The organism is Thioclava sediminum (genome assembly GCF_002020355.1).
GTDB classification, from domain to species: domain Bacteria; phylum Pseudomonadota; class Alphaproteobacteria; order Rhodobacterales; family Rhodobacteraceae; genus Thioclava; species Thioclava sediminum.
The window spans coordinates 1-110,988 of record NZ_MPZV01000003.1; the positions used below are offsets into that span (position 1 = coordinate 1).

The following is a 110,988-nucleotide window of genomic DNA, read 5'->3' on the forward strand; positions in this document are numbered from 1 at the left end:
GCGGTTGTAGCTCAGTTGGTTAGAGTACCGGCCTGTCACGCCGGGGGTCGCGGGTTCGAGCCCCGTCAACCGCGCCACTTTCCCCTCCTTTACGGTAAAGTTGCGTTTGTGAAACGCGCATCTGTCGCTTATATCCGGGCGAAGTTTCGGGAGGAGCGTATGCGCTGGATCAAACAGGTTTTCGACCACATCACCCTGCTGCAGGCGGTGCTTTTCGCAGCACTGCTCGGTCTCGCACCATTCACCCCAGAGCCACATATCTGGGAAAAGCTGAAGATGTTGATGGCGGGCACGCTGGTGCGTCCGATCGACTGGTTCGATCTGGTGATGCACGGGCTGCCGTGGATCGTGCTGGCGGTGAAGCTGGCGCAATGGGTGAAGACGGGACAGACCGGGAAATCCGGTAGAGGTGCGCAATGAAAGACGACATGGACGCCAAAGGGCTGATCGAGACGATGGGCGCGGCCGCGCGTGCGGCGGCGGCGGAGCTGGCCTTCGCCAGCGCTGAGGTGAAGAAAAAGGCGCTGGAAGCGGCCGCCGATGCGGTGCTCGCGCGCAAGGGCGAGATCATTACCGCCAATGGCGAGGATATGGCCTACGGCGCGGAGAAGGGGCTGAGCCCCGCGATGATGGACCGGCTGATGCTGGACGACGCGCGGATCGAGGCGATCGCCAAGGGTCTGCGGGCGGTGGCTGCGCAGCGCGATCCGGTGGGCGACACGATCGCGGAATGGGACATGCCCTCGGGGCTGCATATCAAGCGCGTGCGTACGCCGCTTGGCGTGATCGGCGTGATCTATGAATCGCGGCCCAATGTGACCGCGGATGCAGGCGCGCTGTGCCTGAAATCGGGCAATGCGGTGATCCTGCGCGGTGGCTCGGAGAGCTTCCATTCCAGCCGTGCGATCCATGCCTGCCTGCTCGAAGGTCTGCGCGCCGCAGGGCTGCCCGAAGCGGCAGTCCAGCTTGTGCCGACCCGCGACCGCGCCGCCGTGGCTGAGATGCTGCGCGCGACCGAATTCATCGACGTGATCGTGCCGCGCGGGGGCAAGGGGCTCGTCGGACTGGTGCAGGCCGAGGCGCGCGTGCCGGTCTTCGCCCATCTCGAGGGTATCTGCCATATCTATGCCGACGGGGCCGCCGATCTGGATCAGGCGCGGGCCGTGGTGGTGAACGCCAAGACCCGGCGCACCGGGATTTGCGGTGCGATGGAATGTCTGCTGATCGACCGCGCTTTCTGGGACACCCATGGCGGCGTGCTGATCGAGGACCTGCTGAAGGCGGGCGTCGAGGTCCGCGGCACCGGGGAGCTCTTGTCGATCGAGGGCGTCACCGAGGCGAGCGCGGAAGATTTCGGGCGCGAATTCCTCGATATGATCTGCGCGGCGAAGATCGTGGACGGCGTGGATGGCGCGATCGAACATATCCGCCGCTATGGCAGCCAGCACACGGAATCGATTCTGACCGAGAATGACGCCGCCGCCGACCGCTTCTTTGAGCGGCTCGACAGCGCGATCCTGATGCGCAACGCTTCGACCCAGTTCGCCGATGGTGGCGAGTTCGGGATGGGCGCAGAGATCGGGATCGCGACCGGCAAGATGCATGCGCGGGGCCCGGTGGGTGCCGAGCAACTGACATCGTTCAAATATCTTGTGACGGGGCATGGTTCGGTGCGCCCCTAAGGCGCACCGAACATCCCTGAGCGCTCAGAACGCGATCGTGCCGCCCTCGGTGTCGACCGACCAGTCGAGCCTGCGACCCTGCCGCGCCGCCTCGCGCGGCAGCATCGCGAATTGCACCCGCGCGGGCGTCAGCTCCATCTGGGCGCCGTCGAGCACGGCGAAAACTTCCCGATTAGGCCGTGCTTTTTCGGACCGCGCGGTGATCATCCAGCCATCGCCGCAGGGCAGCGCGCGCAGCGTGCCGCCGAAGGGCAGCGCGGTCTCCAGGCAGAGCATCGCGAGAAACGCCAGCTTCACCTCGGTGCGCGGCGCATCGCCCGGCACTTTCCACTCGTAGTCCAGACGGCTCTGCGCCGATAATTCGCCCAACATTCCGGCGACTTCCGCCTCGCCAAGCTGTTGTTCCGCGCCGGCCCGCCCGAACGCCACCCGGAAGAACTTGACGCGCGCATTCGCCGCCGCCACGCTTTGGGTAATCAACTCGAGCTCGGGGCCGGGCGTATCGCCCGTCATGGAGAGTAATTCGACCCCATTGCCGATCGCCCCGATCGGGCTGATAAGGTCATGACACAGGCGCGAGCCCACAAGGGCGGTCAAATCATCGTCGTCCGTACCGGCATTGGCGGTCTCGAATGGCATTAAACTCTCCAATAGGTGAAATGTGATCTATGAAATTCTCGAACCCGGCATGCTGGTCAGAAACCCGGCCCAGCCCGACTGGGGCACCGGACAGGTTCAATCGCGTATCGGCGAAAAAGTGACGGTAAATTTCGAGCATCAAGGCAAGCTTGTCCTGGACGGGCGGCGGGTCGCGCTGGAATTGGTTTTCTCTGAACAAAGTTGACGAATGGTTAACAGCTTCGTGAGGTCGTGTGGGAAACCTTCAACCTTTGGATGTGGCGATTGAACCCTCCGTGATGCGCCGATGACACGGCGCGCACCGCGCGATATTGCCAATCCGGGCGCGGCTTTCTAAACCGGGCCAGCGAAGATCGGCAGGAGGACGCCCGTGATCGACAGCGCCGCATTCGAAATCAGGCTGGCCCGTGATGCCGCCGATCTCGTGGCGTCGCAGCGGCTCCGTTATCGCGTTTTCGTTGAAGAGCTCGGCGGCGGCGGTGAGACGGTCGATCACGAAAATCGTCTGGAAAGCGACCGGCTCGACCCCGTCTACGATCACCTGCTGCTGGTCGACCCGGCACGCGCGGAAGGCGAGCATGTGGTGGGGGCCTATCGGCTGCTGCCCTCGGATCGGCTGGAGCGCGCAGGGCAGTTTTATTGCGACAGCGAATATGACCTTTCGCCGCTGATCGGCACGGGGCGCAAACTCTTGGAACTGGGCCGCTCCTGCGTCGATCCGGACTATCGCGGCGGGGCGGCGATGCTGCTTCTGTGGAACGCGCTCGCCGATTATGTGTTGGCCCATGACATTGAGATTCTCTTCGGCGTGGCCTCCTTCCACGGCACCGATGCCGAGATGCTGAAAGCGCCGCTCTCCTGGTTGCATCACCACCATCTTGCGCCCGAACATATGCGCCCGCGCGCACGGCCCGAAGCCTATCAGCCGATGGACCTCGTGCCCGAGGAGGCGCTGGATCGGCGCGCGGCGCTGGCCGCTATGCCCAATCTGATCAAGGCCTATCTGCGGCTTGGCGGCTTTGTGGGCGAGGGTGCTTTCATCGACCGTCCGTTCAACACCACCGATGTCCTTTTGCTGATGGATACCAAGGCGATGAGCGACAAGCATCGCAGCTTCTACACCCGTCGTTTCGAGGGCCGCGCGTGAGCTGGATCGAGGACGAACCCGATCCCAAACCGCTTGGCGCGCTCGATTGGACGCGGGCTGTGTTGCGGGGGCTGATCTGGGGGCTGATGCTGCTGATCGGGCTGATCGTGCTGCTGCTGGTGCGGCTGGTGGAGCGCCCGGTTCACGGGCTGGTGCGCCCCTGGACGCCGTGGATCACGCAGGCGGTGTGCCGGATGAGCTTCCCGATCCTCGGGATTTCGTACCGCGTCACCGGGCGTCCGATGACCAAGATCGGCGCGGTGGTCGCCAATCACGGGTCGTGGCTCGATATCTTCGCGCTCAACGCCTGCCAGCGGGTCTATTTCGTCTCCAAGGCAGAGGTCGCCAAATGGCCCTTCGTCGGCTGGCTCGCGCGGGCCACCGGCACCGTCTTCATCAAGCGCGACCCGCGCGAGGCCAAGACGCAGCAGGGGCTGTTCGAGGATCGCATCCGCGCGGGCCATCACCTGCTGTTCTTCCCCGAAGGCACCTCGACCGATGCGCGCCGGGTGCTGCCCTTCAAGCCGACGCTGTTTCAGGCCTTCTACAGCCACGGGCTGGAGCGCGTGATGCAGATCCAGCCGGTCACCGTCGTCTACACGCCCCCCGCGGGCGAGGACGTGAGGTTCTATGGCTGGTGGGGCGATATGGGCTTCGGGCCGCATCTGATTAAGGTGCTAGCCCAGAAGCGGCAAGGCGCGGTCGAGGTGGTGTTCCACACGCCGCTCTCCGTCTCCGACTACCGCTCGCGCAAGGAGCTTGCATGGGCGGCGGAAAGCGCCGTGCGCCGCGGCCTGCCTTACGAGATCGCGCGCGCCCGGTAATAGGCCAGAACGTAGAGGCGGATGGCCGTAGCAAGGCCCGTCTCGGTGCCGCGATCCACATCAATTTCGGCTGCCAACTCATTGAGACCAAGGTTTTTTTCGGTCGCGATGTCGCGGAAGGCACGCCAGAATTCATCCTCCAGCGTGACCGAGGTGCGATGCCCGCCCAGCGTCAGGGAGCGTTTCTTCGGTCGGCTCATTCGTCATGCTCGCGCTGATGCCCGTCGAGATCGCGCCGCTCTTTCGTGGCGCGGCTTTCCTGCAGTGTCTTCTCGGCTTTGCTACGTCCGAATTTCTCAGCGTTCACAGAGCCTTGCTCGCGTTTCTTCGCGCGGGCCTGCTGTTTGCGAAACTGATTGAGATTGGTGACCTTGCTCATGAGCAAAGAGTGCCACAGCCGACCGGATCGGGAAAGGGGCTTGGACGCGCCCGCATGAGGCGCGCCCGAAAGGTTTACTCGACTTCGACCAGCGCGTGGCGCTTCTTGCCCGCGCTCAGCTTCACCGGGGTCTCCAGATCGGCGGCGGTGAACATGCGGCCCGGATCGGCGCAGGTCTCGTCATCGACCTTGAGCGCGCCTTCCGCGATCAGCCGCTTGCCGTCCTTGCCCGATTTCGCGAGGCCCGAGCGCACCACGAGCTGCGCAAGGCTGATCCCGTCGCCCAGTTCCTCGATCGTCAGCGTAAGCGTCGGCAGGTCGTCGCCCACGCCACCTTTCTCGAAGACCTCGCGCGCGGTCGCTTCGGCGGCATGCGCCGCGTCCCAGCCGTGGCAGAGCGCTGTGACCTCGTTGGCCAGACGCACCTTCGCCGCGTTGATCTCGGAGCCTTCCAGCGCGCCCAGGCGCTCGCATTCCGCCACCGGCAGGTCGGTATAGAGCTTCAGGAAGCGGCCCACATCGGCGTCGGTCGTGTTGCGCCAGAACTGCCAGAACTCGTAAGGGCTCAGCATGTCGGAGTTCAGCCAGATCGCGCCGCCCTGGCTCTTGCCCATCTTGCGGCCGTCCGAGGTGGTCAGAAGCGGCGAGGTCAACCCGTAGATCTCGTGATCGAGCACACGGCGCGTAAGATCGATCCCGTTGACGATATTGCCCCACTGGTCCGAGCCGCCCATCTGCAGCAGGCAGCCGTAGCGGCGGTTCAGTTCGAGGAAGTCATAGGCCTGCAGGATCATGTAGTTGAATTCGAGGAAGGACAGCGATTGCTCGCGATCCAGCCGCGATTTCACGCTCTCGAAGGACAGCATCCGGTTGACCGAGAAATGCCGCCCGATATCGCGTAGAAATTCGAGGTAGTTCAGCCCGTCGAGCCATTCCGCGTTGTTCAGCATGAGCGCATCGGTCGGTCCGTCGCCGTAATCCAGGTATTTCGCGAAGACCTGCTTCATCCCGGCGATGTTTTCGTCGATCGCTTCGGGCGTCAGCAGCGGGCGTTCATCGGAGCGGAACGACGGATCGCCGACCTTCGTGGTGCCGCCGCCCATCAGGGTAATCGGCTTGTGGCCGGTCTTTTGCAGCCAGCGCAGCATCATGATGTTCAGCAGGTGGCCGACATGCAACGACTTCGCCGTCGCATCATAGCCGATATAAGTCGGCACGACCCCCTTCGCCAAAGCCTCGTCCAGCCCCTGATAATCCGTGCAGTCGGCCAGAAAGCCCCGCTCGATCATCACGCGCATGAAGTCTGATTTCGGATGGTAGGTCATCGTGCTTGTTCCTTTCGTCTGAGCGTGCGTATATCGGGGCAGGCGACGAGAGGGAAGCCATGTTGAAATCCGGGCCGGTCTGGGCAGTTGGCGCCATGTCGGGCACGTCCTTGGACGGGGTGGACGCGGCGCTCGTGTTGACCGACGGAACCCGCATTCTCGATTTCGGCCGCAGCGACTACCGCCCCTATACCGAGGCCGAGCGTGCGACGCTCCACGCGGCTCTCGGGCATTGGCCCGGCGAGCCTGGTGTGGAAGAGGCCTGCGAGGTGGTCGAGACCGCCCATGCGGAACTGCTCAGCGGATTGGGAGAGGCGCAGGTCGTGGGGTTTCACGGCCAGACGCTCGCCCATGATCCTTACGGAATGCAGGGCCCGCGCCGCACCCATCAGGCAGGCGATGGCTCGGTTCTGGCCGAGGTGCTGTCGCGCCCGGTGGTCTGGGATTTTCGCTCCACCGATGTGGAGATGGGCGGGCAGGGCGCGCCGCTCGCCCCGTTCTTCCACTTCGCCTGTGCGAAATACGCCAAGCTCGACGCGCCGGCGGTGTTTTTGAACCTCGGCGGCGTCGGCAATGTCACTTGGGTCGATCCGCGCCAGCCTTCGGCAGAAGTGCCCGGTGCCGTTCTGGCGTTTGACACCGGTCCCGCCAACGCGCCGATTAACGACCTGATGCGGCTCCGGCGCAAGGCCGAGTTCGATGCGGGGGGCGAATTGGCGTTGGCGGGCCGCGTTGACGAGGCCATGGTCGAGGCCTTCCTGACGCATCCCTATTTCCTGAAAATGCCGCCGAAATCGCTCGACCGAAACGATTTCCACGACATCCTGACCCGCGTGGCGGAGCTGGACGACGCGGATGCGGCAGCCACGCTCACGGCCTGCGCGGCTGCCTCAGTCGCGCGTGCGGGCGAGCATTACCCGACGCCGCCCAAGGCGATCTATGTCTGCGGCGGCGGGCGGCTCAACACCGCGCTGATGGTCGCTTTGCAGCGGCGCATGAACGTGCCGGTGCAGCCGGTGGAGGATATCGGGCTCGATGGCGACATGCTCGAGGCGCAGGCCTTCGCCTATCTCGCGGTGCGGGTGGCGCGCGGCATGGCAACCTCGGGGCCCTCGACGACCGGGGTGTCGGCGCTGATCGGCGGCGGCAAGGTCTCGCGGCCCGGCTAAATTCACATCACTTGACGCCGATCATGCCGCGCCGCGGCGGACGGCGCTAAGATTGGCCTCAACGCAGAGGGTAATTCTATGTCTGAAACTCCAACCGATCCCTATCCCACGCCGCAGGCGCGCAAGCAGGCCCCGTTCTCGAACCGGGCCGCCGCAGTCTTCCTCGCGGGGCTCAGCTTCGTCGTCATGGTCATCTCCGGCCTCGTCGTCAGCATCGCGCCCTCGGGCCGGGTGGCGCGGGATATCGACTGGTCGCTCCTCGCGCTGAACCGCGCCGATTGGGAGCTTTTGCACCTCGCGATGGGGGTGCTCTTCATCTTCGCCGGGATCTGGCACATCAAGCTGCACTGGCCGGTGATCCGCAACCTGCTGTGGTCGGCGGCGGCGCAGACGCTGTGCCACCGGCGCGAGCTGGCGCTGGCAGTCGGGCTGGTGGGCGCGGTGATCGTGCTGACGCTGCTCTGGTGGCCGCCTGTCAGCTGGCTCGATCAACTGGCCCGCTGGGCGAGCATCGGGCTCTGGTGATCAGCGGGGGATGTCGAAGCCTCTCGGGGCCAGTTCGAAGCCCTCGAAGCGAAAGCCCGGCGAGACGGTGCAGCTGACGAGGCTCCACGCCCCGGTGGAGCGCGCCGATTGCCACTGGCCCGCGGGCACGATCCCCTGCGGTTGATCGCCGCCGAGCACGTCGGGGCCCAACAGCAGTTCCAGCACCGGCCCCGCCTCCTGCGGCGCGATATCGAGCTGCACCGGCGCGCCTGCGTGGAAATGCCAGATCTCGGTCGCATCGACCCGGTGCCAATGGCTGCGCTCGCCCGCTTTGAGCAGGAAATAGATGCAGGTGCCCGCCGGGCGCGCACCGTCTGCGGCCTCCGCCTCCCAGGTCTGGCGGTAATGTCCGCCCTCGGGATGGGGCGCGAGACCGAGGGCTTCGATGATCGCGTCGGCCTCACTCATGCGAAAAGCTCCTTCGCCAGCGTCTCGAAATCGGGCGCGATCGCGTCCCATTCCTCGCTCGCCACAAGGTCCTTGTCCTGAGCGGGCCCGTATTCGGTGGGGCGCGGCACGAAAGCTGTCTGCAGCCCCAAGGGCCGGGCAGCTGCGAGGTCGTCGTTATGCGCGGCCACCATCATCACCTCTTCGGGCGGCAGGCGCAGCGCGGCGCAGGAGGCCAGATAGACCTCGGGCTTGGGTTTGTAGTCGCGGGCGATATCCGCGCCGAGAATGCAATCCCACGGCAGCCCCGCATGGCGCGCAAGCCGCGTCATCAGCGCGATGGACCCGTTGGAACAGGGCGCGATGATCGCATGGCGCCTCAGCGCGTGAAGGCCGCCGACCACATCGGGCCACGGGGTCAGCCGCTCCCAGACATGCGAGAGGCTATCGGGCGCCGAGACCGCAAAGCGTTTCGCCACCCGGTGCAGGTTCTCGCGATGCAGATCGTCGAGCGCCACATAGCCGCGCCCGCCGTCGCGAATGCGCCGCATCGCAGGATCGTATTCGGCGCGCCACGCATCTGCGAAGGCAAGGGAATCGATCCCGGGAAAGGCGATTTCCACCTCATGCGCGACCGAGTTGCGCCAATCGACACAGGTGCCGAACACATCGAAAATCAGAGCCTTGATCATGGCCCGACAGTGACGCGGATCGCGGCGCGGCGCAATCGCCCCTTCGGCTTGGCTCAAATATCCTCGCCGAAGGCGAAACGAAAACCCCCGGCGAAGCGCGTGCTCCGCCGGGGGCTTGGGTGTCTCAATTCAAGACGCGCTCAGCGCAGGATCGAGCGACCCGCATATTCCGCGGTCTCACCCAGCGATTCCTCGATACGGATCAGCTGGTTGTATTTCGCGAGCCGGTCCGAACGTGCCAGCGAGCCGGTCTTGATCTGACCGCAGTTCGTGGCGACCGCGAGATCGGCGATGGTCGCGTCCTCGGTCTCGCCCGAGCGGTGGCTCATCACGTTGGTGTAGCCCGCGCGATGCGCCATATCGACGGCCTGCAGCGTCTCGGTGAGGGTGCCGATCTGGTTGACCTTCACCAGCATCGAATTCGCGACGCCCTGCTTGATGCCATCGGCCAGACGCGTCGGGTTGGTCACGAAGAGATCGTCGCCCACCAGTTGCACCTTGTCGCCCAGACGCTCGGTCAGGAGCTTCCAGCCTTCCCAGTCGTCTTCCGCCATGCCGTCTTCGATCGAGATGATCGGATAGGCGCCCAGCAGCTTCTCGAGATAGTCGACATTCTCTTCCGAGGTCAGCGACAGGCCTTCGCCCTTCATCTCGTATTTGCCGTTCTTGTAATATTCGGTCGAGGCGCAATCCATCGCGAGGTAGATGTCCTCGCCCGGCTTGTAGCCCGCTTTCTCGATCGACTTCAGGATGATGTCGAGCGCGGCGGTGGTCGAGCTGAGTTCCGGCGCGAAGCCGCCCTCATCGCCCAGACCCGTCGTCATGCCTGCCGCCGAAAGCTCTTTCTTCAGCGTGTGGAACACTTCCGAACCCATGCGCACCGCGTCGCGGATATTGCCCGCCGAGACCGGCATGATCATGAATTCCTGGATGTCGATCGGGTTGTCGGCATGCTCGCCGCCATTGATGATGTTCATCATCGGGACCGGCAGGACACGCGCCGAGGTGCCGCCAACATAGCGGTAAAGCGGCAGCGTCGAGAAGTCGGCGGCCGCTTTCGCGCAAGCCAGCGAGACGCCGAGGATCGCGTTGGCGCCGAGGCGGCCCTTGTTCTCGGTGCCGTCGAGTTCGATCATCGCGCGGTCGATCTCGACCTGCTCGGTGACGTCCTCGCCGACGAGGTTCTCCGCGATCTCGCCGTTCACGGCCATGACCGCTTCGAGAACGCCTTTGCCCATGTAGCGGGCCTTGTCGCCGTCGCGGCGTTCGACCGCCTCATGCGCGCCGGTGGACGCGCCCGAGGGCACGGCCGCCCGGCCCATCGTGCCGTCTTCGAGGATCACGTCGACTTCGACGGTGGGGTTGCCACGGCTGTCGAGAATCTCGCGGGCGTGGATGTCGATGATGGTGCTCATGGGGGGCGCTCTCCTCGGGCTCCGGTTGATGCTTGGCTAGGTGCATACACCCGTGCTGCGCCTGCGAAAAGGCCGTAAGGGCGATTTCTGGAAGAAATGTTACCGCTAACGGCGGCCTTCACGACGCAATTTGGCCTGCCGCCACAGCGCGTAGAGGCCAGAGCCCACGATCACCGCCCCGCCAATGAGCGTCCAGCGATCCGGCGGCTCGGCGAAAACGACGGTCGAAATCACCACGGCGAAGGCGAGGCGCGAATAGCGAAACGGCATGATGACCGCGATCTCGCCCAGCCGCACCGAGGCGATCAGCGCGTAATAGCCCACCGGCCCGATCGCGAGCGCGCCCGCAAGGTAGAGCCAATCCATCGGCTCGGGCGTGACGATCGGCTCGGGCAGGACTGCCAACAGCACCAACCCTAGCGGCAGCACGCAGAAGAAGCCCAGCGTCGCCACCTGCAGCGAGGTCACATCGCGCGGCACGCGCCGCGTCGTGACGTCGCGCATCGACAGGCCGATGACCGCGCCGACCGCGAGAAGCGAGAGCATCGAGAATTCGTCCGTGCCGGGGCGGATCACGACGAGCACGCCCAGAAAACCGATCAGAATGGCCGAGAGCCTGCGCCAGCCGACCCGCTCCTTGAGAAAGATCGCCGCGCCAAGCGTGGTCGCAAGCGGCGTCGCCTGATGGATCGCGGTGGCCTGGGCCAGCGGCGTGAAGGCCACGGCGGAGACGAAGAAGCCGGTGCCGACGATCTCGCCCAGATTGCGCAGCCAGAGCGCCGAGGACAGCAGCGAGCGGGTGAAGATCCGTTCGCCTTTAAGCTTGGCGAGCACCGCGAAGATCGTCGCGCCGCCAAGCCCCACGGCGGCGAGAATTTGCCCCACCGGCCAGTCGCCCGCGAGCATTTTGATGAACATATCCTCCAGCGCGAACCCTGCCATCGCGAGGATCATCAGCATCGAGCCGAGCAGGTTATCGTGGTCGGTGGGTTCGGGTGTCATGGGGCGCTCCTGACCGGATGGTCAAGGCCCACCTAGCGCGGGTGTGATCGGCCTTCAAGGCGCGTCACGAACTGGGATGCGCCCGGGTGACGATGCCACCGATATCGGCCCAGATCGGCAGGTGATCCGAGGCCACCCGCGCCAGCGGCGTATCCAGCACGCCCTTGCGCACCACGCGCAGACCCGGCGAGGTCACGATCCGGTCGAGCTGGCCGATCGGCGCGCGCGACGGGTAGGTCGCGCCCGGCGCATGGATGTGAAACCCGGTCAGCGCCTCGAACCCGTGCCGCGCGCGCCATTCGTTGAAATCGCCGATGGCGAGGGTGGGGTGCGGTTTCACCCCGGCCATGATCTCCGCGATCCGCGCCCATTGCGCGCGCCGATCCGTGCGCCGCAGCCCCAGATGTGCCGCGATCAGCAGGAAGGGCGCGCCGCTGTCGGGGGCGATATTCACCGCGATGGCGCCGCGTGGCTCGAGGCCGGGCAGGGTGACCGGCTCGACCCCCAGCACCCGCGAGCCGCGCCGCACCAGCACGACCTGCCCATGCCAGCCCAACGAGGCGGCGGTGGTGCGGGGCATGTCGTGGCGGATGAAGTCGGTCTCTTCCTCGATCAGTTTTTGCGGCAGCGCCGCTGGCCGCTCGCCCATGCGCTTGTCGACCTCCTGCAAGGCGATCACATCGGCATGCAGCGCATTGATGACATTCACGACCCGCGCCGGATCATGCTTGCGGTCGGTCCCCACGCATTTGTGCAGATTGTAGGAAGCGATCCGAAGTGTCATTTTTCTGAGTGCCTTACAGGGTGTTCTTTATGTGCCGCAGAAGGTCCGATACACCCGTTCATCGGATTTCGGCGCAGCTTCATATGCGGCGTAACGCGGGTCCTCCGCATAGGGATCCGCGAGCGCGGCCATGAGGCTATGGAGCGGGCTGTCATCGCCTTCGACCGCCGCCGCGATCATTTCCTCGATCCGGTGATTGCGCGGGATGCGCAGCGGGTTCGCGGCGGCCATGACGGAGTGCGGATCATCCTCGCTGGCGATCCGCTTTTCCCAGCCCTCGCGCCAGAGATCAAAGGCCATCGGCTCGGTGAATTCCTTGCTCGCTGTCTTAGGATCGCGCCGCAACGCACTGAACACGCGCGTGAAATCGGCTTTCTCGGTCGACATGCGGTTCAGCAGATCCTCGATCAGTGGCAGATCGTCCTCGGTCGCTTCCGCGATGCCGATCTTGCGGCCCATCAGTCGCAGCCACTCGCGCTGATAGACGCCGATGAAGCTGTCGACCGCGGCGCTCGCCTGTTCGATGGCGGCATCATCGTCACCGATGAGCGGCATCAGGCAGGTCGCGAATTGCGCGAGGTTCCAGACCGCCACTTGCGGCTGGCGCGCATAGGCATAACGCCCTTGTTGGTCGATGGAAGAGAAGACGCGCCCCGGATGGTAGTGGTCCATGAAAGCGCAGGGGCCATAGTCGATCGTCTCGCCCGAAAGCGCCATATTGTCGGTGTTCATCACGCCATGGATGAAGCCGATTGCCATCCATTTCGCGACCAGCTCGCCTTGCTTCGCCGCGACCGCGCGCAGCACCTCAAGTGGTGTCTTACAATCTGAATAGTGGCGCTCTATCAATGTGTTGAGAAGCGTTCTTAATCCTTCGCGGTCATTGCGCGCCGCGAAATACTGGAAGGTGCCGACGCGGATATGGCTGCGCGCGACGCGGGTCAGGATCGCACCGGGACGCCCCGAGGCGTCGCGCACCACCGTCTCGCCCGTGCGCACGGCGGCCAGCGCGCGCGTCGTCGGCACGCCCAGCTTCGCCATCGCTTCGCTGAGAACATATTCACGCAACACCGGCCCGAGCCACGCCCGCCCGTCAGAGCGACCGCGCGAAAACGGCGTGCGTCCCGCGCCTTTCAGTTGCAGATCGAAGCGCTTGCCGTCCGGCGCCACGATCTCGCCCAGCAGCACCGCGCGCCCGTCGCCCAGACGCGGCACGAAGCCGCCGAACTGATGGCCCGCATAGGCCTGTGCGATCGGTTCGGCGCCTTCGGGCATCGTGTTGCCCGCCAGCATCGCGAGCCCCTCGGGGCTTTCCAGCCAATCGGCATCGAGCCCCAAACGCTCGGCAAGGTCGCTGTTCAGGATCACCAGCTCGGGCGCTTTCACCGGTTGGGGCGGCTGACGCTCGAAGAAGCTGTCGGGCAGGCGGGCATAGCTGTTGTCGAAGGGAATGGTCATAGGGTCTCCTTGCCTCCCTATCTAAGCCTCGTGCCGGTCAATCCAATCCCCGTTTTCGGTCGCGCCGCTTAATGCTCCATATCCGGCAGACCTTCGCGCGACAGCAGCACCGCCAAGGGGCGCAGGCGCGGGCTTTGGGCGCAGATGATCATCAGCGCCACCATGATCGGCACGGCGAGGAACATCCCCGGCAGCCCCCAGACAGCGCCCCAGAAGGCGAGCGAGATGATGATCCCGAAGCTCGACAGCCGCAGCGCATGGCCCATCAGCATCGGGTCGATCACGTTGCCGATCACGAATTGCAGGATGCCGACCGCGATCAGCACCGTGCCCGCGGTATAGGGGTTCTGCGTCAGCACATAGACCGCGAGCGTCGCGATGACGGTTGCGATGATCGAGCCGATCGAGGGAATGAAGTTCAGCGCGAAGGTGATGATCGCGACCGGCAGCGCCAGATCGAACCCTCCTACGGTGAAGACGCCGTAGACCGCGACGGCGGTGACCGCGCTGACGATGGCTTTCACCAGAAGGTAGTGGTTCACCCGGCGCATGATCGTGCCGACCATTCGCGCGATCCGCTCGGCGCTCTCGGAATCACCCATCAGCGAGTTGAGCTTGGCGTCGAACCAGATCCGCTCGGCAAAGAGGAAGCCCACGAAGAGAATGATCAGGATCGTGGCCGACAGCAGGTTCGAGGCCTGACCCGCCAAGGTCGTCAGATAGCCCGCCACCTGAATGCTCTGCATCGATTCCAGCACCGATTGCTCGACCTCGGGGCCCATCCAGCCGAAGAGCTGCGCGATCGCCTGCTGCGCGGGGCCCGCATAGTTCAGCACCATCGTCACGACCGTGTTGACCTGAGAGATCAGCACCGCGCTCAGCGTCAGAAGGCTTCCCGCGATCAGCGCCAGCGCCACCAGCGAGGCCAGACGCGGCGGAATCGAGACCGGCCCGATGCGCAGCCGCCCGACCGCGTTGATCGCCTCGGAAGTCAGCGAGAACAGGATGATCGCGATGGCCAGCGAGATCAGGATGAACTTCGCCTGCACCATCAGGAACAGCGCCAGAGCAAAGGCGATGATGCCCAGAAGCACATTGGTGAGCGCACGCGGCTCGAACGCGCGCCCATCGATCAGGGCAGGGTGGCCCTCATCGGGAGTGTCCTTCATCTTCATCATCTTCCTGTGCCTGACCCTGACGGGGCCGTAACCGGTTTTTCTTATGCTAGGAGCCGCCGCGCAGGCGCGCAAGCGCCGAACCCGCGTGATTTCAGGGCTTTTTCATGACCTGCGCATTATTCCGGTTCGGGTCTTGCATCCCGCCCGGATTTGCGGATAAACCCGCCGGCGGAGCGGTGGCCGAGTGGTCGAAGGCGCACGCCTGGAAAGTGTGTAGGCGGGGAACCGTCTCGAGGGTTCGAATCCCTTCCGCTCCGCCACAATCCCCCAGTATTCGTCAATAGTACCCGCTTTGCGCAGGCCGCGCGTGACCTCTTTTCGGTCATGTCCACGCGGGCAGGCGCGCCGCCCGCGTGTTCGGGTCACCTCAACCCACCACGTTGAACGCGGGGCCGTAGGGATAGCCGGTGATGTCCTCGCCGCCGTCCTCGGTGATCACGAGGATGTCGTGCTCGCGGTAGCCGCCCGCGCCGGGCTGGCCCTCGGGGATCGTCAGCATCGGCTCCATCGAGATCACCATGCCGGGCTCCAGCACCGTGTCGATATCCTCGCGCAGCTCCAGCCCCGCTTCGCGCCCGTAGTAATGCGACAGCATCCCGAAGCTGTGGCCATAGCCGAAGGTGCGGTATTGAAGCAGGTCGCGCTCAGCGAAGATGGCGTTGATCTTCTCGGTCACCTCCGCGCAACTCGCGCCGGGCTTGAGCAAGCTCATCCCGTATTCATGAGCGGCGACATTCGCCTCCCAGATCGCGCGCGACGCATCATCGACCTCGCCGACAAACAGCGTCCGCTCCAGTGCCGTGTAATAGCCCGAGATCATCGGGAAGGTGTTCAGCGACAGGATATCGCCACGCTGCAACACGCGCCCCGTCACCGGGTTATGCGCGCCGTCGGTGTTGATGCCGGACTGGAACCAGACCCAGGTGTCGCGATACTCGGCCTCGGGAAAGCGCTTGGCGATCTCCAGCTCCATTGCGTCGCGGCCCGCCATCGCCACGTCGATTTCGCGCACACCTTCGCGGATCGCCTCGCGGATCGCGTAGCCACCCACATCGGCGACGGCCGCGCCTTGCCGGATCAGCGCGATCTCGGCGGGGGATTTGTGCATCCGTTGCCGCATCGTGGCCGGGGCGATGTCATGGGTCTGCGAGGGCTCGAGGAAATCCTGCAGGAGCGCCGCCTGCGCCAGCGTCAGGTGATCGGATTCGACGCCCAGAACGCGGCGTTTGCCCGTCACCGAGGCAATCGCGCGCCAGTAATTGTTCCGCGCCCAGTCGGTATAGGTGATGTTATCGCCATGGCAGCGCCGCCACGGCTGCGCGGCATCGATCCCCGCCGAGATCGTCACGCTGTCGGTCGGTGTCACGACCAGCGCGTAAGGCCGCCCGAAAGCGCAGTACAGAAAGCCCGAGTAATAGGCGATATTATGCATCGAGGTGAACAGGCAGGCCTCAATGCCCGCTTCGGTCATCGCCGCGCGCAGACCCGCGAGCCGTGCGTCGTATTCGGTGGCGGCGAAGGGCAGGATGCGCTCGCCTTGGTGAAAGCGGTAAAAAGCAGGACGGTCCATCGGCACTCTTCCTTATCAGAGGCCACAGCGCGCCGAGGGACGATCTTCCCCCGTCGCGCGCTGCGACAAAGCAAGATCCCGGCGTGCAGGATGGGTGAGACAGGGCGGGCGCAAGCTGCGCCGGCGACGCCATCGCCTTCAGCCCTGCGCGGCAGATTGGGCGAAAATCTCCTCGCTGCCAAGCCCCTCCATTCCGTCGCGTGCGATTTGCTTTTTCACAAATCGGCGGAACCCGGCGCACGCATGAAACATTGATCGATCCGAGGGAACCCTGCCGAGACGTGCGGGGATTGGGCGCCCAGTTTCGTCAACCGACGCGATCCGGCGCACCAACAGAAAGGGAGACCAATGCACGATAAGATGCCGCAAGAACGGCTGTTCATATTCCCCAAGGTCCACAAGACGGTGTTCCTCGTCTCTGCGGTCCTCATCATCGGGTTCATCATCTTCGGCGCCATGTTCAGCGATCAGGCCAAGGCGCTCTTCACCGGCTTGCAGGACTGGCTCGCGACCAATCTAGGCTGGGCGCTGATCGTCGAGGTGAACCTATTCCTCGCCGCAACGGTCTTTCTCGCCTTCGGACCTTATGGCGATATCCGACTGGGTCGCATGACCGACAAGCCCGCTTACGGGCTTTTTTCATGGACGGCGATGCTGTTCTCGGCCGGGATCGGGATCGGTCTGATCTACTGGGGCGTGGCAGAGCCTCTGTATCACTTCTTCGCCCCGCCTGTCGGTGAGGCGGAAACCCAAGCCTCCGCCCGGCAAGCGATGACCATCGCCTTCATGCACTGGGGCTTTCAGGCCTGGGCGATCTATGCGGTCGTGGCGCTGGCGCTGGCCTATTTCCACTTCCGCAAGGGCCTGCCGCTGACGATCCGCTCGGCGCTCTATCCGCTTCTGGGCGAGAAGATCTACGGGCCGTGGGGCTCTGCGGTCGATATTCTCGCGGTGTTCGGCACCATGTTCGGGATCGTGACCTCGCTGGGTCTGGGCGCGATGCAGATCAATTCGGGCCTCGGCACCGTCTTCGGCATCGACCAATCGCCCTTCGTACAGATCATCATCATCGCCTGCATCACGGCGGCTGCGACCCTTTCGGTCGTGGCGGGCCTCGATGGCGGGATCAAGCGACTGTCGAACCTCAATATCGGCCTGTCGATCGTGTTCCTCGCCTTCATGGTGATCGTCGGGCCGACCATCTTCATCTTCGACCTCTTCGTCCAAAGCTATGGCGATTACATCGCGGAGCTCGTCAGCTGGGGCTCGTGGACCGAGGCGTGGCAGAAGGACGGCTCGTGGCAGAATAGCTGGACCATCTTCTACTGGGCGTGGTGGATCTCCTGGTCGCCCTTCGTGGGCGTCTTCATCGCGCGCATCTCGAAAGGGCGCACGATCCGCGAATTCGTGGTGGGCGTGATGCTCTTGCCGACCACGATCATGTTCTTCTGGTTCTGCGCCTTCGGGGGCACCGCGCTCGACATCTCGCTGGGCGGTGACAGCACCATCGTGGATGCAACGAAAAACGCCTATGGCGACGCGATGTTCGCGCTGCTCGAGCATTTCCCGCTGGCGAGCCTGATGTCGGGCTTCGCTGTGATCCTGATCGTGATGTGGTTCGTGACCTCCTCGGACTCGGGTTCTTTCGTGATCGACATGCTGACCGCGGGCGGCGATGCCGATCCGCCGAAGGTTCAGCGGATCTTCTGGGCGATCACGGAAGGCGCGGTGGCCTCGGTGCTGCTGCTCGCAGGCGGGCTGAACGCGCTGCAGGCGGCGGCGGTCGTCGCGGGCTTCCCCTTCGCGATCGTGTGCTTCTTCATCCTCATCGGCTTGCTGAAAGCGCTGCGATGGGATCCCTTGATGCTCTATCGCCACAACCAGCGCTACCAGAGCGACGAGGAGGCCGATCATGCGATGCCCTCCGAATTGCCGGGCGATCTCTACGGGGCCGATCCGACCCCGCCGCCCGCACCGCAGGGCGCGCAGGCTAAACCTGCGGAATGATCGCAAGATCGAAGACGAGAGAAGGCCGGGCCACAGCGCCCGGCCTTTTCACATGGCGCGCAGGAGGGGCCGGAATGGCGTTAGGAAATTCTTAATCGTGTTGACGCAGCGTTAGTGGAGTTCCTAACGGATGGGTAAGGTCGATGAAGATTTCCCTGATCACTGCGGTCTACGATGCCGAGGACACCGTCGGCGACGCCATCGCCTCGGTCGCACGGCAGAGCCACCGCGATCTCGAGCATCTCATAATCGAAGGGCGCTCGCGCGACGGCTCCCTCGCGGCGATCGAGGCTGCGCGCCATTCTCGGATGATAGCTTTCAGCGAGGCGGATGCAGGGCTCTACGATGCGCTCAACAAGGGTATCGCGCGGGCCACGGGCGAGGTCGTGGGCTTCGTTCATGCCGATGATATGCTGGCCCATGGTGATGCGCTGGCCCATGTCGCCGCGGCTTTCGCCGATCCGCAGGTCGAGGCCGTCTTCGCCAATCTCGATTATGTCCTGCGCGGCGATCCGGGTACGGTGATCCGTCACTGGGCCAATGGCGGCTTCACCCCGGCCAAGCTGCGCCGGGGTTGGGCCCCCGCGCACCCGACGCTCTACCTGCGGCGTTCCACCTATGCGCGGCTGGGAGGCTTTAACACCTCTTACCGGATCGCGGCGGATTACGACTTCATGCTGCGTGTCTTCAGCGCGCTCCAAGGTCGCGCGGTCTATCTGCCCGAGCTTCTCTACAAGATGCGGCTGGGCGGCGTCAGCAACCGCTCGCTCGCGCATCTGCGGCGCAAGATGGTCGAGGATTATCGGGCGATCCGCGCCAATCATCTGGGTGGGCCAGTCTCGGCGCTCGGCGTGCTCGCGCGCAAGAACCTCTCCAAGCTGCGCCAGTTCGTCGAGCGTGACCAAGGCGCCACCACACCTGCCGATCACGCCCTTTTGCTGGACGTGAACCCGCGCAAGGCCCTATAGCTTGGGGAAATGATCCGCGCTGGGGGCAGGGCGCGCCCGTCCCACGCGCCATCCGGAGCGCAGAATGTCGAAGACCATCCATATCCTCAACGGCCCGAACCTGAACCTTCTGGGCAAGCGCCAGCCCGAGATTTACGGCTCGGACACGCTCGAGGACGTGGAGCGGATCTGCCGCGAGGAGGCGCAGCCCAAGGGCTTCGAGGTCGCGCTGTTCCAGTCGAATTTCGAAGGCGAGATCGTCGAGCAGATCCACCGCGCGCGCGACGCGGCCTGCGCCATCGTGATCAATGCCGGCGCCTATACCCACACCTCCGTCGCGATCCTCGATGCGCTCAACACCTTTGAGGGGCCGGTCTTCGAGGTGCATATTTCCAATGTTCACAAGCGGGAAAACTTCCGCCATCATTCCTTCATCTCGCAACGCGCGGAGGGGGTTCTGGCAGGCTTCGGGATTGAGGGCTACGCCCTCGCCACCCGCCGCGCCTGTTCGGTTCTGAGTTAAGAGGGGGCTTTAAGATCGGTCTGCAAGGGTCTGAAAAGGTAGCAGGAATTTCGCGCCGGGTGATGTCCGGTGCAGCCAGTCTCGCGCTTGCACTCAGCCTCGCGCTCCCCGCGCAAGCGCGCGACACCGCCGCTGATCGCAACATCGCCAATTCCGGTAAGATGAGCGATCGGGACTTCTACCGGGCGATGGCCTGCGCCGCGCGACCTGGGGGCGCCTGCACCTTGCCCTATCGCCGATGGGCCGCGAGCAAGTGCAGCGATCTCACGGTGGGCATCGCCTTCCGCTCGAAGCACTTCCCCGCCAAGCGCGCCCATGCCATCGAAGAGGCCGCCCGCGCGGCGATCGACCAGATCAACAAGACCGGCGCCGCGCTGCACCTGAGCTACGCCGGCGCGCGCCCCGCCGATATCAATCTCTATCTGACCGACACGCCCGTGGGCGGCACCGTGCGGGGAACGCCCTCGATGCGGCTCAACGGCAGGCGGTTAGGACCGGGCACTGTCGCGAAGGTGACGTTCTATTGGCAGACGAATACGGGTCGGATCACCGACGCCGATATCGCCTTCAGCCGGGACATCCAGATGCGCGATATCCGCTCGGTCGTTCTCGAGGAAATCGTGCAGTCGCTGGGCTTCTCGACCGATCTGGAAGACCCGTACTACACCCAAAGTTCGATCTTCTCGGAGAACGGGAATTCGGTCACGCGGCTGATCGGGCAGGATGCGATGACGCTGCGCAGCCATTACCCGCCGCGCTGATCACATCACCTGCATCCCGCCGCGGATCAGCAGCAGAACCGACAGCACCGCCAGCATGATCTGGATGACCCGCATGTAGAGCTGCTGCGACAGCCGCGCGGTCAGCCAACGGCCCGCGACGGTGCCCACGATGCCTGCCACCGCAAGCCCCGCGACCAGCGACCAGTTCAGCCCGTCGAGCTGGCCGATCACCCAATAGGCGGGGAGTTTCACGATATTGCCGATGGCGAAGGCGATGGCGATGGTGCCCGCGAATTCCAGCTTCGGAAGCTTCTGCGGCAGGAGATAGGCCTGCACCGGCGGCGCACCGGAATGGGTGATGAAGCTCGCGATGCCGGTCAGCGTCCCCCAGAACAGCCCCGGGACGACCTTCGCCTCGGCTTGGCTGTCGTCATGCCGTTTCAGCCACGCCCGCGCGACATGCCAGATCCCGATCAACCCAGTGAAGACCAGCAGCGCCCATTCGGGCGTGTAGGGCGTGATAAGGGTTGCGATGGCCACACCCGCGAGGATCGCAGGCACGAGGATATAGAGGTTCCGCTTCGAGAAATGGTGGCGGTAAAGCCAGACGCCCACCCAATCGGTCACGATATAGACCGGCAGCAGCGTCGCCGCCGCCTTCACCGGGTTCATGAACAGCGCCAGCATCGGCACCGCGATGGCCGCAGCGGTCGAAAGCCCACCCTTCGACATCCCGACGATCAAGGCCGCCACGATCAGCAAAACGGTTTCATACATGTAAACGGGGTCCGGTCGGGAGGGGAGGATCGGGCGGCCCGGCGGGCCACCCGAGAGTTAGGAGATATTAAGCGCCCGCGTCGGTCAGGCGGCGCATTTCTTCGTCAGTCAGGCTCATTTCGACGGCTTTCGCGAAGCTTTCCACTTGCGACAAGCTGGTGGCGCTCGCGATCGGGGCGCTGACGCCTTCGCGGTTGATCAACCATGCCGTCGCGACCTCGGCCGGTTTCGCACCTTTCTGGCTGGCGACATCTTCGAGCACGTCGAGGATCGCCATGCCACGATCGGTCAGGTATTTCTCGACCATTCCGCCACGCTTGCGGCCCTCAAGATCGGCTTTCGAGCGGTATTTCCCCGACAGGAACCCGGCGGCGAGCGAGAAATAGGTGACCACGCCGATATTCTCCCGCAGGCAGAGATCGCGCAGCGGCCCGTCGAAGCCGTCACGGTCATAAAGGTTATATTCCGGCTGGATCACCTGATAGCGCGGCAGCCCCTCTTTATCCGCGGTCTCCAGTGCCGCCGTCAGCAGATCAGCATCGTAATTCGACGCCCCGATCGCGCGCACCTTGCCTGCCTTCAGAAGCTTGTCATAGGCGGCCAGCGTCTCGACATGGCTGACGCTGTCATCGGGCCAATGCGAGAAATAGAGATCGACGTGATCGGTCTTGAGCCGCTCCAGCGAGCGGTCGATGGCCTTGGAAATCCACTCCGCACCGAGACCTTTCTCTCCCGGCCCGCCCATATCCGAGCCGACCTTGGTGAACAGCTTCACCTTCTCGCGCATGCCCGGACGCGCCTCGAACCAGCGGCCCAGAACCGTCTCGGATTCGCCGCCCGAATTGCCCTCGGCCCATTTCGAATAGACGTCGGCGGTGTCGATCGCGTCGAACCCGTGGTCGATGAAGGCGTCGAGGATGCGGAAGCTTTCGGCCTCGTCCAGCGTCCAGCCGAACACGTTGCCGCCAAAGACGATGGGGGCGATCTCAAAGCCTGTCGTGCCCAAGGGGGTGCGTTTCATGGGAGGTCCTTTCGCTTGCTCAGATCAGCAATCCGCCGCCTTCGACAAAGACGGTGGAGCCGGTCATGTAAGGGTTGTCCATCAGGGCGAGCGCCTGAATGGCGATATGTTCGGGCAGGCCGACCTGGCCCGCGGGCAGACGCTCGGCCGCATTGTCGAACATCGCGCGGCGTCCATCGCCCTCGAGCGTGTCATACATCTCGGTTTTCACCAGCCCGGGGGAGATGCAGTTAACTCGCACCGGCGCGAATTCCAGCGCGAGGCCACGGGTCAGCCCCTCGAGCCCTGCATTGATCGCGCCCTGGATCGCCGCGCCGGATTTGGGCCGTTGCGACAGGAAGCCCGAGGTGAAAGTGAGCGAGCCGCCATCCGCGAGCTTCGCCGCACGGGCGAGGCGATAGGCGCCCCAGAATTTCGACTCGAAGGAGGCTTGGGCGTCTTCTAGCGGCAACTCTTTTACGGCGGCGACCTTGGTGCTGGCCGCCGAGCAAAAGATGTGGTGCCACGGTTCGCGCTCCGCGAAGAAGGCCTCCAACGCAGGCGCATCGCCGGTGTCGAGCGTCACGCCCTCGACGGAACCGCCCAGCCGTTCGCAGGCCTCGTCGACCTTCTGCGCCGCGCGTGAGGCGATGGTGACTTGCGCTCCGCGGTCCAACGCCGCCTGCGCCACGCCGAAGCCGATCCCGGACGAGCCGCCCACGACGAGAATGCGGTTGTCTTTCAAACTCATGGCGAAGGTCTCCTGCTTGGCCCGGCAGCGTTCGAACACGCCGCAGCCGCTCCAGATCGACATAGGGCCAGGGCTTCGGCGGTCCCGAATTTCTTTTCACTTTCTGCGGAGCGCGGCGCGGTTAGGCGGCGATTGCGTCGATGTCCCGTTGTTGAAGATCAATGCCGCGCTCTCGATGGCACGGCACGCTGGCTTCCGACCGCGTCCATGGGCAAGGGAGGCCCGCATGAGTGATCTCGAAGGCTATACCGACCGGACCGAGGCGGGGATCGTCCTCGCGCGTCAGCTTGAGGCCTATCGCGGGCGCGACGCGGTGGTGCTTGCGCTGCCGCGTGGCGGAGTGCCGGTCGCGTGGGAGGTGGCCGAGAGCCTCGATCTGCCGCTGGATCTTGTCTTCGTGCGCAAGCTTGGTGCGCCCAGCAATCCCGAAGTGGCGCTTGCGGCGATCGCGGGGCTGCGTGGCGAGGTGCTGGTGCGCAATGCCGATGTGATCCGCGCGAGCGGCTGCGATGCGGCCACGCTGGAGAGCCTCGCCGCCCGCGAGCGCGAGGTGATCGCGGACCGGATCAAGCGCTACGGCGCGCCGGGTCTGCCGCTGGCCGGGCGGGTCGCGATCCTCGTGGATGATGGGGTGGCGACGGGGGCCACGATGCGCGCGGCATTGCGGGCGGTGCGCGCCGCCGGTCCCGCAGAGCTGGTCTGTGCGATCCCGGTCGCATCAGAGGACGCACTGGAGGCGATCCGCACCGAGGCCGACCGCGTGATCTGCCCGCTGGTGCCGTCGTATTTTGGGGCGGTCGGGGCCTATTACACCTATTTCGGGCAGGTTCCCGATGCGGAGGTCGCGCAAATCCTCGCCACGGCGCAGGCGCGACCGTTAGGCAAGGATCGGGCCTAGCAGTCCCTCCCGGTCAGGCCAGCAGGCTGCGCAGCGAGTGGCGCATCGCTTGCGTCACCTGCCGGTATTCGCCTTCGGAAATCCGTTCATGCAGCAGATCGAACACCGCCGCGACCTCCGCTTCCGGATCGTCGAGCGGGCGGTCGGCAAACGCCTCCGCCACTCGTCCGACAAAGGCGTCCCGATTGCGCGGATGCGCGGGCTGGCGCGAGGGCACGAAGCCGTCGTAGTAAATCCCGCGCAGCAGCACCGGAAGCTGCGCCCCGAGATCGGCAGCTTCCGCGGTGGTCAGGAAATCGCGGATCGCGTGCAAGGTCGTGCGCAGCAGCAGATAGGCGTGGCTGCGGTCCTTGTTGTCCAAGCGATATTCCAGATCGTTTAGCCATTCCGCCACGATCTGCGGGGCGTGGTCGATGGCACTCAGGCCGGTCACTTTCATCGGTCAAACCTCCCGGTTGGAGCGCTGAGGTCGCGGCCTCAGCTTTGGATGCTTGCGAGATATTCCGCGATCAGCAGGATTTGCCCGCGCGTGTAGACCTCCGCGTTGAGCGCGCCGACCGTGCCTGCGGTATCCTCCATCATCGTCGGGCCGAAGCTGGGCATCGCGCCCCGGTGGAAGGGCATCTGCTGGCCGCCGTCGATAAGATGCACGACCCGCGCGAGCGGGAATTCCCCACCGTTCTTCGCCGAAAGCTGGGTCAGCGCCGGCACCTGCGTGGTGAAATATTCGCTGAGCGGCCCGTCGCCCGCAGCGCTCTTGCCGTGGCAGGTGGCGCAGTAATTCTGGTAAAGATCTGCCCCCATCTGCGCGGCGGTCATCGGGCTGCTGGAGGCCTCTTCCGCGCTGACGGGCAAGGCCCATGCGAGGGCTGCGAGGGTTGCAAATACGGGTCTGGTCATCGGACTGTCCTTCCGGTTCAGGGGGCGGCCCGTCGCGCTGACAGTTCAGGGCGCGAAGGGCCGCCCGGGTGATGCGCGCTCATCGCGCCTTGACGTCGATGCGGCGATCTTTCTCGCGCGCTTCGACGGTTTTCGGCAGGGCCACGGTCAGGACCCCGTCGCTCAGACATGCAGAAACTCCCGTGAGAAATGTCTCGGTGGAACGAGTTCAAGCCTCTCACGTCCGGCGCGGCACCCGCATTGACGGCGCGCATAGCGGCGCGCGGCCTCGCGAAAGGATCCGACGTTGCGCACGATCAATGCCGTTTTGCGCGCGGCGCCGTAGCTTCGGGCCGTTGTGACCACTCAGGAGCCCCAAGATGATTCCGCGAACCATTGCCGCTGCCTTTCTAGAGACCGACGAAGCCCGCTGGCTCGCCCCGATGGCGGCCGCGCTGTGTCGCCGCTTCGAGGCGCATCTGATCGGGGCGCATGGCGTCGAGCCGCTGCCGTTGTTGGGCGGCGATCTGGCGAGCGATCCGATCGTCTATCCCGAATTCGTCGACTGGCAGCGCAAGGAGGCGGCTGAGATCCGCGAGACGTTTGAACATGCGCTCAAGGCCGAAGATGTGCAGGGCGAATTTCGGACCCCCAGTGGTGTGCGTGACGCGCTGATCGATTTTCTCGTCGATAGCTGCCGCGCCGCCGACCTCGTCATCTCTGCCCGGGTGCCTGGCCATGTCGGGCGCGCGGGCGACGTGCGTATGCAAGAGCAACTCATCCGCCAGGCCGGGCGTCCGGTTCTGGTGGTGAGCGAGGCTGCGCAACTGAACAACCCCGCGCAGCATATCCTCGTCGGGGTTTCGTGCAGCCGCGAGGCGATGCGGGCGGTGCATGACATGCTCTATCTTGCGGCGCACGGCGCGCGGATCGATCTGCTTTCCGTCTCTCCGTCGGAAGGCGAGCGGGAGGCCGTGGACGATCTGCGCGACGACCTCGCGGCGGCGCTGGACCGGCGCGGCTTCGACGTGACGCTTCTGGATCGGATGAAGACGACCTCGGAAGCGGGCGATGCGTTGCTCCATACCGCGCGCGAACGCGGGGCCGAGATGATCGCCGTCGGCGCTTACGGCCATTCGCGGCTCTATGACTTCGTGATCGGCGCGGTGACCACGCGCCTGTTGGAAAAATCCCACCTGCCGGTGCTGTTCTCAAAATAGGTGAGCCGATGCGACAGCCGAAGAAAACCGAATGGATTGTGGTGATGAACGCCGCCAGCGCGCACGTGCTGGCCGATGCCGAGGGAAGCAAGGCGGTCTTCGAGCTGAAAGCGCCGCATGAGAGCCCGCGCGATAAGGCGGGTCGCAGCTTCTCGAGCGGGTCGCCCGGGCGGCGGGCCACGATGGCGCCGCATGGCGATCCGGACCACGCGCCGGAGATCGCTTTCGCGCATCAGCTGTGTGAACGTCTCGAAGAGCGCCTCGGGCGAGAGCAATTCGACACGCTGGTCCTCGTCGCGCCGCCGCGGATGCTGGGCGCGATGCGGGATGCCATGTCCGCGGCTCTGGCGGCGCGCGTGAGCCGGGAGATCCACTCCAACCTCGCGAGCCTCTCGCCGCGCCATTTCCGCGAAAAGCTGCAAGAGGCGCTGAAGGTCACGTGAGCCGCGCGTTTGCATTTTGCAGTGACGGCGATCAATGCGGAATGCCTTGCGGCTTTGCATCCTGCCAACCTGTCGCACGGTTCAAAATCGGATCAGAGGAGAAACGCCATGGCCAAGACATCCAGCGACGCAGCACACGAACGCGCCGATATCGAGGATCGCGAGCGCCACGCCGTCGAGGCGATACGCGCCGATCTCGAAGAGCTGCGCGACGATGTGACGGAGTTGGCGCAGGCGTTGCGACGTCATGGTCGGCTGCGGGCCAGCGATCTTGGCGCGGAGGCGACGCAGCGGGGTCACGATCTCGTGGAGGATACCCGCGACGCGGTTCTCGAAATGCGCCACTCGCTGGCAGAGGCGCAGCATGACTTGCGTCGAAGCGTGCGCAGCCATCCCGTGCCCTGGGCCGGGGTGCTTCTGGGCATGGTCGGAACCGGCCTGCTGGTCGCGCTGCTGATGGAGCGTCGCAATTGAAAGGAACTGGCATGTGTGTGGGGGCAGGCCGCGCGGGCGGTAGGGGTCGATAAAGAGACACCGCTCGCAGTGTCTGTCAGGGGGGAGTGGCGCGCGTTTCCGTATCGGGAGCGCGCGCTGCGCATTTCGGGCGCGCGTCGCCGCGTGGTCCGTGTAGACCTTCCCGAGTTCCCTCCGGCCTGAGTCGCGCGGCTCTCTCCATAAGCACGGCCAGAGTCGCCGGTATCAACCGAACAGCTCCGAGATATTCGCTATTTCCAGCTTCCCGTAGATTCAAGCGGTGGGCTTTTCCGACCGTGTCTTGTCGCGCGTCAATGCGCTGACATGCGGGGGAAGCGTCGCCGCCGATCTGCCTCCGTTTGGTGGCCTGCGTCTCACCCAAATGGCTTTTCGTCATTGCGCGGGCGCAAGCGAGACCGCCACGGCTCGCGCCCCATCCGCCGCAGCCCGTCCCGCGCCCGCGTCACGCGCTGACCCGTTCGGGGCAACTGCGCGGCCATATGCGCGCAGTGGGCAAGGATATCGCGTCTGGCGCACCACTTGCGCCGGTACGTGAACTATCGCGGCCGCCAAGCGGTCGGGCGGTGCCGAAGGGGCAGCGTTCAGGCCGAAGCGCATGGCGATCGGGGCGTCTTCGATGATGTTTGCGTCCCCGATCCCGGCGCAGCTCCGGCGTAGCGTGGAAGAACGATCGGGACGCGGATCCGGATCGATCAACATTCTTTAGTCTGGAGACCATCACCATGAAACATCTGCTTCTCGCCACCGCTGTCGTTCTCTCCGGCGCCGGAGCCGCCCTCGCAGGCGGTAACGTGTCGCTCACCGACCAGATGGGTTGGTTCAACGGGTCGAGCACGACGCAGCTCGGTATGAACAACGCGGCCATCACCGTGCAGCGCGACTACGGCAACACCAGCACCACGGTGCAACGTGGGATCGCCAACTTCTCGGGCACCGGTCAGACCGGCGCGTTCAACAACTCGATCACCGATCAGCTGGGCCTCGGGAACTACTCGTCCACCATTCAGGGCAATGTCGGCAACTCGTCGGCCACGGTCCAGACCGGTGTCGGCAACGTGTCGAGCACCGTTCAGAACTGACGTCCCATGGTTGATCGGGCGGGCTGCGATCCGCCCGATCAACGTCTTGAAGGCGGCTGCTGTGCCGTCGCGACAGCAACAAGGAGAAAGGTTATGAGTTTCGCAACACAGATGAGAGCCCCCACGGCGCCCCCCGCGATCCTCGCGACCGGGCTTTTGGCCGCTCTCGCATTGAGCGTTATCGCGAAGGAAGCTGCGGCTCAGAGCCGGCCTTTCTATGATCCGAGTAGCGCCCCCATCGCATCCATCGCCCCGCAGCCTTCACGCGGCAATGTGGCCGTCACGCAGCAGCAGGGCAGCTATAATGACGCTTCCACCACGCAGAGCGGCCACAACAATGTCGCGGGGACCGTCCAATCGGGCTCCGGTTTCGGCAGCTCGATCTCTCAGCTCGGCAACTACCAGACGGAGACCCATTTCCAGGGTGAGACCCGGCTGGGTGTGACCCGCAGCGGGAGCAGCGTTGGCGGAAACGGCTCGATCGGCATTCAGTTCGAGCTGAAATGAAACCGATAGCCGTCCGTTCAGCCCCGCCCGTCGCAACGCGTGCGGGGCAGGGGGACGAGAAAGGAGGCACACCATGCCTCGGAACCTGCAAATGCTCGACTACCTGCGTCGTGGAGGGCTGCTTGTCCTCATCGGAGGGATGCCATTCGGAATGGCGCTCGCGATGAGTGCGCAAACCTCACAAGGCGCAGCCCCTCTCAGCTGCGAGATCGCGGAGCGCCCCGCAGCTCCGCATCTCGAGCTGACCGCGCGGGTGCAATCGGCGCGCGCAATGCGCGGGCGCTACTCCTTCACCGTGATCTCGAGCGGTGCGGGCGGCACCTCCAGCACCACGCAGGGCGGCGCTTTCGCCACCCGCGCGGACGAGGCGCAGACGCTGTCCAAGGTCTATGTCTCCGCCGGTCCACATGCCGTCGTCTCGGCGCGACTGGACGTCGAAGGCGAGGGTGGCGTGACCTGCAGTGCAAAAAAGTGATCGTCGGGACCCACTGATTCCGCCTCTGTCCGCGCCGCACATTGTCGGCGCGCATAGGCAGGCTTGATGACTGTCATTGTCGAAATTTCTCCGTGGCGGAGGATTTCCTTAATCAGAGGGTTAAGGGGATTTCGCCATGTCTTTGAGCATGCACGCTGAGAACGGCGCAGCGGTCGATCAAATTTTCACATCTGCCATCGAAGGGGATCTATTTCGGTCCGTGCTCGCGGTCGTCGCGATGAATTTTCCCGAAGCGACGCCGATGATTGTCGGGCTGGAACGGATGCAGGGCGCAGGGAACTTCCTGCTTCTCGATACGCCGAACCCGGAATTGCGCCGGGCCTTTGCCGAGGAGATGCGCGCCCCCGATGGCTGGGCGCACAGTCTGCACGGGCAGGAGATCGGCCGGGTCTATGACGACGGCGATCTCGGTGTGGATACGGTGAATGGCGGGCAGATGGGGCAGGTGCTGCGCCGGACGAGCCCGCCCAGGACCTGTCTCGCCGGGGTCCTGTTCGATCGTGGCGAGCGTCATCTGTTGGGGATCGAGCTTCGCTATCCGCGCCATCTGGAGGCGGAGCTGCGGCGGCCTTTGAAGGACTTCCTGACCCGGCTCGCCCGGCAGCTCGATGTGGCGACGCGGATCATGGAGGTGCGCCAGCGGCTCGACGCGGCCGAGCGTCTGAGCGGTAATCTACTGGAAATTCTGCCCTTCTCGGTGGTGCTGTGCAACGAGCGGCGCAACGTCTCGCGGATGAACGGGCGGGCGCGGGCGATCCTGCGCAATGGTCGGGCGCTGCAAGTCTCGCCCGACGGGACGCTGCGGCTGTCCGATCCCATCGTGGATGACGAATTCGCGACGCAGATCCAGTCGCTGCAAGGCAGCCTGCGCCAGCGCGTCGCGGTCATGTCCGTGCCGCGAAATCGCGGTGAGCCGCGTGAGATCCTCACAATCATCCGGCTGGCCGCGGGCGAGGCGGTTGGCCTGCCGGGCGCCGGGCCGAATTTCGCGGTGATCTACGAAGACCTCGATATGCCGCTCGAACTGGATCAGGATTTTCTCTGGCGGCTCTTTGGCATGAACGCGAAGGAGGCCGATCTCGCCTTGGCGCTGCTGGCGGGGGAGTCGATCGGCGAGCTGGCCTCGCGCCGGCGGATGTCGAAGGAAACCTTGCGCAATCAGCTCGCGGCGGTGATGCGCAAGACCGAAACGTCGCGCCAACAGGAGCTGGTGGCCCTTCTGAGCCGCCTTGCTACGATCAATGCGACGGCGTGACGGCATAGTCCGCCCCATCGGCTGCGCCCTTGGCGGGCTGGTCGCGCTGGCCACGCTGACGCCCCCGGCGCTCGCGCAGCCGCCCTCGATGTGGCAGGGCTGGTCGCTGGCGCCGCCCCAACGCGGACCGTTCGTGCCGGGGCTGGGCTCCCAGATCACCGGAGAGGACGGGCGCGGTGTGGAGTTCGGGCTGCAAGGCCCCGTGCGCCCTTTGCAAATCCTTCCGCAGGCGGGCTGGACCCCGGATTTCTCGACCCGGCCTCAGCTCGGTCTGAGCTTCGGGCGCGGCTCCGGTTTCGCGCAGGCGCAAACTGTCGCGGGCCTGCCGAGTTCCGGTACGCTCCTTCTGACGGGGCCGCGCACGGGGCAGGGCAATATCGCGATCGATCTGAACCCGATGCTTGGCGCGGGGGGCACGCTGTCGGGGGCGAATGCGACAGCCTCGCTGTCCCTTCCCGACGGGTATGGCGGCACCGTTCATATCGAGCAACAGTCCTTCTCGCCCGCAGTCACTGGCAATCGCATCGAGACCTACGCGTTTTCGCCCGGCGCAGGCGGGGGCGGCTTCGCGGCGCTCAGTCTCGATGGCGTTACCGGAGAGGCCACAGCTCTGGCGGCCGTGTTCGATCCGGGCGGGTTTTCCGTTATCGGTATCGGTGAGCCGGACAGCGTGAAGGTCGCGCAACGGGTCAGCGCCCATAGCCGTGTGCGCGAGCTGGGCGGCGTGATCGCGAGCCCGCTGGGTCACAGCCGCGACTGGAGCTGGGGCCCGCGTCTCGGCTTCGGGGATCTGTCGCGCCACACGGGCGAAACCTACACGACGACGGCCTCCCTCACGGCGAGCCGGGCCATCCCGGCCATCGAGAGCGCCCGCCGCACGCGCCTGCACGAGCGCAGCCAGAGCCTCACCTTGGGGCTGGGCGGGCGGCGTCTAGTGACCAGCGACCTGTCCTTCGGCCTCTATCTCGATCTCGGCGCGAAGGCGGTGTCGGCAAGCGGTCGCAGTGAGGAAACCCTCTCGATCCCGGGGCTCGCCTCGGCCGGCAACGCGCCCGAGCGGTCCCGATATTCCCGTGTGGAACCGGTCCTGCGGGCGGGCATGGTCTTCGAGCAGCAAATCGGCCGGAACAGCGCCTTCGCCGTCTCTCTGGGGGTGCAGGAGACGGGGCAGGCGTCGCTCATTTCGCGTTCTTCGGGGACGACGACGGTGGGCTCCGGTTCGGTCTCGGCGGCGGCGCTCTCGACCGCGGGCGAGACCATCCGGCACGACGAAATCCGGTGGCGGCACGGGTTTGAGGGAACGATCACGTTTAATTTCCTGTACCGTTTCTGACACTTGATCACCATCAAAGACAGGGCGGACAGGGGGCGCCGATCATGACATAATTCGGGACAGGGGTTTGCGGTGCCATGAAAAGCGCCGGGACGCTCCCGATAGGTGCGGAGGGGATAGGAGGTCGCGCCTGTGGAACAGCAGACAATTCTCGTCGTCGAAGATGACCCTTCCGTGCGCGGCGCGCTACGGGACTGCTTTGAGGCGGAAGGCTGGTCGGTGCGCGAGGCATCGGACGCCACTGGCATGATGCAGGAGATCGAAGCGGGCGACGTCGATCTCGTGACGCTCGATCTGGGGTTGGGCGCGGATGACGGTCTCGCACTCGCCCGTGTTCTGCGCGGGCGCAGCAATATTCCCGTCATCTTCATCACCGGGCAAGGGCAACCGCTCGACCGGGTACGCGGTCTGGAGGCGGGGGCGGATGACTACATCGTCAAACCCTTCGCCGCGCGCGAGGTCGCGATCCGCATCCGCAGGGTGCTCGATGGCTATCGGACCCGCAACGTGCCGCGCGAGCGGCTGCGCATCGATCACAGCAGTATCGACCTGCGTCACGGCGTGATCGAGCATAATGACGGTCGCCGTGAGGATCTGACCGGAACGGAGGCGAAACTGCTTGAGTTGTTCCTCAGTCGCCCGGAGCAGGTGCTCTCGCGCGACGACATCAACCGGGTGCTCCACGGGCGCGACTGGTCGCCCTATGACCGGACCATCGACACCCATATCGCCCGGCTTCGGCGCAAGATCGAACCGGCGGATGATGCCAATCGGATGATCCGATCCGTGCGCGGCGTGGGCTATGTCTTCACCGGCCAGATCACGGGGGAGGTCCCTCCGGCTTGAGCGCACGCGCGACCGCCGCACTCAACGTCGAGAGAGAATAAGGCTTCGTGAGCAATTCCACCTCGCGCTCGGTTTCGGGCCGCCCGGAGAAAGGCTCGGACGTATGGCCAGAGGTTAGAAGCACGGGCAATGCGGGATCGCGGGCGCGGGCGCGATCGACAAGGTCGAAGCCGGAAAAGGTGCCGGGCAAGACGACGTCGGAAAACAGCAGCTCGACCGGCTCGCCCGCCTCGATCTGCGCCAGCGCCTCGGACGCGTTCGCGGCCTCGATCACTGCGTAGCCCAGAGCCTCCAGCCGGTCGAGAACCGCCTCGCGCACCAGCGGGTCGTCCTCGACCACCAGCACCAGCTGACCATCGCCCATTCGCAGCGCGTCGTGATGGTCGGCAGGCGCGGGCGTGGGCTCCCCCTCGGTCTCGGGCAGATAGAGCGTGATCGTGGTGCCTTTGTCGGGTGCCGTGTCGATATGCAGGAAGCCGCCCGCTCGCGCGACCGAACTCGCCACGCTGGTCAGGCCGAGCCCGTTCCCGACCTGCGCATCCTTGGTGGTGAAAAACGGATCGAGAGCCTGCCTGCGCACGTCCGGGGTCATGCCTTGCCCGGTATCGGTCACGCTCACCGTGAGGAAGCAGCCCGGCCGCGCGCCGTCGATCTCGGCGGCCTGATGCGCGTCAAACCGCGCGCAGCCGGTCTGAATGGTGATCGTACCGGTGGCCGTCATCGCGTCGCGCGCATTGATGACGAGATTGAGCAGCGCGCCGTCCAACTCCCCGCGATCCATGTAGACTTGGCCGTGATCGGCGCCGGGCAAGAGCCGCAGATGCACCTGTTCGCCCAGTACCCGCTCCAGCAGCGTCCATGTCTCGGCGAGCTGCGCATCGAGGTCGAAGCACACCGGTTTCGGGGTCCGCGCACCGGCAAGCGCCAGAAGACGCTGATTGAACCCAGCGCCGATCTGCGTCGCGTCGATCGCGCGTTCCAGATGGTCACGCGCGATCTCGGCCATCTCGGCGCGCGAGGCAAGCTCCAGATTGGACAGGATGACGGTCAGCAAGTTGTTGAAATCATGCGCGATAAGGCCCGCCATTCGGCCCACGGTTTCCAGCCGCTGCGCCTGTACCAGCGCCTCCGATATCCGCGCGCGTTCCGTGCGATCGAGGATCGCGCCGACGACGCCCAGCGGACGGGGCGGATCGCAGGCCTCGTCGAACCGGATATTGCCGCGCAACTCGATCACTTTGGGCGCGGCGCTATCGGCGAGCTTGAACTCGATCGAGAACTTTCGGCTGCCCGTCGGGTCCAGCGCCGCGCGATAGACCGCGTCGAACTGCGCACGATCCTCCGGCGCGGCGAGGGCGAGCCATTTCTCGTAGCTGTCGGGCACCTCCTGCGTCTCCAGAAGCTGCCGGGCGGATCCGGTCGCGAGGAACGCATCACGGTCGAAATCCACCTCGAACAGGGCGATCCCGGCGGCATCCATCGCCTCGGCGATCCGTTCCGCGCGCAGAGCGGTCGGCGGGAGCGAGTCCTTTCCGGCGCTGATATCCTCGATGATGAGGATGATCCCCGCGACGCCGCCGTCGCGGTGGATCGGTGCGGTAATCCAGCGGTTCCGGATCACACGCCCATCGGGGAGCGTCGTCCGGGTCTCGTCGCATTGCACGACCTCTCCGGTAAGCGCTTTATCGCGCGCGGCGGGGTATCCCTCCGGTAGCCACGGTAGCAGGTCGCCGTCACCCGGTTCGCTCGCACCGGAGATAGCGACGCCGTAGCTCTCCTGAAACGCCGCCGAGGTCGCTACCAGACGCGTCGCGGTGTCGAACACTGCGACCGGGATCGGCATCAGCGAGATCATGTCTCCCATACCTTCGGCAAGCGCCGTGCGCGAGGCACGCGTATTCGGTCCGGTCTCTTCGCGTTTGGAATTTACCACTGGCGCCACCTCATTTCGCGCTTGGCACCACGCCCTGATCACTCATGAAATCATACTCGGTCTCGTGTCCCACCGTGGAGGAAAGACCAAAAATCGCACAAAACTATACCTGCCGGGCCCGCCGCTGAGAGGCAGATCCGGCCTTCCCATTTCGGTCGCTCAGACCGGGGTCGCGTGGCGGTGCTCGCCGAAACCCGCCCCTTGCAGGGAGGTCATGAACAGGTCCTGCACCTGCTTCTGGCTGTCGAATACCGTCTCCGTCATCTCCTCGGCGTATTGCCCCCAGAGGCGGCGATAGAGCGCGGAGTAATCGTCGATCGCGCCGGAGTAGAACTCCGACCAGGCGGAGACGATTGCGGCGGGATCGCCGGGATTGGACAGGCTGGCAAGCAGGGCCCGGTCGCAGGTGATCCGATCGGTGGTGAAGCGCAGCCATTCCTGATTTAGCTGCAACATGCGATCGGCCGCCTGAGTTTGCATCGCGACGATCGGGCCAAGCAGTGCCGGGTCCGGCCCGTCTGGCGGTAGCAGGCGTTTCACGAGGTCAGCATAGCCCGCGTTGGTGCGGGCGATCGCGTCGGAATTGCGTGGCATAGGGGCCTCCCGGGATGTGATCTGACACATCGCGAGCTTTGCCGCGCGTGAGGCCGCGCGCATTGACCACGATCAATGCGCATCGCGCGATTTCTGACTCACCGCCACACCGTGGGGGCGGTGCATCCGCGGTCTATCGCTGCCCTCCGCGTGTGGCGAAGTCCGGTGTGCGCCCGGGCGCATGTCCCTCGGACCCGAGCTTTGAGACGGGGGCTTTTCCGCCCCTGGACCATGCCTCGCGTTGAGACAGGCGCGGTGCGGGACCGGGCTCGGCAAGGGCCGCGCCAATCCGCTCATTCTGGTATTTCGCAAGCCGCCGCAGCCGTCCGAGGTCCCTGACCTCGAGGTGGTCTGGCGCAAGCAGGCGGATCGCGCCGCGCTCTTCGATCTGGTGCAGCGCGCGGCAAAGGGTCTCCACCGTCATGTCCAACAGCGAAGCCAGATCGCGCCGGGTCAGCACGATGCGAATTTGCGGTGTGCTGCCGTCGGGCGCACCGGGGAGCTGTTCGATCAGCCAAAGCGCGAGCCGCTGCACGGTGCTGCGCCCGCGCATTTTCACGACGCTCAACTGCAGCTCCTCGAACTGCCGGTTCAGCGCCGAGAGACAGCCGCGGAAGATCTGCGGATGCGTTTGCAGGAAATTGTGCCATGTCTGGCGCGCCATCCAGCAGATCGCGGTGTCGGTGGCGGCCTCGCTGGAAAACCCGTTCACCTCGCGGTCCGGATCCCCGATCAGGTGCCCCGCCCGCAGGATTTGCAGAACGTATTCGTCCCCGCCTTCGGTCAGAACGACGACCTTCACCAGCCCGGAGGCGACGATACCGACCCGTTCCGCCACTTCACCCTGAGCCGCGATCTCGGCCCCCTGGTGATAGGTTTCACGATAGCTTCGATGTGCAAAATCGAGGAGCGCTTCGCTCTCGAAGGCGCTGCAAAGTCCTGTCTGGCGCGCGATGCAGTCCTCGCATTTCGCGTCGACTTGCGGCCGTATGGCCTGAGTATTGAACATATTCCCCCCCCCCCCTTTATGCCCCCCGATCGATGGCAGTGGTCGGGCAACACGCGTCTTTTGTGACTGGAGGAATCTTGCCGCCTCAGGGGGCATCTGTCAGGCGAGAAATTGTAGAGAAATGTAGATTTCTAAAATATGAGAGGCGTTTCGCGCAATAATATTGCGCATCGTGGCGCACTCACTGACCTGCGGTGCGCCATCGGCGGAGTTTTGAAACGCGCATGAAAACGGCCCCGCCGGCCGAGCCTTGGGGACAGACGCTCGGTGGCCGGCGGGTTTCGCGAAAGGCTCTTCGAGCAGACTCGAACGGGTGAGGTAGCCCCAACCCTCCGCGAATATCCAAGTATACCCCCGCGCGGCGCGCGCGGCATTATTGGGCGTCAATCGCAGCCATGACCGCGCAGGCTGCGGCCCTTGTCGCAGGTTGCGCATCAGCGCTCGGGTTTCGGTCCGCGCTCCGACCCAATCCAGTGCCTGAAGTGTGAAAAGACGTGTTGCCCCTCCGGGCGCCCTGCGTGGATTGGCAAAACCCTGCCCAGAGAGCGCACCGAACCGGGTCTGCGCGGTTCGCATTGACGGCGGTCAATGGCGCGGCGGGCCGGATGCGGTTTAGCTGAACGGGCCTTATAGCCAAGCTCGAAGGAGTGTGCGGATGTTTCGTTGGATCACCCCAGAAAACAGCCCTGACCTTCTCCCGCTGCCGCGTAAGCCACGGCAGGACAGTTGCGGGCCGAAGACCATTCCCTGGCCTTTGTCGGGGGCGCGCGCTGAGGAAACGGGACCGGATCGCGCGCTGGAAGTCTCTGCGCTGAGCGACCTCGGGCTCTCGACGCAGGAAATCGCGCGCTATCTCGGTCTCGCCCTGCAGGAGGTCGCCCGGCTGCAAGAGGCGGATCTCGACCTCGGCGCAAGTCTCGACAACAACATGACCCCGGTCTATCGCACCCACGCGAAGGGTATGCGCCGCGTGGGGTGAGCGGGCAGCTCGGCGATCAACGGCGGGTCATGGTCACCGCCATCTGGCAGAGGATCTCGAACATCACCGAGACGCCGAGGAAAGCGGTCGCGCCGGAGGCGTCGAAGGGCGGGGAGACCTCGACCAGATCGGCGCCGACGATGTTGACCCCGTCGAGCAGGCGGACCACCTGCAGCGCCTGATAGGAATTGGGGCCGCCAACCTCGGGCGTGCCGGTGCCAGGGGCGAAGGCCGGGTCGATGAAGTCGATATCGTAGGAGAGATAGGTGGCTTTGGTGCCGACGATCTCGCGCGCCTCGGCCATCACATCCTCGACGCCGCGGGCATGGAATTCCTCGATCGGGATCACGCGCACGCCGACGCTATCGGCGAAATCGCGATCCTCGCTGTCATAGGTCGAGCCGCGAATGCCGATCTGCACGACGCGTTTCGGGTCCAGGAGACCCTCTTCGATGGCGCGGCGGAACGGCGTGCCGTGGGTGTACATGTTGCCGCCGAAATAGCTGTGGAACAGGTCGGTATGGCTGTCGAAATGCACCATGCCGAGCGGCTCGGGCGTGCCCAACGCACGCAGGATCGGCAGTGAATTGAGGTGATCGCCGCCCGCCGTGATCGGGCGGATGCCATGGGCGCGGACGGTCTCGAAGAACCGGGTGATCCGGTCCATCGCATCCTGAATGTCGGCGGGGTTCGGGGCCACGTCGCCGAGGTCGGCGCAATTGACCATCTCGAAGGGGCGCATGCCGGTCGCGCCGTTCTGCGCCCGGATCATCGTCGAGAGATCGCGCAGCTGGCGTGGCCCGTGGCGCGGGCCGGGACGGTTGGTGGTGCCGGAATCCCAGGGGCTGCCGATGAACCCGACCTGCACATCCTTCAGGCGCGGATTGTCGAGTTCGACATGCGGCAGGCGCATGAAGGTCGGCACGCCCGCGAAGCGCGGCAGATCGAAGCCGGAAACCGGGTGGAAAAGGGGATCGCTGGACATGGGGTCGCTCCTGTCAGGTCATGACGCTGCCACCGTTCACGCCGAAGCATTGACCGGTGATGAAATTGCTCTGCGGGCCCGCGAGATAGCAGGCCATCGCGGCGATATCCTCGGGCTGGCCGAACCGGGCGAGCGGCGTCGCCATGTCGATTGCCAGCTGTTCGGGGCTCATCGAGGCGGGGCTCGTCATATCGGTCTCGATCGAGCCCGGCGCGATGGCGTTGACGAGGATCTTTGGCGCCAGCTCGCGCGCCAGCGTCCGGGTCAGCGCGATGATCGCGCCTTTCGAGGCGGTATAGGCGGACATTTCCTCGCGCCCCAGAAAGCCCAGATCGCTTGCGATATTGATGATCCGGCCTTCCTCAGTGCGGCGCACGAAAGCGCGCGACGCAAGGAATGTGCCGCGCAGGTTCACCGCGATCACCCGGTCGAATTCGTCGATCTTCGTCTCGGCAATCGGGCTCTCGCGCAGGATGCCCGCGTTGTTCACGAGAATGTCGATCCGCCCGAACCGGGACATGACGGCGTCGAACATCCCCTCGACCTGTGCCTCGTCGGAGACATCGGCGGGCAGGGATTCCGCCTCGGTCAGCTTTTGAAGCTCGGCCAGCGTGTCCTGCGCCTGCGCGTCGTCGGGATGACAGAAGGCGACTTTCGCGCCCTGTTCGGCCAGCGCCAGCGCGATGGCGCGCCCGATCCCGCGCGAGCCGCCGGTGACCAGCGCGACTTTTCCCTGAAGGTTCATGACATTACCTCGCCGCGGTCGACGTTGAGCGCCTGACCGGTGATATTCGCGCCCGCCTCGGACGCGAGGAACATATACGGATCGGCCATATCGGCGGGCACCATCAGCCCGTCGATCGCCTGCGCAGCCATGATCTCGGCTTCGACCTCGGCCTCGCTGCGGCCGCTGGATTCCGCCAGTTCCCGCAGCGAATTGGCCGCCGGTCCGGTTTTCACCCAGCCGGGGCAGATCGCGTTGACGCGGATGCCGCGGGGGCCCAGTTCCTGCGCCCATGTCCGGGTCAGGCCCAGAAGCGCGTGTTTGCTCGCGACATAGGCCGAGAAGCCCGGCACGGCGGTGCGCGCCCAGATCGAGGCGGTGTTCAGGATGCGCCCGCCTTCGGGGATGCGCGAGATCAGCGCGTCGGTCACGTTCTGTGTGCCGGTGATGTTGATCGCCACGATCCTCTCGAAGGTCGCATTGCCCAACGGGTTCGCACCGTTGAGCGGGGTGGGGCGTTCGAGGCCTGCATTGTTCACCAGCACATTGACGCGTTCGATATCCGCCAGCGCTTCGGTCACCATCGCGGCGTCGGCGATGTCGCAGCGGATTGCGCGTACCTTGCCAGGCAGGCTTTCGGCAGCGTCATAGATAGTCTCGGTTTCGGACAGGATGATCAGATCGGCGCCCGCGCGCGCGAAGCCTTCGGCAATGCCATAGCCGATCCCGCTCGAAGCGCCGGTGACCAGAACGGTCTTGTCGGTGAAGTCGAATGTCACGCTCATTCCTTGCCGCGTCCTTCCTCTCGCATCAGCCGCATCAGATGGGCCTCCAGATCGGAGTAGCCGTCGAGTTTCACGGCCCTTTCCTTGTCGGCGATGCGTGCGCCTTGCTTGAACTCGGGCACGATCACCTCTTTCACGCGGCCCGGATGGCTCGAGAGAAAAACGATCTTGTCGGCGAGGAAGATCGCCTCCTCCAGATCGTGGGTGACGATCACCATCGTCGTGTTGGTCTTCTCGGCGACGTCGATCATCAGCTCCTGCATCAGCCAGCGGGTCTCGGCATCGAGCGCGCCGAAGGGCTCGTCCATCAGCAGCACTTCCGGGTCGTTGGCCAGCGTGCGCGCGATGGCCACGCGCTGACGCATCCCGCCCGAGAGCTGCGACGGGTAGGCCTCGGCGAATTTCCCGAGCCCCACGAGATTGATGAAACGTTCGGCCCGCTCGCGGCGCTCGGCGGCCGGGACGCCGTTGATCTGCATCCCGAACTCGACATTCTTGCGCACCGTCAGCCAGTCGAAGGAGGTATAGGCCTGAAAGACCATGCCCCGGTCGCGGCCCGGTCCCTCGACGCGGCGGCCGCCGATGACGATCTCGCCGCCGCTCGGGGTCTCGAGCCCTGCGATCATGCGCAGGATCGTCGATTTCCCGCAGCCCGACGGGCCGAGCAGGACACAGATCGAGTTGCGTTCGACGGTGAAGCCCGCGCCCTCGACGGCGACCAGCTTGCGCCCGCCCGAGAGCTCGAATTCCTTCGATATCTCGCGGATTTCCAATGCGGTTTCGGCACTCATGGTCACGCCTTTCTCAGATAGGGGAAGGCCCAGCGGTGCAGGGCGGAGAAAGTGAGGTCGAAGAGCAGCCCCAGCACGCCGATCACGACGATCCCCGACAGGATTTCATCGGTGTTCAGGAAGCGTCGCGCGCGCATCATCATCGCGCCGATACCGGTGGTGGAGGCGACGATCTCGGCGATCACCAGATAGGTCCACGTCATCGCCAGCATCTGGCGCATCGCGGTGACGATATCGGGCAGCACGGCGGGGAAGATCACCCGGGCCACGACCTTGTGGCGCGGTGCGCCCAGCGTCAGGGCGGTCTCGACCAGCTCCTCGCGCACATTCTTGGTGTGGTCCATGATCAGGGTGATCAGGAAGAAGATCACGCCGAGGAACAGCAGCGCCAGTTTCGGCGCCTCGCCGGTCCCGAACCACATCAGCAGGATCGGGATGAAGGACGGCGCGGGGAGGTAGCGCCACGCTGAGACGAAGGGCGCGAAGAAGGCCTCGATCGCGGGGAAGGACCCCATCATCACACCCAGCGGCACCGCGACCGCACTGGCAAGCGCGAAGGCGATCAGCACGCGGCTGATGGAGATCAGGACGTCGCTGCCGAACCCGCGGCTGAAGAACAGATCGAAGGTGGTCGCGAAGACCTGCTGCGGGGCAGGGACGAGAAGCGGGTTCACCAGACCGCTGGCCGAGGCGACGATCCAGATGCCGAAAAACAGCACCCAGATGGCGAGCGCGGAAAGCAGCTTCTGACGGCGGCTCACGGGCTTGCGCAGCTGGAGAAAGGGAGTGGGTCGGGCGCTCAAGGTAGATGCTCCGGCTTGGGGGAAGGGAAGCGCCGGGGATCGGCGCTTCCCGAGGGGGTCAGTGTGCGGTCAGGCTCTGGCGGTAGCCGGACTTGACCAGATCGCCCATCAGCGAGCAGTCGATGCCTTTCGATGCGTCGATCTTGTTTTCCATCAGACCGAGCTTGATCCACCAGTCATTGGTCATCGCGATCGAGTCGACCATCGAACCGTTGGCCATGCCGAGCGGGCCTTCGCCGTCGAGCACGCCGCACAGGCGGGCGGATTCGTCGAAGTCCATCATGTAGATGCCGCCCTCGAAGGACTTGCCGTTGGTCCCGATGACGTAGCCGATATCTTCCTCGGGCCACTGCAGGAACGACGCGAGCATCTTGTTGGTCTCTTCGGTGTGCTGGTTCCAGTAGGCCAGCCCTTCCCAACGCGCTTTCAGCACGGCCAGAGCCGCTTCGCGGTCATTGGCGATGAAGTTCTTGTTCATATACAGAGCGTCCATGAAGATCCCGGTCTTCAGCATCTCCGGATCGGCGGTGTTCACGATGGACCGCGCGCCGGGCTTTGCCTCGAGGACCTTGGAGATCCACGGCTCGTACATGTAGGCAGCCGACAGATCGCCCGACATCATCGGACCGACGGCTTCATCGGCATTCAGGTTCACCCACTCGACCTGATCGGGGGTGATGCCCTCGGAATCGAGCCAGATCCCCATCAGCAGCTGACCGATATAGGCCTGCGGGGCCGAGACCTTTTTGCCGGGCAGGTCGGCGGGCTCGGTGTCGGGAGCGAGAATGACGTGATCGACCCCGTAGGAGGGGTTGAGCTGGGCTACGTTGACCACATCGGTGCCGCGATCCACGACCAGCGGCGTGTAATCGGCGGTGCAGCCATAGACGTCGAGTTGACCCGCGGCGAGGGCGGCATGACCGCCCAGCGGATCTTCGAAGATCGTGATGTTCAGGTCGTAATCGGGGATCAGGTTCTTTTCCTTGGCGACTTCGAGCATGGCATAGCCCGGCCAGGAGACGCAGACCCCGACATTGACGGTTTCAGCGGCGGCAGCGGAGAGGCTGCCCGCGGAGAGGGCGACCGCGGAGGCGGCGGCGAGTTTGAGTACGGAGCGCATAAGCGGACCTCGCTGTTGGTATGGATTCTTGATCTTGTACAAAAACTTTATTCGATAAAAACTTTTATGCAATAAAAAATTTGTCTTGACCAAAGATGACCAATTGCCGAAAACTGTTCGCAACCCTAGGAGGACTCAGTGAGCAACCTGCGCGCCCAACAAAAACAAGACCGTCGCAACCGCATCGTCACATCGGCCAAAGAGCTTTTTCGCGAGAAGGGCTATGACAAGACGACGATCGAGGCGATCGCGGTGGCTGCCGGCGTCTCGGGCGTGACGGTCCATAACTACTATGGAACCAAGGCCGGGGTCCTGCTCGCGCTGGTGATCGAAAGCGACAAACAGCTGCTGGAGCGGCTCGATTCGACGCTGCCCGGGCCGGAGGCCGAGCTCGTCGAGCTGACGGTGGCCTTCGCGCACGAGATCATGGTTCACGCGATGCAGACGCTGGAGAAAGACATTTGGCGTCAGGTCATCGCGGCAGTGACGATCGAGGCGGGGACGCAGCTCTCCAAGGCCTATTTCAAGCTCGACGAACAGCTCGCCTCGGTGCTGGTGCGTCGGATCGAGGCGATGCAGCGGGACGGGCGGCTCAGCGCCGATCTGAACCCGCTCCATCTGGGCCGGGCGCTGTTCCAGCTGCAAAACGCCCGTTTCATCCAGTTCATTTCCACCGACGCCGCGCGCCGGGACGAGATCGAGACCTGGCTGCGCAACGATCTCGTGGCGCTGTTCTCGGTGATGCTCCCGGTGCCCGCCGATCCTTCCTGAGCGGAGAGTGACATGTTTCTCAACCCGATCACCTGGCCCGAGGGCAAGCGCAGCGCCGCCTGCGTGACCTTCGATATCGACGCGGATTCGCTGATCCGCACGGCCCGTCCCGAAGATGCCGAACTGCGTCTGCAGCCGATCTCGATGGGCCGCTACGGGCCGACGGTCGCCGTGCCGCGCATCCTCGAGACCTATCGTCGTCTGGGCCTGACCCAGACTTTCTTCATGCCCGCTTGGGTGATGCAGAATTACCCTGAGACGGTCGACTCGATCCTAAAGGCGGGGCACGAGATCGGGCATCATTCGTGGATGCACGAAGACCCGATGGAGCATTCCGACGACCGCGAGGCGGAGCTGTTCGAACGCGCGCTGGAGGTTCATGTCACGATGACCGGGCGGAAGCCGCGCGGCTATCGCGCCCCGGTCTATTCCTTCACGCCCGCGATGCTCAACCGGTTGATCGAGCACGGGTTTCTCTATGACAGCTCGATGATGGCTGACGAGTTGCCCTATCTGGTCGAGACCCCGAAAGGCAGCCTGATCGAGGTCCCGCCGCATTGGGGCACTGACGATTGGCCGCCCTTCGCGCATTTCGGCGAGATCGACTACCTGATGCCGATCCGCGCGCCCTCGGACGGCATCCGCGCTTTCGCCGAGGAATTCGACGCGATGCACGAGGCGGGCGGGTTCTGGATGCCGGTGCTGCACCCGTTCCTGACGGGCCGTCTGGCGCGCTGGCGCGAGATGGAGGGTCTGCTGGAGCGCGCGGTGGAGGCGGGCGACGTCTGGTTCGCGCCGATGGAAGAGATCGCCAGCCATGCGAAAGCCGGAGCGGCGACGCTGCGCCGGGAACGGATCGGGATGGAGGGGTAACGCCCGCGCTGCGCGGAAAAACCGTTATCGACCTGCGGATATAAATGCGCCGCGGCGCTGAAAAGCGCCGCGGTGTCTTCGTTTAGGGCTGTGAGCGCTCAGAACTTCGCGCTCAGAACTTCGCGTTGAAGGAAAGCTGCAGCGCGTGGCTCTCATAGTCGCTCGAGAAGGTCCCCGAGATCCCGGCATGCAGGCTGGAGGAGAACGTCCCGGTCTGGCCGAGCGGCACGTCGATCCCGACATCCGCCGTCACCCAGTTCATGTCGAAGCCATCGACCGGGGTTGCGCTGGAGGGCAGCCCGACGAAAGCGGTCTGAACGAGCTGATCGTCGCCGCTGACCTTGTTGTACTTGATCGCACCGGACAGGGTCGGGGCCTGTGCGCTCGAAGACAGCGCATATTGGCCACGCATCCCGGCGGAGGCGACGGTCACGGTGCCGGATTGATCCCCGACGGACAGGTTCCACGCGCCCGCGCCGGTCTCGTCGAAGCCGTCCACCGAGAGGTGATACATTTCGAGCGAACCCGTCGGGCCGAAGCGAAGAAGATCTTGGCCGAACATGTACTCGGCATCGATCGCGCCGAAGACCTGATGGCCATCCGTGCTCGCCCGTGCGGTCGATCCCATGACATTGCGGCTCATGTCGTAGGAAAGATCCTGATAGCCGATCACGAACTGCGCCGCGCCGCCATTGCCGAAGGCCGTTCGCACGAAGCCACCGACGAAGCCGCCGGAGCCATCGATGCTGCCGCGGCTCTGATCGGCGTCGGAGGTGCCGTCCGAGTAGCCGCCGAAGAGGCCGACCGAGACTTGATTGCCGATGAATTTCTCGCCGCCCAGCATCATGTAATGCGATTTGACGTCGTAGCCGATCGCATTGGTGGTGCGGTCGTAATTGGCTTTCTGCGCCCCCGCCGAGACGAAGGCATAGGTGTCGTCGCCGATCTTCCACGAGGTCGGCCCGCCCATCGTCGAAAGCGTGACCGATCCGTTCTGCGTCTGCGCAACCGGACGACCGATCCCTTTCGTGATGTTCTGCCCGAACTCGAAGCCGACAGCGCCAAAGGCGGGCAGGAAGCTGTAGCCCGTCGTCTCAAGCATGTCGTTGCGCGCGACCGGATCCGTGATCGCCATGATGTCGCTGATCGCGCTCTGATAGGTCCCTGCGTTCCCGATATCCAGATAGGGGATATTGGCGGCCGCATCTAGACGCCCGGCGGTCGCGAACTGGTAGGGGGTCGCGGTCTGCTCGACGATCGGCGCGAAGATCGGCGCGATGCGCATCGTGACATTGTTGCCCGCGACATCGCCGAGATCGATGATGTAGTTCAGGTTGAGGTTGCGAAGATCCTCGACCACGTCCTGCGTGTAGAGGCCATTGGCCTGCATCGCCGCGACGATATCGGCGGGCACGGCGCCGCCGCCGGTATAGCCGAGATCCGCGACCGTCACGCCCAGCGAGTCGGCCATCGCCTGCAGCTTGTCATCCAGATAGGTCGAGCTGTCGACGCCCAGATTGCCGTATTGCCACTGGCCGGCGCTCAGGTTGTACCACGCGATAAGCTGGGCCTCGTCCGAGGCGACGGCCGTGCCGGTCGCGTCCCAGAAGATCGCTTTCGGCAGCATGCTGTTGTCGATCAGCGAGTTTCCGAAATAGGTGGCCAGAACGCTGTTCGACAGGTTCGTCGCGTCGAGCGTGTTGGCGTTGTTCGCAATGGTCATCTCGGCGGAGGTGCTGTCGAAGAAGCCGATGCCTGCCTCTTCCTGACCGCCATCGCCGAAGAGCCCGTCGGGCAGGTTGAACTTCGAGATGTAATCGGGATCGAAGAGTGCCGCGGTCTGGGGATCGCTCGGGTCGAAGGGGGTGAAGCTGTCACCCGAGCCGGTACCGAGCTGCACCTTGAAGGCCAGAATGCGGGCGCCGGTGAGGTTCGAGGTCTTGCCGTAGGTGTAGTATTCCGTAATGCCGCCGCTCGATTGGGTCGAGAGCATGATATCCATCGGCGTCGGGCCGGTCAGCTGCGTCTTCACCCGTTTGCCCGAGCCGGGAGGGGCCGTGCAGGTGAAATCCGGCGTGTTCGCCATCAGGCAGTTGGTGATATCCTTCGGATTGTTCGTGTTGGGAAAGTCGGCGTTGACCTCGCCCGTGACGGCCTTGAGGCCGGGCGGCTGCACGCCTTCCGCGGGATCGGAGAAGATGAGGCCATCGCCGGTCACGCTGATGACGGGGGCGTCATCAAATGTGCCCGACCAGGCCGGATTCCCGAGGCACAGTAGCAAAGCAGCGGGCGCTACGGTGCGTTTCAAATTGGTGAGTAGTGTATTCGACATTCTTTGTCCCCATTCCCCAAGGCAAACGCTACGACAAGAAATCGTACGTCAATCGAGCCACTCTTTACGTAATTGAACTGACAACCTGTCCGTGCGTTTGCCTCGGCGCGTTTCAGAAGTTCCCTCGCACGGACTTCACTCACCGCGCTAAGCTTCCGCCCGGAAGCTTTCTTTGATTTGCATCAATGATTTGGTGGGGTGTTCGGGGTGTTGCGGAAAAGAAACGGGGTGGATGTTGCTTTTGCTTTTCCGCCTATGAATAGCCTTGAGAAGGGGCTGCGGTTTGCAGCCCGAAAACGGCCTTGAAAGCACAGGGGGGCGCTGAGATTTGCCGTCCGCCCTGAGCGCGGTTTCGTGTTATTCAGCCGCCGTCTCGATCGGCATCGCGGGCAGGTCGCTATCCGCCACGAGATGTCCGTCTCCGAGATTGCGCAGCATCAGGCGCTGCGGACCCGTGCCCAGCTTGTAGACCGGGCTCGGCACCTCGCCGGACAGGCGCGGGGTGGGTTCGCGGACCTTGTCGGGATCGGGGATCGGCACGGCCGCCATCAGGCGCTTCGTGTAGGGGTGCTGCGGCGATCCGAAAATCTGCGCGCGCGTGCCCATCTCCACGATCTGGCCCATATACATCACCGCGATCCGGTCCGAGATATTCTCGACCACCGCCATGTCGTGGCTGATGAACAGATAGGCGATGCCGAATTCGCGTTTGAGCGCTTCGAGCAGGTCCAGCACCCGCGCCTGCACCGACACATCCAGCGCCGAGACGCTCTCATCCGCGATGATCAGTTTCGGTTGCAGCGCCAGCGCGCGGGCGATGCAGATTCGCTGACGCTGGCCGCCCGAGAACTCATGCGGATAGCGGTCGAGCTGATCGCGGGTGAGGCCGACGCGCTCGAACAGGCCCGCGACTTTCTCGCGTTGCTCCTCGGGCGTGCCGATGCCGTGGATCACCAGCGGCTCGGCCACCAGATCGCCCACGCGCATCCGCGGATCGAGCGCGGCCATCGGGTCCTGGAACACGATCTGGACGTCGCGGCGCATCTCTTTCATCTTCGCGCCGCTCAGCCCGCCCATCGTGTGGCCTGCGACCTCGATGCGGCCCTGATGCGGCACGAGACCGGTCAGCGCTTTCGCGATGGTGGATTTGCCGCAGCCGCTTTCGCCGACGAGCGAGAAGGTCTCGCCCTCCATTATGTCGAAGCTGACGCCCTCGACCGCGTGGACGCGATGGGTGACCTGCGACAGGATCCCGCCGCGAATGTCGAAATGCACCTTCACATCGCGCAGCCGCGCCACGGGTTTCGCATCCGGGGACGCGCCCGCAGCGCCGCTGCCGTCGCCCATGCGCGGAACGGCAGCCAGAAGATCCTGCGTATAGGCCTCGCGCGGGGCGGTGAAAATCTGCGAGACAGCGCCCGTCTCGACCGCCTGACCCTGTTTCATGACGATGACGCGCTCGGCCATCTCGGCCACCACGCCCATGTCATGGGTGATCAGGATAATTGCGGTGCCCATCTCGCTTTGCAGATCGCGCAGCAGGTCGAGCACCTCGCGTTGCACCGTCACATCGAGCGCGGTGGTCGGCTCGTCGGCGATCAGCACGTCGGGGCGCAGCGCCAATGCCATCGCGATCATTACGCGCTGCCGCATGCCGCCGGACAGCTCGTGCGGATATTGGGTCATCCGGCGCTCGGGTTCGGAGATGCGCACGCGGCGCAGCGCCTCGAGCGCGCGGGCGCGGGCCTCGCGTTTCGAGACCGGCTCATGCGCGCGGATCGCCTCGGAGAGTTGCAGGCCGATGCTCAGCACCGGGTTGAGCGACGTCATCGGCTCCTGAAAGATCATCGCGATACGGTTGCCGCGCATCGCGCGCATCCGGCTTTCGGGCAGGCGGGTAAGGTCTTCGCCCTGGAAGCGGATCGCGCCCGAACTGACCCGTAGGGCAGGGGGCGGCAACAGCCCCATGATCGCCAGAGAGGTCAGCGACTTGCCCGAGCCGCTCTCGCCCGCGATGGCGATGGTCTCGCCGCGAGCCAGCGTGAAGCTCAGATCGCTGACCAGCGCCCGCTCGCGCCCCTCGGAGCGCACCGAGATCGTGAGACCTTCGACGGAGAGCACCGGCTGGGCGGGCTCCGGGGCCGTGACAGCCCCGGCTTGCGTTTGTTTCATTTCGATCATTCGAACACGTTTCTCGGGAAATAGAAGCTGACGACCCAGTTGGGCATATCGACGATCTCGGAAATGCGCAGATCGCCACAGGTCGAGACCAGCATATAGGCGTCGACCGCCGACATGCCGCGCTGTGCGCACAGAAGGTCGATCATGCCCGAGACCGCATCGCGCGCGCCCGACATCAGGTCGGGGCCGATGCCCGTCGTGACCTCGTAGCCCGCCGTGTCGAGATGGCGCGTGACCGGCCCCGGCGTGGTGAAGCGCGGGAATTTCAGCGTCTCGTTCTTGATCAGATCGAAGCTGAGCACGCAGTTCATCGGGCTCTCGATCGCGGTGCCGCAGACCTCGCCATCGCCTTGGGCGGCGTGGGTGTCGCCCACCGAGAACAGCGCGCCATCGACCTCGACCGGCAGATAGAGCGTGGTGCCCGCCGCCAGATCGCGAATGTCGAGATTGCCGCCCACGCGGCGCGGGGGCACGATGGAATGCAGGCCTTTTTCGGCCGGGGCGACGCCAATGGTGCCGCAGAACGGCTTGAGGGCGACCTTGCCTTCGCTGCCCCAAAGCGCCTTGTCGGGCGAGGCCGCATCGTATTTCCAGATCGTCAGCGCCGGATCTTCGAATTGATCCGCCAGCAGGCCGAATCCCGGGATATTCGCGGTCCAGCCCCAGGCGGAGCCTTCCTGCTCGCGCGGGGTGAAGCTGTCGATGGTGACCTTGAGCACGTCACCGGGCTTCGCCCCTTCGACATAGATCGGCCCGGAGACCGGGTTGATCTTGCCGAAATCGAGCGTCTTGACGTCTTCCACGGTCGAGGACGGCCCGAGCTGTCCGGCCGAGCTGTCGTGGCAGTGGAATTCGATGGTCGATCCCGGGGCCACCGTCTCGGCCGGGACAAACGAGTTGTCCCAGCCGAAATGGTGCTGTGCGCCATGGATCGTATAGTCACAGGCTTTGCACATGCGCGCTTACTCCGTCACGTACACGTAGTCGTAGTTGACCGGGATCGAGACCGGGTCGACATAGAGCGCATCCGCGCCACCCATACGGCCCGACTTCATGGTGTAGCGGTTCTCGTTGAACACCGGGACCCACGGAGCGTCTTCCATGACCTTCATGTAGACGTCCGACCATTTCTGCAGGCGCTCGTCCTGCTTGGCCGGATCGGTGATCGAGTCCGCCTCGGTGGCCATCGCGTCGAGTTCCTCGTTGCAATACCACGACCAGTTCCAGCCGCCCTCGACCGCGCCCGCGCAGCCCAGGATCGGACCGTAGAAGTTGGACGGATCGGGGAAGTCGGCGATCCACGCCATGCCGCCCGACCAGATCATCGGCGCGGTTTTCGGCGTGCCGCCCGCCTCGATGACGTTGGCCTGCGCCAGCGCCTTGATGTCGACCTTCACGCCGATCTGCGACAGGTCCTGCTGGATCGCCTGCGCGATACGCGGGTTCGGATCGGTGTTCATCACGTAGAGCTCGGTCTCGAACCCGTCGGGATAGCCCGCATCCGCGAGCATCTGCTTGGCCTTTTCCTGATCGAAGGGATAGCCCTCGTAATCCTTGGTATAGCCCGGCATCGACGGCGGCAGCGGCTGGTTCGCGGGCGTGGCGCGACCGTTGATCATCTGAACGATGCGGTCCTTGTTGATCGCCATGTTCATCGCCTGACGCACCTCGACCTTGTCGAAGGGCTCCATCTGGACGTTGAGCGTGATGTAGCCGGTATGCAGCTGGCCGCCCACGACGACCCGCTTGGCCTCGTCGGGATTGTCCATCACCTCGTTGAACTTCGCCGGCGGGATGCCGTCGCCGGGCACGTCCACCTCACCCTGCTGCAGCCGCAGCAGCGCCACGATCGGCTCCTGACCGACTTCGAAGGTGATGCTATCGAGATAGGGCACGCCCGACCGCCAGTAGTCGGCGTTCTTCTGGAACACGAGCTGCTGACCGATGGTCCAGTCAGACAGCTTGAACGCGCCGGTGCCGACGGGATGCTTGCCGAAATCGGTGCCGTATTCGTCGACCGCTTCCTTCGGCACGACCGAGGCGAAGTTCAGCGCCATCACGTGCAGGAAGGTCGCATCGGGGCGCGAAAGCTCGATCTTGACGGTGTAGGGATCGACGACGGTCACGCCTTCGAGGCTGGTGGCGGACCCGTCCGCCATCGCGTCATAGCCCTTGATCGAGCCGAAGAAGCCGGCGCCGGGCGACTGGGTCGCGGGGGTGGTGACGCGGTCGAGCGAGTATTTCACGTCTTCGGCCGTCATCTCGCGACCGTTGTGGAATTTCACGCCCTTGCGCAGCTTGAAGGTGAAGGTCGTACCGTCGTCGGAAATCTCGTAGCTCTCGGCAAGACCCGGGCGCAGTTCGGTGGTGCCGGGGACGTAATCCATCAGACCGTCGAAGACGGATTTGATCATCGACCAGTTCTGCCAGTCATAGCCGATCGCCGGATCGAGCGTGGCCACATCGTCCTTGTAGGTCACGATGATATTGCCGCCGGGCTTGGCGTTCGGATCGGGCTGGTAGTCCTGCGCCGAGGCGAAGCTGGCAAGACCCAGCGAGAGCGACAGTGCGCTGGTGGCAAGGATGTTTTTCATCAGGCTCATTTGAGGTGTTCTCCGTCAGTTGGACTTTTCTTTTGGTTCGCTCCCCGGTTGGCCCGGGGTATCTGATTGCGATCAGCGCAGCTTGATGCGCGGATCGATGAAGGGGGTGATCAGGTCGGCCAGCAGGTTGCCCAGCACGATCGCGCAGGCGGACACGAGCGTGACGCCCATGATGATCGGGATGTCGACGCGCTGGATCGCCTGCCAGGCGAGCTGCCCGATACCGGGCCAGCCGAAGACGCTTTCCACGACGACGATGCCCGACATGAAGATGCCGATATCGATCCCGATCATCGCGATGATCGGCAGGATGGCGTTGGGCATCGCGTGCAGCGCCAGCACCCGGAAGCGGCGCAGCCCCTTGGCGCGTGCGGTGCGGATATAATCCGAGCGCAGCACGTCGATCATGCTCGAGCGCATCATCCGGCTGTACCAGCCCGAGCCCATGATCCCGAGCGTGAGCGCAGGCAGCACGAGGTTCGAGAAGCTGCCGTAGCCGCCGATCGGGAACCAGCTCAGCTTGACCGCGAAGACATAGAGCAGAAGCAGACCGACCACGAATTGCGGCGCCGAAACCGCAACGAAAGAGGTGATCATCAGCGACTGGTCGAGCGCGCCGCCGCGCCGGATCGCGGCGACGATCCCCAGCGTGAGCCCCATGATCAGCTCGGCCACGATCGCGCCCAGCATCAGAAGAAGCGTCGCGGGCAGACGCGCGGCAATCAGGGTCGCGACTTCGGTCTTCTGCAGGTAGCTGCGGCCCATATCGCCTTGGACCAGCCCGGTCAGATAGTGCCAGTATTGCACGATGAAGGGCTGATCGAGGCCAAGCTGGTGGCGGATATTGGCCACCGTCTCGGGCGTGGCCGAGCGGCCCGCGATCTGGCGCACCGGGTCGGCCGGCAGCACGAAAAGCAGGAAGAAGGTGATGAAGGACACGCCCAGCAGGATCAAGGCGGCCTGGATCAGGCGGCGGATCAGATAGGCCAGCATCACTCACGCCCTCTCTGCGTCGGGTCGAGCACGTCGCGCAGCGCGTCGCCCACGAGGTTGAAGGACAGCGCCAGCAGCAAGATCGCGGCGCCCGGGATGAAGACGAGCCAAGGGGCCGCCTGGAAATAGGTCTGGTTCTCGAAGATGATGTTGCCCCAGCTTGGCGTCGGCGGCTGAACACCCACGCCGAGATAGGACAGCGTCGCCTCCAGCAGCACCGTGGTCGAAATCCCCAGCGTGCCCCAGACGATGATCATCGGCACAAGATGCGGCAGGATGTGGCGGAACAGGATGCGCAGCGTACCTGCGCCAAGCGTGCGCTCGGCGGCGACGAATTCGCGCTCGGCCAGCGCGGAAGTCTCGGTGAAGACCACGCGGGCCGTCTGCACCCAGTTCACCAGCGCGATCACCATCGCGACGATCCACAGCGACGGCGTGAAGATCGCCGCAAGACAGATCGCCAGCAGAAGCGCCGGGAAGGCCATCATCAGATCGGTGAAGCGCATCAGCACCGCGCCGATCCAGCCGCGGAAATAGCCCGCGGTGACGCCGATCAGCGTGCCGATGATCAGCGCGAGGCCATTCGCGACCACGCCGATGATCAGCGAGGTCCGCGCACCGTACAGGATGCGCGAGAACAGGTCGCGGCCCAGCAGGTCGGTGCCCAGCCAGAACTTTTCACCCGGCGGCATGGGCGAGCCTTCCAGCGTCAGCCCGTCGAACATCTGCTCCTGCGGCTCGAAAGGGGCGATCCACGGCGCGAAAATCGCACCGAGCGTCACGATCGCGATGATCGCGAAGCCCAGCAGCGCGAGCTTGCGGCGCATCAGGCGGCGCAAGGCGCTTTGCGGTCGGGCCGGTCCCTCAGCCAAGGTCGCGTCGGTCATCACTCTTCCTTTGTTCGTCATGGTTGGCGACGATACGGTGCGCGGCATCTTCGAACGTCACGCGCCAAGCCATCGCCATCTGGCGCAGCTGGTCATAGGCCTCGGCCTCGCTCTTGCCGCGCGCGGCCAGCAGCGTGACCGCCCGCACCACGGTCTGGCGCTCATCGAGCCTGCGACGCAGATCCGCGATCTCGCCCGAGAGCTGCGCCCGCGCCTCGAAGGCGAGCTGCGCGATCAGCAGCGCCGAATAGACCCCGCCATCGCCGACGGGTTTGAGGATCTGCGCATGCGCGCCGGCCTCCAGAGACCATTCGATCCGGCCAGGCGCTTCGGTGCCGATCAAGGCGATCATCGGCATCGGGCTTTCGCCCGGTTTCCACGGAAATTGCTCGTCATAGCCCTGATCGGCGTCGAAGAAGACAAAATCCCCCGACAGAGCCTCGGCGGGCAGTTCGGGCCAGCAATGGACGACCGTCAGGCCGATCGCGCGCAATTGCCGCTCGAGCGCCTGCACCGTCGCGTGGGGGCGGTGCAGGATATAGGCGCGCGCGCCGCCGAGATCGGGGATGCGGATCTTGCGCTTCATGAGACCACCTTCAGCCGGGGCGCTCCGGGCGCGATCGGATTGCGGCCGCGTGCGAGATAGGGATCGCCCGCGACGGCCTCGAACCGCTCACGGACCGCGAAGGCGCCGTTCTCGACCTGCGCGATCAGGACGGGCAGGGCAGTGTGATGGTTCGACAGGTCGATGCCTTCCGAGCCCTGCGGCGCATCGTGCAACAGCTGCGCGAGGCTCTGCTCGGCGGCGTCTTCATGCCCCGAGAGCAAAATCGCGAGGCGATAGACCGACGACCATGCGGCCGCTTCATGCGAGGAGCCGAAATTGCGCTGCGCCTGCGGCCAGCCGGTCGCGCCCCGGAAATAGGGCCCGGCAGCGACCAACCCCTCGATCGCGGCGGGATGAATGGCGGGCAACTCGCATTCGGTCAGATTGCACGACAGGATCGGGCAGGTCTCGGGGCGGAAATGCGCGTCTTCCTGCCCGAGCTTGTGATAGGCCTCAAGGAACGCGTATTGCGACGGGCCGATCAGATTGTTGAGGATGAAATTGGGCCGGGTCGCGCGGATCTCATTGATCATCCGGTCGACGTCGAGCGAGCCGAGCGGCAGGTAACGCTCGCCCAGAACCTCGCCGCTGGCGCTGAGGATCACGTCCCGCGCAAGCCGGTTCATCTCCCAGCCCCAGATGTAATTCGAGCCGGTCAGGAAGCCCCGCCGCCCGAGCCGCGCAAAGGCCCAGCCAAGCAGCGGCAGCAGATGCTGGTTCGGGCAGGCATGGGTGTAGACGACATGATCGGAAGCCTCGAACCCCTCATAGGGCACCGCATACCAAAGCGTCCCGCCCGCCTTCTCGAGCGTCGGGATCACCTCCTTGCGGCTCCACGAGGTGACGCAGCCGACGACATGGCGCGCATCGCTGTCGCGCAGGATCTCCTCGCAGAGCGGTCCGTAGGCGTCGATATTGCCCTGCGGGTCGCGCTCGATCGGGGCGAAGGTGATCGGGAGATCGGGCATCGAATTGATCTCGGCAATCGCGCTGAGCGCCCCGGTCCGGCAGGCTTCGGAGATCAGCGAATAGCTTCCCGAGCGGGAATACAGCAGGCCAAGTTCAATCCGTTTCTTCATTTCCACTCTTGCAGACCCTTTGAGCCAAAACGCAAAACGCCCCGCTGACTGACCGCTAACGTGCGGTGTCAAAGCGAGGCGCGAATGCCGTTCGGGTTATTCCGATGTGTCTTAAGGTTTGCAGCGCGCCCGTCAGCCGACAAGCGCAAATTGCGAAACCGCGCCGGGATCGGGAGGCAGAGCGGGATTTTCGGGGTGAGTTGCATAAAAATTGTGCACAAAAGCGTCATGTGAGCGCGGATTGGTCTCACGCTGCAGTGAGAATCGCGCGTGATGAACCGGGCGGTGTCTTCGGACATGGCGGCGCGAACAGGAGCGCGGGTGATCTCATTTGGGGGCGATCAGGCATCGTCTGACGGAGGGGCGGGTTGCCCGGTCTGAGCGTGTCACGGTCTCGACGGTGACGTTCGGCGTTTTGTGTGAGAGCCGTGCGCGGTAGCGCGATAGAGAGCGCTCTGAAGTGGAGCAAATCCCAGTTTCTGACAGTCTATTCCAATCGGCTTCGGTTTGGAGCATTCGGCGGCTAATACACCTAATGAGGCCCATGCTGATCTACCACTAACCCAATACCAGCAGGCCGGTGGTGAGGCGCCTACCTATCCCTACCTACTCACAGATCAGCGCGTGGATCGCCCGAGCAAGGCCTGGGGTAAAGCGCAAACTCGCTTAAAGAAAGTTGAGCGCGTTATAGTTTTCTCTCTATCCACACATACAGACTCATAAAAGAGTAAGACACGCCAAAGATAAATAAGAACGCCCCCAACCCTAGCACAAGAGTTTGAACAACAATAAACAGCAACGGTGCAACACACAAAAACTTCCCACCAAAAAGGTCAAAATCTGTAAAACTCGAAAAACCAAAGTTATACATAATTAAAGCACCAAACCCAGTAACAACGATCGACACTCCAGCGGGGTTGTTTAGAAAACTAAATTTAGAAAAACCCCTCGCCGCGACAGCAACAGCCGCCGCCCCCTTCGTTCGGAAAACAGGAGACAGAAGAAAAATAAGTGATATAAATGCGCTTATGGCAGAATAAAACACTAGACCAAAATTCATAAGCCATAGAGAGAACATTGGAACCTGTGCACCGCAGGCGTTCGCACGCAGCCAAGTCGCGTCCAAATATGACGCTGGAAGGAACGACGAACTTGATACATCAAAGTTCGAGAACAACGAGCCAAAAATACCACCGGTAATGAGAACCAAAAAAGCGGTAAGGAGCCAGCCGTAGATAAAGAATACCGCCGCTACCCGAAGAGATAGCTCCAAAAAAGACCTCAAACACGGCCGTTCTCGAAAGCAGATTACTGCGAGTCTCAGCTCTCTAAACAAAGACTTTCCTCTCTAAATATTTTGGCATTTATTTACACTGCTACACTTCGGGAGAGCCCACGAAACACTTCAAGTCTCACTCCATCAAAAGACTGAGAGCCAATGCCGGGTTTTCGAAGTAATCCACATAAAAATGTGCACAAAAGCGTCATGTGAGAGCGGATTAGTCTCACGCCGCAGTGAGAATCGTGCGTGGCGATCGCACATAAATCGTTTGCGATGGCGGTCCGGATCGCGGGGCGCCCGGGTCCTGATGGCGACCGGAGTTTCGGATTGCGACCTGCTCCGTCGCAGCAGTTCCGGGGGTGAGACAGGACGTTCGCCGTTCCCGGGATCACGGACGCACGCAAATTCGTGAATACTTGCGAAATGACATAACCCGTGCAAACCTCGCACACACAGGGGGAGGAAAGAGAGTTTCCGCTTTTGAGGAGAAGTCGGAAGCTTGGCGTTCACGCCGAATCACGAAACCGCGATTCGCTTGGAGGAGTGCTGTCGCGTGTTTTCGTCCTCCCGCTCACTTCGGTCCCGCATCTGTCGGGGTCGCAACCAAACGGGGAGGAACCATGAAAAATCTGACCACTCGCAGACATGCGTTACGCACTCTTGCCGCGGCGGGCGCTGCCAGCCTTGCTGCGCCGCATATCGCCTCGGCCCAAGCCAATGGCACGACCTGGAAAATCCAGACCTCGTGGCCGGGCGGCGTCGGCCTTCAGACCTTCAAGGACTGGTGCGCCACGATCCAGGAAAAGACCGGCGGCGAACTCGCCTTCCAGCCCTTCGGCGCGAATGACGTCGTGGGCGACTTCCAGCTTTACGACGCGGTGAAGAACGGCGTGCTCGACGCGGTCAACCCGTTCACCATCTACGTGCAGGGCATCATTCCGGCGGGTGTGTTCCTGACGTCCTATCCGCTCGGTCTGCGCAACCCGCATGAATTCGACGTGTTCTATTACGGCCTCGGCGGGCTGGAGATGGCGCGCGAACTTTATGCGGCGCAGGGCATGTATTTCGTGGGCCCCGTCCATCACGGCCCGAACATCATCCACTCGAAAGTGCCGATCCGCTCGATCGACGATTTCCGTGGCCGCAAGATGCGCCTTCCGGGCGGCATGGTCGCCGATGTCTTCGGCGAGATCGGCGCGGAGACCACCGTGCTTCCGGGCTCGGAGATCTTCCCTGCACTCGAGAAGGGCACGATCGACGTGGCTGACTATGTGGGTCCCGCGGTGAACTACGCGCTCGGCTTCAGCCAGGTTACCAGCTACATCTCGATGGGCCCGCCCGGCATGATGTCGCTCTACCAGCCGGTGGACATCATGGACATCACCGTCGGCATGGATGCCTGGAACAAGCTCAGCCCCGAGATGAAGCAGTTCGTCGAGATGGAGACCCACGTCTATTCCGACATGCATCACGCAGCGATCCAGAAGGCCGACCAGGAGGCCTGGGCCAAATTCGAGGCCGACGGCACCGAGGTTACGCGCCTCAGCCAGGACGATGTGGAGCTGATGACCGAAGTCGCCGTTCCGATCTGGTTCAAATACGCCAATCGCGACAAGGACAGCGCGCGGATCTTCAAGACCCAGCTCGATTACATGATGTCCGGCTCGCTCGGCTATGTGACGCCCGATCTGGTCGACGGTCTGGAACTGAAGCTCTGATTTGATCGCAAAGACAGTCTGACGGGCCCGCCCTCTGGCGCGGGCCCGGTTCAACTGATGGCCGGGCATGACCCGGCAACAGGGGGTGGGCAATGCCCAGTATCGACTTCACTCTACCGCATTGGGCCTATTGGGCGGGGCTAATCCTCTTCCCGATCATTGCGGCGACGCTGGCCAACCGGCCACGCAAGACGGAGCGGCGTTATTCGCTCTCCTTGGGCTATTTCATTCTCATAACCGGGGGGATGCTGGGACTGCATCGCTTCTACGTGAAAAGCCTGCTGGGCTTTCTCTTCATCCCGGTCTTCATCGCCATTCTCTATGCGAATGCGCAAGGTCACGACGCGCGCGGCACGGTCTCAGACATGTCGAACGTGGTGCGCATGGCCGAGCGCTCTCTGGAGCGCGAACAGGAACGCGTCGACACCGCGCAGGCCGACCTGCCCAAGCTGCGCGAGGAACTGGCTGCCGCCGAGGAAGGCAGCTTCGCGCAAAAACGCGCGCAGCGTAACGTCGATCGGGCCGAGAAACGGGTCACGGATGGCGAGGCAGTGATCGAACAGGCGCAGACCGATCTCGTCGAGGCGCGCCCGAAGAGGGACGCGGCTGCCGCCGTCCTCGCGAAATGGCGCAGCATCTCGAAATATGCCTTCTGGGTCCTGCTCGCAGGGATCGTCATCGACGCGCTCCTGCTTCCGATGCTGGTGCGGCGCGCGAATGCCGCGCTGCCCGAGCACGAGGAGGAAAGCGAGGTCGAGCGGCGTCTCGAAGCGCTCGAAGACGAGGAGATGAAAGACGACTCCCGCCACATCTCGCAAGGCTGGACGGGCTGGATCGACCGGCTGTCGCTCAAGGCGGGCGAATTCGTCAGCTACTGGGCGATCATCGCGGTCTTCGTCTATTACTTCGAAGTGATCAGCCGCTACGTCTTCAACAGCCCGACCAACTGGGCGCATGAGGCGATGTATCTGATGTTCGGGATGCAATACCTGATCTCGGGCGCCTATGCGATGTTGACCGAGAGCCATGTGCGCGTCGACATCTTCTACGCGCCGCTGTCGAAACCGCGCAAAGCGTGGGTCGACCTGCTGACCTCGGTCTTCTTCTTCATCTTCGCGGGCACATTGCTGGTGACGTCGTGGATCTTCGCGATGGACGCGATCGCCGTGCCCACGGGCAACGGGCTCATTTCGCAATGGGCGCGGGGCGAAATTCCGACCGGCGAGATGCTGGCGAACTGGAATCTCGGACAATGGACCGATGCGAATGTCCGCTGGGGCGAGATCAGCTTCAACGAATGGGAGGTGCCTCTGTGGCCGATGAAATGGGTCATGGTGATCGGCGCTCTGCTGCTTGTTCTGCAGGGCATTTCGAAATTCGCACAAGATCTGCGGATCGTAATGGGCAGGGGCTGATACATGGGACTTGAAATTGGAATTGAGTGGCTGACACTCATCATGTTCGGCTCGCTGGTCGTCCTGCTGATGGCAGGGCTTCCACTGGCCTTCGTCACGGGCGGTCTGGCCTGTGTCTTCCTGTTCGTGCTGGGCGACGAACGCGCGCTCAATATCGTGCCGAGCCGCATCTTCCCGCTGATGACGAACTACCAGCTCTCGGCGATCCCCTTGTTCATCTTCATGGCGTCAATGCTGGAGAGGGCAGGGATCATCAACGAGATGTTCGACGTCATCTACAAGGTGCTGGGCGGGGTGCGCGGCGGTCTGGCTGCGGCCACGATCATCGCCTCGACCGTGCTGGCTGCGATGGTGGGCGTGATCGGGGCTGCCGTGGTGACGATGGGGATCATCGCGCTGCCGGCGATGCTCGATCGCGGATATAACGCGAAGATCGCGATGGGCTCGATCATGGCGGGCGGCACGCTCGGCATCCTGATCCCGCCGTCGATCCTCGCGATCATCTACGCGGTCGTGGCCGAGCAATCGGTGGGCGAGCTGTTCATCGGCGCGGTCATTCCCGGCCTGCTTCTGTCGGGCATGTATGTGGCCTATGTGCTGATCCGCTGCGCGATCAACCCGGAGATGGGGCCGCCGATCCCGCCGGAAGAGCGCATCACGGGGCGGGAGAAGATCCGCCTGATGAGCAATATGTCAGCGCCGATCTCGCTGATCGTGATCGTGTTGGGCGTGATCTTCACCGGTGTTGCGACCCCGGTGGAAGCGGCTGGCATCGGCACCTTTGGCGCGATCATCGTGGCGGCGATCCACCGCAAGCTCGACTGGCAGACGATCCGCGAGGCTGCGGTCACCACGCTCAAGGCCTCGGCGATGGTCATCTGGATCATGTTCGGCGCGACGATCTTCGTCGGGCTCTACGTGCTCGAAGGCGGTCAGCAATTCGTGCAGAACGCGCTGCAGGCGACCGGGCTCGGGCCGTGGGGCATCCTGATCATCATGCAGCTCGTGCTGATCATACTCGGCATGTTCCTCGACTGGGTCGGCATTCTGCTGCTCTGCGTGCCGATCTTCGTGCCGATCGTGAAGGCGCTCGGCGCCGAGGCCTTCGGGTTGAGCGATCCCGACGATCTGGTGCTGTGGTTCGGGGTGCTCTACCTCGTGAACATGCAGATGAGCTTCCTGTCGCCGCCTTTCGGCTATGCGCTGTTCTATCTGCGCGGAGTGGCGCCGCCGGAAATCCCGATGGGCGATATCTTCCGCTCGGCGCTGCCGTTCCTGGCGCTTCAGGTGGTGGGCTTGTTGCTATGCATGTTCTTCCCGGAGATCATCATCTGGCTGCCGAAACTGGTCTACGGTTGATCGCTCGCACCCGGACCGGAAGAAATGACAAGCCCCGCGCAGTGCGCGGGGCTTTTTTTGTCTGTCGGTTCAGGTTCCTGCTGTCAGCCTCGGCAGGGCGCCCCGGGGTATCCTCACGCAGGAAAATCACCGTTTGCGAAAGTCTGCCGCCAACTTTCGGATCTTGAGCGATACTTCTCCGGATCAATCTCCGTTGCGGCAACCGACCCGTCCAAGCCGTTGACTTTACCGCGGCTAATTGGCTTACCTGCTGTATTGAAAAGAACTGGAGTGCCTGCACATGCCGCAAACAGCGACGGCAAATATCCTGAACATCCTCGAATCCGATTTCTCTGGTGTTGTGGAGGAGTGGCTTGGCACTCAGGTGAAAGAGGGCGTGAAACGCTCTGACCTGTTCTCCGACTCCGAGAGCCGTGCGCAGAACCAGGAACTTCTGAAGGCCTTCACCAAAGGTGTCCGCGCGGGCGTCGTGAATGAAGAGTTCAGCCTGGACGACGACGAGTGGGAAGACCTGCGCGCCGTCCTTGCAGACGTGAGCAAGGAGCGCGTCGGCCGTGGCGTGACACCGACCGAGATGGCGACCTTCGTGCTGGCCCTCAAAGCCCCGCTGTTCACACGGCTCGAGGCGATGACGGATATCGAAAGCGGCAAGCTCATCAGCGACGTGCTGATGGTGACGCGTCTCGTCGATGCCTTCGCGATCTACACCAACGAGATCTTCATCGGCGAACGCGACCAGATCATAGAGCGCCAGCGCCAGGAAATGCTCGAACTCTCGACCCCGGTGGTCGAGCTCTGGGACCGCGTCCTCACGCTGCCGCTGATCGGAACGCTGGATTCCGCCCGCGCGCAGGAGGTCATGGAGAACCTGCTGGAGACCATCCTCGAGCGGCAGGCCGAAGTGGTGATCATGGACATCACCGGTGTCGGCACGGTCGACACGCAGGTGGCGCAGCACCTTTTGCGGGCTGCGGCCGCCGTGCGCCTGATGGGGGCGGAATGCATCATCAGCGGCATCAGCCCGATGATCGCGCAGACCATGGTGCAGCTCGGCATCGACGTGGGCACGGTGTCCACCCGGTCCAGCATCCGCACGGCTCTGGCCGATGCCCTGCAGAAGGTCGGCTACGTCATCAAAACCAGCGAGGTTTCCTGACGTGTCGGGTGTGACGTCCATAAACCTGGTCGAGAACGCGCTTCTCGTCTCCATTCAGGACGACGTCACCGATACGGAAATCGTGGAGCTGCAGGACACGTTGTCGAACCGGATCGCCAAGGAAAACGTCAAAGGCGTGATCCTCGATATCAGTTCGCTGGAGATCGTCGATACCTTCGTCGGCCGCGTCATTGCCCAGCTCGCTGGCATTTCCAAGCTGCTGGCCGCGGAAACCTACGTTGTGGGGATGCGGCCCGCGGTTGCGGTGACCTTGGTGGAGCTGGGCATGTATCTGCCCGAGACCCGTACGGCGCTCAGCCTGACCCATGCACTCACTCAGTTGCGGCGTGCCTGATCCAAACGAAACATCCAGCAGACCCGCGGTTGCGGAGATAACGCTCGCGACCAGTCGCGATGTCGTCGCTGCGCGCCAGGCGGTTGCGCGAATTCTCAAGGAACGCGGGTTGTCGGCGGTGCGGATCACCCGGTTCGCGACGGCTGTGAGCGAAATCACCCGCAACGCCATCGTCCACGGTGGCGGCGGCAAGATTTCAATTTATCTCGACGGTCGTAACGAGTATCTGCGCGTCGAATGCCGGGACCAGGGACCGGGGATCGAAAATGTGACGCTGGCCATGTCCGAGGGCTATACGACCGCGGGCGGGCTCGGCAAAGGTCTTGGCGGGGCCAAACGCCTCTCACATGGGTTCGAGGTCCACTCAGCGCCCGGGAAAGGAACAACCGTTTCCATGAGCGTGAAGCTATGAACCAATGGGTCGAAATTGATGATCGCAGCGCCGTGGCCGTCGTGCGGCGGCTTGCGCGACGTCATGGCGTCGAGATCGGTCTTCCCGAGACACGCGTCGGCGAACTCGCGATCGTGGCCACGGAGGCCGCGACGAACATCCTGCGTTACGCGGAGCGCGGTCGCGCCCTGATCGAACTCGTGCGGCAGCCCGGCGCCGATGTCATCAACATGATCTTCACCGATCGCGGGCCGGGGATCGCGGATATCGACCGGATGTTCCAAGACGGCGAAAGCTCCACCGATTCCGCAGGGCTCGGGCTCGGGGCGATCGTGCGCCTGTCGGATACGTTCGATATCTTCAGCTCGCCCGACACCGGAACGACGATCGTGTGTACTTTTGGCGGGCGACGCGACGGGGCTGATTGCGGCGTTGACGCGGTGGGGCTGCGCGTCTGCCACCCGAACGAAACCACCTGCGGCGATGATTTTCAAATCCGGCAGACCCCGCGGGCGACCGATGTGTTGCTCTGCGACGGGCTCGGGCATGGCCCTGCCGCCGCCGAAGCCGCCAGCGAAGTCATCGAGGCCGCTGGCGCTGCGGGCGGGCTCTCGTCCGAGCCGGGCAAGCTGATGCGCCAGATCACCGAGCGGCTGGTCGGGCGGCGCGGGGCGGTGGCTGCACTGATGCATATCGCCCAGCCGCAGATGGAGCTGCGCTACGCCGCGCTTGGCAATATCTCGTCTCTGCTGGTCGGCGCGAATGGCATTCGCCGCATGGCGGTGCGGGACGGCCGCATCGGTGGCGCGGCGACCCATGGCTACGAGGAAGTCGTGCAACTGGAGGCGGGGGATATTGTGATCCTGCATAGCGACGGTTTGAAAACCCTGCGGGAGGCGCATTTCCCGCCCGGACTGCTGAAGAAGAGCCCGCTTTTGATTGCCGGATTTCTTCTGGATCGGGCCTTCCGCGGACGCGACGACGCCAGCATCGTCGTCTTGCGCATCAACCGGGAGCGCGAGCAGTGAAGACGACGAAGCTCACCACCGTGACCCTCGAGAAAAGCACCGACGTCGCCCGGTTGCGCGATGTCGCAATGACATTGACCAGTGTTCTCCAATTCAGCTCCTTCGAGCGCACAAGGACCGTCACAGCCGTCGTCGAACTCGGCCGCAACGCGATCGAGCATGGCCAGAAAGGCCGCGCGACCTTTTCGCTGACCGAGGCGAGCGGCAAACCGGCGCTCGGTCTTCTGGTGACCGATCAGGGGCGGGGCATCCCGAAGGAGCACCTTCAGCCCGATGGCGCACCGTCTTCCGCGACGGGGATGGGGCTGGGGCTTCGCGGCGTGCAGCGGATCGCCACGCGTTTCGATGTCCAGACCGGCCATGAGGGCACGCGCATCGATGCGGTTTTCCTGTCCTCAACCGTGTTGCCGGCGGGCGCCCAACTTGTCGATCAGGCGACCGAGGCGCTCGACGCCCTCAGCGCCAAGGATCCGACGGCGGCCCTGAACGAGCAGAACCGCGAGCTGAGCGAGGAGATCACGGAACGCGACCTGCTGATGCAGGAGCTTCACCACCGGACAGGCAACAATCTGGCGCTCATCGCCGCGCTCATTCGCATGAGCAAGTCGCGGGCCAAACAGGATGAAACCCAACAGGTTCTGACCGAGCTCGAAGTCCGCGTCGGGGCGCTCTCCAAGGCTCACGAGTTGATGCAGCGCGGAACCGACACCGGTAAGGTCGATCTGGCGGAGATGGCGGCGGAAGTCGCAAGGACGTCGGAGCGCGCCTTCAGCGGCGGAAGCCTCGACGCCAATATCGAAGTGACCTGCGCAGAGCTGCAACTCGACAGCAAGCTTGCCATCGACATCGGGCTCATCATCGGCGAACTCATCACCAATGCGTTCAAATATGCCTTCGTGGGCAGGGATAGCGGGACCATCCGCGTCGATGTCTCCGGCGATGTGCTGAGCGGTATTGCCTTGGTGGTGTCCGACAACGGCATCGGCTTGCCTTCGGATGCCGCGCGTCCTGAGCGGTCGAATTCTCTGGGTTGGCGATTGATCCGAACGCTGACCTTCCAGCACGACGCGACCCTGACCGTGGACGGCACCGATGGGCTGCGCGTGTGCATCGAGTTCCCGGCGCAGGCCTGACAGTCGCGGCATGGCGCAGGAGCGGGACCCGTGCGGCGTAGAAGGCTGCTCGGCGAAGCACGCAGGAGCGTAAGCCGCGCAGGGGTGGCCCGAGGGTCCGATTAAAGTCGCATTTTCAGGGATTGCACACTTTCAGAGTGTTGATGTGTCGATCAACAAGGGAAAGTGGCGGAGAGACAGGGATTCGAACCCTGGGTCGGCTCTCACCGACAACGGTTTTCGAGACCGCCGCATTCGACCACTCTGCCACCTCTCCGCATCAGGGGTCGTCTTGTAGGGCGGGATTTAGCCGCCCTCGCGCGCCCTTGCAACCCGTTTTTCGACGAAATTTTCAGATACTTCGCAAAGCCGTCATAAACGTGAGGTCAACGCATCCGCAGCGCCCCGTCGAGGCGGATGACTTCGCCGTTCAGATAGCCGCTCTGGACGATGAAACCGGCGAGTTTCGCGTATTCCGACGGATCGCCGAGCCGTTTCGGGAAGGTCACTTCCTCGGCGAGGCTGTCTTGCACCTCCTGCGGCAGGCCCTTCATCATCGGGGTGGCGAAAATGCCCGGCGCGATGGCACAGCAGCGCACGCCCTGGCTGGCGAGATCACGGGCCAGCGGTAGGGTCATCGCGACGATGCCGCCTTTCGAGGCTGCATAGGCCGCCTGACCCTTTTGCCCGTCGAAGGCGGCGATGGAGGCGGTGTTAACAATGACACCGCGCTCGGGGCCGGGGTTGCGCGCCATTTCGGCTGCGGCGAGGCGGGCGACGTTGAAGCTACCCACGAGGTTGATGTCGATCGTGCGTGCGAAGCTCTCGAGCCGGTGCGGCCCCTCGCGGCCCACGACGCGCTCGCCGGTGGCGATGCCCGCGCAATTGACTGCGACGTCGATGCCACCCATCGCGCTCACAGCGGCGGCGATCCCGGCGGCGACGCTGTCTTCGGAGGTCACGTCGACCTCGGCGAAGGTCGCGCCGATCTCGGCGGCAAAGGCCTCGCCGCCGGCGCGGTCGCGGTCGAAGAGCGTCACCTGCGCCCCCGACTCAGCGAAGTGCCGGGCGGTCGCGGCCCCGAGACCCGAGGCGCCGCCGGTGATGACGGCACGAATTTCACTCAACTCCATGTGATCCTCCCTGGAAATGAACGTGTGTTCATTAACCAAAGGAACCCCCGCTTTGTCCAGTCTTGCCAATGCATTTTGCGCCTGCAGCATTCGTCACTGCGATCACGTCTTGTGACACGTTCGGCAAAGCGCCGCTCATGCTTGGAACCAACCGGATTGATTTCGCATTCAGGGGGCATAGGTCCGGGCAACGGATCTGATCCAAAACGTCTCAACGGGGGATGAACCCCCAAGACAGGAGAGAGAGAAACATGAAACGTATCATCGTTACGTCGAGCATTCTGGCACTCGCTGGCTCCGCCGCAATGGCGGGCGGTTACACCACCCCGGCACCGGCCCCCGAGGTCACCCCGGCACCGGTCGCAGTGGCGCCCGCACAGTTCAGCTGGGACGGCTTCTACGCCGGTGTTCAACTCGGCTACGGCAAAGCCAACGAGTCGATCGACGGCGACGGCGTCGTCGGCGGTGCCCACGCTGGCTACCTCTATGACTTCGGCAACTATGTCCTCGGTGGCGAACTGGCCTATAACGCTGCGAACATCGACGACAGCAACTCCGGTGCGAAGGTCAAATCGATGACCGACCTCAAGATGATCGCCGGTGCGCCCTACAACAACATGCTGTTCTACGGCACGCTCGGTGCGTCCTATGTCGACGCCGAAGACGGTGCGGGCAACGGCTATTCCGACACCGTTCCGCTGGTTGGTATCGGCATGAAATATGCCATCAACCCGAAGTGGACCGTCGGGACCGAGCTCGACTACCGCGACGGCAACAACTTTGACGGCACCACCAACGATCTGAACACCACGACGCTGAACCTCACCGCGTCCTACAAGTTCTGATCTCAGGCGGATCGTCTGATCTACGCGGGCGGGGGGAAACCTCCGCCCGTTTTCTATGTGCGGGCAATGCCGCGGCGCGGCAAAATCGGGGCAGGGTGGCTCAATCCGGGGCGATCAGGCCGAGGCCCCGCAAATAGACGCCGATGCCGCTTTCCAAGAGATCCTCGGGGGCATAGGGCGAGCGATTTCCCTCACGCGCGTAAAGCTCCACCACGCCGTGGCTCATCGCCCAGACATGGGCTGCGACCATCGCGACGGGCGGGCGTTTTACCGGCGGCACATGTTCCATCAGGGCCCGCGTCGCGCGTTCCATCGCGGTGCTCGATTTGCTCGCCACCGCTGCAAGGTCGGGCGAGCGGTTGGGCGAGATGCCGCTTTCGAACATCGCCATGTAGTGACCCGGATATTTCCGGGCGAAAGCCAGATAGGCGCGGCCCACGGCGGAAAACGCCGCCAGCGCCGAAGGCTTCCCGCCGTTCCACGCATGATCCAGAAGATCGCCGAAAATCAGATAGCCCTGACGCGCGCATTCCGCGATCAGGTCCTCGCGCCCCTCGAAATGGCGATAGACCGCAGCCGGGGTCACGCCCGCGCGTTTGGCCGCCTCCGAGAGCGTGAACCCGGTCGGGCCCTTCTCCTCGATCAGCTCCAGCGCGGAGGCGACAAGCGCCTGACGCAGATTGCCGTGATGATAGCCTTGTTTAGACATTCAGAACGTCGATGCCGCCGCAGATTTTTCCGTCGATCTCGCCAATCGCCTCGGGGTCCTTATGCGCGTAATCGACTGCGTTCAGCACCGTCTGGATCGCGGCGATCCGGGCGCGTTTCTTGTCGTCCGAGCGGATCACCGTCCAGGGCGCATGATCGGTGTCGGAACGCTCCAGCGTCTCTTGAATCGCCTCGGAATAGGCGTCCCAGCGCTTGAGCCCCTCGACGTCGATCCAGCTCAGCTTCCACTGCTTGAGCGGATCCTTCTCTCGCTTTAGGAAGCGGCGCAGCTGCTCGGCGCGGTCCACGTTCAGCCAGAGCTTCACGAGGATGACTCCGTCATCGACCAGCATCTTCTCGAAATCGGGGAGCTGGTAGAAGAAGTGCTCGCGCTGCTGGGGCGTGCAGAAATCGAAGACATGCTCGACCACGCCCCGGTTATACCAGCTCCGGTCGAACATCGCGATCTGGCCCGCTGCGGGCAGCCAGTCGATATAGCGCTGGAAATACCATTGCGTGGCTTCGGTCTCGGTGGGTTTGGGCAGCGCCACGACATAGGCTGAGCGCGGGTTCAGGTTCTGCCGCATCCGCCCGATCGTGCCGCCTTTGCCCGCCGCGTCGCGCCCCTCGAAGATCACCGCGATCCGCTTGCCGGTTTCCTTGGCGTCCCAGAACATCTTGACCAGCTCGACCTGAAGCGCATCCATCTGGCGGTCGTATTTCTTGCGCTTCATCTCTTCGTCATAGGGGTAGGAAGACGAGAGCATGTCATCCTTGCCCGCCTCCTCGATCGCCTCGCGCACGGCATCGGGCGCTTCGCCTTCAAGGTAGCGGGTGATGTCGCCCACGAAGGGGATGTCGAACGGCGGGTCGCTCTTGTCCTTGGCCATGATCTGCCTTTTGTCGTTTCACGGCAGTATGCTGCGCGGGCCGAGGCGGTGCAAGCGGCGCCGCGTCCTGAGAGAGCGGCGCCACATGTCTGTGACGTGCGTGCAAGGTGGGGGCGTAGGCGGCGCTCAGGCGTCCCTCATTCCGCCGCCGGGCGCATCGGGATATCGTAGCCCGCGCGCTTGGCGACACGGTCTACCGCAGCGACGGTCTGCTGCAACGCGACATGCGGAACCATATGGCCGATCCCGTCGAGCGAGATCAGCTCCGCTCCCGGCACCTCCTTCGTGAACGGCACCGCATGGATCTGCTCGCCCACGATGGTGTCGGCCGTGCCATGAACCGAGACCACCGGCAGATCGAGATCGGGGTAATGCGGGATCATCGCCTGAATTTCCGACTTCAGGCTGGCGCGCTGACGGGCATTCACCCGCATCGTCTGCACCCGCAGCGTCATGCCGGGGCCGAACCAGTGCAGATAGCCGATGGGCATCTCCTGCGGCGTGAAAACGCTCTCGACTTCCGAGCGGATGATCGCAGGCGGGGTCCAGGCCGAGATCAGCGGCACGACAACCGCCTGACCCAGCGGCGGCGAGGTGATCTCATAGAGCAGCGGCAGCCCGCTATCCCAGCTATGCGAAGGCGCGGAGACCGGCACCAGCCCCGAGAGCGTGCCGGGCTGATACACCGCCCAGGCAATCGCCACCGCGCCCCCATAGGAATGGCCCAGCACGATCGGATCGTCCGCGCCCGCCATCTTGGTCGCTTTCTGCAGCAGCTCGGCCTGGTTCTCGATCGTGTCCTGATCCGCGGGCAGCGGGTCGGAATAGCCGAACCCCGGACGGTCGGGCACGAAGACGCGATAGCCTTTCGCCAGTTCCGGCGCGAGATCGAAGGTCAGGTCGCGGGCCGAGCCCGACGCGCCGTGGATCAATACCACCGCCGGGCCGTGATCGCCTTTGATCACCATATGAACGCGCTGATCGCCGACATCGACAAATGTGCCGTTGGGCGGGTAGCGCTGCTCCGCCATGCGGGCCCGCCAACTCTCCAGCCCCCATGTCGCGCCGCTCAGGATGAGCAGCAGCACGACAAGGCTAGTTACCAATCTCGGCCAGATCATACGGCGTTTCCTGATAAATCTCGTTTATCCAGTTGCCGTAAAGCAGGTGGGCGTGACTTTTCCACCTGTTGGTTGGCACCCGGCTCGGGTCGTTCTCAGGATAGTAATTCGCGGGGACGTTGATTGGTTTCCCCGACGCGACGTCACGATCGTATTCTTCCTTCAGCGTGCCGCTGTCATATTCGAGATGGTTGAAGATATAGAGCGCACGATGGGCGCGATCTTCGACCAGACAGGGCCCGGTTTCGTCGGAATGGATCAGCGTCACCAGCCCCGCCGCTTCCAGCTCGTCGCGCCGCATCTCGGTCCAGCGGCTGACCGGGATCAGCAGATCGTCCGAGAAGCCCCGCAGATAGGGCGAGGCGGGCGCGCAATTGCGGTGCCGGAAGCAGCCGAACGCCTTGTGATCGAGCATATGCTTGTTCACGCCGTGGAAGTAATAGGCCATCGCCATTCCGCCCCAGCACACGCCGAAGGTGGAGAAAACATGGGTCTGGGTCCAGTCGAAGATCCGCTTGAGCTCTTCCCAGTAAGTCACTTCCTCGAAAGGCAAATGTTCGATCGGGGCGCCGGTGATGATCAGCCCGTCGAACTTCTCGCCGGTGGCTTCGACCTCCTCGAACGGACGGTAGAACTCCTCCATATGCGCGGCGGCGGTGTTCTTGGTCTGGTGCTCGCTCATGCGGATCAACTGGAAGTCGATCTGCAGCGGCGTCGCACCGATCAGCCGGGCGAACTGGTTCTCGGTCTGGATTTTCTTCGGCATGAGATTGAGAAGGCCAATCCGGATGGGGCGGATTTCCTGCCGGGATGCCCGTTCGGGCGACATCACCATCACGCCTTCCCGCGACAGGATGTCGAAGGCGGGGAGGTTTTCAGGCAACTTGATCGGCATTGTTTTTCAGTCTCTTACAGGGTGAAGTTAAAGTAATGCGTGAAGCGTCTTGGCTCACGCGGGCAAAGCATCAGCGATCAGCGATGTAAAATCTTTTGCATCGCGGACAAGGTAAAGATCTTCGGCGCGGATCGTCACTCCCCAGTTTCTCGCCATCGCCGCATAGCGCGGCTGACGGTGCGCCAGCGCCTGCGCATAGGTCCAGCGCACGAAATCGTCTGGGTCGACCTCCGTCTCCGCCACGCCTTTCAGCGCGCGATATTCGGCCCATTTCGCGGCCAGAAACTCGGGCTGATAATACATCGGCTTCGGCGCACGCGAGAAGCGTTTGATCAGCTCCTCGGTATGGGCCTCGGAGCCCTCGATCCAGACCATCAGCAGGTTCTGCGACAGCGAGGTCAGGATCGGATCCTCGGGATCGTCGGGGTCCACCACCTCGCAGATCGAGCCGCCGGAATCGCACAGGAAATTCTCGATCCCGTAGATCTGCTTCGCGCGGTCGATGAAATGCGCCGTATCCAGAAGCGCCGCCATCTCCGCCGTGCGGTGCTGGCTCTGGCGTTCCAGATATTCCTCGAAGGGCAGCCCGCCCTTGGCAGGATCGCCGGGCTTGCCGAGGTAGGTCGAGAGCGGCGCGAGGTTCTCGAACGTGATGTTCGACGCGATATAAACCGAGTCCGACAGCAGAAGCTCCGCCAGAAATGGGTTCTTCATCGCCTCGCGCTTGAAGTTGTCGGCGATATATTCGCCCATGTAGCGCGTGCCGATCCGGTAATCGACGGAGTAGTGGAACCAGCCCTCGTCGCGCAGCAGGTTCGCAGCCCAGGTCTTGCCGAGGCCGGACATGCCGAACAGCGCAACCTTCCTCGATTTGGCGGCCAGCCACTCGGCGCGATTGGAATAGATCATGTGGTCCCCATTGGTCTTTCGCCCCGGTGTAGCCCGGCAAGGCGCGCGCGTCACGGGGTTTTGGGGCGGCGGTTCAGGATCAGCAGGCCAAGCGCGAGGATCGCGAAGCCCAAGGCCTCCGCCCAGCCCAGACGTTCGCCATAGACCGCCCAGCCCGCGAGGATCGCGACGGGCGGGATCAGGAGCGTGACGAGGGCGAGGTTGGCAGCGCCTGCAATCGCGAGAATGCGGTAATAGAGCAGGTAGGCCAGCGCCGAGCAGCCAAAGCCGAGCCAGAGCATCGCGATCCAGACCGAGGGCGCGTAGTCGAAGCTCGGCACGCCTTCGGTGACAAGCAGGATCGGCAGCGTCCAGATCGCGCCACCTGTGAGCATCCCAGCCGCTGCAACTTCGGGTCGTAACCCCCTGATTGCAAGACGCGCATAGGCTCCGGCGAAGCCGTAGCTCAGCGCCGCGCCGAGCACGGCAACTTGGCCGGCAGAGGTCAGATCGAACCCTTTCAGCGCATCCGGCCCGATCGCCACGACGACACCTGCGAATCCCACCGCGATGCCGGTGGCCTTACGCGCGCTCAGCCGCTCGTCGGTGAAGACAACGGCTGCGACCAGCGCTCCGAAGATCGCGGTCGATGCGTTCAGGATCGAGGCCAGCCCGCTATCGATATGCTTCTGACCCCAGACGATGAGCGAGAAGGGAATGGCGTTGTTCAGCAGCCCCATGATCAGGAAATGCCCGAGATAGATCGGATGGCGCGGCACCGGCAGGCGGCGCAGCGCGACATAGGCCCAGATCAGCACCGCGCCCGAGGCGACCCGCAGGAAGACCACGGTAAAGACGCCCGCACCTGCCAGTGCCGCGCGGTTCGACAGGAAGGACGAGCCCCAGATCAGCGCCAGCGCCGCGAGCAGCGCCCAGGCGAGCGGGGTGAGGGATAAAGGGGCGGGTGCGTGTTTCATCGCTTCGATCTAGCGGGCGACGGCGATGCGCACCACCCGGAACTTGCGGCATTGCCGAGGAACAAAGAAATAGCCCCGCACGAGGCGGGGCTATTCCTAATTTTTCAGTGACTTGCGATCAGAAGTTGATCCCGACGCGCAGGCCCGCGCCCCAACCGTCATTGCCGGTGAAGTCGCCGTTGATGCCATTGGTGGTCGCGTCGCCGATATCGACGTAGCGAACGCCGCCGGTCACCTTGATGTTCTGGGTCGCCTGGTAGCTTGCAGCCAGCGAGACCGACTTGAAGCCATCGGTCGGGCCGAGGTTCCCGGTCGGTTTGCCGGTGTGCTTCTCGTAGCCGAACATGATCGCACCCGACCACTGGTCGTTGAAGCGACGGCCAACGCCGAGGTTATAGGTGATCGTGTTGTCCGTGTATTCGACGAGCGCACCTTGACCATAGACGCCGCCATTCAGAGGGCTCTGCGTGTATGCGTTGGGCGAGATATCGAACTGGGTCCAGTGCACCCAGCGAACCGAGCCCATCAGCAGAGTATCCTTCATGATCCCGGTCTGGAATTCGAGGTTGACCGATTCCGGTACGGTGGTTTCGAAGTTCGAATTGAAGGTACCGGCGACGGTTTCTTCGGTTGCGCTGAAATCATGCGTGATCTTGGAGTTGTAGGTCAGAGCCACGCGTGCCGCGATTTCCGGCTTTTCCCAAGCCACCCCGACGACATAACCGAAATCGGTCTCGTCCGAAGTCTTCATCTTGTAGTTCAGGAACGGAAGCGAAACCTTGCCCGACGCGCTCTCGCTACGAACACCGCCGTAGAACGATACGTTGTTCGGCATCTTGTAGCGCAGCAGTGCCGTAATAGCCGCGGACTTGATCGATGCCTGAGAACCACCGAGCGGATAGCCTGCCGGCGGAGCGGGCTGAGCGGGATAGTTCACTTTTGCACCGATCGGCTGATCGAAGATAACCGCGAGGTCCCATTGATCGCTCAGATGCTGCTTGTAACCAAGGCTCACCGTGCCATAGCCGGGCGCCATGTCGCCCGAAGAGGGGTTGCCAAAGGGTCCGTAGCTTACCGAACCCGACACGTCCGGATTGAACGCGCCGAAGCTCACTTCGCCGTAATTGCCCTGTTCGAACAGGATGCCGACCGATTGCGTCGAGCGCTCCACCCCGCCCGCATGGGCCGCGCCTGCGCCAATCGCGAGTGCGGCCATCGAAGTCATCACACGTTTCATAATGTTCCTCTTCCCTAACGTGTCCCGAAGGAGATCCTAACGTCTCGAAGGAATTCCTTTCGGTGACGCTATCAGCCGGAAGGTGTAAATCAATCTGCGCTTCACGATGACGTCACGTTCTGTTGCCGGCATGCACGGAAAAATGTGTCTTTGCGGCCACTCGAAGGTGACGTTCGCGTCAAGTTCTGAACTGAAGCGTTTAGAAGCCGTTGGAAAACTTGAGAATCGCAAGAAGGCCGAGCCAGAGAGCCGCGCCGAAAAGCGCGACCAGAAGCGCACTCCAAAGCGTGGCGCGCGGAGCTGGCAGATGTGGCGGCCCGTCGGTCTTGCGCGCCTGCAACGACGTTCCGGCAGGCGGGGGCTGTCTGCGCTTTGCGCGCGGGGGATTTTCAGGAGCGCGGGCCATTTCGCCTCAGGGTTGTCATGTTTAGCGCCGTCATTAACCCCAGCTTAGGTAAAGCAAGCCTTAATGGCGGCGATGAAACCTGTCCGTCTCACGCAATTTTCAGGCCCCGATGCGGGCTGGGATCGGGCGTTGCGCGCGCTTGCGCCGGGGCACGCGCCGGCCTTTCAGCAAGCGGCGCTCTATGGGACGCTTGCTGCCACGCGGGGGCGGCGCGTCCTGCGGCTCGAGATCACGCATGAGGGCAGGCGGATCGCATTGGCCCAGATGATCGGGCGCGGCGGGCTGTGGCTTTTGTCGCGCGGACCGGTCTTCGCCCCTGGCCTTGATCGCGACAGTCAGATCGCGGTGCTGCGCCGGATCGCGCGCCGATGGGGGATCGTCCTCGCGACGCCGGACGCGCCGCTGGCTGGGGGCGGGCTGGTGCCGCTGATCACGCCTCGCCACCACGCGCTTTGGTCCTTGCAGCCCGAAACGGAGGCGCTGCGCGCCGGGCTGGCCGGTAAATGGCGCAATCGCTTGGCGGCGGCGGAGCGCGCGGGGCTGCAGGTGAGGATTGAGCCCGAAATCGACTGGCTGCTCGCTGCCGATGCCGCGCAGCAACGGGCGCGTGGCTACCGCGCCTTGCCGCCCGGCTTCACGCGCGCTTGGGCGGATCACGGTCCGTCTGATCTCCTCGCGATGCGCATCGAGGATGCCAAGGGACAGCGCCTCGCGGGCGGCATCTTTCTGTTCCATGGCGCGGGGGCGAGCTATCATATCGGCTGGACCGGGCCGGAGGGGCGCGCATCCGGCGCGCATAACCTGATGCTCTGGCACGCGGCGCTGCGGCTGAAGGCGCGGGGCATCCGCCAGCTCGATCTGGGCGCGGTGGATAGCGAGGACGGGGCAGGGCGGATGCGCTTCAAACTGGGCACCGGCGCGCAGCCTCACAGCCTCGGGGCGACCCTGTGGGTGCTGCCGGGTTAACCCTTCCCCTTGAGGAAAATATCCCCGCCGGAGGCTCCCTCAACCTGCTGCAGGCGCACCGCCGGACTGTCGTGCATGAAAGATGAAGCCGAGGAAATTCAGCAGCACTTGGGCTGCGAGGATCGGGGTCGAGCCGGTGGGGTCGTAATCGGGGGCGACCTCGACCAGATCGATGCCCACGACCTCGTGCCGCTTCGCCACGCCCTGCAGGACCTCCAGCACCTCGTAATAGAGAAACCCGCCATGGCTCGGCGTGCCGGTGCCGGGCGCGATCGAGGGGTCGAACCCGTCGATATCGATCGTGACATAGATCCGCGCGCCGTCGGGGATGCGGGCCAGCGCGCCCTCGGCCCCCAGCTTGCGCACCTGCCGCACACTCAGGAAATCGTCGCCCATCGCGCGGGCGGCGTCATAGCCCTCCTTCGAGGTCGAGGAGACGTTGCGAATGCCGAGTGCGGTGATCCCCGAGACGTACCCCTTCTCGGCGGCGCGGCGCATCGGGTTGCCGTGGCCTTCGGTCACGCCGTGACGCTCGTCCACGAAATCGAGATGAGCGTCGATCTGCAGGATATGGATCGGGCCCTTCTCGGCGCAATCGCCCTCGAAGGCGCGGATGCAGGGGATATTGATCGAGTGGTCGCCGCCGATCACCACCGGCAGCGCGCCCGCCTTCAGCATCGCCCGCACGCCGGTCTCGATATTGGCATGGCTCTTCACCGTGTCGGTATGGACGATATCCGCATCGCCGATATCGACGATCGTGACCTCCGGCCCGAGATAGGTCGCGTCATCCTCGTGATCGTAAGCCCCGGCATGGCCGAAGGAGAATAGGGTCGAGGCCTCGCGCACCGCCCGCGGCCCGAACCGCGCGCCGGGGCGGAATTGCGTGCCGAAATCGAACGGCGCGCCCATCACCGCCACATCCGCCTCGATCGCGTCCCAATCGGCCACGTAAGCGCGCTTGCCGAAAGTGGAAATCCCCACGAAGGGCAGGTTCAGCCGCCCCGATTCATATCCATGTCCCGCCATCTTGCCTCCTGACACCCTGTCGCACCTCGGACAGCTTTTCGCCGCGCGCGAAATATTGCAAGCTTCTGCGCGACCGAAACGATTTTCCGATTGCCCGAGGAGAGCGCATGTCCTTCGCCCCGCCCAAGATGACGCCCAAGGGCCTGTTTCGCCGCACCCCGCCCGCGATGTTCCCGCCCGTGCTGGGGCTGATGGGCCTCGGGATCGCGTGGCGGCGCGGCGTCGGGCAATTCGCGCTGCCGCCCGATCTGGCGGAGCTGTTTCTGGGCGCGGTGACCCTGCTCGCGCTGTTCACGCTGATAGCCTATGGCGCGAAGGTCGTGCGGCGTCCGGGCGTGGTGTTCGAGGATCTGCGCGTGCTGCCGGGCCGTGCGGGGCTCGCCGCGGGAACGCTGACGATCTATCTGATCGCGGCTTCGCTTGCGCCCTATGGCGGGCTCGCCACCGTCATCTTCTGGCTGGGCGTCGCGGTGCATCTGGGGCTGATCTCAGCGGTGATCTATACGCTCGTAACCGGCCCGGCCGAGCAGCGCCGCGTCAATCCCACATGGCAGCTGACCTTCTCGGGCTGGATCGTGGGCGCAGTGGCGGGCGTCATCCTTGGGCTCGATACGGTGGCGCTGGTGATGTTCTGGGTCGCGATGCTGTCGGCGGTCGTGATCTGGATGATCTCGTTGCAGCAATTCTCCCGCGAGCGCGTGCCTGCACCGCTGCGCCCGCTCTTGGCCATTCACCTCGCGCCTGCGGCGCTGATCGGCACCGTGGCGAGCGCGTTCGGCGCGATGGGGATCGCGCAGGCGATGGCGATCCTCGCGGCGGCCTTTCTTCTGGCGCTGGTCGTGTCGATACGCTGGCTGCTCGCAGGGGGCTTCTCGCCGCTCTGGGGCGCGTTCACTTTCCCAGCGGCTGCGACGGCAGGGTGCTGGCTCGCGCTTGGCGGGGTCTGGGCGTTGCCCGGCGCGCTGATGCTGACGGCAGCGACGCTGATCGTGGTGCCGATTGCGCTGAAAGTGCTGCAGCTTTGGGCGAAGGGTCAGCTCGCGATGAAGACCAACGCCGCGATTGCCTGAGCGCGGAGGGCGGCGCCCGAGCCTCGGGTGGGCGCTTTGCTCCGCACGTGGCTGGGCGGTTTATCCTGCAAGCCCGTAAGTCGGTCGTTCCCGCGATGATAGCGCCAATGCGCCCTCCCGTGGGGAGGGTCGGGCGCGGCCCGGGGCTGGTCGCCCCGCGCCACCGTAGGAGGCTGACACGATGGCGCCATACCCCTCGTTCGCGCACACCCCCTGCGCAGCGCGTCCGCGAGGGGTTGCCTTCGCGTCCATTGCGTGAAACAGCAAACTGCCAAACGCATCTGGACACTGGAGACCCCCCATGCAGATTCGCGAGGCGCTCACCTTCGACGACGTTCTTCTTCTTCCCGCAGCCTCTTCGGTGCTTCCGGCTACCGCAGATGTCTCGACCCAGGTGACGAAGAAAATCCGGCTCAACATCCCGCTTCTGTCCTCCGCGATGGACACCGTCACCGAGGCGCGCATGGCGATCGCAATGGCGCAGGCGGGCGGCGTGGGCGTGATCCACAAGAACCTCACCGTCGAGCAGCAGGCCGATGAGGTCCGCCGCGTGAAGCGCTTCGAGAGCGGCATCGTCTACAATCCGATCACGCTGCGCGCCGATCAGACGCTCGCCGATGCGAAGGCGCTGACCGAACGCTACGGCTTCTCCGGCTTCCCGGTCGTCGATGAAAACCGCCGCGTTGTGGGGATCGTGACCAACCGCGACATGCGGTTCGCCCAGAAGGACGAAACCCCGGTCTCGGTGATGATGACCACCGACCGTCTCGCGATCCTGCAAGAGCCCGCCGACCGCGCCCAAGCCATCGCGATGATGCGCGAGCGCCGGATCGAGAAGCTGCTGGTGACCGATGACGAAGGCAAGTTGACGGGCCTCTTGACCCTGCGCGACACCGAGCAGGCCGTGCTCAACCCGACCGCCTGCAAGGACGATCTGGGCCGCCTGCGCGTGGCCGCTGCGACCTCCGTGGGCGATGCTGGCTTCGAGCGCTCCGAGGCGCTGATCGACGCGGGTTGCGATATCGTGGTGGTCGACACGGCGCATGGTCACAGCCAGGGTGTGATCGACGCGGTGAAACGCATCAAGCAACTGTCGAGCGACGTGCAGGTGATCGCGGGCAACGTAGCCACGGCAGACGCCACCAAGGCGCTGATCGACGTGGGTGCCGACGCGGTGAAATGCGGCATCGGCCCGGGCTCGATCTGCACGACGCGGATGGTCGCGGGCGTGGGCGTGCCGCAGCTGACCGCGATCATGGATTGCGTAAGCGCGGCGGGCGACGTGCCGATCATCGCCGATGGCGGCATCAAGTTCTCGGGCGATTTCGCGAAAGCTATCGCGGCGGGCGCAAGCTGCGCCATGGTCGGCTCGATGATCGCGGGCACCGATGAAAGCCCCGGCGAAGTGATCCTCTATCAGGGCCGTTCGTTCAAATCCTATCGCGGCATGGGCTCGCTCGGCGCCATGGCGCGCGGCTCGGCCGATCGCTACTTCCAGAAGGATGCGGCGAACGACAAGCTCGTCCCCGAAGGCATCGAGGGGCAGGTGCCCTACAAGGGCCCCGCAGGCGCGGTGATCCACCAGCTCGTGGGCGGTCTGCGCGCGGCGATGGGCTATACCGGCTCCGCCACGGTCGCCGAGATGCGCACGAACTGCAATTTCGTCCGCATCACCGGCGCGGGCCTCAAGGAAAGCCATGTCCACGACGTCGCGATCACCCGCGAGAGCCCGAACTACCGGATCGGCTAAAGCGCGCAGCGCCGCATTCCGATAGACGCGAAAGGCCCGGCCAGCGATGCCCCGGGCCTTTTCCATAGCAAATTACGCAGCGTAAACTTTTCATAGTTTCGCCGTAATCGCCCGTTAACCAGAGGGGATCACCCTCAAACCGTTCCTTGGTTTCGAGATGGAGGCCCGACATGATGCACCGAATTGCCGTGCGCAACTCTCAGGCGCAAATCCCTACGATCGCGAAACTTTTCGCGGCGCTGGCGCTTGGGGCGACCGGGTTCTTCGCCGCGCAGCAGATTATGCCCGCGATTCCCGCCGGCACCGACGGGGCGAAGGAATTGTGGCTGATCATGGGCTCGTTCGGGCTGCTGTTCGGCTGGCGCGTGGTCGGGGTTTCCGCTGGGCGCCGCTGGGTCGATGCGATCAATGACGGGCTGCGCGGCGGGCTTTACGTCCTGCTGTGGACCTTCGCCTTCCTCGGTGTGATGCAGATGCTGAAACTGGCGCTGCGCATGCGCTATGACGATGTGCTCTCCGCCGTGACCGACGTCATCGGGCAGGGCGCCTCGATCGGGTTGGCCTCGCTTGGGGTGGCGCCGGTCATTACGCTGGGCTTGGGCGCGATGGGGGCAGGGCTCCTGTCGGAACTCGCGCATCGCCGCTACGGGCGCTGAGCACGAAACCTACCACCACACCCTCCGCTTGACATCGCGCGCCTGCCTTGCAGGTTGTGGCGCATGATGTGCCAAGCTGCGGGGACGGTCATGCAACCACATTTCTTCTACGGCACGCTGTGTCATCCGCCACTGCTGGAGGCGGTCATCGGTCGTGTGCCGCAGCTCGTTCCGGCGCGGCTGGAGGGCTTCGCCCCGCATGAGGCCTGTCGCGAGGGGCAGGGCTTGGGCTTTCCGATCCTGATCGCGACACCGGACGCTGTGACGCGCGGCGTCGTGGCCGACTTGACCAAGGCCGAGGCCGAGCGCATCGCGTGGTATGAGGATGGCTACGATGCCGAGCTCCGCGAACTCGAGACCGGATCGGGGCCGCGCGAGGCGAAGCTGTGGCTGCCGAAAGCGGGGCGCTGGGACGTGGGCGACGCGTGGACACTCGGAGACTGGGCTCCGAAATGGGCCGCGCTGAAGACCGAGGCCGCGCGGCTCTTCATCGCCGAGGCGCAGGCCGTGGGGCCTGACGCGGCCAATGCGCGCTATCACGCGATCCTCGTGCGCGCGGCCTCTACCTTGCGCGCCCGCGCGGCCCCGATGGCGCAGCATTTGCGCCGGGATCTGCATGAAGGCGACATCAAGATCGATGCGCAACAGACTGCTTATGCAAAGTTTTTCGCCGTCGAGGATTACAAGCTCGAACATCGGCTGTTCGCCGGCGGCATGAGCGCCAAGCTCGACCGGGCCGCCTTCGTCTCGGGCGATGCGAGCGTCGTTCTGCCTTATGATCCGGTGCGCGACCGGGTGATGCTGATCGAACAGATCCGCACCGGGCCGCTGGCGCGGGGCGAGCCGAACCCGTGGATGATCGAGGCGATCGCGGGCCGGGTCGATCCCGGCGAGACCCCCGAAGAGGCGGCGCTGCGCGAGGCGGGCGAGGAGGCCGGGATCACGATTGCGCGCCTGATCGAGGCCCCGCGCTACTACCCGTCGCCCGGCGCGAAAAGCGAATTCGTCTATTCCTATATCGGGATTGCCGATCTGCCCGACGAGGCCGCACAGCTTGGCGGCAAGGCCGATGAGCACGAAGATATCCGCGCGCATCTGGTGCCGTTCGAGCGTCTGATGACGCTGGTTGCGACCGGCGAGGCGGGCAACGCGCCGCTGGTCGTGCTCGCGCTCTGGCTCGCCGGGCAGCGCGCCGCACTGCAGCGGATGGCTGGCGTCGCGTAATCGCGGGGTTGAGGTGGCGCGCGCCGCGTCCTAAGTCTGATTTCAACGGCCCCGTTGGGGGTTACTCGATACGGGAGGAATGCGCGATGCGTATCTGCAGCGATCTGGCGTCGGCGGTGGGAAATACCCCGCTCATCAAGCTCAGGAAGGCATCGGAAGAGACCGGCTGCACGATCCTCGGCAAGGCGGAATTTCTCAATCCCGGCCAATCTGTGAAAGACCGCGCGGCGCTGTTCATCATCCGTGACGCGATCCAGCGCGGCGAGCTTGCGCCCGGCGGCACGATCGTCGAAGGCACCGCGGGCAATACCGGCATTGGTCTCGCGCTCGTGGGCGCCTCGATGGGTTTCCGCGCGGTGATCGTGATCCCCGAGACGCAGAGCCAGGAAAAGAAGGACATGCTGCGGCTGGCGGGGGCCGAACTGGTGCAGGTTCCGGCCGCGCCCTATCGCAATCCGAACAACTACGTGCGCTATTCCGAGCGGCTCGCCAAGGAGTTGGCCAAGACCGATCCGCATGGCGCGATCTGGGCCAACCAGTTCGACAATACCGCGAACCGGCAGGCCCATATCGAGACGACCGGCCCCGAAATCTGGGATCAAACCGGCGGCAAGGTCGACGGCTTCATCTGCGCTGTGGGCTCGGGCGGCACGCTCGCGGGCACCGGCATGGCGCTGCAGCCCAAGGGCGTGAAGATCGGCCTCGCCGATCCCGACGGCGCGGCGCTGCACAGCTATTACACGACCGGCGAGTTCAAATCCGAGGGCTCCTCGATCACCGAAGGCATCGGGCAGGGGCGGATCACCGCCAATCTCGAAGGCTTCACCCCAGATATGAGCTTCAACATCCCCGATAGCGAGGCGCTGCCGGTGGTCTTCGACCTGCTGCAGGAAGAAGGCCTCTGCTTGGGTGGCTCCTCGGGGATCAATATCGCGGGCGCGATGCACATGGCGCGCGAGATGGGGCCGGGCCACACGATCGTGACGGTGCTGTGCGATTACGGCAACCGCTACCAGTCGAAACTGTTCAATCCCGACTTCCTCAAGGGCAAGGGGCTGCCTGTGCCGGAATGGCTCGACCGGGCCCCGCGTGAGATGCCGGAGGTCTTTGAGGGATGATCCTGCGTTTGGCGCGTCTGCTCTTGCTGGCCGTCGCGCTGGCGCTCCCCGGGTTTGGTTTCGCGCAAAGCCCCGAAACGCCCGATTACAAGGCATGGGAAAAGACCGCGACCGAAGCCGAACAGATGGTGCAGGCCGACAAGGCTCAGCGTCCGGCCTTCGACAAGATCCGGCAGGACGTCGTCAACTGGCGCGAGAAATTCAAGGCGGCCGAGGATATCAACGCCAGCCAGATCTCGACCGTCAAGGCGCAGATCGAAGCGCTCGGGCCCCCGCCGAAGGAGGGCGAGAGCGAGGATCAGGCGATTGCCGACCGGCGCAAGAAGCTGAACGACGAGCTCGCTAAGCTACAGGCGCCGGCGCTGCGCGCGACCGAGGCCGCCAGCCGCGCGGATTCCATCGTCGCCAATATCGATCAGGTTCTGCGCGCGCGTCAGACAGACAAGCTGTTGCGGCTGACACCTTCGCCGCTCAATCCGATCAACTGGCCCGAGGGGGTGAAAGTCCTCACCGGGCTGACCTCCGAGCTTGCCTCCGAGATGGGGCAGCAACTCGATCAGCCGGACCCCTACGCCAATGCGCGCAACAACGCCCCTGCGATCGTGGGCCTTTTGTTGGTGGCGCTTATGCTGGTGCTGCGCGGGCGGACATGGATCGACAAGCTGGCCGATGTGCTGGAGGCGCGTCTGGCGCGCAACGCGCAGCGGGTGATCGATTTCATCGTCTCGCTGGGTCAGCTCCTGCTGCCGATCGCCGGGATCGCGCTGCTTGAGGCCGCGCTGGTGCAGACGGAGCTGTTCGGCGCGCGCTGGTTGGAGTTGTTGCTCGCGATCGGCGTGGTTCTGAGCGCGGCCTTCGTCGCCTTCTGGCTTTCGGGCCGTATCTTCCCGCGCAATGACCGGCAGGCCGCGCCCTTCACGCTGCAAAGCGAACGGCGCCGCGAAGGCCGGGTGCTGACGATCTCGCTGGCCGTGTTCGCCGCGATCCAGGGCCCGTTCGGTGACTGGCTTGTGGCCCGCGGGCAGGACGTATTCGAGGGTAGCGCGAAAACTGCCAAGGAGATCGACGCGGCGGGGCACACGCTCGACGCCGGTTTCGGCGTTCTGGTCTTCCCGCTGCAGGTCCTTGCAGCGATCGCACTGTTCCGCTTTGGTCAATTGCTGCGCCGTCACCTGCGCAACGAGACCAACGGGAGCGAGGAAGGCGCGTTTCGCGACCGTCTTGTCGGCGCGCTCGGCAATGCGCTGATTGGCGTCGCGGTGGTCGCGCCGGTTCTGGGCGGGATCGGCTATATCAACGCCGCCAATGCGCTGATCTTCCCGACCATACTGACGCTGGGGCTGATCGCGCTGGTTCTCGTGCTCAACCAGTTCTTCACCGATGTCTACGTTCTGGTCACCCGGCGCGAGGATGACGGCCGCGACTCCCTGATCCCGGCGCTGATCGGCTTCTTGCTGGGCCTGCTCGCCATGCCGCCGGCGGCGCTGATCTGGGGCGCGCGTCCGGCCGATCTGGCCGAGCTCTGGACCCGGTTCCAGAACGGCGTCTCGGTCAGCGGCGTCACGATCTCGCCCGGCATCTTCCTGACCTTCGCGATCGTCTTCGTGATCGGTCTGATGGTCACGCGGCTCCTGCAAGGCGCGTTGAAGACCTCGCTGCTGCCGAAGACCAAGATCGACAAGGGCGGGCAGAACGCCATCGTCTCGGGCCTTGGCTATCTCGGGATCTTCCTCGCCGCGATCATCGCGATCTCTTCGGCCGGGATCGACCTCAGCTCGCTCGCCATCGTCGCCGGTGCGCTCTCGGTCGGTGTTGGTTTCGGCCTGCAGACCATCGTGCAGAACTTCGTCTCGGGCATCATCCTGCTGATCGAGCGCCCGATTTCCGAAGGCGACTGGATCGAAGTCAATGGCCAGATGGGGATCGTCAAGGCGATCTCCGTGCGCTCCACCCGGATCGAGACCTTCGACCGCACCGAAGTCATCGTTCCCAATGCGGACCTGATTTCGGGGCAGGTGACGAACTGGACGCGCGGCAATGTCACGGGCCGCCTCATCGTGCCGGTGGGCGTCGCCTACGGCACCGACACCCGCAAGGTCGAGAAGATCCTGCACGAAGTCGCCGAGAACCAGTCGCTGGTGATGATGAACCCCGAGCCGGTGGTGATGTTCAAAGGTTTCGGCGCGGACAGCCTCGATTTCGAGGTGCGCGTGATCCTCTCGGACGTGAACTTCATCCTGCGCGTCCAGAGCGAGATGAACCACGAGATCAATCAACGCTTCGCCGAGGCCGGAATCGAAATTCCCTTCGCACAGCGCGACGTGTGGCTGCGCAACCCCGAGGTTCTGCGGCCCAAGGACGAGCAGACCGAAGAGGACGCGGATGCGGAGGAGACCTTCGAGGACTCGGGCGAAGACGACAGCGACACCAAGCGCCCCGTCACCCGCGCCGATTACGGCAAGCCTCAGCCCGGCGAAGGGCCCGAGGGGATGGAGGAGCAGCGCCACGACACTTCAGACGGAGAGGCCGATGCCGGAGACCGCTAAACAGCCGCAGCAGCAAAGCTACCGCATACACCCCTATGCCCGCGATCTCGAGGTCCGGGTGACGGGCCTGACCGATGAGGGCGGCATCTATTGCGCGGATTCGATCTTTTACCCGACCGGCGGCGGTCAGCCCGGCGACAGTGGTAAACTGGTCTGGGATGGCGGCGAGATCGAGATCGCGACCGCGGTGAAGGCCGAACCCGGCGCGCCCGGCGCGGTGATCCTGGTGCCCGCCGAGCCCCAGCCGCTGCCGCCTGTTGGCGCACAGGTCCAGCAACATCTAGACTGGGAACGGCGTCACCGTCACATGCGCGTCCACACCGCGCTGCACCTGCTGTCGGTCGCGATCCCGCTGCCGGTGACGGGTGGGCAGATCGGCTCTGAAAAGGGACGGCTTGATTTCGATATGCCGGAGCGGCCCGAGGATCTGGAGGCAATCGAGCGTCAGTTGAACGACTGGATCGCGCAGGACCTCAAGGTGGTCGAGCATTGGATTACCGATGCCGAGCTCGAGGCGCAGCCCGATCTGGTCAAGACGCTCTCGGTCGCGCCGCCCAAAGGTCAGGGCTGGGTCCGGCTGGTCGCGATCGGCGAAGAGGCGGACCGGATCGATCTGCAGCCTTGCGGTGGCACGCATGTCGCCTCGACCGGCGAGATCGGCGGTCTCAGGATCGGCAAGATCGAGAAGAAGGGTAAGATGAACCGCCGCGTGCATCTTCATCTGGCCTGAGATCTGCGGGCCGGGCAGGGGCGCTGCCCCTCTGCCTGCGGCATTCACCCCGGGATATTTGAACAAGACGAAGGGGCAGAGCCGCCGAACACAAAAGGGCGGCCACCGGGGCCGCCCTTCGTTATTCATGGAAGCTTGGATCAGGCTTTCGGGCCGATCATCTGCTCGGGGCGGACCACCTTGTCGAAGGTTTCCTCGTCGACGAAGCCAAGCTTGATCGCTTCTTCCTTCAGCGTGGTCCCGTTCTTATGCGCGGTCTTCGCGACCTGGGTCGCGTTGTCGTAACCGATGGTCGGCGCGAGCGCGGTGACCAGCATCAGCGACTCGTGCAGCAGCTTCTCGATGCGCGGCTCGTTGGCCTCGATGCCCGCGACCATGTTGTCGGTGAAGGCCGAGGCGCTGTCGCCCAGGAGCTGCATCGATTGCAGCACGTTGTAGCTCATCATCGGGTTGTAGACGTTGAGCTCGAAATGGCCTTGCGAGCCGGCGATGCCGACGGCGGCGTCGTTGCCCATGACATGGGCGCAAACCATGGTCAGCGCTTCGGCCTGCGTCGGGTTCACCTTGCCCGGCATGATCGAGGAGCCCGGCTCGTTTTCCGGCAGGATCAGCTCGCCCAGACCGCAGCGCGGGCCCGAGCCCAGAAGGCGGATGTCGTTCGCGATCTTGAAGAGCGAGGCGGCCACGGTCTTCAGCGCGCCCGAGAACATCACCATCGCATCATGCGCGGCGAGCGCTTCGAACTTGTTCGGCGCGGTGACGAAGGGCAGGTCGGTGATCTCGGCCATGTTCGCCGCGACCGTCTCGGCCCAGCCCACTTGCGTGTTCAGACCGGTGCCTACGGCGGTGCCGCCTTGGGCCAGTTCGTAGATGTCGCCGAGGCAGGCTTCGACGCGTTCGATCCCCTTCTTCACCTGATGGGCGTAGCCGGAGAATTCCTGACCGAGCGTCAGCGGCGTCGCGTCCTGCGTGTGCGTGCGGCCGATCTTGATGATGTCCTTGAAGTCCTCGGACTTGGCTTCGAGTGCCGCGTGCAGCTTGCGCAGACCCGGCAGCAGCACGTCGCGCGCCTGCATCGCGATCCCGACATGCATCGCGGTCGGGAACGTGTCGTTCGAGGACTGCCCCATGTTGCAGTGATCGTTCGGGTGAACCGGGTCTTTCGAGCCCATCTCGCCACCCAGAATTTCGATCGCGCGGTTCGAGATCACCTCGTTCGCGTTCATGTTCGACTGCGTGCCCGACCCGGTCTGCCAGACCACCAGCGGGAAGTTGTCGTCGAACTTGCCCTCGATCACTTCGCCCGCGGCTTCGATGATCGCATCGGCGATCTTCGCGTCCATCTTGCCCTGCGCCTTGTTGGCCATCGCGCAGGCTTTCTTGATCACGCCAAGCGCGCGGATGATCGGGACGGGCTGGCGCTCCCAGCCGATCGGGAAGTTCATGATCGAGCGCTGCGTCTGCGCGCCCCAATATTTGTCGGCGGGAACTTCAAGCGGGCCGAAGCTGTCGGTCTCGGTGCGGGTCGCGGTCATCTGGGCCTCCATGATTGCGCGCAATCTTTCGCTCGCACTGATAGGGCGCGCGGAGGGATTTTGCAACGGTATACGGAGGTATACTTGGTGTGGCTCTCAGATCTGTGCGGCGATTGCGTCGCGGTCGATCAGGGAATGCACCTCGCGGATGCGGCCATCGGTGACGCGATAGAAGACATGTTCGTCGAAGGTCACGCGGCGGCCGTTCACCGGCAGATCGAAGAGCATTCCCACGGGCGTGCAGTCGAAACGCAGCCGGGCGGCGATCACCGGCGGATCGGCCACGAGCGTTTCTGCGCGGAAGTGCAGGTCGGGGATCGCGCGATGGTCGTCCTCGAGCATCGCTTGATACCCTGCGAGGCCGAGCGGGCGCGCGTTATGCGTGACCTCCGGATGCACGAAATCGCCGAGCTGCGCCCAGTTCTGTTCATTCAGGCAAGTGAGATAGCCGTGATAGAGCGAGAGGAGCGTGTCGCGGTCCAGAGGCTCCGAAACCACCGGGTTACTTGCGGAACTGATCGAGGCTGACGACCTCGGCCTCGCCACGCGCGGCCGGAGCGGCCTCTTCTTCCTCGGCCACCTCATCCTCTTCGATCTCGTCGTCTTCGTCATATTCCTGCGTCTCGAAACGCAGGCCGAATTCGACGGAGGGGTCGACAAAGGTGGTGATCGCGTCGAGCGGCACATAAAGCGGCTCGGGAGAATTGCCGAAATTCAGCGTGATCGAGAACCCGTCCTCGCCCACTTCGAAATTGTCATACCAGTTCTGGATGACGATGGTCATTTCTTCGGGGTAGCGTTCGCGCAGCCAATCGGCCAGCTCGGCATCGGGGTGACGGGTGTCGAAGGTGATGAAGAAGTGGTGCTCGCCGGGCAGACCATTGGCTGCGATGTCGCTCAGCACTGTCTGGATCAGCCCGCGCATCGCGTGATGCATCAGGTTGCCGTAATCAATGGATTGCGTCATGGCCGGGTCCCTTTCTTCTCGGGCTCAGCATAGGGGATTCGTGGCGGGCCGCAAGGCGGGCAGAGCCGCGCGAAGGCTGACGTCGAGGGCATGTGCTGGGTGTGGCGGTCTTCGATCTTGCGCAACCTTGGGGAGAACCTCACGGGGGCCGCGCCTATCCCAGCACTTCGCCCGACAGGCACAGCGCGACGGTGTCGCGCGGCATCATCTCCAACGCCTCGAAGAGCGCGATCACATCGTAATTATTATACGCCTCCACGATCTTGTCGCCGCGAAACCGCATCGTCAGTTGCCCGGTAAATTCCACCGCGCGCGCCGATTGTGCGGATTTCCCGGCGATTTTCAGAAGCGTCCAAAGCCAGTCCTCCGTCTCGACATGGCGCAGCACGGTGATCTTGATGTCCTGCAGATGCGCGCGCAGGGCCGGCACCAGCTCGCGAAACTCCTGCGGTCGCAATTCGAGCCCCGGCATCAGCCCGTCCGCCTGCGCCTCGGCATCGAACAGCCCGTCGACCTCGTCCAGCCGACCTTCGCCCCATACGGCATGGAGCCACGTTTCGATCCTCGCAAGCCGGGACATCGCGCCCTCCGTTTCCCGTCGGTCCTGAGGGCCACCATGGCAGGCACGGATTTCAAACCGGTTAACACCGGTCGCATCGCAAAAAGAGGGGGGAAAGTGCAGGATTCTGTTGCAAGGCTCCTGCGGGCCCCGCCTTACGCGGCTAAGCGCAAGGAGTTAAGTTTCGGTTACCCGAGCTGCTTACGCAGCCAGAGCGACCGGAGCACGGTTGTCGTTGGCAACTGTACAAATCGCACCGATAACGGTGGTAGCTCACCGGGACAAAGCAAACATCTTTACACGTTCGTCGATCCTATTTCGGCCCCATTCTCCCCCAACGAGGGTTGATTGGTGGAGCCGCCGGGTACCGCCCCCGGGTCCGATCCGCTTATTTCATGCGCGTTTATGCCCATAGTCCCCGTTGCCGGGAACGTCTTGGAATATAGGGGGAAGATCGGGGGGCTTCAAGGCGTCGGATGGGATGGATGCGTATTAACCGGACGTGAACTTGCCGCGCGTTATAGCTCGAGTGGGGCCAAGAACTGGCCATGGAGGGGCGCGATGAGCGACAAGTTGATCCTGATCGATCTCAGCACGAGCTATCAGTTCCGCCATTGGCGGCCGATGGGCATCCTGCGGGTGGAGCATGAGGTCTGGCGGGCGTTTGCCACCCGGTTTGGGACGCGCGCGGTACCGGCGATCTATGATGAGGCGCGCGGCGGGTTCTATCGCATCCCTCAGGCGATCTTCGAGGAGGTGATCTTCCGCAACGGCTGTCAGCCGGAGGCGCCTGCGCGCGCTTCGACTGCGCCGCGGCGCTGGCGCTCCTGGGCGCGGATCGGACGGTTTCTCTGGCGCGCTCGGCGCAGGATGCGGGCTGTCGGGCAGGGCGGGCGATACGACGAGGCCGAGACCCGCTTGCGCCGCGAGAGCGCGGTGGCGGAGGAATTGCTGCGGTTGAGCGGTGAGGAATATGCCCTGATGCGCCATGGGCTAGTGGCTCTGGAACGGGTCGCGCCGGGGATCGCGCCGCGCATCCGGGCCCTCGATGCGCTCAATCACCGGGCGCATTACGGCCTGGTGCATACGGTCCACGACCAGATCTGCGCGGAGCGAAATCGGATCGCGCCGGAAGAGGTGGGCGAGTATGTCTCTGCCGGTGGGTTCTGGGGCGATGCGCGCTACCGGGCCGCCTATGAGATGCGGGCCGCTCATGGGTGGCGGTTGAGCTATTACATCCATGACCTGATCCCGATCCTTTGGGGGCATGTCGCCGAACCCACGACGCGCAAGACTTTTCCGCCCGCGCTGCATTGGATGCTCTGGGGCGTGGATCGGGTCTGGACGAATTCGGAGGTGACGCGGCGCGATCTGCTCGCCCATGCCGCCCGCTGCGGCTATCCCGAGTTGCAGCCAGAGAAGGTGCACGTCGTGACGCTTGGCGCGGATGCGTTCCGCGAGACCGCGTCCGCCACCGATCTCGCGGGGCTCTTCGCACATCGCGATCTGGAACCTGGGGGCTACGTTTTGATGGTGGGCACGCAGGAGCCGCGCAAGAACCATGATTTCGCCTATCGGCTCTGGCGTGAACTGGCTGCGCGCCGCGCGGGCGATATCATGCCGTTGGTCTGGGTCGGGCAGCCCGGCTGGTCGATCGGCCCGCTGCTTGAAATGGTGCGCGCCGATCCCGGCCTGCCGCATGGCGCGATCCGCATCCTCGATGATGTCGACGACGCCGAGCTGCAGGCGCTCTATGCGCTTTGCCGCTACACGATCTACCCGTCTCATTACGAGGGCTGGGGGCTCCCGGTCGTCGAGTCGCTTCTGCATGGCAAACCCTGTCTGACATCGGATGCGCCCGCCTTGATCGAGGCGGCGGAGGGCTGCGCGGAGGCGATCGGGCTATTCGACGGCGAGCGATGGCTGGCCCGGGCCGAGGCGCTGATGGACGACGAGGCGGCCTATCGCGCGGCCTGTGCGCAAGCGGAGCGGTTCACGCCACATCGATGGGCCGATTTTCGAGCGGCACTCACCGCCGGGTTCGAAGCGGCCGGCGGTGACACCTCCACGCGCGACCCTGCATGGACCCACCAGTCGCGCCAGCCGATTCCCTATCGCGAGGATGCCGCATGAAGATCGCAGCTTTCGGTCATTACCCGATCCACCGCCCTCTGCATGGCGGCCAGCGCCGGGTTGCAGCCATCGCCCGGCAGGCGCGCGCGGCGGGCAACATCTTCCGCTACGTCCCGATCTACTCGACCCGCGGCTATCCGGACGGCTCGCCGGATGAGCGTCGATCGGCAGTGCCGGACGCGCTGCTGCCGCGTCTTCACGATCCGCAGCGCCGTGAGGATCTTCATTTCTCCGACACGCTCAAAGATCATCCGCTGATCGAAGGGCTGATCAGGGAGCTACGCGAATTCGCCCCCGATGCGGTGCAGTTCGAGCATCCGTGGCTCTATCCGCTATTCGCCGAGGCGTTAAACCGCGATCCGGTCCTGCGCCGCGCCCGGCTGATCTATTCCGCGCATAATGTCGAGGCCGCGCTGATCGATCCGCATTGGCGCGCGGAGGCTGAGGCGCTCGAGGCCGCGCTCGTCGCGAGGGCCGATCTTGCCGTCGCGGTCTGTGACGCCGATGCGCGCCATTTCGCCGGTCTTCCGGGCGCGGCAGAGGTCGTTGTCGCGCCAAACGGCTGCTGGGCGCCCGATCCCGAAACGGTCCCGTCCGCGCCGCTAGACGGACCCTACGCGCTTGTCGCGGGCTCAGCCCATCCGCCGAACGCGCGCGGCTATTGGGCATCCATCGGCGAAATTCCCGGCTTCCTGCCACCGCGCAGCCGCCTCGCCATGGCGGGCGGCATGACCCATCTGATCACCACCGACGACCGCTTTCGGCGGCACGCGCAAATGAACGCGGAATTCGTCGTGCCCCTTGGTGTGGTGGAGGAAGAAGCCTTGAGCGGTCTTCTGCATCACGCGCGCGCCATCTGCCTTCCGATCACCGAGGGCGGCGGCACCAATCTCAAGACCGCCGAGGCGCTTATGTCCTGCAAACCTGTCATCGCGATGCGCCCCGCGATGCGCGGGTTCGAAGAGGCTGAACGCCTCAGCGGCGTGCATGTCGCAGACGACCCGGAGCAGTTTCGCTGCTTGCTGCGCGATGCCATGACCGGCGCGATAGGCTCGCAGCGCCGCCCGGACGAGGTCGCGCAATATGGCTGGCCCGCGCAGCTTGCGCCGTTGATCTCCCGCTATGAAAGTCTCGCCGCATGAAAGATTTGCCCCCGCACACTGCCGCCTTTGCCGATCCCGACCTCGCCGCACAGATACAGGCCACGCCCGCCGCGATCGACACCTTGTTCCAGGCGTATCTCGGACGGCCCGCGAAAGAGGCGGCGCAGAGAGCGTTGAAGGAGCGGCGCGCGTCCGTCGCCGATGTCGAGCGCGAGTTGCGGGGATCGGAGGAATTTCGCCGCAAGGCGCGGCTGCTGCGCGATCACGATCGCAGCCAGTATGACGGCGCGATGCTGTATATCGCACCCGCGCGCGTGGTGTTCTGTCCGATCGCGAAGGTCGCCAATGCGTCGGTCAAGGATTGGGCGCTGCGGCTGGTGGGCGACGGGCGGCCCGAACCCGGCATGTCGCATTACTGGCTCGATTCCGGGCAAAGCCGGATGCAGGCGCGCCATTGGGCTTTCGCCGCGCGGGACCGTGTCGATCATGCGCCGGACTGGGTCTCGGTCGCGCTGCTGCGCGATCCCGTCGACCGGCTGGTCAGCTGTTATTGCGACAAGTTCGGACGCAATCGAATGCAGGACTCGGTGCTGCATCATACGCGCCCGGTCTATGCGTTTTTCGCGGGTGGGGACGATCCGGACCGCGAGATGATCGAACGCGGGCTGAGCTTTCGCCAGCTCTGTTTCTACATCAACGCCACCGCGCGCGAGGTGCAGGACAGCCATTGGGCCGCGCAGTGGAGCTACCTGCAAAATCGCCGCTGGGACTGGCTGTTCGCGCTGGAGAAGATCGAGAGTTTCGAGAATTTCCTGCGCGATCGCTTGCCGGAGGAGCTTCGCGACATCCGGTTGGGGCTGACCAATGCCGCGCAAAAGGCGCGCGGGCGGCCGTCCCGTAATCTCGCCGATGCGCTTCCGGGGGAGTGGATGGGTGCGCGCACGCCGCCCTATGAGGCGTTCCTGACAGACGATATTCGCGGCTTTATCGGCGATTATTACGCGCTCGATGCACGGCTGCATGCGCAGGCGCTTGCCGAGAGTTGAGCCGCAGCTGCCCGGCCGATCAGTCGCCTTCGGCCGGAATGCCAAGAAGTGTGATCGCAACCCCCAAAGCGGCGAGCGCCCAGAACGCGTAGCGTTTCGTGCCCTCGGTCTGCAGCGCGGCGAGCACCGCTTGCAGCGTGTAATAGCCCGCGAAGGCGCGCGACGCGTAGGAGATGATCTGGAACAGATCGGTCGTCCAAGTCAGCGCGATCCCGGCGCCGATCAACACCGGATAGGCCGCTTTTTGCGGGATTTTCCCGCGCGAGAATTCCGCGATCAGTCCGCCCGCGCCCCCGGTATCGGCCACGGCGGCGGAGAATTGCGCCGCCAGCGCTGCGGCCACCAGCATCGCGGGCAGGATCGGAGCGACGACGCGCATCATGTCGATGATCGCGGTCTCGGTCAGGTTATGGGCGTTGGGCGTGAAGATGTAAGCCAGCAGCGCGATATAGACCATGTAGATCGCGGTCGCGAGCATCTGCGCCCATTTCATCGCGGCGACCCGGGTGTCGGCATCGTAGCTCTTGCCCAGATAACGCGCGGTCTCGAACCCCTGCACGGTCACGATCAGGCCGAAGAGCAGCCGCAGCGAGTCCCACGGGCCCAGCGTCGGTGCATCGACCACCAGATCGCCGGCGACGGCCACCTTGCCGAAATAGACCGCCAGCCCGAGGATCAGACCGGCGATGATCGCGAGTTTGAGCGCGACCGAGGCATATTCCATCTGCTCGAGCCGTTTGAACCCTCCGGAGAACCCGGCGATGGCGACGATGGCGAGCATCGCCGTGGTTACCGCGCGGGCCGCGAAATCCGTGTTCCACGGAGTGAGCGAGACGGCGAAGGCCCCGAACAGGTTGAGGTAATAGGCGACTGAGATGACATAGGCGAAGGCGAGCGCGAGCTGCGCCACCTCTTCGATACGTTTGATCACGGCGGTGTCGGGCACCTCCTCGGCGCGGATATTGGCGCGCACCGCCGCCCCGAAAAACCAGCCCAGAGCACACAAAGCCGCCATCGCGAGCGGGGCGAAGCTGCCGTAGCGGACCTCCAAAATCGGGCCAAGTACCAGAAAGCCAGAGCCGATGATCGAGGCCAGCGGGGTCACCATCGCGCGCCATTTCGGGCGATCGCGTAGCTGGGGCAGGAACATCGCGGCAAGGACGATCAGGGCGAGGATGATAATGGCGGCGTCGAGTATCATGGTCTGTCTCAAATGGTCGGTTGGACGCAGCTAGCGCAGCAGGGGGAATTAAAAAGGGCCGCGTCAGACGCGGCCCTTCGCTGTGATCTATTCGGCGCAGTGATCAGAAGCCAGCCTTGATTTTCTCGAACTCGGCCAGCTGCTTTTCGCGCAGCTCCGGCGAGTTCGGCGTCTGGGCGAGGATCGGCGCGTTGATCTCGGTCAGGCCCGCCGTTTCCAGCTGCTCCGGCGGGATCAGCTTCATCGCTTCGGTGTTCGTGTGACCGTAGCCGATCTCGTCGACGAGAACCGGGCCCGCCTCGGGGCGCAGCCATGCGTTCATGAAATCGTAAAGCTTCTCTTCCGAGCCGGGACCGTCCTTGAGGTTCACGAAACCGCAGAACCAGGTCGACGAGCCCTCTTTCGCTTCGCGCTGGAAGGCGACCGGGTAGTTGTCGTCCTGCAGATAGGCGACGCCGTCATTCCACGACCACGCGACCAGCACTTCGCCCGAGGCCATCAGCTGCGCCTGCTGCGAGGGGTCGGTCCAATAGGATTGCACGTTCTTGTTGGCTTCACGCAGCCAGTCGGCGGCAGCCTGGAACTGTTCGTCGGTAACATTCGTCCAGTCGGTCACGCCGGTCGCGAGATAGGCCAGCGCCCAGACATCGTCCGAGCTGTCGGGCAGCGAGGTGCGGCCCGCATATTTCGGATTGATGAAGACATTGAGGCTCGCCACATCTTCGGCCGGGACCTTGTCGGGGTTATAGGCGATCGCGGTCGCGCCCCAGTCGGTCGGCAGGTACCAGACGTTCTTGTCGTCATCGACGAAGATCTTCGAATTCAGATACTTGGGGTCGATATTCTTGAATTCCGGAATCTTCGAGACGTCCCAGGGTTCGATCAGGCCGGCATCCTTGTATTTCGAGATCATCTGCGAACAGGGATGCGCCGCGTCTGCTTTGAAGCCCGAAGCGAGTTTCTGATAGGCCTCGTCGTCATCGCCGAAGAAAGCGTAGGTCGGGCTGTCGCCGTATTTATCGATATAGGGCTGGAAGAGGCCGGGGATTTCGAAACCGGCCCAATCGAAGATGGTCAGGTCCGGATCGGCGGCGCGGGCCGGGGCGCTCAGCGCGGCCACGGCAATCCCCGCCAGTAGGAGAGCAGAAGTCTTCATTGCATATTCCCTGTTTTGTGTTCGTTTTGTGAAAACGCTAGAGCGGCTTTTTCGCCCTCGCAAGAGGCATTTGCACGGCAGATAGGCAGAAGCCCTGCGGCAATGTGTGGAAAAGCCTCGACGCGGAGGGGCGTTGCGGAAAAATTGGGCGCGACTGAACCGGATCGGGCGCGGCGCGTAGGGAAAGGGAGGCAAAGGAGACGAGCATGAGTGACACCCCCGTCCTGTTATGGCTGCGGCGCGACTTTCGATTCCACGATCACGAGGCGATGGCGGCGGCTGCGAAGACCGGTGCCCCGGTGATCCCGGTCTTCATCCATGACGACCAGGTCGAAGCCTTGGGGGCGGCGGCGAAATGGCGGCTCGGTCTCGCCGTGGAGGCCTTCGCGGAGAGCCTCGCGGAGAAAGGCTCGAAGCTGATCCTGCGCAAAGGCGCGCCGCTGAAGGTCCTGCGCGCCTTGATCGAGGAGACGGGGGCGGGCGCCGTCTATTGGTCGCGCCGCTATGACAAGCCGGGCCGCGACATCGATACGGAGGTGAAATCCACGCTCTCCGAGGCGGGGATCGAGGCCAAAAGCTTCACCGGGCATCTCTTGTTTGAGCCGTGGACCGTGGAGACGAAAACAGGCGGGCCCTACAAGGTCTACACCCCCTATTGGAACGCGGTGAAGGGCACGGACATCCCGCCGGAAGTTAAGACGGTGTCTGAACTTCGTTCTCCAAATACTTGGCCTGACGCCGAAAAGCTAGACGACTGGAAGATGGGCGCGGCGATGCGGCGCGGTGCGGCAATCGTCGCGAAACATGTAAATGTCGGCGAGCGCGCCGCCCAGTCGCGGCTGTCGAATTTCCTGCGCGATCGCCTCTCGGACTACAAGACGCAGCGCGACGTGCCCGCTTCGGGCGGCACCTCGGGGCTGTCGGAAAACCTGACCTATGGCGAGATTTCTCCGCGTACGATCTGGCACGCCGGGTATCGCTACATGAGCGAGGGCAATCAAGGCGCCGAGACCTTCCTGAAGGAGCTCGTCTGGCGCGAATTCGCGTGGCATCTGTTCTTCCACTGGCCCGACATGGCAGAGCGCAACTGGCGCGAGGAGTGGAACGGCTTCGACTGGCGGCGCGACAATAACGACGCCGAGGCGTGGCGGCGCGGCATGACCGGCGAGCCCTTCGTCGATGCGGCGATGCGTGAGATGTATGTCACCGGGACGATGCATAACCGCGCGCGGATGATCGTGGCCTCCTATCTCAGCAAGCACCTGATGACCGATTGGCGGGTCGGGCTGCGCTGGTTCGAGGATTGCCTGATCGACTGGGATCCGGCGAGCAACGCGATGGGCTGGCAATGGGTGGCCGGGCCGGGGCCGGACGCGACGCCTTATTTCCGCGTGTTCAACCCCGAGACGCAGCTCGAGAAATTCGACAGGGACGGGCGCTACCGGAAGGATTTCATCGCCGAGGGACAGGCCAACCCGCCCGAGACGGCGACGGATTATTTCGAAGCGATCCCAGAGAGTTGGCATCTGTCGCCGGAACAGGATTACCCCGAACGGCTGATTGATCTGAAAGAGGGACGCGCGCGCGCCTTGGCCGCGTATGAGCGGCACAAAGGCTAGGCTGTCGCGCTGGCTTGCGGGGCTAGATCAAGGCGTCGGATGTCGCCTTGATCCGGGTCTCGCGGCCCATGAAATCCAGCAGCAACCAGACCCGCTTCTCGGCATCGACCTTTTCGACCGTCGCCACGAAATCCGCGAAGGGGCCGGTCGCCAGCGTGACCTCGTCTCCCGCTGCGTAGTCCGGCAGTGGCTGCAGCTGATCTTGCGTATCGCAGCGCGCGCGCAGCGCCTCGATCATCGCATCGGGAACCGGTGTCGGGCGCCCCGCGAGCGCCACGAGCCGCGTGATCCCCTGCGTGCCGTTCACCGCGCCCAGACGCGCCGATTTCTCATGTTCGCGCACGAAAAGATAGCCCGGAAAGAGTGGCGCACTGCGGGTCACGAACTTGCCCGACTGGCGACGCGTCGTCTCGACCATCGGCAGGAAAATGTCGAACCGCTGCCGCTCCAGATTGCGCCGGGCGATCGCGGCGCTGTTGGGCTTGAACTGGGCCACATGCCACGCGCGGGCCGGGCTTTGATCGGTCATGAAAGGGCTTTCTGTTCAATCGAATTACGCCCGTATTGGCTGAGGGATCGGGCGCGGAAAGTCAATCAGGCAAGGCGAACCTGCGCGGAAACGTGCGCGCTTAGGTTGTCCGATCCGAAGTTAACCTTGCGTTAGGGATACCTGTGCAAGGCTCGTGCCGGGCAGAAAATCTGCCGCTGTTTTGGGGAGGATACACATGATCACTCCGGTTCTTCTCGCGGGCGGATCGGGCACGCGGCTCTGGCCACTGTCCCGGCGCAGCTACCCGAAGCAATTCGCAGAACTGACTGGCCCAAAGACCCTGTTTCAGGCCACGGCCGAACGGCTGTCGGGTGAGGGTTTCGCGCCCCCCGTGGTCCTGACACAGTCCGATTTTCGCTTCATCGCGACGGAGCAGCTTGCCGATACCGGGATCGACCCGGGCGCGGTGATGCTCGAGCCCGAGGGCCGCAACACCGCGCCCGCCATACTCGCGGCCGCGCTTTGGGTCGCGCAAAAGGCCGGAGAGCAGGCGCTGATGCTGGTTGCTCCGTCGGATCATGTCATCGCCGATTCAGACGCGTTTTGGCACGCGATCGCGGCGGCGGAGCCTGCGGCGCGGGCAGGGCGGCTGGTGACTTTCGGCATCACGCCCGACCGTGCGGAAACGGGGTATGGCTATCTCGAACCCGGTAGGGAAGCAGATGCGCAGGGCGTAATGCCTTTGGTCCGGTTCATCGAAAAGCCTGACGTCGCGCAGGCCTGCGCGATGTATGAGAGCGGGGATTACCTGTGGAATGCCGGGGTGTTCCTGTTTTCGGCAGGGGCAATCCTCGACGCAGCCCGAACCCATGCGCCGACGGTTCTCGCTGTGGTTGAAAAAGCCTTTGCTGCGGCGTGCGCCGATTTGGGATTTCTGCGCCTCGATCCGGAGGCATGGAGCGACTCCCCCGACATCTCTATCGATTACGCGATCATGGAGCGGGCCGAGACCGTCTCCGTCATGCCTGTGCAGGCGGGCTGGTCCGATCTTGGCGACTGGGAAGCCGTGCGCCGTGCGAATCCGGGGACACGCCCGGATGGGGTGACGCTCTCGGGGCCCGCGACGGCGATTGACTGTCGCGACAGCCTGCTGCGCTCCGAAGATCCGCGTATCGAGATGGTCGGGATCGGGCTTGAGGACGTGATCGCGGTGGCGATGCCCGATGCGGTGCTTGTCGCGCATCGCTCGCGGGCGCAGGATGTGAAAGCGGCGGTCAGCGCGCTAAAGGCGCGAAACGCCGCGCAAGCCACGGATTTTCCACGCGATCACCGGCCCTGGGGCTGGTTCGAACGCCTTGTGCTCAGTGATCGTTTTCAGGTGAAGCGGATCACGGTCAAGCCCGGCGCTGCGCTCAGCCTGCAAAGCCATCACCACCGGGCGGAGCATTGGATCGTCGTGCAGGGCACCGCGCTGGTGACGCTGGGAACCGAGACCCGCCTCGTGACGGAAAACGAATCCGTCTACATCCCGATCGGCGAGACGCATCGGCTCGAAAACCCCGGCAAGCTGCCGATGGTGCTGATCGAGGTGCAGACCGGCGCATATCTGGGCGAGGATGACATCATCCGCTACGAAGACGTCTACATGCGCTTGGCCGGCGAATAGCGGCCAACTCGGCGGTGCACCGCCACCCGTCCGTGCAAATCTGCGACAGCTCCTTAAGAAAGCGTGAATTCGCGTTTCGGAGGAGTACGACTCTCTGCTAGGTCTCCAATTGATTGTGACCGAGCCGGATTTCTACACACATGTTGGTGCGCCCCTACCGCTCCCGTTTCCTCTTCCTCGCGATGGCGAGCAGCGCGCTCGCAGGGGTCGGGTTTGGTCCCGCCTGCGCGCAATCCGCCGACCGCGCGTGGGGCTATAATAGCTATGGCATCCCCGGCCTGATCGACATGCCTGTCGCGGGCAGCCGCGAAGATGCGGAGCTCGGCTTCAACGTCTTCACTTTCGCAGGACAAACCCGCGTCTCGGCCGCGTTCCAGATCACGCCGCGCCTGTCGGCAGGCTTCCGGTATTCGACGATCAAGAACTACATGGGCGGCGATACGCTCTACGACCGCAGCTTCTCGATCCAGTATCGTTTCCTCGACGAGGGCCGCCTTCGGCCCGCGATGGCCATTGGCATCAACGACATGACCGGCACCGGTGTCTATTCCGGCGAATACGTCGTGGCGACCAAGTCGGTCACGCCGAAACTGCGCGCGACGGCGGGGATTGGCTGGGGGCGGCTCGGGTCGAACGGCGGGTTCGACAATCCGCTGGGCGTGCTGGGAGATCACTTCAAGACACGCGGCGAACGCACCGGGGCGCAGGGTGGGACATTCCAGCCGCAGCAATGGTTTACCGGAGATGCGGCGCTGTTCGCTGGTGTCGAATGGCAGGCGACCGACCGGCTGCGGCTGATGGCGGAATATTCCTCCGACGCCTATACGCGCGAGGACGGCCCGACCTTCGATCGCAAATCCCCGATCAATATCGCCGCGCAATATAAGCTCAGCGACAACGCCTCGATCACGGCGGGCTATCTCTACGGCACCGATCTGAGCGTGCAGTTGAGCTATGCGCTGAACCCCAAACACAACGCCCATCCGAGCGGGCTCAATGACGCGCCGCCGCCGGTCGTGCCGCGGGCGGGCGTCAAGGCGGCGCAAAGCTGGACCAACGATCCGGCCTATCTCGCAGCGAAACTCCGCCCGGGCTTGGCGCAGCAAGGCCTCGTGCTGGAAGGCGCGAAGCTCAATGGCTCCACCCTCGCGATCCAGATCCGCAACGATCGCTACAACGCGCCGCCCGAGGCGATTGGGCGCGCGGCCCGCGTGCTGAGCGCGCAGGCCCCGGCGAGCGTCGACCGGTTCGCGATCACCCTGTCGGAAAATTCGCAGCCCGTCTCGACCACGACGATCCGCCGTGACGATCTCGAGGCCTATGAATTTCACCCGGTCGGCGGCGAGCTGATGCGGGCCCATGCCCAGATCGATGGAGCGCCCGCTCACCTTCCGGTTGCGCCCGGGACCTATCCCCGCTTTTCGTGGAATGTCGGGCCGTATCTGCGCCCGGGCCTGTTCGATCCCGACGATCCGATGCGCGCCGATCTGGGTGTCAGCGTCAATGCGCAATACGAGATCGCACCGGGCCTGCTGCTGTCCGGGCGCGTGAACCAGAAGGTAATCGGCAATCTCAATCAAGCGAACCGGCCCTCGGATTCGGTGCTGCCACATGTGCGCTCGGATGCGTGGCTCTATTACAAGAATTCCGGCCCCACGGTTCCCGAACTGACGGGGGCCTATTTCTTCCGTCCCGGTCGCGATCTCTTCGGGCGTGTGACGGCAGGCTATCTGGAGCCGATGTTCGCGGGCGTCTCGACCGAGCTGCTCTGGGCGCCGGAGCACAGCCGTCTCGCGCTCGGGGCCGAGCTGAACCGGGTGCGCCAGCGCGGCTATGACCAGCGTTTCGATCTGCGCGATTACGAGGTCACGACGGGCCATCTGTCGGCCTATTACCAGTTCACCGACCAGTTCTATACGCAGCTCGATGTGGGCCGGTATCTGGCGGGCGACTGGGGGGCGACGCTGAGCTTCTCGCGCGTTTTCGACAATGGCTGGAAGGTCGGCGTCTATGCGACGAAGACCGATGTGTCCTCGGCAGATTTCGGCGAGGGCTCCTTCGACAAGGGCTTCATGATCACGATCCCGCTTCACTGGGCGACGGGTCAAACGACGAAGCAGCGCTATTCGACCGTGATTCAGCCGATCGTGCGCGATGGCGGGGCGCGGCTGGGGGTGTCGAACCGGCTTTACGGGATGGTGCGCGAGGATCAGCCCGCCTCCTTCGACGGCAATTGGGAGCGGTTCTGGCGATGAGATCACTCGTTTTCGGTGCGGCGCTGCTTGCGCTGGGGGGCTGTGCGCAGCTCGAAAATCTGAGCAATACCGTGACGCTCTCGGGCAGCCGTTCCGCGGGGCAGGGCGCGGCTGCGCCGACTGCTACAGCTCAAGGCGAGGGCGTTGGCGTGAAGGTTGTGACGCAGACCGCTCCTGCGCGCGGGCTCGAGGTGGTAATTCCGTCGCGCGACGCCAATGCGATCCTGTCTCTGGCCGGGCGTAACGGCACGGTCGAGACCTGGCGCACGGATGACGACATCACGGTGTCCGTGGATCGTGGCGTGGTGGTTGCAACCAGAGGTTTAGGCGATGATCTGATGGCCGCGGACTCCGGACCGACGCTCGCCGCCCTTCGCGGGACGAAGATCGGCGCCTATCGCCGGACCTACCGCTTCCTCACGGCGGACAACCATTCCGATTATGTCCTGCTTGGCTGCGAAATGACGACAGCCGGAAACGAAACCCTCGCGGGGCAGAATTTGCTGCGTCACGAAGAAAAATGCAGCAATCCGAAAATGACCGTCACCAATATTTATTGGACCAATAAAAAGGGACGGATCCAAGCCGGGCGGCAATGGGTTTCCCCTACTGTCGGGCAGATCGCGATTGGTGTGCTCAACTAAGCCGGTTGAACCGTTCGGGATTAATTAACCCTATGGTTCACCAAAAGATTAATATAAGATTATCATGTCTTACCTATCCCAACCTAATCGGAGGTTTCGATGACGAAGTTCTTTACCGGTGCCATTGCAGTGGCAGCTACTCTCGCCGGCGCCCTTCCGGGGGCGGCCCAGGATCTGCAAGCGCCGGCCAATCTCAGCCATGACGCGCTCGTCGCTTGGGCAAAAGCCAATAACGTTTGTGAAACGGCCGTTTCCGATGCCGTTTACAACGCCGACGGGAACGTCGCTGTGACTTGCACGCCCAAGGCGACGAAGAGCACTCTTAGCGGCGCCACCCCGGTCGCAGCGGTGATCATTGGTGTCGGTCTTGCAGCGGCTGCGATGGGCAGCGGCGGCGGTACCAATGGGACCAACGGGACCAACGGCACGAACTGATCCGTTCGAGCCGAGAATAAGAAGGGCCCCGCATCTGCGGGGCCTTTTTGATTCGGGCTAAACCTAAGTCAGGCCAGAGAAACTGTCCAAATGGACAGCGGCTCCAGCAACTTTATTTCATGCCGATTCGCGCATCCTGTGATATGACATATTTGTGACGGGTATGAGGTGAATGGGGATTCACGCGATGCTTACGGGACTCGCAATTTTTCCTCTCGCGGCTCTGGTGTGGATGATGCTCTGCGAGAGTGTTGCACCTATGCAGGACGAAGCGCCGTATCGCGAGGTGGCTAAGTAGGGACCGCTTGGGCCGGTTACGGCCCCGGCGAGGTGGTGACGAGCGCCGATCCGCGCAGGATAGGTAAGACTCAATGCGCCAATCAGCGCTCGGCGCCACCTGAAAAGATACACGCAGACATGCTGCGCAACTTTGCGGGCCGAGTTGATAAGGGCCTATTTGCGTTAGATTTTTACCCGTTCACGGCGGGAAGTCGCCATCGCGCGACGCAATTTGCTGCCAAGCGCGACGCGGCGGTAGATCAGCATGTAGCAGACGAAGACCACGCCCACGCCTGCACCGAGGGCTGCGGGGGAGGTCGCGCTGAGCACAGTGATGGAACATGCGATCAAGCTGAGCGACCAGAGCACAACCGAGGTGATCGGATTGCGCATCTCCGGGCGTCCGAGCGACTCGGCGATTCGTTTCGCGCGGCTGCGATAGACGAGGCTGTGGAGATGCAGGCGGTCCGCCGCTCCAGGATGCGTGCCGTCCCGCTTCACGCGACGCCGGATCGAGACCACGGTTTCGATCCACGGATAGGCGAGTGCGAGTACGGCGATCAGCGGGGAAATCTCATGATTTCGGGCGGGAAGGACAATTCCGATCACCGCGAGCACGAACCCCGTCGCATAGGCCCCGGCATCGCCGTAAAACAGCTTGCCGGAGGGGAAATTCATCACAAAGAACCCCGCAATCGAGCCGATCATCAGCAGACAAATCGCGAGGATCGGTCCGTCATTGGTCTGTCCGGCGATCACCGCGAAGGCGGAGAAAACAATGATCGCGGAGCCGGATGCGAGCCCGTTCACGCCATCGATGATGTTGAGCGAATTGGCGATCCCGCCGATCGCGATGGCGCTGAGCGCGATGCCGAAGGCCGGGTAGTGGAGCAGCACGTAGTCGAGGCCGGGAATATCCGAGCGATGAATATGATAGCCGGATACGAGGCAGAAGATCAGCCCGGCGCACACGGTGGCGATCAGGCGCCATTTAGCAGAGACTTTCTTGGTAATGTCCTCGATCGCGCCGGAGCCGAAGGCGGGAATGGCGCAAAGGCAGATCGTCCACCAGAGCGCCTGCGTCTGCGCATCGAGCGTCAGGCCGGCAGCCAACGCGCCTGCGAGGAGCGCAAAGCCCCCGATGCGTGGAGTTGGAGCTGCGTGGATTTTCTGGACACCATGATCGCCATCGAGCGTGAGTTTGCCATGAAAGCTCTTGGTCGCAACGATCAGGACCGCCATTAACAGCGACGCAACAAAAGCTGTCACAACATACTCAAGACCAATCATACACTGCCCCCCGGCAATAAAAATCATTATCGCGGCGGCAAATCTTAATATTTTGCTAACGCGATAGAGTGAAAAATACTGAAAATCGTACGAATACCGTCGATAGAGAGATACTTAACTTTGTTCCCGGGGGTCAACGTCCTTTCACACGCCTTAGGCGAGTATTCGCGACAACGCCTCATCACCTCTTCGTGAGACCCGGGGTGACGTTGCGTCGCCCGAACGGTGTCACGAACGCGATGAAATCAATCCGGTTTCACGCTGTGCGCTGCTCGCCACAAGGTTGAAAGGCTTGGCGGGCGATTCATGCCGAAGTATGAATGGGCGGTTGAAAACAGCGACAGCTTCTCTATTCAGAGGCGCTAGATGAAGCCCGTCTCAGGTCCCTTGGCCGAGGAATGGGTGGCAGGCATAGGTAACGAGGCTCAGGAGGGCACGATGGGGGCAATGACGAGGATTTTCGCGGCGCTTTGCGCGTTGCTCTTTTTGGCCTCCTGCGACACCTCGGCCACAAATTTTCCGGTCAACACCCGCAATGTCAGTTCCGTCGAGGATCCGGCGGCGGGCGATGTCGCAATCGTGCGGCTCAGCCTCGCCAATGTGGCCACTTTCGGTGCGCCGTCCGATCTCAGCGGCGGACGCACGACGCTGCCCTCGAGCGACTACTGGAATTATCGGATCGGGCCGGGCGACCTGCTTGATATCGTGGTTTATGAGCATCCCGAGCTGACCTCGCCCGCGGGCTCGACCCGGACGCCCGCCGAGGGTGGTCTGCGCGTCAATTCGGACGGCACCTTCTACTATCCCTATGTCGGCAACGTGCGCGCCGCGGGCCGCACGCCGGAGCAGGTGCGCGCCGATCTCTCGCGCCAGCTGAAGGAGTTCATTCCCTCGCCGCAGGTTTCGGTGCGCGTCGTGGGCTACAACTCGCAGACCGTCTCCGTCACCGGCGAGGTGGGCAAGCCTGCGCGGATCCCGCTGACCTCCAAGTCGCTTACGCTGCTTGATGCGATCAACGAGGCGGGCGGCCTGAATGAGACGGCCGATGCGCGCCAGGTGCTCGTCCGCCGTGGCGGGCGGAGCTACGCGGTCGATCTGCAGGCCTTCCTCAACCAGGGCATCGCCTCGAACAACCCCGTGCTGCGCAATGGCGATGTCGTCTCGGTGCAGCGCGCGACGAAGCTCGAAGCCTATCTGCTGGGTCAGTTGGTGAAACCCGGTCCGATCGACCTGACCAAGGATGACGTGAGCCTCACCGAAGCCGTCACCTCCGTCGGCGGGCTGAACACCAATCAGGCCGATGCGCGCGGTGTCTTCGTATTCCGCGACAGCCCGAGCGGGGTGATCGTGTTCCAGCTCGATACGTCGAGCGCGGCGGCCTACGTGGTCGGCACGAAATTCTTCCTGCATCCGCAGGACGTCGTCTATGTCACGACCGCACCGGTCGCGAAATGGAACCGCGTGGTCTCCAACATCCTTCCGACGCTGAGCACGGCGCGCGCGGCCTCCGCGCTCGCGAACTGATCCATGGCGAAAGTCGGATCCATCCTCGTGGTCTGCGTCGGCAATATCTGCCGCTCCCCGGTGGGCGAACGGCTTCTGGCCGCGGCCCTGCCTGACTGCAAGGTCAGTTCGGCGGGCATCGGTGCAGTTGTTGGCGCGAACGCGGACAGGACCATGACCGAGGTCTGTGCGGAACACGGGCTGAGCCTTGAGGGTCACGTTGCGCGCCAGTTCACTGCCGAGATCGGCGCCGAGCACGAATTGATCCTCGTGATGGAGGCGGGCCACAAGCGCGAGATCTCGCGCCGCGCGCCGCAACTGGGCGGGCGGGTGATGCTGTTCGATCAGTGGATGGGGAGCAAAGGGATCGCCGACCCGTACCGGGAACCGATCGACGCCCATCGCAAGGCCTTCACCGAGATTTCCGCCGCGAGCGAGGCATGGGTCTCGCGGCTCGCACAGAAACGTTGATCCGCGTCAGGGCGGCATAGGCACGGTTTTGAATAAGCATTTGAGAGTTTGAACGGGACAGATGAAGCAAATTTCCGAAATGACGCAGAAACACGCCGCGCAGCCAGAAGTCGAGGATGACGAGATCGACCTGATGGCGCTGGCTGGCGCGCTTCTGGCGGGCTGGAAATGGATCGCGCTGGCCTTCGTCATCGCCGTGAGCCTCGGTGCCTTCATCGCGCTGCGCAAACCGGTGATCTATCAGGCCACCGGTCTCCTGCAGCTCGAGCAATCGCAAAACGCGTTGGCGGCACTCCCGACCTCGATGCAGGACATTCTCGGCAGCGACGGTGGCGGCAAATCGGAGGCGGAAACCCAGATCGCGATCATGTCTTCGCGGCTCGTTCTGGGGGAGGCGGCCAACAAGCTCAATCTGCAGAATTTCGTGATCCCGCAGCGCTTGCCGGTGATTGGTCTGCTGCCGACCAATCTGCATCTGCCCGATCCGGGACTGCTCGATCAGTATCAATGGGGCAATGAGAGCCTTCAGATCGGGCGCATGAAGGTGCCGGAGCAATGGCTGGGCGAGATGATCGACCTGCGCGTCACCGGTGCGGATAGCTACGAAGTCACGCTGCCGGACGGGACCGATCTCGCAGGTACGGTGGGCCATGAGATCACGGCGCGTGATGGCGATTTCACCTTGGCCGTGGCGTCGATGGATGCCCCGACCGGACGGGAATTCTACGTCGGGCGGCAATCGCTCAACGCCGCGATCAAGACGATGAAAGAGAATTTCTCGGTCTCCGAAAGTCCGCGCGGCTCGAATATCCTTCAGACCTCGTATCAGGACACCGATCGGCAGCGGGCCGAAGCGATTCTGAATGCGATCGCGACCTCCTTCGTGGAGCAGAATATCGAGCGCAATTCGGCCTCCGCTGAGAACAGCCTCGATTTCATCGAAAAGCAGCTTCCCGACGCCCGCCAAAACGTGTCCGACGCGGAGCAGGCGCTGAATGCCTATCGTCAGAAGCAAAAATCGGTCGACGTCAAATACGAGACGCAGGCCCTGCTGGAACGCGTCACCAAGATCGAAGGCGAACTCTCCGCGCTTGATCTGAAAGAGGCGGAGCTGAAGAACCAGTACACGGTCAATCACCCGGCCTATCAGGCGCTGCTGCAGAACCGCAAAGAACTGCAGGCGCAGCTGGATCAGGCGAAGAAGGCGACCCAAGGCCTGCCGGAGACGCAGAAGGACATCTTCAACCTGCAGCGCAATCTCGAAGTGGCGCAGCAGGTCTACACGCAGCTGCTGAACCGCTCGCAGGAACTGAAGGTTGTGCGCGCCTCCACGGTGGGATCGGTGCGCGTGATCGACAAAGCCTATGCGAGCACGATTCCGGTCGCGCCGCGCAAATCGCGGATCGTGGCCCTCGCAGCCATCCTCGGCCTGATCATCGGGGCGGCCATCGTGCTGATCCGTCGCGCGCTGCGCCGGGGGATCAAGGGCGCCGAAGAGATCGAGGCGCTCGGCCTCCCGGTCTTCGCAACCGTGCCCTTCGCACAGGAAGCCGCGGATCTGCGCAACCGCAAGGGGGACCTGCCGATTTTCGCATTGGAGCACCCCGAGGCGGTCGCGACCGAGGCGCTGCGCTCCTTGCGCACCTCGCTGCATTTCGGGCTGCTGGATGCGCAGACCAACTCGATCCAGATCACCTCCGCCGCGCCGGGCGTCGGCAAGACCTTCATGTCGATCAACCTCGCCGTGGTTGCGGCGCAGGCAGGGCAGCGGGTCTGTGTGATCGATGCGGATATGCGCAAAGGCTACCTCGCGCGCTTCCTGCATCTGCCGAAAACGGCTGAAGGCCTTTCCGACTATCTCGGCCATGAGAAATCGCTGGCGGAGGTGATGCGCGACGGGCCGGTCGAGGGGCTGAAAGTCATCACCTCGGGCCGTTACCCGCCGAACCCGTCCGAGCTGCTGATGCGGGCCGAGTTCGGCACCATGCTGCGCCAACTCGATAGCGAATTCGATCTGATCATCGTCGACGCGCCGCCCGCGCTGGCCGTGACCGACCCGGTCGTGATCGGACGGTCCGTGGGCGCGAGCATCGCGGTGGCACGCCATCTCGAGACGATGCAGGGCGCGGTGCGCGCGGTGCAGGCGAGCTTCGAGGCGGCGGGCACGTCGATTACCGGTGCGGTCCTCAACGGCTTCAAGGCCGAGGCGAGTGAGCGCTATGGCGGCCATTACCAATATCATTATAACTACCGCTACAGCTACAAATCCGACGATTGAGCGGGAGCGTCCCGTTCGTGACTCGGACCGGAGGCGCGAATGCTGCGAAAACTGCTGGGCCGGGCGAAAATCTCGAAGCTCGGGATCACCACGCCCGAGCCGCGTCCGGACCGTCATGGCATCGCGATTGCCGCGATCGTGCGCAACGAGGCGCGGTTCATCGGCGAATGGGCGCGGTTCCACCATGCGGCAGGCGTGCGGCATTTCGTAATCTATGACGATGCCTGCACGGATGAGACCCGCGCGGTGCTGCAAGGCGCGCTACCGCCCGAGGCGCTCACGATCATTCCCTGGGCACAGCGGCTGAGCGATATCCGTCTCGGGCGCGAGATCCACAATCAGGTGCTCGCCTATGCCCATGCGGCTGGGAATTTCGGGAGCAACGTGCGCTGGATGGCCTTCATCGACGTGGACGAATTCCTGATCCCCACTGCGGGCGACGATCTGAACGCCGCACTTGCGCCTCTGGGCGATATCCCGAATGTCTCGCTGCCGTGGCACATGTTCGGATTCTCCGGCCACGAGACGACGCCCGAGGGCGGGATGCTCGCCAATTTCACCACCCGTGCACGCGATCCGATGGGGGATGCGCCGGGGCTGCGGGCGTTCAAGATGCTCGTCGATCCGTGCCGCCTGACGGCGCTGCGCGTTCATTCGATGGAGACCGAGGACGGGCAGGTGACGTGGAACGACGCGGGGGTGAAATCCGACATGAGCGCGCGCGACAAGGCGGAGTTCTACTCCACCGCCGCCGTGCAGCTGAACCACTATTACACGCGCTCGAAAGCCGATCTGGAGGCCAAGATCGCGCGCGGGCCGAACCTTGTGGCCAAGCGCGAGGCCTATCGCCGCAAGGTGATGCGCACCGTGAACAGCGTCGAGGCGGACACGGTCGAGGATACGCGCGCCCGCGATCTGGCCGCGCGCCTCGGGATCACCGGTTAAGGATCCTTGCGCCAGTTCTCCTCGACCCATTTCGTGGGCCAGAGGAAATGCCGCAGGTGGCGCAGCATCGATCCATCCCGCTCACCGCGCAGGCCAGCTTTCACATGCTCCATCGGCGCCATATGGGTCGAGCGGCTGTTCCAGCGCCCCTCGATCGCGTCGATCGGGTTCAGCCCGCCGGGGAAGATCACGACTTTCGCATCCTTCGGCAGTTTCGGCGGTGCGAAGAAGTTCATCGGGAATTGCCGGATGCAGTGCCACTTGAAGGTCGCGACCCAGCCCTTCGGCCAGAACTTCACACCACCCGGCGTGCGCCGCGTCACGAAACGCTGCTCGAAGACGTATTTCTCCGCCGTGCCCTGAGGATCGGCGAGGAATTCCTCGCGCAACGGCGCCAGCTTGCCGATCGGGAAACGGTAGAGCGAGGTCTGGCCCAGCCGCTCGAACGGGGTGTTCGGGTTGCGGGTCAGGATCACGTCATCGGGGTCGCCGTACTCGAACATCGCATCGAGATTGCCGGTCACGACCACGTCGAGGTCGAGAAACAGCACCGGCCCCGACAGCCCGCCCAGATCCGAGCGCCACAGCCGCGACTTGCCCCAGATGCCCTGACGAACATTGGGCATGTCGCAATCGAGTTCGGGCAGCGGCATCGCGGTGATACCCGGATCGAGCCCCTCGAACGTGTCGGTGAAGCAGTAGAAATCGAAGGGCGGCGTCACATGGCGCGCGACCATTCCGTAGAGGCGGTTGACGTAATCGACGCCGTATTTCTTGCCCCAGCGGATACAGATGATCTGTTTCTTCATGCGACACCTTTTTGAGTTACGCGCCCTCAATAGCCCCAGCGGGCGGGGCCGTGCAATCGCGGATCGGAGGGGTCAGCGGAAGAAGCGCGGCCGCAGATGGGCGTTGAGCTTTTTCGCCAAGCGCTTGAGCGGGTGCATCTTCTTGCCGCGCGTGCGTCCGATATCCTGCAGATCCGCCGCATCGAGCCCATAGGCGGGCAGGCGGGCCGCGAGGTCGTCGGCGCTGTCGTGATCCAGATCGAATTCCACGTATTGATCCGGCTTGTCGGCCATATAGGCGCGCACATCGGCCAGATGCGCATCCCATTCCGCGCACCATTGATCCTTCAGTACTTCGAGATCGGTCAGCCCCCGCGCCGCCAGTTCGCGCTTGGCAAACTCGCCATGGCCATGCTTGAGGCGCGAGGCGATCCAGCCTTCGCGGTCGCGGAAGTTCAGCAGCAGGATCGTGTCGGGATAGTCGCGCAGGATCTCGCGGAACGCCGTGGCGCCTTCCCAGGTCACGGTGCCGTCGCTGTAGATCAGGTCGCAGTAGAAGGTGAAATTCTCGGCGCTGGCAAAGACTTTGCGCCCGGCGGCGAGGTTCTCGCGCATCACCCGGCCGATGCGGCGCGGCACGGGGCGGCCTTCGCGGATCTTGTGGTGAACGGTGGGGTGACCCGCGGCGCGGAACAGCTCGGCCAGCGAGCGCGTGCCGCATTTGTTGAACCCGATTGCGACGACGCGCGGCAGGGCGTGCGGTTGCGCGGAAGCGGCGCGATCTTGCATGGCGACCTCGGAGCGGGTGAGACAGGAGCGGCGATAGCCTAGCCTCTCCTATCCCATCTTGGGCGGACCGTTTCAATCGCGCTTTGCGCGACTGACGCTCCGCCGCAAGCCGGTTACATCCGCAGCCGGAAGTAGCTCATCTCGATATTGCCTTCCATCCCGGTGTCGCAATGGCCGAAGCGCGAGTTCGAGGTGCCGTCGATCTTGCCGCCAGAGACGATCGCGACGCCTTCGATCCCGTCGGCCTGCGCCGAGAAGCTCACATCCTTCATTGCGAGGATCTGACCGCCGTAGAAGGAGATTTTCGCCGCCGAGGAGACGCCACCCATCGTGATCAGCTTCGCGCCGCCATCGGGGGCGCAATTGTCGTTACGCCCGATCCGCAGCCCCTGCGGAGCCGAGAAGCTGCGATCATCGGTCGAGGTGTTCGCGAAGATCGCGTTTTCGAGCGCGACGCCATTGCCGAATTTCACCGGGCAGCTCGCGATCACCGCGACTTCTGAGAGCACGCTCGGATCGGTCGTCACAGTGTCGTCGACCTTGCTCGGCACCGAGATCGTCACGCTCGAATTGCAGTCGAGCACATAGAGATTGCCGGGGGTGAAATCGGTAGTTTCAAGCTTCGTTCCGGTAAGGACCGTCGGGGTTCTGTTCGTGATATAGGCCGGCAAGTAGCCGGTGCCGTCCCGCATGGACTGGATGATTTTCGGAATCCGGTCGAGCACGCGCAGCTTGTAGAAGGAGGTGCGCAGCGCCTCTTGCAGCCCGTCATTCTTCGTGAAGCCCGAGGCGGGAATGTCGAGCTTGCTGGTGTCGGGCATCGACACGATCGCGCCGCTCTCGAAGAGGTTGTTCTGATTGAGCGAAACATATTGCGCCGCATAGAGGCAGAAGCCCGAAGCGAAGCTGTTGCCCGATTGCAGGTCGATAACGCCTTTCGCGGCCAGACCTTCGGTGAGGCAGGCGGGCTGATAGGCTTCGGCCACGGCGCCGGTGTTGATTTGCCAACCGTCCTGACCGATCACCTTGCCGAAGAAGGTGGGTGCGGCGTTCGCGCGCTCGGTCGTGCGATGGGCCATCACGCGGACGGCCGGGCTCAGATCGAGGTCTTCGGCGTAATCCGTGACGAAGCGGTGATTGGTCGCGTCGTAATAGCCGAAGGTCACGTCGTCTTTGGTGATCACCGAAGTCCCGTCATCGGAGGCGAGGTTGGAATGCGCCAGCTGGGCCGCACGGGTCTTCGCCTCGTCTTTGGTGATCAGCGGGTCAGAGGAGAGATACATCGCGCCGAGCGCCGCCGCATCGGCCGCGTCCTGCATCACCACCCGATTGCGATAGCCGTTCGAGACGTCGAGCGCGAGGCTGCCGACAGCGAGGAACAGGATCGTCCAGAACAGCGAAAGCTGG

Annotated in this window: 108 protein-coding genes, 3 tRNA genes, 1 other RNA gene and 1 pseudogene (1 of these 113 only partly in view); 55 read left to right on the plus strand and 58 right to left on the minus strand. The window is 64.0% G+C overall.

Annotation, left to right across the window (positions count from 1 at the left end):
* The 3 genes from BMI91_RS12315 to BMI91_RS12325 all read left to right on the plus strand — a co-directional run bounded on the left by BMI91_RS12315 (position 1) and on the right by BMI91_RS12325 (position 1,682).
* Positions 1 to 77, plus strand: a tRNA-Asp gene (locus BMI91_RS12315).
* 82 nt (positions 78 to 159) lie between these two features.
* The gene (locus BMI91_RS12320) at positions 160 to 420 is read left to right on the plus strand and encodes an RND transporter (protein ID WP_078523129.1); all 261 of its coding nucleotides are present in this window, start codon (positions 160 to 162) and stop codon (positions 418 to 420) included.
* Positions 417 to 1,682 (plus strand): glutamate-5-semialdehyde dehydrogenase, encoded by a 1,266-nt coding sequence (locus tag BMI91_RS12325; RefSeq protein ID WP_078605131.1) that lies wholly within the window; start codon positions 417 to 419, stop codon positions 1,680 to 1,682. The genes BMI91_RS12320 and BMI91_RS12325 overlap by 4 nt, the downstream gene beginning before the upstream one ends.
* Positions 1,683 to 1,706: 24 nt before the next feature.
* Here the strand turns inward: BMI91_RS12325 and BMI91_RS12330 are convergent, their stop codons facing one another.
* Entirely contained in the window at positions 1,707 to 2,321 is a 615-nt protein-coding gene (locus BMI91_RS12330; RefSeq protein ID WP_078605132.1) for a histidine phosphotransferase family protein, read from the minus strand.
* 25 nt (positions 2,322 to 2,346) lie between these two features.
* Between BMI91_RS12330 and BMI91_RS12335 the strand changes: the two genes are divergently transcribed.
* The 3 genes from BMI91_RS12335 to olsA all read left to right on the plus strand — a co-directional run bounded on the left by BMI91_RS12335 (position 2,347) and on the right by olsA (position 4,292).
* A complete protein-coding gene (locus tag BMI91_RS12335; RefSeq protein WP_093477165.1) occupies positions 2,347 to 2,526 on the plus strand; it encodes a DUF3553 domain-containing protein in 180 nt (59 codons plus the stop codon).
* 165 nt (positions 2,527 to 2,691) lie between these two features.
* Positions 2,692 to 3,468 carry an L-ornithine N(alpha)-acyltransferase gene (olsB, locus tag BMI91_RS12340; protein ID WP_093477119.1) on the plus strand — a complete coding sequence of 259 codons (777 nt, stop codon included), beginning with the start codon at positions 2,692 to 2,694 and terminating at the stop codon, positions 3,466 to 3,468.
* Positions 3,465 to 4,292: a lyso-ornithine lipid O-acyltransferase gene (gene olsA / locus BMI91_RS12345; RefSeq protein ID WP_232621756.1), complete on the plus strand. Its 828-nt coding sequence runs from the start codon at positions 3,465 to 3,467 to the stop codon at positions 4,290 to 4,292. Before olsB ends, olsA begins: the two co-directional genes overlap by 4 nt.
* Here the strand turns inward: olsA and BMI91_RS12350 are convergent.
* The 3 genes from BMI91_RS12350 to tyrS form a co-directional block, all read right to left on the minus strand.
* Positions 4,268 to 4,492 carry a ribbon-helix-helix domain-containing protein gene (locus BMI91_RS12350; RefSeq protein WP_078523132.1) on the minus strand — a complete coding sequence of 75 codons (225 nt, stop codon included), beginning with the start codon at positions 4,490 to 4,492 and terminating at the stop codon, positions 4,268 to 4,270. The two genes, olsA and BMI91_RS12350, sit on opposite strands and share 25 nt — an antisense overlap.
* A complete protein-coding gene (locus BMI91_RS12355; RefSeq protein WP_078605133.1) occupies positions 4,489 to 4,671 on the minus strand; it encodes a DUF4169 family protein in 183 nt (60 codons plus the stop codon). The genes BMI91_RS12350 and BMI91_RS12355 overlap by 4 nt, the downstream gene beginning before the upstream one ends.
* Positions 4,672 to 4,745: 74 nt before the next feature.
* A complete protein-coding gene (tyrS, locus tag BMI91_RS12360; RefSeq protein WP_078605134.1) occupies positions 4,746 to 5,996 on the minus strand; it encodes a tyrosine--tRNA ligase in 1,251 nt (416 codons plus the stop codon).
* A 59-nt stretch (positions 5,997 to 6,055) separates the two neighbouring features.
* Between tyrS and BMI91_RS12365 the strand changes: the two genes are divergently transcribed.
* Positions 6,056 to 7,165, plus strand: a complete 1,110-nt coding sequence (locus tag BMI91_RS12365; RefSeq protein WP_078601552.1) for an anhydro-N-acetylmuramic acid kinase — start codon at positions 6,056 to 6,058, stop codon at positions 7,163 to 7,165.
* A 78-nt stretch (positions 7,166 to 7,243) separates the two neighbouring features.
* Positions 7,244 to 7,690 (plus strand): DUF4405 domain-containing protein, encoded by a 447-nt coding sequence (locus BMI91_RS12370; protein ID WP_078605135.1) that lies wholly within the window; start codon positions 7,244 to 7,246, stop codon positions 7,688 to 7,690.
* Here the strand turns inward: BMI91_RS12370 and BMI91_RS12375 are convergent, their stop codons facing one another.
* The 7 genes from BMI91_RS12375 to BMI91_RS12405 form a co-directional block, all read right to left on the minus strand.
* The gene (locus BMI91_RS12375; RefSeq protein WP_078550651.1) at positions 7,691 to 8,119 is read right to left on the minus strand and encodes a cupin domain-containing protein; all 429 of its coding nucleotides are present in this window, start codon (positions 8,117 to 8,119) and stop codon (positions 7,691 to 7,693) included.
* Positions 8,116 to 8,790 carry a haloacid dehalogenase type II gene (locus BMI91_RS12380; protein ID WP_078550649.1) on the minus strand — a complete coding sequence of 225 codons (675 nt, stop codon included), beginning with the start codon at positions 8,788 to 8,790 and terminating at the stop codon, positions 8,116 to 8,118. Before BMI91_RS12380 ends, BMI91_RS12375 begins: the two co-directional genes overlap by 4 nt.
* Positions 8,791 to 8,930: 140 nt before the next feature.
* Positions 8,931 to 10,205, minus strand: coding sequence for a phosphopyruvate hydratase (gene eno, locus BMI91_RS12385; RefSeq protein ID WP_078541333.1), 1,275 nt, complete (start codon positions 10,203 to 10,205; stop codon positions 8,931 to 8,933).
* A gap of 105 nt (positions 10,206 to 10,310) precedes the next feature.
* The gene (locus BMI91_RS12390) at positions 10,311 to 11,207 is read right to left on the minus strand and encodes a DMT family transporter (protein WP_078605136.1); all 897 of its coding nucleotides are present in this window, start codon (positions 11,205 to 11,207) and stop codon (positions 10,311 to 10,313) included.
* A gap of 64 nt (positions 11,208 to 11,271) precedes the next feature.
* Positions 11,272 to 11,991: an endonuclease/exonuclease/phosphatase family protein gene (locus BMI91_RS12395; protein WP_078605137.1), complete on the minus strand. Its 720-nt coding sequence runs from the start codon at positions 11,989 to 11,991 to the stop codon at positions 11,272 to 11,274.
* A gap of 27 nt (positions 11,992 to 12,018) precedes the next feature.
* Positions 12,019 to 13,449 (minus strand): protein adenylyltransferase SelO, encoded by a 1,431-nt coding sequence (locus BMI91_RS12400; protein ID WP_078605138.1) that lies wholly within the window; start codon positions 13,447 to 13,449, stop codon positions 12,019 to 12,021.
* A 68-nt stretch (positions 13,450 to 13,517) separates the two neighbouring features.
* A complete protein-coding gene (locus tag BMI91_RS12405; protein ID WP_078605756.1) occupies positions 13,518 to 14,618 on the minus strand; it encodes an AI-2E family transporter in 1,101 nt (366 codons plus the stop codon).
* Between the two features lie 179 nt (positions 14,619 to 14,797).
* Here BMI91_RS12405 and BMI91_RS12410 point away from each other — a divergent pair.
* A tRNA-Ser gene (locus BMI91_RS12410) sits at positions 14,798 to 14,887 on the plus strand.
* Between the two features lie 107 nt (positions 14,888 to 14,994).
* Here BMI91_RS12410 and BMI91_RS12415 read toward each other — a convergent pair.
* Positions 14,995 to 16,197: an aminopeptidase P family protein gene (locus tag BMI91_RS12415; RefSeq protein ID WP_078605139.1), complete on the minus strand. Its 1,203-nt coding sequence runs from the start codon at positions 16,195 to 16,197 to the stop codon at positions 14,995 to 14,997.
* Between the two features lie 348 nt (positions 16,198 to 16,545).
* Here BMI91_RS12415 and BMI91_RS12420 point away from each other — a divergent pair, with 348 nt between their 5' ends.
* The 4 genes from BMI91_RS12420 (at position 16,546) to BMI91_RS12435 (ending at position 20,435) form a co-directional block, all read left to right on the plus strand.
* Entirely contained in the window at positions 16,546 to 18,204 is a 1,659-nt protein-coding gene (locus tag BMI91_RS12420) for a BCCT family transporter (protein ID WP_078605140.1), read from the plus strand.
* Between the two features lie 143 nt (positions 18,205 to 18,347).
* Positions 18,348 to 19,172: a glycosyltransferase family 2 protein gene (locus tag BMI91_RS12425; RefSeq protein WP_078605141.1), complete on the plus strand. Its 825-nt coding sequence runs from the start codon at positions 18,348 to 18,350 to the stop codon at positions 19,170 to 19,172.
* A gap of 64 nt (positions 19,173 to 19,236) precedes the next feature.
* Positions 19,237 to 19,674 (plus strand): type II 3-dehydroquinate dehydratase, encoded by a 438-nt coding sequence (gene aroQ, locus BMI91_RS12430; protein ID WP_078550630.1) that lies wholly within the window; start codon positions 19,237 to 19,239, stop codon positions 19,672 to 19,674.
* 62 nt (positions 19,675 to 19,736) lie between these two features.
* Positions 19,737 to 20,435, plus strand: a complete 699-nt coding sequence (locus BMI91_RS12435) for a DUF2927 domain-containing protein (protein ID WP_078605142.1) — start codon at positions 19,737 to 19,739, stop codon at positions 20,433 to 20,435.
* Here the strand turns inward: BMI91_RS12435 and BMI91_RS12440 are convergent, their stop codons facing one another.
* From BMI91_RS12440 to BMI91_RS12450, 3 genes are all read right to left on the minus strand, one after another.
* Positions 20,436 to 21,173, minus strand: a complete 738-nt coding sequence (locus tag BMI91_RS12440) for a sulfite exporter TauE/SafE family protein (RefSeq protein ID WP_078605143.1) — start codon at positions 21,171 to 21,173, stop codon at positions 20,436 to 20,438.
* A 67-nt stretch (positions 21,174 to 21,240) separates the two neighbouring features.
* Complete coding sequence (locus BMI91_RS12445) at positions 21,241 to 22,194, minus strand: aldo/keto reductase (RefSeq protein WP_078605144.1); 954 nt, start codon at positions 22,192 to 22,194, stop codon at positions 21,241 to 21,243.
* A gap of 19 nt (positions 22,195 to 22,213) precedes the next feature.
* Positions 22,214 to 22,987 carry an SDR family oxidoreductase gene (locus BMI91_RS12450; RefSeq protein WP_208607984.1) on the minus strand — a complete coding sequence of 258 codons (774 nt, stop codon included), beginning with the start codon at positions 22,985 to 22,987 and terminating at the stop codon, positions 22,214 to 22,216.
* Positions 22,988 to 23,150: 163 nt separating this feature from the next.
* On the opposite strand from BMI91_RS12450, the gene BMI91_RS12455 reads away from it, so the two are divergent.
* Entirely contained in the window at positions 23,151 to 23,822 is a 672-nt protein-coding gene (locus BMI91_RS12455) for a phosphoribosyltransferase (protein WP_078605145.1), read from the plus strand.
* Positions 23,823 to 23,835: 13 nt separating this feature from the next.
* Here BMI91_RS12455 and BMI91_RS12460 read toward each other — a convergent pair whose 3' ends face one another.
* From BMI91_RS12460 to BMI91_RS20355, 3 genes and pseudogenes are all read right to left on the minus strand, one after another.
* Positions 23,836 to 24,261, minus strand: a complete 426-nt coding sequence (locus tag BMI91_RS12460; RefSeq protein WP_078523151.1) for a DUF2267 domain-containing protein — start codon at positions 24,259 to 24,261, stop codon at positions 23,836 to 23,838.
* Positions 24,262 to 24,299: 38 nt separating this feature from the next.
* Positions 24,300 to 24,722 carry a c-type cytochrome gene (locus BMI91_RS12465; protein ID WP_078605146.1) on the minus strand — a complete coding sequence of 141 codons (423 nt, stop codon included), beginning with the start codon at positions 24,720 to 24,722 and terminating at the stop codon, positions 24,300 to 24,302.
* A gap of 79 nt (positions 24,723 to 24,801) precedes the next feature.
* Positions 24,802 to 24,891: pseudogene (locus tag BMI91_RS20355) on the minus strand (hypothetical protein); the annotation flags it as partial.
* A gap of 190 nt (positions 24,892 to 25,081) precedes the next feature.
* On the opposite strand from BMI91_RS20355, the gene BMI91_RS12470 reads away from it, so the two are divergent.
* From BMI91_RS12470 to BMI91_RS12510, 9 genes are all read left to right on the plus strand, one after another.
* Positions 25,082 to 25,921, plus strand: a complete 840-nt coding sequence (locus BMI91_RS12470; RefSeq protein ID WP_078605147.1) for a universal stress protein — start codon at positions 25,082 to 25,084, stop codon at positions 25,919 to 25,921.
* An 8-nt stretch (positions 25,922 to 25,929) separates the two neighbouring features.
* Positions 25,930 to 26,364 carry a host attachment protein gene (locus tag BMI91_RS12475; RefSeq protein WP_078605148.1) on the plus strand — a complete coding sequence of 145 codons (435 nt, stop codon included), beginning with the start codon at positions 25,930 to 25,932 and terminating at the stop codon, positions 26,362 to 26,364.
* 108 nt (positions 26,365 to 26,472) lie between these two features.
* Positions 26,473 to 26,838, plus strand: a complete 366-nt coding sequence (locus tag BMI91_RS12480) for a hypothetical protein (protein WP_078605149.1) — start codon at positions 26,473 to 26,475, stop codon at positions 26,836 to 26,838.
* 743 nt (positions 26,839 to 27,581) lie between these two features.
* Positions 27,582 to 27,938, plus strand: a complete 357-nt coding sequence (locus tag BMI91_RS12485) for a hypothetical protein (RefSeq protein ID WP_078550614.1) — start codon at positions 27,582 to 27,584, stop codon at positions 27,936 to 27,938.
* A gap of 93 nt (positions 27,939 to 28,031) precedes the next feature.
* Entirely contained in the window at positions 28,032 to 28,445 is a 414-nt protein-coding gene (locus BMI91_RS12490; RefSeq protein ID WP_078605150.1) for a hypothetical protein, read from the plus strand.
* A 73-nt stretch (positions 28,446 to 28,518) separates the two neighbouring features.
* A complete protein-coding gene (gene csgH / locus BMI91_RS12495; RefSeq protein ID WP_143593938.1) occupies positions 28,519 to 28,920 on the plus strand; it encodes a curli-like amyloid fiber formation chaperone CsgH in 402 nt (133 codons plus the stop codon).
* Between the two features lie 238 nt (positions 28,921 to 29,158).
* The gene (locus BMI91_RS12500; protein ID WP_146684084.1) at positions 29,159 to 30,196 is read left to right on the plus strand and encodes a helix-turn-helix transcriptional regulator; all 1,038 of its coding nucleotides are present in this window, start codon (positions 29,159 to 29,161) and stop codon (positions 30,194 to 30,196) included.
* Positions 30,183 to 31,529: a hypothetical protein gene (locus BMI91_RS12505; RefSeq protein ID WP_078605154.1), complete on the plus strand. Its 1,347-nt coding sequence runs from the start codon at positions 30,183 to 30,185 to the stop codon at positions 31,527 to 31,529. The genes BMI91_RS12500 and BMI91_RS12505 overlap by 14 nt, the downstream gene beginning before the upstream one ends.
* Positions 31,530 to 31,661: 132 nt before the next feature.
* The gene (locus tag BMI91_RS12510) at positions 31,662 to 32,375 is read left to right on the plus strand and encodes a response regulator transcription factor (RefSeq protein ID WP_078605155.1); all 714 of its coding nucleotides are present in this window, start codon (positions 31,662 to 31,664) and stop codon (positions 32,373 to 32,375) included.
* Here BMI91_RS12510 and BMI91_RS12515 read toward each other — a convergent pair.
* The 3 genes from BMI91_RS12515 to BMI91_RS12525 form a co-directional block, all read right to left on the minus strand.
* Positions 32,350 to 34,308 carry an ATP-binding protein gene (locus BMI91_RS12515; protein WP_078605157.1) on the minus strand — a complete coding sequence of 653 codons (1,959 nt, stop codon included), beginning with the start codon at positions 34,306 to 34,308 and terminating at the stop codon, positions 32,350 to 32,352. The genes BMI91_RS12510 and BMI91_RS12515 overlap by 26 nt on opposite strands.
* Before the next feature lie 159 nt (positions 34,309 to 34,467).
* Complete coding sequence (locus BMI91_RS12520) at positions 34,468 to 34,902, minus strand: hypothetical protein (protein WP_078605159.1); 435 nt, start codon at positions 34,900 to 34,902, stop codon at positions 34,468 to 34,470.
* A 133-nt stretch (positions 34,903 to 35,035) separates the two neighbouring features.
* A complete protein-coding gene (locus BMI91_RS12525; protein WP_158522150.1) occupies positions 35,036 to 35,911 on the minus strand; it encodes a Crp/Fnr family transcriptional regulator in 876 nt (291 codons plus the stop codon).
* 655 nt (positions 35,912 to 36,566) lie between these two features.
* Here BMI91_RS12525 and BMI91_RS12530 point away from each other — a divergent pair.
* On the plus strand, positions 36,567 to 36,890 hold the full coding sequence (locus BMI91_RS12530) for a hypothetical protein (protein WP_146684086.1): 324 nt from the start codon (positions 36,567 to 36,569) through the stop codon (positions 36,888 to 36,890).
* Positions 36,891 to 36,906: 16 nt separating this feature from the next.
* Here BMI91_RS12530 and speB (BMI91_RS12535) read toward each other — a convergent pair whose 3' ends face one another.
* From speB (BMI91_RS12535) to BMI91_RS12560, 6 genes are all read right to left on the minus strand, one after another.
* Positions 36,907 to 37,875 carry an agmatinase gene (gene speB / locus BMI91_RS12535; protein WP_078605163.1) on the minus strand — a complete coding sequence of 323 codons (969 nt, stop codon included), beginning with the start codon at positions 37,873 to 37,875 and terminating at the stop codon, positions 36,907 to 36,909.
* Positions 37,876 to 37,888: 13 nt separating this feature from the next.
* Positions 37,889 to 38,620, minus strand: a complete 732-nt coding sequence (locus BMI91_RS12540) for an SDR family NAD(P)-dependent oxidoreductase (RefSeq protein ID WP_078605165.1) — start codon at positions 38,618 to 38,620, stop codon at positions 37,889 to 37,891.
* Positions 38,617 to 39,384, minus strand: a complete 768-nt coding sequence (locus BMI91_RS12545; protein WP_208607985.1) for an SDR family NAD(P)-dependent oxidoreductase — start codon at positions 39,382 to 39,384, stop codon at positions 38,617 to 38,619. Before BMI91_RS12545 ends, BMI91_RS12540 begins: the two co-directional genes overlap by 4 nt.
* Positions 39,381 to 40,175, minus strand: a complete 795-nt coding sequence (locus BMI91_RS12550; RefSeq protein ID WP_078601523.1) for an ABC transporter ATP-binding protein — start codon at positions 40,173 to 40,175, stop codon at positions 39,381 to 39,383. The genes BMI91_RS12545 and BMI91_RS12550 overlap by 4 nt, the downstream gene beginning before the upstream one ends.
* A gap of 2 nt (positions 40,176 to 40,177) precedes the next feature.
* Positions 40,178 to 40,936 carry an ABC transporter permease gene (locus tag BMI91_RS12555; protein ID WP_244176628.1) on the minus strand — a complete coding sequence of 253 codons (759 nt, stop codon included), beginning with the start codon at positions 40,934 to 40,936 and terminating at the stop codon, positions 40,178 to 40,180.
* A gap of 100 nt (positions 40,937 to 41,036) precedes the next feature.
* Entirely contained in the window at positions 41,037 to 42,098 is a 1,062-nt protein-coding gene (locus BMI91_RS12560; protein ID WP_078605167.1) for an ABC transporter substrate-binding protein, read from the minus strand.
* 138 nt (positions 42,099 to 42,236) lie between these two features.
* Between BMI91_RS12560 and BMI91_RS12565 the strand changes: the two genes are divergently transcribed.
* Both BMI91_RS12565 and BMI91_RS12570 read left to right on the plus strand, forming a co-directional pair.
* On the plus strand, positions 42,237 to 42,869 hold the full coding sequence (locus BMI91_RS12565) for a TetR/AcrR family transcriptional regulator (RefSeq protein ID WP_078605170.1): 633 nt from the start codon (positions 42,237 to 42,239) through the stop codon (positions 42,867 to 42,869).
* A gap of 12 nt (positions 42,870 to 42,881) precedes the next feature.
* Positions 42,882 to 43,742 (plus strand): polysaccharide deacetylase family protein, encoded by an 861-nt coding sequence (locus BMI91_RS12570; RefSeq protein ID WP_078605171.1) that lies wholly within the window; start codon positions 42,882 to 42,884, stop codon positions 43,740 to 43,742.
* 112 nt (positions 43,743 to 43,854) lie between these two features.
* On the opposite strand, the gene BMI91_RS12575 is transcribed toward BMI91_RS12570, so the two are convergent.
* The 9 genes from BMI91_RS12575 to BMI91_RS19850 all read right to left on the minus strand — a co-directional run bounded on the left by BMI91_RS12575 (position 43,855) and on the right by BMI91_RS19850 (position 55,697).
* Positions 43,855 to 46,050 (minus strand): choice-of-anchor F family protein, encoded by a 2,196-nt coding sequence (locus tag BMI91_RS12575; protein WP_158522151.1) that lies wholly within the window; start codon positions 46,048 to 46,050, stop codon positions 43,855 to 43,857.
* Between the two features lie 381 nt (positions 46,051 to 46,431).
* Complete coding sequence (locus BMI91_RS12580; protein WP_078605759.1) at positions 46,432 to 48,246, minus strand: ABC transporter ATP-binding protein; 1,815 nt, start codon at positions 48,244 to 48,246, stop codon at positions 46,432 to 46,434.
* Between the two features lie 5 nt (positions 48,247 to 48,251).
* Entirely contained in the window at positions 48,252 to 49,211 is a 960-nt protein-coding gene (locus BMI91_RS12585) for an acetamidase/formamidase family protein (protein ID WP_078605175.1), read from the minus strand.
* 6 nt (positions 49,212 to 49,217) lie between these two features.
* Positions 49,218 to 50,849, minus strand: a complete 1,632-nt coding sequence (locus tag BMI91_RS12590) for an ABC transporter substrate-binding protein (protein ID WP_078605760.1) — start codon at positions 50,847 to 50,849, stop codon at positions 49,218 to 49,220.
* 81 nt (positions 50,850 to 50,930) lie between these two features.
* Positions 50,931 to 51,851 (minus strand): ABC transporter permease, encoded by a 921-nt coding sequence (locus BMI91_RS12595; RefSeq protein ID WP_078523182.1) that lies wholly within the window; start codon positions 51,849 to 51,851, stop codon positions 50,931 to 50,933.
* Positions 51,851 to 52,738: an ABC transporter permease gene (locus BMI91_RS12600; RefSeq protein ID WP_078523183.1), complete on the minus strand. Its 888-nt coding sequence runs from the start codon at positions 52,736 to 52,738 to the stop codon at positions 51,851 to 51,853. The genes BMI91_RS12595 and BMI91_RS12600 overlap by 1 nt, the downstream gene beginning before the upstream one ends.
* Positions 52,716 to 53,324 (minus strand): ANTAR domain-containing response regulator, encoded by a 609-nt coding sequence (locus BMI91_RS12605; RefSeq protein WP_078605177.1) that lies wholly within the window; start codon positions 53,322 to 53,324, stop codon positions 52,716 to 52,718. Before BMI91_RS12605 ends, BMI91_RS12600 begins: the two co-directional genes overlap by 23 nt.
* Positions 53,321 to 54,424, minus strand: a complete 1,104-nt coding sequence (locus BMI91_RS12610; RefSeq protein ID WP_078605178.1) for a transporter substrate-binding protein — start codon at positions 54,422 to 54,424, stop codon at positions 53,321 to 53,323. The genes BMI91_RS12605 and BMI91_RS12610 overlap by 4 nt, the downstream gene beginning before the upstream one ends.
* A 685-nt stretch (positions 54,425 to 55,109) precedes the next feature.
* On the minus strand, positions 55,110 to 55,697 hold the full coding sequence (locus BMI91_RS19850; RefSeq protein ID WP_146684088.1) for a hypothetical protein: 588 nt from the start codon (positions 55,695 to 55,697) through the stop codon (positions 55,110 to 55,112).
* A 629-nt stretch (positions 55,698 to 56,326) separates the two neighbouring features.
* Here BMI91_RS19850 and dctP point away from each other — a divergent pair.
* The 8 genes from dctP to BMI91_RS12650 all read left to right on the plus strand — a co-directional run bounded on the left by dctP (position 56,327) and on the right by BMI91_RS12650 (position 64,261).
* A complete protein-coding gene (gene dctP, locus BMI91_RS12615) occupies positions 56,327 to 57,424 on the plus strand; it encodes a TRAP transporter substrate-binding protein DctP (protein ID WP_078541260.1) in 1,098 nt (365 codons plus the stop codon).
* A 92-nt stretch (positions 57,425 to 57,516) separates the two neighbouring features.
* Positions 57,517 to 58,839: a TRAP transporter small permease subunit gene (locus BMI91_RS12620; protein WP_078605180.1), complete on the plus strand. Its 1,323-nt coding sequence runs from the start codon at positions 57,517 to 57,519 to the stop codon at positions 58,837 to 58,839.
* Positions 58,840 to 58,842: 3 nt separating this feature from the next.
* Entirely contained in the window at positions 58,843 to 60,198 is a 1,356-nt protein-coding gene (locus tag BMI91_RS12625) for a TRAP transporter large permease (RefSeq protein ID WP_078572209.1), read from the plus strand.
* A gap of 280 nt (positions 60,199 to 60,478) precedes the next feature.
* Positions 60,479 to 61,354 (plus strand): STAS domain-containing protein, encoded by an 876-nt coding sequence (locus BMI91_RS12630; RefSeq protein WP_078523189.1) that lies wholly within the window; start codon positions 60,479 to 60,481, stop codon positions 61,352 to 61,354.
* 10 nt (positions 61,355 to 61,364) lie between these two features.
* Positions 61,365 to 61,709 (plus strand): STAS domain-containing protein, encoded by a 345-nt coding sequence (locus BMI91_RS12635; RefSeq protein ID WP_232621759.1) that lies wholly within the window; start codon positions 61,365 to 61,367, stop codon positions 61,707 to 61,709.
* Positions 61,702 to 62,121, plus strand: a complete 420-nt coding sequence (locus BMI91_RS12640) for an ATP-binding protein (protein ID WP_232621760.1) — start codon at positions 61,702 to 61,704, stop codon at positions 62,119 to 62,121. Before BMI91_RS12635 ends, BMI91_RS12640 begins: the two co-directional genes overlap by 8 nt.
* Positions 62,118 to 63,128: an ATP-binding SpoIIE family protein phosphatase gene (locus BMI91_RS12645; protein WP_078605181.1), complete on the plus strand. Its 1,011-nt coding sequence runs from the start codon at positions 62,118 to 62,120 to the stop codon at positions 63,126 to 63,128. Before BMI91_RS12640 ends, BMI91_RS12645 begins: the two co-directional genes overlap by 4 nt.
* Positions 63,125 to 64,261, plus strand: a complete 1,137-nt coding sequence (locus BMI91_RS12650) for an ATP-binding protein (RefSeq protein ID WP_078605183.1) — start codon at positions 63,125 to 63,127, stop codon at positions 64,259 to 64,261. The genes BMI91_RS12645 and BMI91_RS12650 overlap by 4 nt, the downstream gene beginning before the upstream one ends.
* A 166-nt stretch (positions 64,262 to 64,427) precedes the next feature.
* On the opposite strand, the gene BMI91_RS12655 is transcribed toward BMI91_RS12650, so the two are convergent.
* Both BMI91_RS12655 and BMI91_RS12660 read right to left on the minus strand, forming a co-directional pair.
* Positions 64,428 to 64,517 (minus strand) — tRNA-Ser (locus BMI91_RS12655).
* Positions 64,518 to 64,626: 109 nt separating this feature from the next.
* Positions 64,627 to 65,373, minus strand: a complete 747-nt coding sequence (locus BMI91_RS12660; protein WP_078605185.1) for an SDR family oxidoreductase — start codon at positions 65,371 to 65,373, stop codon at positions 64,627 to 64,629.
* A 251-nt stretch (positions 65,374 to 65,624) separates the two neighbouring features.
* Here BMI91_RS12660 and BMI91_RS12665 point away from each other — a divergent pair, with 251 nt between their 5' ends.
* The gene (locus BMI91_RS12665; RefSeq protein ID WP_158522152.1) at positions 65,625 to 66,218 is read left to right on the plus strand and encodes an outer membrane protein; all 594 of its coding nucleotides are present in this window, start codon (positions 65,625 to 65,627) and stop codon (positions 66,216 to 66,218) included.
* A 100-nt stretch (positions 66,219 to 66,318) separates the two neighbouring features.
* Here the strand turns inward: BMI91_RS12665 and BMI91_RS12670 are convergent, their stop codons facing one another.
* The 7 genes from BMI91_RS12670 to BMI91_RS12700 form a co-directional block, all read right to left on the minus strand.
* The gene (locus BMI91_RS12670; protein ID WP_078605186.1) at positions 66,319 to 66,927 is read right to left on the minus strand and encodes a TetR/AcrR family transcriptional regulator; all 609 of its coding nucleotides are present in this window, start codon (positions 66,925 to 66,927) and stop codon (positions 66,319 to 66,321) included.
* Positions 66,920 to 67,816: a polyphosphate kinase 2 gene (ppk2, locus tag BMI91_RS12675; RefSeq protein WP_078605187.1), complete on the minus strand. Its 897-nt coding sequence runs from the start codon at positions 67,814 to 67,816 to the stop codon at positions 66,920 to 66,922. The genes BMI91_RS12670 and ppk2 overlap by 8 nt, the downstream gene beginning before the upstream one ends.
* Before the next feature lie 137 nt (positions 67,817 to 67,953).
* The gene (locus tag BMI91_RS12680; protein WP_078605189.1) at positions 67,954 to 68,937 is read right to left on the minus strand and encodes an alpha/beta fold hydrolase; all 984 of its coding nucleotides are present in this window, start codon (positions 68,935 to 68,937) and stop codon (positions 67,954 to 67,956) included.
* Positions 68,912 to 69,832 (minus strand): homoserine O-succinyltransferase, encoded by a 921-nt coding sequence (locus BMI91_RS12685; protein WP_078541143.1) that lies wholly within the window; start codon positions 69,830 to 69,832, stop codon positions 68,912 to 68,914. Before BMI91_RS12685 ends, BMI91_RS12680 begins: the two co-directional genes overlap by 26 nt.
* A gap of 54 nt (positions 69,833 to 69,886) precedes the next feature.
* Complete coding sequence (locus BMI91_RS12690; RefSeq protein ID WP_078605191.1) at positions 69,887 to 70,741, minus strand: ATPase; 855 nt, start codon at positions 70,739 to 70,741, stop codon at positions 69,887 to 69,889.
* A gap of 50 nt (positions 70,742 to 70,791) precedes the next feature.
* On the minus strand, positions 70,792 to 71,697 hold the full coding sequence (locus BMI91_RS12695; protein ID WP_078605192.1) for a DMT family transporter: 906 nt from the start codon (positions 71,695 to 71,697) through the stop codon (positions 70,792 to 70,794).
* Between the two features lie 118 nt (positions 71,698 to 71,815).
* Positions 71,816 to 72,934, minus strand: a complete 1,119-nt coding sequence (locus BMI91_RS12700) for an outer membrane protein transport protein (RefSeq protein WP_078523201.1) — start codon at positions 72,932 to 72,934, stop codon at positions 71,816 to 71,818.
* 478 nt (positions 72,935 to 73,412) lie between these two features.
* Here BMI91_RS12700 and BMI91_RS12705 point away from each other — a divergent pair, with 478 nt between their 5' ends.
* Complete coding sequence (locus tag BMI91_RS12705; RefSeq protein WP_158522153.1) at positions 73,413 to 74,306, plus strand: GNAT family N-acetyltransferase; 894 nt, start codon at positions 73,413 to 73,415, stop codon at positions 74,304 to 74,306.
* A gap of 39 nt (positions 74,307 to 74,345) precedes the next feature.
* Here BMI91_RS12705 and speB (BMI91_RS12710) read toward each other — a convergent pair whose 3' ends face one another.
* Entirely contained in the window at positions 74,346 to 75,335 is a 990-nt protein-coding gene (gene speB, locus BMI91_RS12710) for an agmatinase (protein WP_078605195.1), read from the minus strand.
* A 107-nt stretch (positions 75,336 to 75,442) separates the two neighbouring features.
* Between speB (BMI91_RS12710) and BMI91_RS12715 the strand changes: the two genes are divergently transcribed.
* The 7 genes from BMI91_RS12715 (at position 75,443) to BMI91_RS12745 (ending at position 84,429) form a co-directional block, all read left to right on the plus strand.
* The gene (locus tag BMI91_RS12715) at positions 75,443 to 76,405 is read left to right on the plus strand and encodes a TDT family transporter (RefSeq protein WP_078605197.1); all 963 of its coding nucleotides are present in this window, start codon (positions 75,443 to 75,445) and stop codon (positions 76,403 to 76,405) included.
* A 301-nt stretch (positions 76,406 to 76,706) separates the two neighbouring features.
* Positions 76,707 to 78,155: an IMP dehydrogenase gene (gene guaB / locus BMI91_RS12720; RefSeq protein ID WP_078605199.1), complete on the plus strand. Its 1,449-nt coding sequence runs from the start codon at positions 76,707 to 76,709 to the stop codon at positions 78,153 to 78,155.
* 170 nt (positions 78,156 to 78,325) lie between these two features.
* Entirely contained in the window at positions 78,326 to 78,811 is a 486-nt protein-coding gene (locus BMI91_RS12725; protein ID WP_078605200.1) for a TrgA family protein, read from the plus strand.
* Between the two features lie 90 nt (positions 78,812 to 78,901).
* Positions 78,902 to 80,035, plus strand: a complete 1,134-nt coding sequence (locus BMI91_RS12730; RefSeq protein ID WP_158522154.1) for an NUDIX domain-containing protein — start codon at positions 78,902 to 78,904, stop codon at positions 80,033 to 80,035.
* Positions 80,036 to 80,121: 86 nt separating this feature from the next.
* Positions 80,122 to 81,153 carry a cysteine synthase A gene (locus BMI91_RS12735; protein ID WP_078601507.1) on the plus strand — a complete coding sequence of 344 codons (1,032 nt, stop codon included), beginning with the start codon at positions 80,122 to 80,124 and terminating at the stop codon, positions 81,151 to 81,153.
* Positions 81,150 to 83,699 carry a DUF3772 domain-containing protein gene (locus BMI91_RS12740; RefSeq protein ID WP_093477123.1) on the plus strand — a complete coding sequence of 850 codons (2,550 nt, stop codon included), beginning with the start codon at positions 81,150 to 81,152 and terminating at the stop codon, positions 83,697 to 83,699. Before BMI91_RS12735 ends, BMI91_RS12740 begins: the two co-directional genes overlap by 4 nt.
* Positions 83,683 to 84,429, plus strand: coding sequence for an alanyl-tRNA editing protein (locus BMI91_RS12745; RefSeq protein WP_078605204.1), 747 nt, complete (start codon positions 83,683 to 83,685; stop codon positions 84,427 to 84,429). Before BMI91_RS12740 ends, BMI91_RS12745 begins: the two co-directional genes overlap by 17 nt.
* A 140-nt stretch (positions 84,430 to 84,569) precedes the next feature.
* Here the strand turns inward: BMI91_RS12745 and fumC are convergent, their stop codons facing one another.
* From fumC to ssrA, 5 genes are all read right to left on the minus strand, one after another.
* Positions 84,570 to 85,964 carry a class II fumarate hydratase gene (gene fumC, locus BMI91_RS12750; protein ID WP_078605206.1) on the minus strand — a complete coding sequence of 465 codons (1,395 nt, stop codon included), beginning with the start codon at positions 85,962 to 85,964 and terminating at the stop codon, positions 84,570 to 84,572.
* Between the two features lie 96 nt (positions 85,965 to 86,060).
* Positions 86,061 to 86,462, minus strand: coding sequence for an ester cyclase (locus BMI91_RS12755; protein ID WP_244176629.1), 402 nt, complete (start codon positions 86,460 to 86,462; stop codon positions 86,061 to 86,063).
* A 4-nt stretch (positions 86,463 to 86,466) separates the two neighbouring features.
* Positions 86,467 to 86,931, minus strand: coding sequence for an SspB family protein (locus BMI91_RS12760; RefSeq protein ID WP_078605210.1), 465 nt, complete (start codon positions 86,929 to 86,931; stop codon positions 86,467 to 86,469).
* Positions 86,932 to 87,085: 154 nt separating this feature from the next.
* Complete coding sequence (locus tag BMI91_RS12765; protein ID WP_078605212.1) at positions 87,086 to 87,511, minus strand: nuclear transport factor 2 family protein; 426 nt, start codon at positions 87,509 to 87,511, stop codon at positions 87,086 to 87,088.
* Between the two features lie 95 nt (positions 87,512 to 87,606).
* Positions 87,607 to 87,962, minus strand: a transfer-messenger RNA (tmRNA) gene (ssrA, locus tag BMI91_RS12770).
* A gap of 89 nt (positions 87,963 to 88,051) precedes the next feature.
* Between ssrA and BMI91_RS12775 the strand changes: the two genes are divergently transcribed.
* Genes BMI91_RS12775 through BMI91_RS12785 form a run of 3 tightly spaced genes read left to right on the plus strand, consistent with a single transcriptional unit; the run spans position 88,052 to position 91,772 of the window.
* A complete protein-coding gene (locus BMI91_RS12775) occupies positions 88,052 to 89,623 on the plus strand; it encodes a glycosyltransferase family 4 protein (RefSeq protein ID WP_078605214.1) in 1,572 nt (523 codons plus the stop codon).
* Positions 89,620 to 90,765 (plus strand): glycosyltransferase, encoded by a 1,146-nt coding sequence (locus tag BMI91_RS12780; protein WP_158522155.1) that lies wholly within the window; start codon positions 89,620 to 89,622, stop codon positions 90,763 to 90,765. The genes BMI91_RS12775 and BMI91_RS12780 overlap by 4 nt, the downstream gene beginning before the upstream one ends.
* Positions 90,762 to 91,772, plus strand: coding sequence for a sulfotransferase family 2 domain-containing protein (locus BMI91_RS12785; RefSeq protein WP_078605217.1), 1,011 nt, complete (start codon positions 90,762 to 90,764; stop codon positions 91,770 to 91,772). Before BMI91_RS12780 ends, BMI91_RS12785 begins: the two co-directional genes overlap by 4 nt.
* 19 nt (positions 91,773 to 91,791) lie before the next feature.
* Here the strand turns inward: BMI91_RS12785 and BMI91_RS12790 are convergent, their stop codons facing one another.
* Positions 91,792 to 92,973 (minus strand): hypothetical protein, encoded by a 1,182-nt coding sequence (locus BMI91_RS12790; RefSeq protein WP_244176630.1) that lies wholly within the window; start codon positions 92,971 to 92,973, stop codon positions 91,792 to 91,794.
* A 103-nt stretch (positions 92,974 to 93,076) separates the two neighbouring features.
* Positions 93,077 to 94,129 (minus strand): ABC transporter substrate-binding protein, encoded by a 1,053-nt coding sequence (locus tag BMI91_RS12795; protein ID WP_078550536.1) that lies wholly within the window; start codon positions 94,127 to 94,129, stop codon positions 93,077 to 93,079.
* A gap of 206 nt (positions 94,130 to 94,335) precedes the next feature.
* On the opposite strand from BMI91_RS12795, the gene BMI91_RS12800 reads away from it, so the two are divergent.
* Positions 94,336 to 95,748 carry a cryptochrome/photolyase family protein gene (locus BMI91_RS12800; RefSeq protein ID WP_078605219.1) on the plus strand — a complete coding sequence of 471 codons (1,413 nt, stop codon included), beginning with the start codon at positions 94,336 to 94,338 and terminating at the stop codon, positions 95,746 to 95,748.
* Between the two features lie 22 nt (positions 95,749 to 95,770).
* On the opposite strand, the gene nusG is transcribed toward BMI91_RS12800, so the two are convergent.
* The gene (gene nusG / locus BMI91_RS12805) at positions 95,771 to 96,277 is read right to left on the minus strand and encodes a transcription termination/antitermination protein NusG (RefSeq protein WP_078605220.1); all 507 of its coding nucleotides are present in this window, start codon (positions 96,275 to 96,277) and stop codon (positions 95,771 to 95,773) included.
* A gap of 196 nt (positions 96,278 to 96,473) precedes the next feature.
* Here nusG and BMI91_RS12810 point away from each other — a divergent pair, with 196 nt between their 5' ends.
* The 4 genes from BMI91_RS12810 to BMI91_RS12825 all read left to right on the plus strand — a co-directional run bounded on the left by BMI91_RS12810 (position 96,474) and on the right by BMI91_RS12825 (position 101,238).
* On the plus strand, positions 96,474 to 97,904 hold the full coding sequence (locus BMI91_RS12810) for a mannose-1-phosphate guanylyltransferase/mannose-6-phosphate isomerase (protein ID WP_078605222.1): 1,431 nt from the start codon (positions 96,474 to 96,476) through the stop codon (positions 97,902 to 97,904).
* 140 nt (positions 97,905 to 98,044) lie between these two features.
* Entirely contained in the window at positions 98,045 to 100,159 is a 2,115-nt protein-coding gene (locus BMI91_RS12815) for a YjbH domain-containing protein (RefSeq protein ID WP_078605224.1), read from the plus strand.
* Entirely contained in the window at positions 100,138 to 100,803 is a 666-nt protein-coding gene (locus BMI91_RS12820; protein ID WP_146684090.1) for a YjbF family lipoprotein, read from the plus strand. The genes BMI91_RS12815 and BMI91_RS12820 overlap by 22 nt, the downstream gene beginning before the upstream one ends.
* 99 nt (positions 100,804 to 100,902) lie before the next feature.
* Positions 100,903 to 101,238 carry a hypothetical protein gene (locus BMI91_RS12825; RefSeq protein WP_078541095.1) on the plus strand — a complete coding sequence of 112 codons (336 nt, stop codon included), beginning with the start codon at positions 100,903 to 100,905 and terminating at the stop codon, positions 101,236 to 101,238.
* Between the two features lie 462 nt (positions 101,239 to 101,700).
* On the opposite strand, the gene BMI91_RS12830 is transcribed toward BMI91_RS12825, so the two are convergent.
* Positions 101,701 to 102,759: an MraY family glycosyltransferase gene (locus BMI91_RS12830; RefSeq protein WP_244176631.1), complete on the minus strand. Its 1,059-nt coding sequence runs from the start codon at positions 102,757 to 102,759 to the stop codon at positions 101,701 to 101,703.
* A gap of 414 nt (positions 102,760 to 103,173) precedes the next feature.
* On the opposite strand from BMI91_RS12830, the gene BMI91_RS12835 reads away from it, so the two are divergent.
* The 4 genes from BMI91_RS12835 to BMI91_RS12850 all read left to right on the plus strand — a co-directional run bounded on the left by BMI91_RS12835 (position 103,174) and on the right by BMI91_RS12850 (position 108,004).
* Complete coding sequence (locus tag BMI91_RS12835) at positions 103,174 to 104,331, plus strand: polysaccharide biosynthesis/export family protein (protein WP_244176632.1); 1,158 nt, start codon at positions 103,174 to 103,176, stop codon at positions 104,329 to 104,331.
* A 3-nt stretch (positions 104,332 to 104,334) separates the two neighbouring features.
* Complete coding sequence (locus BMI91_RS12840) at positions 104,335 to 104,781, plus strand: arsenate reductase/protein-tyrosine-phosphatase family protein (RefSeq protein WP_078605229.1); 447 nt, start codon at positions 104,335 to 104,337, stop codon at positions 104,779 to 104,781.
* A 79-nt stretch (positions 104,782 to 104,860) separates the two neighbouring features.
* Positions 104,861 to 107,059 (plus strand): polysaccharide biosynthesis tyrosine autokinase, encoded by a 2,199-nt coding sequence (locus tag BMI91_RS12845; RefSeq protein ID WP_078605762.1) that lies wholly within the window; start codon positions 104,861 to 104,863, stop codon positions 107,057 to 107,059.
* A 39-nt stretch (positions 107,060 to 107,098) separates the two neighbouring features.
* Positions 107,099 to 108,004, plus strand: a complete 906-nt coding sequence (locus BMI91_RS12850; protein ID WP_078605231.1) for a glycosyltransferase family 92 protein — start codon at positions 107,099 to 107,101, stop codon at positions 108,002 to 108,004.
* Here BMI91_RS12850 and BMI91_RS12855 read toward each other — a convergent pair.
* The 3 genes from BMI91_RS12855 to BMI91_RS12865 form a co-directional block, all read right to left on the minus strand.
* Positions 108,001 to 108,813, minus strand: coding sequence for a glycosyl transferase (locus BMI91_RS12855; protein ID WP_078601490.1), 813 nt, complete (start codon positions 108,811 to 108,813; stop codon positions 108,001 to 108,003). The two genes, BMI91_RS12850 and BMI91_RS12855, sit on opposite strands and share 4 nt — an antisense overlap.
* Positions 108,814 to 108,885: 72 nt before the next feature.
* Complete coding sequence (locus tag BMI91_RS12860) at positions 108,886 to 109,581, minus strand: sulfotransferase (protein WP_078605233.1); 696 nt, start codon at positions 109,579 to 109,581, stop codon at positions 108,886 to 108,888.
* Positions 109,582 to 109,694: 113 nt separating this feature from the next.
* Positions 109,695 to 110,988: the 3' portion of a TadG family pilus assembly protein gene (locus BMI91_RS12865; RefSeq protein ID WP_078605235.1), read on the minus strand. Its footprint extends 53 nt past the window's final position; 1,294 of the gene's 1,347 nt are visible here — the last part of the coding sequence; the start codon falls outside the window, past its right edge; its stop codon occupies positions 109,695 to 109,697.

What these genes read in the sequence shown, in the direction of transcription:
- BMI91_RS12320 (WP_078523129.1), top strand. Translation starts at nt 160, where the DNA reads ATGCGCTGGATCAAACAGGTTTTCGACCACATCACCCTGCTGCAGGCG.
- BMI91_RS12325 (WP_078605131.1), top strand. Translation starts at nt 417, where the DNA reads ATGAAAGACGACATGGACGCCAAAGGGCTGATCGAGACGATGGGCGCG.
- BMI91_RS12330 (WP_078605132.1), bottom strand. Translation starts at nt 2,321, where the DNA reads ATGCCATTCGAGACCGCCAATGCCGGTACGGACGACGATGATTTGACC.
- BMI91_RS12350 (WP_078523132.1), bottom strand. Translation starts at nt 4,492, where the DNA reads ATGAGCCGACCGAAGAAACGCTCCCTGACGCTGGGCGGGCATCGCACC.
- BMI91_RS12355 (WP_078605133.1), bottom strand. Translation starts at nt 4,671, where the DNA reads ATGAGCAAGGTCACCAATCTCAATCAGTTTCGCAAACAGCAGGCCCGC.
- tyrS (WP_078605134.1), bottom strand. Translation starts at nt 5,996, where the DNA reads ATGACCTACCATCCGAAATCAGACTTCATGCGCGTGATGATCGAGCGG.
- BMI91_RS12365 (WP_078601552.1), top strand. Translation starts at nt 6,056, where the DNA reads ATGTTGAAATCCGGGCCGGTCTGGGCAGTTGGCGCCATGTCGGGCACG.
- BMI91_RS12370 (WP_078605135.1), top strand. Translation starts at nt 7,244, where the DNA reads ATGTCTGAAACTCCAACCGATCCCTATCCCACGCCGCAGGCGCGCAAG.
- BMI91_RS12375 (WP_078550651.1), bottom strand. Translation starts at nt 8,119, where the DNA reads ATGAGTGAGGCCGACGCGATCATCGAAGCCCTCGGTCTCGCGCCCCAT.
- BMI91_RS12380 (WP_078550649.1), bottom strand. Translation starts at nt 8,790, where the DNA reads ATGATCAAGGCTCTGATTTTCGATGTGTTCGGCACCTGTGTCGATTGG.
- eno (WP_078541333.1), bottom strand. Translation starts at nt 10,205, where the DNA reads ATGAGCACCATCATCGACATCCACGCCCGCGAGATTCTCGACAGCCGT.
- BMI91_RS12390 (WP_078605136.1), bottom strand. Translation starts at nt 11,207, where the DNA reads ATGACACCCGAACCCACCGACCACGATAACCTGCTCGGCTCGATGCTG.
- BMI91_RS12395 (WP_078605137.1), bottom strand. Translation starts at nt 11,991, where the DNA reads ATGACACTTCGGATCGCTTCCTACAATCTGCACAAATGCGTGGGGACC.
- BMI91_RS12400 (WP_078605138.1), bottom strand. Translation starts at nt 13,449, where the DNA reads ATGACCATTCCCTTCGACAACAGCTATGCCCGCCTGCCCGACAGCTTC.
- BMI91_RS12405 (WP_078605756.1), bottom strand. Translation starts at nt 14,618, where the DNA reads ATGAAGGACACTCCCGATGAGGGCCACCCTGCCCTGATCGATGGGCGC.
- BMI91_RS12415 (WP_078605139.1), bottom strand. Translation starts at nt 16,197, where the DNA reads ATGGACCGTCCTGCTTTTTACCGCTTTCACCAAGGCGAGCGCATCCTG.
- BMI91_RS12420 (WP_078605140.1), top strand. Translation starts at nt 16,546, where the DNA reads ATGCACGATAAGATGCCGCAAGAACGGCTGTTCATATTCCCCAAGGTC.
- BMI91_RS12425 (WP_078605141.1), top strand. Translation starts at nt 18,348, where the DNA reads ATGAAGATTTCCCTGATCACTGCGGTCTACGATGCCGAGGACACCGTC.
- aroQ (WP_078550630.1), top strand. Translation starts at nt 19,237, where the DNA reads ATGTCGAAGACCATCCATATCCTCAACGGCCCGAACCTGAACCTTCTG.
- BMI91_RS12435 (WP_078605142.1), top strand. Translation starts at nt 19,737, where the DNA reads ATGTCCGGTGCAGCCAGTCTCGCGCTTGCACTCAGCCTCGCGCTCCCC.
- BMI91_RS12440 (WP_078605143.1), bottom strand. Translation starts at nt 21,173, where the DNA reads ATGTATGAAACCGTTTTGCTGATCGTGGCGGCCTTGATCGTCGGGATG.
- BMI91_RS12445 (WP_078605144.1), bottom strand. Translation starts at nt 22,194, where the DNA reads ATGAAACGCACCCCCTTGGGCACGACAGGCTTTGAGATCGCCCCCATC.
- BMI91_RS12450 (WP_208607984.1), bottom strand. Translation starts at nt 22,987, where the DNA reads ATGTCGATCTGGAGCGGCTGCGGCGTGTTCGAACGCTGCCGGGCCAAG.
- BMI91_RS12455 (WP_078605145.1), top strand. Translation starts at nt 23,151, where the DNA reads ATGAGTGATCTCGAAGGCTATACCGACCGGACCGAGGCGGGGATCGTC.
- BMI91_RS12460 (WP_078523151.1), bottom strand. Translation starts at nt 24,261, where the DNA reads ATGAAAGTGACCGGCCTGAGTGCCATCGACCACGCCCCGCAGATCGTG.
- BMI91_RS12465 (WP_078605146.1), bottom strand. Translation starts at nt 24,722, where the DNA reads ATGACCAGACCCGTATTTGCAACCCTCGCAGCCCTCGCATGGGCCTTG.
- BMI91_RS12470 (WP_078605147.1), top strand. Translation starts at nt 25,082, where the DNA reads ATGATTCCGCGAACCATTGCCGCTGCCTTTCTAGAGACCGACGAAGCC.
- BMI91_RS12475 (WP_078605148.1), top strand. Translation starts at nt 25,930, where the DNA reads ATGCGACAGCCGAAGAAAACCGAATGGATTGTGGTGATGAACGCCGCC.
- BMI91_RS12480 (WP_078605149.1), top strand. Translation starts at nt 26,473, where the DNA reads ATGGCCAAGACATCCAGCGACGCAGCACACGAACGCGCCGATATCGAG.
- BMI91_RS12485 (WP_078550614.1), top strand. Translation starts at nt 27,582, where the DNA reads ATGAAACATCTGCTTCTCGCCACCGCTGTCGTTCTCTCCGGCGCCGGA.
- BMI91_RS12490 (WP_078605150.1), top strand. Translation starts at nt 28,032, where the DNA reads ATGAGTTTCGCAACACAGATGAGAGCCCCCACGGCGCCCCCCGCGATC.
- csgH (WP_143593938.1), top strand. Translation starts at nt 28,519, where the DNA reads ATGCCTCGGAACCTGCAAATGCTCGACTACCTGCGTCGTGGAGGGCTG.
- BMI91_RS12500 (WP_146684084.1), top strand. Translation starts at nt 29,159, where the DNA reads ATGAATTTTCCCGAAGCGACGCCGATGATTGTCGGGCTGGAACGGATG.
- BMI91_RS12505 (WP_078605154.1), top strand. Translation starts at nt 30,183, where the DNA reads ATGCGACGGCGTGACGGCATAGTCCGCCCCATCGGCTGCGCCCTTGGC.
- BMI91_RS12520 (WP_078605159.1), bottom strand. Translation starts at nt 34,902, where the DNA reads ATGCCACGCAATTCCGACGCGATCGCCCGCACCAACGCGGGCTATGCT.
- BMI91_RS12525 (WP_158522150.1), bottom strand. Translation starts at nt 35,911, where the DNA reads ATGTTCAATACTCAGGCCATACGGCCGCAAGTCGACGCGAAATGCGAG.
- BMI91_RS12530 (WP_146684086.1), top strand. Translation starts at nt 36,567, where the DNA reads ATGTTTCGTTGGATCACCCCAGAAAACAGCCCTGACCTTCTCCCGCTG.
- speB (WP_078605163.1), bottom strand. Translation starts at nt 37,875, where the DNA reads ATGTCCAGCGATCCCCTTTTCCACCCGGTTTCCGGCTTCGATCTGCCG.
- BMI91_RS12540 (WP_078605165.1), bottom strand. Translation starts at nt 38,620, where the DNA reads ATGAACCTTCAGGGAAAAGTCGCGCTGGTCACCGGCGGCTCGCGCGGG.
- BMI91_RS12545 (WP_208607985.1), bottom strand. Translation starts at nt 39,384, where the DNA reads ATGAGCGTGACATTCGACTTCACCGACAAGACCGTTCTGGTCACCGGC.
- BMI91_RS12550 (WP_078601523.1), bottom strand. Translation starts at nt 40,175, where the DNA reads ATGAGTGCCGAAACCGCATTGGAAATCCGCGAGATATCGAAGGAATTC.
- BMI91_RS12560 (WP_078605167.1), bottom strand. Translation starts at nt 42,098, where the DNA reads ATGCGCTCCGTACTCAAACTCGCCGCCGCCTCCGCGGTCGCCCTCTCC.
- BMI91_RS12570 (WP_078605171.1), top strand. Translation starts at nt 42,882, where the DNA reads ATGTTTCTCAACCCGATCACCTGGCCCGAGGGCAAGCGCAGCGCCGCC.
- BMI91_RS12580 (WP_078605759.1), bottom strand. Translation starts at nt 48,246, where the DNA reads ATGAAACAAACGCAAGCCGGGGCTGTCACGGCCCCGGAGCCCGCCCAG.
- BMI91_RS12585 (WP_078605175.1), bottom strand. Translation starts at nt 49,211, where the DNA reads ATGTGCAAAGCCTGTGACTATACGATCCATGGCGCACAGCACCATTTC.
- BMI91_RS12590 (WP_078605760.1), bottom strand. Translation starts at nt 50,849, where the DNA reads ATGAAAAACATCCTTGCCACCAGCGCACTGTCGCTCTCGCTGGGTCTT.
- BMI91_RS12595 (WP_078523182.1), bottom strand. Translation starts at nt 51,851, where the DNA reads ATGCTGGCCTATCTGATCCGCCGCCTGATCCAGGCCGCCTTGATCCTG.
- BMI91_RS12600 (WP_078523183.1), bottom strand. Translation starts at nt 52,738, where the DNA reads ATGACCGACGCGACCTTGGCTGAGGGACCGGCCCGACCGCAAAGCGCC.
- BMI91_RS12605 (WP_078605177.1), bottom strand. Translation starts at nt 53,324, where the DNA reads ATGAAGCGCAAGATCCGCATCCCCGATCTCGGCGGCGCGCGCGCCTAT.
- BMI91_RS12610 (WP_078605178.1), bottom strand. Translation starts at nt 54,424, where the DNA reads ATGAAGAAACGGATTGAACTTGGCCTGCTGTATTCCCGCTCGGGAAGC.
- dctP (WP_078541260.1), top strand. Translation starts at nt 56,327, where the DNA reads ATGAAAAATCTGACCACTCGCAGACATGCGTTACGCACTCTTGCCGCG.
- BMI91_RS12620 (WP_078605180.1), top strand. Translation starts at nt 57,517, where the DNA reads ATGCCCAGTATCGACTTCACTCTACCGCATTGGGCCTATTGGGCGGGG.
- BMI91_RS12625 (WP_078572209.1), top strand. Translation starts at nt 58,843, where the DNA reads ATGGGACTTGAAATTGGAATTGAGTGGCTGACACTCATCATGTTCGGC.
- BMI91_RS12630 (WP_078523189.1), top strand. Translation starts at nt 60,479, where the DNA reads ATGCCGCAAACAGCGACGGCAAATATCCTGAACATCCTCGAATCCGAT.
- BMI91_RS12645 (WP_078605181.1), top strand. Translation starts at nt 62,118, where the DNA reads ATGAACCAATGGGTCGAAATTGATGATCGCAGCGCCGTGGCCGTCGTG.
- BMI91_RS12660 (WP_078605185.1), bottom strand. Translation starts at nt 65,373, where the DNA reads ATGGAGTTGAGTGAAATTCGTGCCGTCATCACCGGCGGCGCCTCGGGT.
- BMI91_RS12665 (WP_158522152.1), top strand. Translation starts at nt 65,625, where the DNA reads ATGAAACGTATCATCGTTACGTCGAGCATTCTGGCACTCGCTGGCTCC.
- BMI91_RS12670 (WP_078605186.1), bottom strand. Translation starts at nt 66,927, where the DNA reads ATGTCTAAACAAGGCTATCATCACGGCAATCTGCGTCAGGCGCTTGTC.
- ppk2 (WP_078605187.1), bottom strand. Translation starts at nt 67,816, where the DNA reads ATGGCCAAGGACAAGAGCGACCCGCCGTTCGACATCCCCTTCGTGGGC.
- BMI91_RS12680 (WP_078605189.1), bottom strand. Translation starts at nt 68,937, where the DNA reads ATGATCTGGCCGAGATTGGTAACTAGCCTTGTCGTGCTGCTGCTCATC.
- BMI91_RS12685 (WP_078541143.1), bottom strand. Translation starts at nt 69,832, where the DNA reads ATGCCGATCAAGTTGCCTGAAAACCTCCCCGCCTTCGACATCCTGTCG.
- BMI91_RS12690 (WP_078605191.1), bottom strand. Translation starts at nt 70,741, where the DNA reads ATGATCTATTCCAATCGCGCCGAGTGGCTGGCCGCCAAATCGAGGAAG.
- BMI91_RS12695 (WP_078605192.1), bottom strand. Translation starts at nt 71,697, where the DNA reads ATGAAACACGCACCCGCCCCTTTATCCCTCACCCCGCTCGCCTGGGCG.
- BMI91_RS12700 (WP_078523201.1), bottom strand. Translation starts at nt 72,934, where the DNA reads ATGAAACGTGTGATGACTTCGATGGCCGCACTCGCGATTGGCGCAGGC.
- BMI91_RS12705 (WP_158522153.1), top strand. Translation starts at nt 73,413, where the DNA reads ATGAAACCTGTCCGTCTCACGCAATTTTCAGGCCCCGATGCGGGCTGG.
- speB (WP_078605195.1), bottom strand. Translation starts at nt 75,335, where the DNA reads ATGGCGGGACATGGATATGAATCGGGGCGGCTGAACCTGCCCTTCGTG.
- BMI91_RS12715 (WP_078605197.1), top strand. Translation starts at nt 75,443, where the DNA reads ATGTCCTTCGCCCCGCCCAAGATGACGCCCAAGGGCCTGTTTCGCCGC.
- guaB (WP_078605199.1), top strand. Translation starts at nt 76,707, where the DNA reads ATGCAGATTCGCGAGGCGCTCACCTTCGACGACGTTCTTCTTCTTCCC.
- BMI91_RS12725 (WP_078605200.1), top strand. Translation starts at nt 78,326, where the DNA reads ATGATGCACCGAATTGCCGTGCGCAACTCTCAGGCGCAAATCCCTACG.
- BMI91_RS12730 (WP_158522154.1), top strand. Translation starts at nt 78,902, where the DNA reads ATGCAACCACATTTCTTCTACGGCACGCTGTGTCATCCGCCACTGCTG.
- BMI91_RS12735 (WP_078601507.1), top strand. Translation starts at nt 80,122, where the DNA reads ATGCGTATCTGCAGCGATCTGGCGTCGGCGGTGGGAAATACCCCGCTC.
- BMI91_RS12740 (WP_093477123.1), top strand. Translation starts at nt 81,150, where the DNA reads ATGATCCTGCGTTTGGCGCGTCTGCTCTTGCTGGCCGTCGCGCTGGCG.
- BMI91_RS12745 (WP_078605204.1), top strand. Translation starts at nt 83,683, where the DNA reads ATGCCGGAGACCGCTAAACAGCCGCAGCAGCAAAGCTACCGCATACAC.
- fumC (WP_078605206.1), bottom strand. Translation starts at nt 85,964, where the DNA reads ATGACCGCGACCCGCACCGAGACCGACAGCTTCGGCCCGCTTGAAGTT.
- BMI91_RS12760 (WP_078605210.1), bottom strand. Translation starts at nt 86,931, where the DNA reads ATGACGCAATCCATTGATTACGGCAACCTGATGCATCACGCGATGCGC.
- BMI91_RS12765 (WP_078605212.1), bottom strand. Translation starts at nt 87,511, where the DNA reads ATGTCCCGGCTTGCGAGGATCGAAACGTGGCTCCATGCCGTATGGGGC.
- BMI91_RS12775 (WP_078605214.1), top strand. Translation starts at nt 88,052, where the DNA reads ATGAGCGACAAGTTGATCCTGATCGATCTCAGCACGAGCTATCAGTTC.
- BMI91_RS12780 (WP_158522155.1), top strand. Translation starts at nt 89,620, where the DNA reads ATGAAGATCGCAGCTTTCGGTCATTACCCGATCCACCGCCCTCTGCAT.
- BMI91_RS12785 (WP_078605217.1), top strand. Translation starts at nt 90,762, where the DNA reads ATGAAAGATTTGCCCCCGCACACTGCCGCCTTTGCCGATCCCGACCTC.
- BMI91_RS12790 (WP_244176630.1), bottom strand. Translation starts at nt 92,973, where the DNA reads ATGATACTCGACGCCGCCATTATCATCCTCGCCCTGATCGTCCTTGCC.
- BMI91_RS12795 (WP_078550536.1), bottom strand. Translation starts at nt 94,129, where the DNA reads ATGAAGACTTCTGCTCTCCTACTGGCGGGGATTGCCGTGGCCGCGCTG.
- BMI91_RS12800 (WP_078605219.1), top strand. Translation starts at nt 94,336, where the DNA reads ATGAGTGACACCCCCGTCCTGTTATGGCTGCGGCGCGACTTTCGATTC.
- nusG (WP_078605220.1), bottom strand. Translation starts at nt 96,277, where the DNA reads ATGACCGATCAAAGCCCGGCCCGCGCGTGGCATGTGGCCCAGTTCAAG.
- BMI91_RS12810 (WP_078605222.1), top strand. Translation starts at nt 96,474, where the DNA reads ATGATCACTCCGGTTCTTCTCGCGGGCGGATCGGGCACGCGGCTCTGG.
- BMI91_RS12815 (WP_078605224.1), top strand. Translation starts at nt 98,045, where the DNA reads ATGTTGGTGCGCCCCTACCGCTCCCGTTTCCTCTTCCTCGCGATGGCG.
- BMI91_RS12825 (WP_078541095.1), top strand. Translation starts at nt 100,903, where the DNA reads ATGACGAAGTTCTTTACCGGTGCCATTGCAGTGGCAGCTACTCTCGCC.
- BMI91_RS12830 (WP_244176631.1), bottom strand. Translation starts at nt 102,759, where the DNA reads ATGGCGGTCCTGATCGTTGCGACCAAGAGCTTTCATGGCAAACTCACG.
- BMI91_RS12835 (WP_244176632.1), top strand. Translation starts at nt 103,174, where the DNA reads ATGAAGCCCGTCTCAGGTCCCTTGGCCGAGGAATGGGTGGCAGGCATA.
- BMI91_RS12840 (WP_078605229.1), top strand. Translation starts at nt 104,335, where the DNA reads ATGGCGAAAGTCGGATCCATCCTCGTGGTCTGCGTCGGCAATATCTGC.
- BMI91_RS12845 (WP_078605762.1), top strand. Translation starts at nt 104,861, where the DNA reads ATGACGCAGAAACACGCCGCGCAGCCAGAAGTCGAGGATGACGAGATC.
- BMI91_RS12850 (WP_078605231.1), top strand. Translation starts at nt 107,099, where the DNA reads ATGCTGCGAAAACTGCTGGGCCGGGCGAAAATCTCGAAGCTCGGGATC.
- BMI91_RS12855 (WP_078601490.1), bottom strand. Translation starts at nt 108,813, where the DNA reads ATGAAGAAACAGATCATCTGTATCCGCTGGGGCAAGAAATACGGCGTC.
- BMI91_RS12860 (WP_078605233.1), bottom strand. Translation starts at nt 109,581, where the DNA reads ATGCAAGATCGCGCCGCTTCCGCGCAACCGCACGCCCTGCCGCGCGTC.